The organism is Arenimonas sp. (assembly GCF_044353605.1).
Classification (GTDB): Bacteria; Pseudomonadota; Gammaproteobacteria; order Xanthomonadales; family Xanthomonadaceae; genus Arenimonas.
This window is the reverse complement of record NZ_JBILBO010000006.1, coordinates 1-113154: the sequence shown is the minus strand read 5'-3', so window position 1 is coordinate 113154 and position 113154 is coordinate 1. Positions and strand designations below refer to the sequence as shown.

The 113154-nt window shown below is 57.4% G+C and carries 107 protein-coding genes, 6 tRNA genes and 1 riboswitch (1 of these 114 only partly in view); of the genes, 48 read left to right on the top strand and 65 right to left on the bottom strand.

What is annotated here, in order from left to right; genetic code table 11:
* The 7 genes from ACIQ1A_RS05600 to ACIQ1A_RS05570 all read left to right on the top strand — a co-directional run.
* On the top strand, nucleotides 1-722 hold the final stretch of the coding sequence (locus tag ACIQ1A_RS05600) for an aldehyde dehydrogenase (protein ID WP_395770080.1). Its footprint begins 781 nt before the window's first position; only the last 722 of its 1503 coding nucleotides appear in the window; its start codon lies off the left edge, out of view; it ends in the stop codon at nucleotides 720-722.
* Nucleotides 719-1396 (top strand): 4-hydroxy-tetrahydrodipicolinate reductase, encoded by a 678-nt coding sequence (locus tag ACIQ1A_RS05595; protein WP_395770116.1) that lies wholly within the window; start codon nucleotides 719-721, stop codon nucleotides 1394-1396. The genes ACIQ1A_RS05600 and ACIQ1A_RS05595 overlap by 4 nt, the downstream gene beginning before the upstream one ends.
* A gap of 41 nt (nucleotides 1397-1437) precedes the next feature.
* A riboswitch (glycine riboswitch) is annotated at nucleotides 1438-1523 on the top strand.
* Nucleotides 1524-1657: 134 nt separating this feature from the next.
* The gene (gene gcvP, locus ACIQ1A_RS05590) at nucleotides 1658-4522 is read left to right on the top strand and encodes an aminomethyl-transferring glycine dehydrogenase (RefSeq protein WP_395770079.1); all 2865 of its coding nucleotides are present in this window, start codon (nucleotides 1658-1660) and stop codon (nucleotides 4520-4522) included.
* A gap of 245 nt (nucleotides 4523-4767) precedes the next feature.
* Nucleotides 4768-5889, top strand: coding sequence for a glutamine-hydrolyzing carbamoyl-phosphate synthase small subunit (gene carA, locus ACIQ1A_RS05585; RefSeq protein WP_395770078.1), 1122 nt, complete (start codon nucleotides 4768-4770; stop codon nucleotides 5887-5889).
* The gene (gene carB, locus ACIQ1A_RS05580) at nucleotides 5889-9116 is read left to right on the top strand and encodes a carbamoyl-phosphate synthase large subunit (protein ID WP_395770077.1); all 3228 of its coding nucleotides are present in this window, start codon (nucleotides 5889-5891) and stop codon (nucleotides 9114-9116) included. The genes carA and carB overlap by 1 nt, the downstream gene beginning before the upstream one ends.
* The gene (gene greA, locus ACIQ1A_RS05575) at nucleotides 9113-9595 is read left to right on the top strand and encodes a transcription elongation factor GreA (protein ID WP_395770076.1); all 483 of its coding nucleotides are present in this window, start codon (nucleotides 9113-9115) and stop codon (nucleotides 9593-9595) included. The genes carB and greA overlap by 4 nt, the downstream gene beginning before the upstream one ends.
* A gap of 2 nt (nucleotides 9596-9597) precedes the next feature.
* The gene (locus ACIQ1A_RS05570; RefSeq protein WP_395770075.1) at nucleotides 9598-10470 is read left to right on the top strand and encodes a hypothetical protein; all 873 of its coding nucleotides are present in this window, start codon (nucleotides 9598-9600) and stop codon (nucleotides 10468-10470) included.
* Here the strand turns inward: ACIQ1A_RS05570 and ACIQ1A_RS05565 are convergent.
* Nucleotides 10453-11259 (bottom strand): DUF3313 family protein, encoded by an 807-nt coding sequence (locus tag ACIQ1A_RS05565; protein ID WP_395770074.1) that lies wholly within the window; start codon nucleotides 11257-11259, stop codon nucleotides 10453-10455. The two genes, ACIQ1A_RS05570 and ACIQ1A_RS05565, sit on opposite strands and share 18 nt — an antisense overlap.
* 153 nt (nucleotides 11260-11412) lie before the next feature.
* Here ACIQ1A_RS05565 and recJ point away from each other — a divergent pair, with 153 nt between their 5' ends.
* From recJ to lysS, 4 genes are all read left to right on the top strand, one after another.
* Entirely contained in the window at nucleotides 11413-13122 is a 1710-nt protein-coding gene (gene recJ / locus ACIQ1A_RS05560) for a single-stranded-DNA-specific exonuclease RecJ (protein WP_395770073.1), read from the top strand.
* Between the two features lie 184 nt (nucleotides 13123-13306).
* Nucleotides 13307-13819: a DUF3016 domain-containing protein gene (locus ACIQ1A_RS05555; RefSeq protein WP_395770072.1), complete on the top strand. Its 513-nt coding sequence runs from the start codon at nucleotides 13307-13309 to the stop codon at nucleotides 13817-13819.
* A gap of 137 nt (nucleotides 13820-13956) precedes the next feature.
* Nucleotides 13957-15076 (top strand): peptide chain release factor 2 gene (gene prfB / locus ACIQ1A_RS05550; protein WP_395770071.1). Its coding sequence is split into 2 segments (ribosomal slippage): nucleotides 13957-14028 and nucleotides 14030-15076, totalling 1119 coding nucleotides; the frame shifts between segments, so codons are not numbered across the junction.
* A 14-nt stretch (nucleotides 15077-15090) separates the two neighbouring features.
* Complete coding sequence (gene lysS / locus ACIQ1A_RS05545) at nucleotides 15091-16605, top strand: lysine--tRNA ligase (RefSeq protein ID WP_395770070.1); 1515 nt, start codon at nucleotides 15091-15093, stop codon at nucleotides 16603-16605.
* A gap of 28 nt (nucleotides 16606-16633) precedes the next feature.
* Here lysS and ACIQ1A_RS05540 read toward each other — a convergent pair whose 3' ends face one another.
* The 3 genes from ACIQ1A_RS05540 to ACIQ1A_RS05530 form a co-directional block, all read right to left on the bottom strand.
* Nucleotides 16634-18310 carry an AMP-binding protein gene (locus ACIQ1A_RS05540; RefSeq protein WP_395770069.1) on the bottom strand — a complete coding sequence of 559 codons (1677 nt, stop codon included), beginning with the start codon at nucleotides 18308-18310 and terminating at the stop codon, nucleotides 16634-16636.
* A gap of 117 nt (nucleotides 18311-18427) precedes the next feature.
* Complete coding sequence (acnA, locus tag ACIQ1A_RS05535) at nucleotides 18428-21154, bottom strand: aconitate hydratase AcnA (protein ID WP_395770068.1); 2727 nt, start codon at nucleotides 21152-21154, stop codon at nucleotides 18428-18430.
* An 87-nt stretch (nucleotides 21155-21241) separates the two neighbouring features.
* Nucleotides 21242-22021, bottom strand: coding sequence for a ferredoxin--NADP reductase (locus ACIQ1A_RS05530; protein WP_395770067.1), 780 nt, complete (start codon nucleotides 22019-22021; stop codon nucleotides 21242-21244).
* Nucleotides 22022-22330: 309 nt separating this feature from the next.
* Between ACIQ1A_RS05530 and ACIQ1A_RS05525 the strand changes: the two genes are divergently transcribed.
* Nucleotides 22331-22540: a cold-shock protein gene (locus tag ACIQ1A_RS05525; protein WP_297802682.1), complete on the top strand. Its 210-nt coding sequence runs from the start codon at nucleotides 22331-22333 to the stop codon at nucleotides 22538-22540.
* A gap of 76 nt (nucleotides 22541-22616) precedes the next feature.
* Nucleotides 22617-23099 (top strand): peptidylprolyl isomerase, encoded by a 483-nt coding sequence (locus tag ACIQ1A_RS05520; RefSeq protein ID WP_395770066.1) that lies wholly within the window; start codon nucleotides 22617-22619, stop codon nucleotides 23097-23099.
* Between the two features lie 68 nt (nucleotides 23100-23167).
* On the opposite strand, the gene ACIQ1A_RS05515 is transcribed toward ACIQ1A_RS05520, so the two are convergent.
* The 3 genes from ACIQ1A_RS05515 to ACIQ1A_RS05505 are packed head-to-tail and all read right to left on the bottom strand — an operon-like array spanning nucleotide 23168 to nucleotide 27365.
* A complete protein-coding gene (locus ACIQ1A_RS05515) occupies nucleotides 23168-24361 on the bottom strand; it encodes an acetyl-CoA C-acyltransferase (protein ID WP_395770065.1) in 1194 nt (397 codons plus the stop codon).
* Between the two features lie 12 nt (nucleotides 24362-24373).
* Nucleotides 24374-26737: a 3-hydroxyacyl-CoA dehydrogenase/enoyl-CoA hydratase family protein gene (locus tag ACIQ1A_RS05510; protein WP_395770064.1), complete on the bottom strand. Its 2364-nt coding sequence runs from the start codon at nucleotides 26735-26737 to the stop codon at nucleotides 24374-24376.
* A 16-nt stretch (nucleotides 26738-26753) separates the two neighbouring features.
* Nucleotides 26754-27365, bottom strand: a complete 612-nt coding sequence (locus ACIQ1A_RS05505; RefSeq protein ID WP_395770063.1) for a TetR/AcrR family transcriptional regulator — start codon at nucleotides 27363-27365, stop codon at nucleotides 26754-26756.
* Nucleotides 27366-27543: 178 nt separating this feature from the next.
* Between ACIQ1A_RS05505 and ndk the strand changes: the two genes are divergently transcribed.
* The 8 genes from ndk to ACIQ1A_RS05465 all read left to right on the top strand — a co-directional run bounded on the left by ndk (nucleotide 27544) and on the right by ACIQ1A_RS05465 (nucleotide 35111).
* Nucleotides 27544-27969, top strand: coding sequence for a nucleoside-diphosphate kinase (ndk, locus tag ACIQ1A_RS05500; protein WP_395770062.1), 426 nt, complete (start codon nucleotides 27544-27546; stop codon nucleotides 27967-27969).
* 3 nt (nucleotides 27970-27972) lie between these two features.
* Complete coding sequence (gene rlmN / locus ACIQ1A_RS05495) at nucleotides 27973-29118, top strand: 23S rRNA (adenine(2503)-C(2))-methyltransferase RlmN (RefSeq protein ID WP_395770061.1); 1146 nt, start codon at nucleotides 27973-27975, stop codon at nucleotides 29116-29118.
* 4 nt (nucleotides 29119-29122) lie between these two features.
* Entirely contained in the window at nucleotides 29123-29953 is an 831-nt protein-coding gene (locus tag ACIQ1A_RS05490) for a helix-turn-helix domain-containing protein (RefSeq protein ID WP_395770060.1), read from the top strand.
* Between the two features lie 9 nt (nucleotides 29954-29962).
* On the top strand, nucleotides 29963-30619 hold the full coding sequence (locus tag ACIQ1A_RS05485) for a YfgM family protein (RefSeq protein WP_395770059.1): 657 nt from the start codon (nucleotides 29963-29965) through the stop codon (nucleotides 30617-30619).
* Nucleotides 30619-31833, top strand: coding sequence for an outer membrane protein assembly factor BamB (gene bamB, locus ACIQ1A_RS05480; protein WP_395770058.1), 1215 nt, complete (start codon nucleotides 30619-30621; stop codon nucleotides 31831-31833). The genes ACIQ1A_RS05485 and bamB overlap by 1 nt, the downstream gene beginning before the upstream one ends.
* A gap of 2 nt (nucleotides 31834-31835) precedes the next feature.
* Nucleotides 31836-33233, top strand: coding sequence for a ribosome biogenesis GTPase Der (gene der, locus ACIQ1A_RS05475; protein ID WP_395770057.1), 1398 nt, complete (start codon nucleotides 31836-31838; stop codon nucleotides 33231-33233).
* Nucleotides 33234-33237: 4 nt separating this feature from the next.
* Nucleotides 33238-34323, top strand: a complete 1086-nt coding sequence (moeB, locus tag ACIQ1A_RS05470; RefSeq protein ID WP_395770056.1) for a molybdopterin-synthase adenylyltransferase MoeB — start codon at nucleotides 33238-33240, stop codon at nucleotides 34321-34323.
* Between the two features lie 122 nt (nucleotides 34324-34445).
* Nucleotides 34446-35111: an NAD(P)H-binding protein gene (locus ACIQ1A_RS05465; protein ID WP_395770055.1), complete on the top strand. Its 666-nt coding sequence runs from the start codon at nucleotides 34446-34448 to the stop codon at nucleotides 35109-35111.
* Here the strand turns inward: ACIQ1A_RS05465 and ACIQ1A_RS05460 are convergent.
* On the bottom strand, nucleotides 35090-35761 hold the full coding sequence (locus ACIQ1A_RS05460; RefSeq protein WP_395770054.1) for a M15 family metallopeptidase: 672 nt from the start codon (nucleotides 35759-35761) through the stop codon (nucleotides 35090-35092). The two genes, ACIQ1A_RS05465 and ACIQ1A_RS05460, sit on opposite strands and share 22 nt — an antisense overlap.
* Nucleotides 35762-35837: 76 nt before the next feature.
* Between ACIQ1A_RS05460 and ACIQ1A_RS05455 the strand changes: the two genes are divergently transcribed.
* From ACIQ1A_RS05455 to ACIQ1A_RS05435, 5 genes are read left to right on the top strand one after another with little or no spacing between them, the layout of a single operon-like run.
* Nucleotides 35838-36998, top strand: coding sequence for a DUF819 domain-containing protein (locus tag ACIQ1A_RS05455; RefSeq protein ID WP_395770053.1), 1161 nt, complete (start codon nucleotides 35838-35840; stop codon nucleotides 36996-36998).
* The gene (locus ACIQ1A_RS05450) at nucleotides 36998-38395 is read left to right on the top strand and encodes an SH3 domain-containing protein (protein ID WP_395770052.1); all 1398 of its coding nucleotides are present in this window, start codon (nucleotides 36998-37000) and stop codon (nucleotides 38393-38395) included. The genes ACIQ1A_RS05455 and ACIQ1A_RS05450 overlap by 1 nt, the downstream gene beginning before the upstream one ends.
* A gap of 2 nt (nucleotides 38396-38397) precedes the next feature.
* Nucleotides 38398-39495, top strand: coding sequence for a dipeptide epimerase (locus ACIQ1A_RS05445; protein ID WP_395770051.1), 1098 nt, complete (start codon nucleotides 38398-38400; stop codon nucleotides 39493-39495).
* Nucleotides 39495-40253, top strand: coding sequence for a L,D-transpeptidase (locus ACIQ1A_RS05440; protein WP_395770050.1), 759 nt, complete (start codon nucleotides 39495-39497; stop codon nucleotides 40251-40253). Before ACIQ1A_RS05445 ends, ACIQ1A_RS05440 begins: the two co-directional genes overlap by 1 nt.
* Nucleotides 40254-40255: 2 nt before the next feature.
* Nucleotides 40256-41503, top strand: a complete 1248-nt coding sequence (locus tag ACIQ1A_RS05435; protein ID WP_395770049.1) for a dicarboxylate/amino acid:cation symporter — start codon at nucleotides 40256-40258, stop codon at nucleotides 41501-41503.
* On the opposite strand, the gene ACIQ1A_RS05430 is transcribed toward ACIQ1A_RS05435, so the two are convergent.
* The 7 genes from ACIQ1A_RS05430 to ACIQ1A_RS05400 form a co-directional block, all read right to left on the bottom strand.
* On the bottom strand, nucleotides 41473-41709 hold the full coding sequence (locus ACIQ1A_RS05430) for a diguanylate cyclase domain-containing protein (RefSeq protein ID WP_395770115.1): 237 nt from the start codon (nucleotides 41707-41709) through the stop codon (nucleotides 41473-41475). The genes ACIQ1A_RS05435 and ACIQ1A_RS05430 overlap by 31 nt on opposite strands.
* Nucleotides 41706-43007 carry a PAS domain S-box protein gene (locus tag ACIQ1A_RS05425; protein WP_395770048.1) on the bottom strand — a complete coding sequence of 434 codons (1302 nt, stop codon included), beginning with the start codon at nucleotides 43005-43007 and terminating at the stop codon, nucleotides 41706-41708. Before ACIQ1A_RS05425 ends, ACIQ1A_RS05430 begins: the two co-directional genes overlap by 4 nt.
* Nucleotides 43008-43210: 203 nt before the next feature.
* Complete coding sequence (locus ACIQ1A_RS05420) at nucleotides 43211-44185, bottom strand: DUF3298 domain-containing protein (RefSeq protein WP_395770114.1); 975 nt, start codon at nucleotides 44183-44185, stop codon at nucleotides 43211-43213.
* 191 nt (nucleotides 44186-44376) lie between these two features.
* Nucleotides 44377-44452 (bottom strand) — tRNA-Glu (locus tag ACIQ1A_RS05415).
* Between the two features lie 24 nt (nucleotides 44453-44476).
* Nucleotides 44477-44552, bottom strand: a tRNA-Ala gene (locus ACIQ1A_RS05410).
* A gap of 67 nt (nucleotides 44553-44619) precedes the next feature.
* Nucleotides 44620-45048 (bottom strand): DUF1249 domain-containing protein, encoded by a 429-nt coding sequence (locus ACIQ1A_RS05405; protein ID WP_395770047.1) that lies wholly within the window; start codon nucleotides 45046-45048, stop codon nucleotides 44620-44622.
* 56 nt (nucleotides 45049-45104) lie between these two features.
* Nucleotides 45105-45917: a pyruvate, water dikinase regulatory protein gene (locus ACIQ1A_RS05400; RefSeq protein ID WP_395770046.1), complete on the bottom strand. Its 813-nt coding sequence runs from the start codon at nucleotides 45915-45917 to the stop codon at nucleotides 45105-45107.
* 118 nt (nucleotides 45918-46035) lie between these two features.
* Here ACIQ1A_RS05400 and ppsA point away from each other — a divergent pair, with 118 nt between their 5' ends.
* Nucleotides 46036-48411 carry a phosphoenolpyruvate synthase gene (gene ppsA / locus ACIQ1A_RS05395; RefSeq protein ID WP_395770045.1) on the top strand — a complete coding sequence of 792 codons (2376 nt, stop codon included), beginning with the start codon at nucleotides 46036-46038 and terminating at the stop codon, nucleotides 48409-48411.
* Between the two features lie 18 nt (nucleotides 48412-48429).
* Here ppsA and orn read toward each other — a convergent pair whose 3' ends face one another.
* On the bottom strand, nucleotides 48430-49002 hold the full coding sequence (gene orn / locus ACIQ1A_RS05390) for an oligoribonuclease (RefSeq protein WP_395770044.1): 573 nt from the start codon (nucleotides 49000-49002) through the stop codon (nucleotides 48430-48432).
* Between the two features lie 53 nt (nucleotides 49003-49055).
* On the opposite strand from orn, the gene ACIQ1A_RS05385 reads away from it, so the two are divergent.
* Nucleotides 49056-49499 carry a DUF2721 domain-containing protein gene (locus ACIQ1A_RS05385; RefSeq protein ID WP_395770043.1) on the top strand — a complete coding sequence of 148 codons (444 nt, stop codon included), beginning with the start codon at nucleotides 49056-49058 and terminating at the stop codon, nucleotides 49497-49499.
* Here ACIQ1A_RS05385 and tadA read toward each other — a convergent pair.
* Genes tadA through folD form a run of 4 tightly spaced genes read right to left on the bottom strand, consistent with a single transcriptional unit; the run spans nucleotide 49496 to nucleotide 53916 of the window.
* Nucleotides 49496-49969 carry a tRNA adenosine(34) deaminase TadA gene (tadA, locus tag ACIQ1A_RS05380; protein WP_395770042.1) on the bottom strand — a complete coding sequence of 158 codons (474 nt, stop codon included), beginning with the start codon at nucleotides 49967-49969 and terminating at the stop codon, nucleotides 49496-49498. The two genes, ACIQ1A_RS05385 and tadA, sit on opposite strands and share 4 nt — an antisense overlap.
* Nucleotides 49969-51537: a glutamine-hydrolyzing GMP synthase gene (gene guaA / locus ACIQ1A_RS05375; RefSeq protein WP_395770041.1), complete on the bottom strand. Its 1569-nt coding sequence runs from the start codon at nucleotides 51535-51537 to the stop codon at nucleotides 49969-49971. The genes tadA and guaA overlap by 1 nt, the downstream gene beginning before the upstream one ends.
* Nucleotide 51538: 1 nt before the next feature.
* A complete protein-coding gene (gene guaB / locus ACIQ1A_RS05370; protein ID WP_395770040.1) occupies nucleotides 51539-52996 on the bottom strand; it encodes an IMP dehydrogenase in 1458 nt (485 codons plus the stop codon).
* Nucleotides 52997-53055: 59 nt separating this feature from the next.
* Entirely contained in the window at nucleotides 53056-53916 is an 861-nt protein-coding gene (gene folD / locus ACIQ1A_RS05365) for a bifunctional methylenetetrahydrofolate dehydrogenase/methenyltetrahydrofolate cyclohydrolase FolD (RefSeq protein WP_395770039.1), read from the bottom strand.
* A gap of 62 nt (nucleotides 53917-53978) precedes the next feature.
* Between folD and ACIQ1A_RS05360 the strand changes: the two genes are divergently transcribed.
* From ACIQ1A_RS05360 to ACIQ1A_RS05350, 3 genes are all read left to right on the top strand, one after another.
* Complete coding sequence (locus ACIQ1A_RS05360; protein ID WP_395770038.1) at nucleotides 53979-54284, top strand: DUF1244 domain-containing protein; 306 nt, start codon at nucleotides 53979-53981, stop codon at nucleotides 54282-54284.
* 9 nt (nucleotides 54285-54293) lie between these two features.
* Nucleotides 54294-55148 carry a hypothetical protein gene (locus ACIQ1A_RS05355; RefSeq protein ID WP_395770037.1) on the top strand — a complete coding sequence of 285 codons (855 nt, stop codon included), beginning with the start codon at nucleotides 54294-54296 and terminating at the stop codon, nucleotides 55146-55148.
* An 84-nt stretch (nucleotides 55149-55232) separates the two neighbouring features.
* On the top strand, nucleotides 55233-56306 hold the full coding sequence (locus tag ACIQ1A_RS05350; protein WP_395770036.1) for an SEL1-like repeat protein: 1074 nt from the start codon (nucleotides 55233-55235) through the stop codon (nucleotides 56304-56306).
* A gap of 29 nt (nucleotides 56307-56335) precedes the next feature.
* Here the strand turns inward: ACIQ1A_RS05350 and ACIQ1A_RS05345 are convergent.
* The 3 genes from ACIQ1A_RS05345 to ACIQ1A_RS05335 form a co-directional block, all read right to left on the bottom strand.
* Nucleotides 56336-56410, bottom strand: a tRNA-Val gene (locus ACIQ1A_RS05345).
* Nucleotides 56411-56454: 44 nt separating this feature from the next.
* A complete protein-coding gene (locus ACIQ1A_RS05340) occupies nucleotides 56455-58089 on the bottom strand; it encodes an FMN-binding glutamate synthase family protein (protein WP_395770035.1) in 1635 nt (544 codons plus the stop codon).
* A gap of 50 nt (nucleotides 58090-58139) precedes the next feature.
* A complete protein-coding gene (locus ACIQ1A_RS05335; RefSeq protein WP_395770034.1) occupies nucleotides 58140-59414 on the bottom strand; it encodes an NAD(P)/FAD-dependent oxidoreductase in 1275 nt (424 codons plus the stop codon).
* 132 nt (nucleotides 59415-59546) lie between these two features.
* Between ACIQ1A_RS05335 and ACIQ1A_RS05330 the strand changes: the two genes are divergently transcribed.
* Nucleotides 59547-60806: a M48 family metalloprotease gene (locus tag ACIQ1A_RS05330; protein WP_395770033.1), complete on the top strand. Its 1260-nt coding sequence runs from the start codon at nucleotides 59547-59549 to the stop codon at nucleotides 60804-60806.
* 2 nt (nucleotides 60807-60808) lie between these two features.
* Here ACIQ1A_RS05330 and ACIQ1A_RS05325 read toward each other — a convergent pair whose 3' ends face one another.
* Nucleotides 60809-61687 (bottom strand): MBL fold metallo-hydrolase, encoded by an 879-nt coding sequence (locus tag ACIQ1A_RS05325; RefSeq protein ID WP_395770032.1) that lies wholly within the window; start codon nucleotides 61685-61687, stop codon nucleotides 60809-60811.
* 118 nt (nucleotides 61688-61805) lie between these two features.
* On the opposite strand from ACIQ1A_RS05325, the gene ACIQ1A_RS05320 reads away from it, so the two are divergent.
* Nucleotides 61806-63419, top strand: a complete 1614-nt coding sequence (locus tag ACIQ1A_RS05320; RefSeq protein WP_395770031.1) for a hypothetical protein — start codon at nucleotides 61806-61808, stop codon at nucleotides 63417-63419.
* Nucleotides 63420-63450: 31 nt separating this feature from the next.
* Here ACIQ1A_RS05320 and ACIQ1A_RS05315 read toward each other — a convergent pair.
* From ACIQ1A_RS05315 to ACIQ1A_RS05220, 20 genes are all read right to left on the bottom strand, one after another.
* Nucleotides 63451-63537 (bottom strand) — tRNA-Leu (locus ACIQ1A_RS05315).
* 17 nt (nucleotides 63538-63554) lie between these two features.
* Nucleotides 63555-63628: transfer RNA gene (locus ACIQ1A_RS05310), tRNA-Cys, on the bottom strand.
* 87 nt (nucleotides 63629-63715) lie between these two features.
* Nucleotides 63716-63791: transfer RNA gene (locus ACIQ1A_RS05305), tRNA-Gly, on the bottom strand.
* Between the two features lie 56 nt (nucleotides 63792-63847).
* Nucleotides 63848-64402, bottom strand: a complete 555-nt coding sequence (pgsA, locus tag ACIQ1A_RS05300; RefSeq protein ID WP_395770030.1) for a CDP-diacylglycerol--glycerol-3-phosphate 3-phosphatidyltransferase — start codon at nucleotides 64400-64402, stop codon at nucleotides 63848-63850.
* Nucleotides 64402-66234, bottom strand: a complete 1833-nt coding sequence (uvrC, locus tag ACIQ1A_RS05295) for an excinuclease ABC subunit UvrC (protein WP_395770029.1) — start codon at nucleotides 66232-66234, stop codon at nucleotides 64402-64404. Before uvrC ends, pgsA begins: the two co-directional genes overlap by 1 nt.
* A 5-nt stretch (nucleotides 66235-66239) precedes the next feature.
* The gene (locus ACIQ1A_RS05290) at nucleotides 66240-67664 is read right to left on the bottom strand and encodes a hypothetical protein (protein ID WP_395770028.1); all 1425 of its coding nucleotides are present in this window, start codon (nucleotides 67662-67664) and stop codon (nucleotides 66240-66242) included.
* A gap of 19 nt (nucleotides 67665-67683) precedes the next feature.
* Nucleotides 67684-68439, bottom strand: coding sequence for a 3-deoxy-manno-octulosonate cytidylyltransferase (gene kdsB / locus ACIQ1A_RS05285; protein ID WP_395770027.1), 756 nt, complete (start codon nucleotides 68437-68439; stop codon nucleotides 67684-67686).
* Nucleotides 68432-69394 (bottom strand): tetraacyldisaccharide 4'-kinase, encoded by a 963-nt coding sequence (gene lpxK, locus ACIQ1A_RS05280; protein ID WP_395770026.1) that lies wholly within the window; start codon nucleotides 69392-69394, stop codon nucleotides 68432-68434. The genes kdsB and lpxK overlap by 8 nt, the downstream gene beginning before the upstream one ends.
* The gene (gene msbA / locus ACIQ1A_RS05275; RefSeq protein ID WP_395770025.1) at nucleotides 69394-71151 is read right to left on the bottom strand and encodes a lipid A export permease/ATP-binding protein MsbA; all 1758 of its coding nucleotides are present in this window, start codon (nucleotides 71149-71151) and stop codon (nucleotides 69394-69396) included. The genes lpxK and msbA overlap by 1 nt, the downstream gene beginning before the upstream one ends.
* Complete coding sequence (locus ACIQ1A_RS05270; RefSeq protein WP_395770024.1) at nucleotides 71141-71569, bottom strand: ExbD/TolR family protein; 429 nt, start codon at nucleotides 71567-71569, stop codon at nucleotides 71141-71143. The genes msbA and ACIQ1A_RS05270 overlap by 11 nt, the downstream gene beginning before the upstream one ends.
* Nucleotides 71570-71574: 5 nt before the next feature.
* On the bottom strand, nucleotides 71575-72186 hold the full coding sequence (locus ACIQ1A_RS05265; protein ID WP_395770023.1) for a MotA/TolQ/ExbB proton channel family protein: 612 nt from the start codon (nucleotides 72184-72186) through the stop codon (nucleotides 71575-71577).
* 71 nt (nucleotides 72187-72257) lie between these two features.
* Nucleotides 72258-74459: a DNA internalization-related competence protein ComEC/Rec2 gene (locus ACIQ1A_RS05260; RefSeq protein WP_395770113.1), complete on the bottom strand. Its 2202-nt coding sequence runs from the start codon at nucleotides 74457-74459 to the stop codon at nucleotides 72258-72260.
* Between the two features lie 113 nt (nucleotides 74460-74572).
* The gene (lolD, locus tag ACIQ1A_RS05255) at nucleotides 74573-75259 is read right to left on the bottom strand and encodes a lipoprotein-releasing ABC transporter ATP-binding protein LolD (RefSeq protein WP_395770022.1); all 687 of its coding nucleotides are present in this window, start codon (nucleotides 75257-75259) and stop codon (nucleotides 74573-74575) included.
* Nucleotides 75252-76499 (bottom strand): lipoprotein-releasing ABC transporter permease subunit, encoded by a 1248-nt coding sequence (locus tag ACIQ1A_RS05250; RefSeq protein ID WP_395770021.1) that lies wholly within the window; start codon nucleotides 76497-76499, stop codon nucleotides 75252-75254. The genes lolD and ACIQ1A_RS05250 overlap by 8 nt, the downstream gene beginning before the upstream one ends.
* 431 nt (nucleotides 76500-76930) lie before the next feature.
* A complete protein-coding gene (locus ACIQ1A_RS05245) occupies nucleotides 76931-77188 on the bottom strand; it encodes a succinate dehydrogenase assembly factor 2 (protein ID WP_395770020.1) in 258 nt (85 codons plus the stop codon).
* Nucleotides 77189-77248: 60 nt separating this feature from the next.
* Entirely contained in the window at nucleotides 77249-78037 is a 789-nt protein-coding gene (locus ACIQ1A_RS05240; protein WP_297799769.1) for a succinate dehydrogenase iron-sulfur subunit, read from the bottom strand.
* 14 nt (nucleotides 78038-78051) lie between these two features.
* A complete protein-coding gene (gene sdhA / locus ACIQ1A_RS05235; RefSeq protein ID WP_395770019.1) occupies nucleotides 78052-79845 on the bottom strand; it encodes a succinate dehydrogenase flavoprotein subunit in 1794 nt (597 codons plus the stop codon).
* 7 nt (nucleotides 79846-79852) lie between these two features.
* Nucleotides 79853-80233 carry a succinate dehydrogenase, hydrophobic membrane anchor protein gene (gene sdhD / locus ACIQ1A_RS05230; protein WP_395770018.1) on the bottom strand — a complete coding sequence of 127 codons (381 nt, stop codon included), beginning with the start codon at nucleotides 80231-80233 and terminating at the stop codon, nucleotides 79853-79855.
* A complete protein-coding gene (gene sdhC / locus ACIQ1A_RS05225) occupies nucleotides 80230-80622 on the bottom strand; it encodes a succinate dehydrogenase, cytochrome b556 subunit (protein ID WP_395770017.1) in 393 nt (130 codons plus the stop codon). The genes sdhD and sdhC overlap by 4 nt, the downstream gene beginning before the upstream one ends.
* Nucleotides 80623-80640: 18 nt before the next feature.
* On the bottom strand, nucleotides 80641-80811 hold the full coding sequence (locus ACIQ1A_RS05220; RefSeq protein WP_395770016.1) for a DUF1674 domain-containing protein: 171 nt from the start codon (nucleotides 80809-80811) through the stop codon (nucleotides 80641-80643).
* Between ACIQ1A_RS05220 and ACIQ1A_RS05215 the strand changes: the two genes are divergently transcribed.
* Nucleotides 80794-81672: a YgfZ/GcvT domain-containing protein gene (locus ACIQ1A_RS05215; RefSeq protein ID WP_395770015.1), complete on the top strand. Its 879-nt coding sequence runs from the start codon at nucleotides 80794-80796 to the stop codon at nucleotides 81670-81672. The two genes, ACIQ1A_RS05220 and ACIQ1A_RS05215, sit on opposite strands and share 18 nt — an antisense overlap.
* Before the next feature lie 13 nt (nucleotides 81673-81685).
* Here the strand turns inward: ACIQ1A_RS05215 and ACIQ1A_RS05210 are convergent, their stop codons facing one another.
* Nucleotides 81686-82201, bottom strand: a complete 516-nt coding sequence (locus ACIQ1A_RS05210; RefSeq protein WP_395770014.1) for a GAF domain-containing protein — start codon at nucleotides 82199-82201, stop codon at nucleotides 81686-81688.
* A 181-nt stretch (nucleotides 82202-82382) separates the two neighbouring features.
* Between ACIQ1A_RS05210 and ACIQ1A_RS05205 the strand changes: the two genes are divergently transcribed.
* Entirely contained in the window at nucleotides 82383-83240 is an 858-nt protein-coding gene (locus ACIQ1A_RS05205; RefSeq protein ID WP_395770013.1) for a phosphate/phosphite/phosphonate ABC transporter substrate-binding protein, read from the top strand.
* Nucleotide 83241: 1 nt separating this feature from the next.
* Here ACIQ1A_RS05205 and ACIQ1A_RS05200 read toward each other — a convergent pair whose 3' ends face one another.
* Together ACIQ1A_RS05200 and ACIQ1A_RS05195 are read right to left on the bottom strand one after the other, a co-directional pair.
* The gene (locus tag ACIQ1A_RS05200; protein ID WP_395770012.1) at nucleotides 83242-85503 is read right to left on the bottom strand and encodes a thiamine pyrophosphate-dependent enzyme; all 2262 of its coding nucleotides are present in this window, start codon (nucleotides 85501-85503) and stop codon (nucleotides 83242-83244) included.
* A 25-nt stretch (nucleotides 85504-85528) separates the two neighbouring features.
* Nucleotides 85529-86692: an acyl-CoA dehydrogenase family protein gene (locus tag ACIQ1A_RS05195; RefSeq protein WP_395770011.1), complete on the bottom strand. Its 1164-nt coding sequence runs from the start codon at nucleotides 86690-86692 to the stop codon at nucleotides 85529-85531.
* A 100-nt stretch (nucleotides 86693-86792) separates the two neighbouring features.
* Here ACIQ1A_RS05195 and ACIQ1A_RS05190 point away from each other — a divergent pair, with 100 nt between their 5' ends.
* Nucleotides 86793-86999: a DUF6116 family protein gene (locus tag ACIQ1A_RS05190; protein WP_395770010.1), complete on the top strand. Its 207-nt coding sequence runs from the start codon at nucleotides 86793-86795 to the stop codon at nucleotides 86997-86999.
* A complete protein-coding gene (locus ACIQ1A_RS05185) occupies nucleotides 86996-87763 on the top strand; it encodes a TatD family hydrolase (RefSeq protein WP_395770009.1) in 768 nt (255 codons plus the stop codon). The genes ACIQ1A_RS05190 and ACIQ1A_RS05185 overlap by 4 nt, the downstream gene beginning before the upstream one ends.
* Here ACIQ1A_RS05185 and ACIQ1A_RS05180 read toward each other — a convergent pair.
* Nucleotides 87743-88534 (bottom strand): ThiF family adenylyltransferase, encoded by a 792-nt coding sequence (locus tag ACIQ1A_RS05180; RefSeq protein ID WP_395770008.1) that lies wholly within the window; start codon nucleotides 88532-88534, stop codon nucleotides 87743-87745. The genes ACIQ1A_RS05185 and ACIQ1A_RS05180 overlap by 21 nt on opposite strands.
* Before the next feature lie 65 nt (nucleotides 88535-88599).
* On the opposite strand from ACIQ1A_RS05180, the gene ACIQ1A_RS05175 reads away from it, so the two are divergent.
* Both ACIQ1A_RS05175 and ACIQ1A_RS05170 read left to right on the top strand, forming a co-directional pair.
* Nucleotides 88600-89010 carry a hypothetical protein gene (locus tag ACIQ1A_RS05175; protein ID WP_395770007.1) on the top strand — a complete coding sequence of 137 codons (411 nt, stop codon included), beginning with the start codon at nucleotides 88600-88602 and terminating at the stop codon, nucleotides 89008-89010.
* Complete coding sequence (locus tag ACIQ1A_RS05170; RefSeq protein ID WP_395770006.1) at nucleotides 89010-89504, top strand: DUF456 domain-containing protein; 495 nt, start codon at nucleotides 89010-89012, stop codon at nucleotides 89502-89504. Before ACIQ1A_RS05175 ends, ACIQ1A_RS05170 begins: the two co-directional genes overlap by 1 nt.
* A 1-nt stretch (nucleotide 89505) precedes the next feature.
* On the opposite strand, the gene ACIQ1A_RS05165 is transcribed toward ACIQ1A_RS05170, so the two are convergent.
* From ACIQ1A_RS05165 to ACIQ1A_RS05155, 3 genes are read right to left on the bottom strand one after another with little or no spacing between them, the layout of a single operon-like run.
* Nucleotides 89506-89988, bottom strand: a complete 483-nt coding sequence (locus tag ACIQ1A_RS05165) for a hypothetical protein (protein WP_395770005.1) — start codon at nucleotides 89986-89988, stop codon at nucleotides 89506-89508.
* Nucleotides 89979-90611, bottom strand: a complete 633-nt coding sequence (locus ACIQ1A_RS05160; RefSeq protein ID WP_395770004.1) for a glutathione S-transferase family protein — start codon at nucleotides 90609-90611, stop codon at nucleotides 89979-89981. Before ACIQ1A_RS05160 ends, ACIQ1A_RS05165 begins: the two co-directional genes overlap by 10 nt.
* A gap of 13 nt (nucleotides 90612-90624) precedes the next feature.
* Nucleotides 90625-91851, bottom strand: coding sequence for a pyridoxal phosphate-dependent aminotransferase (locus ACIQ1A_RS05155; RefSeq protein ID WP_395770003.1), 1227 nt, complete (start codon nucleotides 91849-91851; stop codon nucleotides 90625-90627).
* 98 nt (nucleotides 91852-91949) lie between these two features.
* On the opposite strand from ACIQ1A_RS05155, the gene ACIQ1A_RS05150 reads away from it, so the two are divergent.
* Nucleotides 91950-92558: an SOUL family heme-binding protein gene (locus tag ACIQ1A_RS05150; protein ID WP_395770002.1), complete on the top strand. Its 609-nt coding sequence runs from the start codon at nucleotides 91950-91952 to the stop codon at nucleotides 92556-92558.
* Here ACIQ1A_RS05150 and ACIQ1A_RS05145 read toward each other — a convergent pair whose 3' ends face one another.
* From ACIQ1A_RS05145 to ACIQ1A_RS05090, 12 genes are all read right to left on the bottom strand, one after another.
* Nucleotides 92559-94073, bottom strand: a complete 1515-nt coding sequence (locus ACIQ1A_RS05145; protein WP_395770001.1) for a fumarate hydratase — start codon at nucleotides 94071-94073, stop codon at nucleotides 92559-92561.
* A 54-nt stretch (nucleotides 94074-94127) separates the two neighbouring features.
* Nucleotides 94128-95009: a UTP--glucose-1-phosphate uridylyltransferase GalU gene (galU, locus tag ACIQ1A_RS05140; RefSeq protein WP_395770000.1), complete on the bottom strand. Its 882-nt coding sequence runs from the start codon at nucleotides 95007-95009 to the stop codon at nucleotides 94128-94130.
* A gap of 13 nt (nucleotides 95010-95022) precedes the next feature.
* Nucleotides 95023-96201 carry a lipopolysaccharide assembly protein LapB gene (gene lapB, locus ACIQ1A_RS05135; protein ID WP_395770112.1) on the bottom strand — a complete coding sequence of 393 codons (1179 nt, stop codon included), beginning with the start codon at nucleotides 96199-96201 and terminating at the stop codon, nucleotides 95023-95025.
* Entirely contained in the window at nucleotides 96192-96446 is a 255-nt protein-coding gene (locus ACIQ1A_RS05130) for a lipopolysaccharide assembly protein LapA domain-containing protein (protein ID WP_395769999.1), read from the bottom strand. Before ACIQ1A_RS05130 ends, lapB begins: the two co-directional genes overlap by 10 nt.
* 49 nt (nucleotides 96447-96495) lie before the next feature.
* A complete protein-coding gene (locus ACIQ1A_RS05125) occupies nucleotides 96496-96798 on the bottom strand; it encodes an integration host factor subunit beta (protein WP_395769998.1) in 303 nt (100 codons plus the stop codon).
* A 56-nt stretch (nucleotides 96799-96854) separates the two neighbouring features.
* Entirely contained in the window at nucleotides 96855-98534 is a 1680-nt protein-coding gene (gene rpsA, locus ACIQ1A_RS05120) for a 30S ribosomal protein S1 (protein WP_395769997.1), read from the bottom strand.
* Nucleotides 98535-98659: 125 nt separating this feature from the next.
* The gene (gene cmk / locus ACIQ1A_RS05115; RefSeq protein WP_395769996.1) at nucleotides 98660-99346 is read right to left on the bottom strand and encodes a (d)CMP kinase; all 687 of its coding nucleotides are present in this window, start codon (nucleotides 99344-99346) and stop codon (nucleotides 98660-98662) included.
* Between the two features lie 30 nt (nucleotides 99347-99376).
* A complete protein-coding gene (gene aroA / locus ACIQ1A_RS05110) occupies nucleotides 99377-100675 on the bottom strand; it encodes a 3-phosphoshikimate 1-carboxyvinyltransferase (protein ID WP_395769995.1) in 1299 nt (432 codons plus the stop codon).
* Nucleotides 100672-101799 carry a histidinol-phosphate transaminase gene (hisC, locus tag ACIQ1A_RS05105; protein WP_395769994.1) on the bottom strand — a complete coding sequence of 376 codons (1128 nt, stop codon included), beginning with the start codon at nucleotides 101797-101799 and terminating at the stop codon, nucleotides 100672-100674. The genes aroA and hisC overlap by 4 nt, the downstream gene beginning before the upstream one ends.
* Nucleotides 101800-101801: 2 nt before the next feature.
* A complete protein-coding gene (gene pheA, locus ACIQ1A_RS05100; protein ID WP_395769993.1) occupies nucleotides 101802-102965 on the bottom strand; it encodes a prephenate dehydratase in 1164 nt (387 codons plus the stop codon).
* The gene (gene serC, locus ACIQ1A_RS05095) at nucleotides 102958-104043 is read right to left on the bottom strand and encodes a 3-phosphoserine/phosphohydroxythreonine transaminase (RefSeq protein ID WP_395769992.1); all 1086 of its coding nucleotides are present in this window, start codon (nucleotides 104041-104043) and stop codon (nucleotides 102958-102960) included. Before serC ends, pheA begins: the two co-directional genes overlap by 8 nt.
* Nucleotides 104044-104122: 79 nt before the next feature.
* Nucleotides 104123-104926, bottom strand: coding sequence for an FHA domain-containing protein (locus ACIQ1A_RS05090; RefSeq protein ID WP_395769991.1), 804 nt, complete (start codon nucleotides 104924-104926; stop codon nucleotides 104123-104125).
* A 92-nt stretch (nucleotides 104927-105018) separates the two neighbouring features.
* On the opposite strand from ACIQ1A_RS05090, the gene ACIQ1A_RS05085 reads away from it, so the two are divergent.
* Nucleotides 105019-105294: a polyhydroxyalkanoic acid system family protein gene (locus ACIQ1A_RS05085; protein WP_395769990.1), complete on the top strand. Its 276-nt coding sequence runs from the start codon at nucleotides 105019-105021 to the stop codon at nucleotides 105292-105294.
* Here the strand turns inward: ACIQ1A_RS05085 and ACIQ1A_RS05080 are convergent.
* On the bottom strand, nucleotides 105287-106009 hold the full coding sequence (locus ACIQ1A_RS05080; protein WP_395769989.1) for an FFLEELY motif protein: 723 nt from the start codon (nucleotides 106007-106009) through the stop codon (nucleotides 105287-105289). The genes ACIQ1A_RS05085 and ACIQ1A_RS05080 overlap by 8 nt on opposite strands.
* Nucleotides 106010-106086: 77 nt before the next feature.
* On the opposite strand from ACIQ1A_RS05080, the gene ACIQ1A_RS05075 reads away from it, so the two are divergent.
* Both ACIQ1A_RS05075 and ACIQ1A_RS05070 read left to right on the top strand, forming a co-directional pair.
* Nucleotides 106087-107316: a patatin-like phospholipase family protein gene (locus ACIQ1A_RS05075; protein ID WP_395769988.1), complete on the top strand. Its 1230-nt coding sequence runs from the start codon at nucleotides 106087-106089 to the stop codon at nucleotides 107314-107316.
* A 117-nt stretch (nucleotides 107317-107433) separates the two neighbouring features.
* Nucleotides 107434-108003, top strand: coding sequence for a phasin family protein (locus ACIQ1A_RS05070; protein ID WP_395769987.1), 570 nt, complete (start codon nucleotides 107434-107436; stop codon nucleotides 108001-108003).
* 119 nt (nucleotides 108004-108122) lie between these two features.
* On the opposite strand, the gene ACIQ1A_RS05065 is transcribed toward ACIQ1A_RS05070, so the two are convergent.
* On the bottom strand, nucleotides 108123-110111 hold the full coding sequence (locus ACIQ1A_RS05065; RefSeq protein WP_395769986.1) for an SDR family oxidoreductase: 1989 nt from the start codon (nucleotides 110109-110111) through the stop codon (nucleotides 108123-108125).
* Nucleotides 110112-110224: 113 nt separating this feature from the next.
* Between ACIQ1A_RS05065 and ACIQ1A_RS05060 the strand changes: the two genes are divergently transcribed.
* From ACIQ1A_RS05060 to ACIQ1A_RS05040, 5 genes are all read left to right on the top strand, one after another.
* Complete coding sequence (locus ACIQ1A_RS05060) at nucleotides 110225-110482, top strand: acyl-CoA-binding protein (RefSeq protein WP_395769985.1); 258 nt, start codon at nucleotides 110225-110227, stop codon at nucleotides 110480-110482.
* 1 nt (nucleotide 110483) lies between these two features.
* Nucleotides 110484-111110, top strand: coding sequence for a TetR/AcrR family transcriptional regulator (locus ACIQ1A_RS05055; RefSeq protein WP_395769984.1), 627 nt, complete (start codon nucleotides 110484-110486; stop codon nucleotides 111108-111110).
* A gap of 84 nt (nucleotides 111111-111194) precedes the next feature.
* On the top strand, nucleotides 111195-111320 hold the full coding sequence (ykgO, locus tag ACIQ1A_RS05050) for a type B 50S ribosomal protein L36 (protein WP_091238229.1): 126 nt from the start codon (nucleotides 111195-111197) through the stop codon (nucleotides 111318-111320).
* Between the two features lie 81 nt (nucleotides 111321-111401).
* Nucleotides 111402-112433 carry an agmatine/peptidylarginine deiminase gene (locus ACIQ1A_RS05045; RefSeq protein WP_395769983.1) on the top strand — a complete coding sequence of 344 codons (1032 nt, stop codon included), beginning with the start codon at nucleotides 111402-111404 and terminating at the stop codon, nucleotides 112431-112433.
* On the top strand, nucleotides 112430-113154 hold a 725-nt coding region (locus ACIQ1A_RS05040), incomplete at its 3' end, for a nitrilase-related carbon-nitrogen hydrolase (RefSeq protein WP_395769982.1). The genes ACIQ1A_RS05045 and ACIQ1A_RS05040, both read left to right, overlap by 4 nt.

The following is a 113154-nucleotide window of genomic DNA, read 5'->3' as shown; positions in this document are numbered from 1 at the left end:
ACATGAAGCGTGCCTACATGGAATGCGGCGGCAAGAGCCCGAACGTGGTGTTTGCCGACGCTCCGGATCTGCAGGCGGCTGCAGAAGCCGCCGCCATCGGTATTTTCTTCAATCAGGGCGAAGTCTGCACGGCGGCATCGCGCTTGTTGGTCGAGCGCTCCATCAAGGACGATTTCGTCAAGATGGTGGTCGAAGCCGGCAAGCAGCTTTATCCGAAACATCCGTTCGAACCCGGCGCGCCGATGGGTGCCATCGTCGATGAAGGCCAGATGCAGCGTGTGTTGTCCTACATTGAAAAAGGCAAGGCCGAGGGCGCCCGTCTGGCCTTGGGCGGCGAACGCGTCATGACAGAAAGCGGCGGTTATTATGTCGCGCCGACGGTATTCGACGATGTCGCGCATGAGATGACGATTTCCAAGGAGGAAATTTTCGGCCCGGTACTGTCGGTCATCGCCTTCGATGATGAACAAGAGGCCATCCGCATCGCCAACGACACCGATTTCGGCCTGGCTGCGGGCGTCTGGACCTCCAATCTCAGTCGTGGCCATCGTGTGGCCAAGAAACTGCGTGCTGGTAGCGTCTGGGTCAATTACTGGGATGGCGGCGACATGACCGCTCCCTTCGGCGGCTTCAAACAATCCGGTAATGGCCGTGATAAATCCCTGCATGCCTTCGAGAAATACACCGAACTCAAGGCCACCTGGATCAATCTGAAATCCTGATGGGCGCGCCAGTGAAATTGCTGATTCACGGGGCCTCCGGCCGCATGGGGCAGGCCTTGATCCGTCTGGCGCAGGCCAATCCTTTGCTGAAAGTGGTGGCCATGACCGGGCGAAGTAGTTTTCCAGCTCTGGCCGAGCTGCCAGAATTCGATGTCGCCATCGATTTCAGTTCACCGGAGGGTTTCGATGCCGTGCTGGCGCTTTGTCTGCAACGCAAGAAGCCTTTGGTGAGCGGTACCACCGGCCTGAGTGCGACCCAATTCCAATCCCTGAAACAGGCGGGGGAGCAGATTCCGGCGCTCTGGGCCTCGAACTATTCGCTGGGCGTCGCGGTACTGAACCGTCTTGTCGCCCAGGCCGGACAATGGCTCAAGCATTGGCAGCTCGATATCCTTGAAAGCCATCACATCCACAAAAAAGACGCCCCTTCCGGAACGGCTTTGAGTCTGGGTGAAACGGCACGCGCCGCCACCGGCACCGAACCGGTTTATCACTCGATGCGCTGCGGCGATGTCGTTGGTGAGCATACCGTGCAGTTCACCGGGCAGGGTGAACGCATCGAGTTGGTGCATCGTGCCACCAACCGGGATATCTTCGCCCAAGGGGCGCTGTTTGCCGCCGAAAAAATCCATGGCAAGCTGAACGGGCATTATCAGTTCGTCGATCTGCTTTGAGCGAAAAAAGCCCTTGGTTGGGCGTGTAAGTTGGTATAATTGCTTGCCGTGCGGGAGAGATTGGATTCCCAGCGCCGAAGGAGCAACCGCCCCGGAAACTCTCAGGCAAAAGAACCGCCGGTGTAGACACTCTGAAAAACGGCGCGGCCGATGCCGGCGCCTGCCGACGGGATAACACTCTCAGGCAAACAGACAGAGGGGGCGCCGATACCGGACAGGCTGATGTCCGGTTTCCGATGCGCGCCCACTCAGAGACCTGTCATGACCGAACCTAACGCTTTGCCGCTTCCGCACGTTGCCCGCGATTTCGCTGCCCGTCACATCGGCCCATCCCCGCAGGAAGTCCAGCAGATGCTGGAGGCCGTCGGTGTCGACAGCATGGAAACCCTGATTGCGGAAACCCTGCCGGAGTCCATTCGGATTCTCAAGCCGCTGAGCAGCATGGGGCGTGCACTTTCCGAAGTCGAAGCTCTGGCCCGCCTTCGCGAGCTGGCTTCGAAAAATACCGTATTCACCTCACTGATCGGGCAGGGCTACTCCGGCACGCTGACGCCGTTGGTGATTCTGCGCAACATTCTCGAAAACCCGGCCTGGTATACGGCCTACACACCCTATCAGCCGGAGATTTCACAGGGCCGGCTTGAAGCGTTGCTGAACTTCCAGACTATGGTCTGCGAACTGACCGGTCTGGATGTGGCCAACGCCTCGCTGTTGGATGAGGGCACCGCAGCGGCCGAAGCCATGGCGGTTGCCGAGCGCGTTTCCAAATCGAAAACCCGTAAATTCTTTGTTGATGAGAACTGCCACCCGCAGACCATTGCGGTGTTGCGCACGCGCGCCGAGCCACTGGGCTGGACGCTGGTCATCGGCAACCCCGAAACTGATTTGGATGCCGCCGATGTGTTCGGCGCCATTTTCCAGTATCCGGGAAGCGACGGTGAGATCCGTGACTTCCGCCCGGCCATTGCCCGGTTGAAAGCTGCCGGAGCGCTCAGCATCATGGCCGCCGATCCGCTGGCGCTGGCTGTGCTCACCTCCCCAGGCGAACTCGGCGCCGACATGGCCATCGGATCGACCCAACGCTTTGGCGTTCCAATGGGCTACGGCGGTCCGCATGCCGCCTATATGGCCGTCCGCGATGCCTATAAACGTTCCATTCCGGGTCGTCTGATCGGTGTTTCCATCGATTCACGCGGTCAACCGGCCTATCGCCTGACTCTGCAAACCCGTGAGCAGCACATCCGCCGCGAGAAAGCGACCTCGAACATCTGCACGGCGCAGGTGCTTCTGGCGGTCATCGCTTCGATGTACGCGGTCTATCACGGTCCGGAAGGGCTTACCGCCATCGCCGGCGATGTCCACGCCCGCACCAAGGTACTGGCCGCCGGTCTTGCCAAGCTCGGTTTCAAAATCCGCAACACCCATTATTTCGACGCCATTACGGTGGATGTGGGATCCCAACGGGACGACATTGTGGCCCGCGCAGCGCTTGAGAAAATCAACTTCCGCATTCTGGACGCCAACACTTTGGGCATCGCCCTGGATGAAGCCACTACGTTGGAAACCGTGGAAGCGGTCTGGCGCTCTTTTGGCGGCAGCTTCCGCTATGCCGACGTGGCCACACAGGGCGCTGCCGTTCCGGCTGGCCTGACCCGTACCGAAGCCTGCCTCAAGCATCCCATCTTCAGCCGTTACCGTTCCGAAACCGAGTTACTGCGCTATCTGCGAAAGCTGTCCGACCGCGATCTGGCGCTGGACCGCGCCATGATTCCGCTCGGTTCCTGCACCATGAAGCTCAATGCCACCGCCGAAATGATTCCGGTCACCTGGCCGGAATTCGGGGCTTTGCACCCGTTCGCGCCGGTTGAGCAGGCCTTGGGGTATTACGAACTGTTCGATGATCTGAAAAAATGGCTGATCGAGATTACCGGCTACGATGCGGTATCGCTGCAACCCAACTCGGGCGCCCAGGGCGAGTACGCCGGTCTACTTGCCATCCGCGGCTACCACCATGCCCGTGGCGATCTCAACCGCACCGTCTGCCTGATTCCGTCTTCGGCACACGGGACCAACCCGGCCTCGGCCCAGATGGTCGGGATGGACGTGGTCGTGGTCAACTGCGATGCCGACGGCAATGTCGATGTCGTCGATCTGCGTGCCAAAGCGGAAAAAAACAGCGCCAATTTGGCGGCATTGATGGTGACCTATCCGTCCACGCACGGTGTATTCGAGGAGCGTATCCGTGAAATCTGCGACATCGTGCACCAGCACGGCGGCCAGGTTTACATGGACGGTGCCAACATGAATGCCCAAGTCGGCCTGTCGCGTCCGGGCGATTTCGGTGCTGACGTTTCACACCTCAATCTGCACAAAACCTTCTGCATTCCGCACGGCGGCGGCGGCCCGGGCATGGGCCCGATCGGCGTCAAAGCGCATCTCGCCCCGTATCTGCCAGGCCATCCGGTGCTGGACGGCGGCACTGCGCCGGTCGGCCCGGTTTCGGCGGCACCGTTCGGTTCCTCATCGATTCTGCCGATCAGCTACGCCTACATCCTGATGATGGGCGGCGAGGGCCTGAAGCTGGCGACCGAAGTGGCGATCCTCAGCGCGAACTACATGGCGGCCCGCCTGCATCCGCATTTTCCGGTACTGTTCCGCAACCACAACGGCCGCGTTGCGCATGAGTGCATCATCGATCCGCGTCCACTGAAAGATGCCTGTGGCGTGAGCGTGGATGACATCGCCAAACGATTGATTGATTTCGGCTTCCACGCCCCGACCATGAGCTTCCCGGTGCCGGGCACTTTGATGATCGAACCGACTGAGTCGGAGGCGAAAGTGGAACTGGACCGTTTCTGCGATGCCATGATCGCCATCCGCAACGAGATTGCCGAGGTCCAGAACGGGCGGTTTGCCATTGAACACAGTCCGCTGCGCCATGCGCCGCATACCGTGTTCGATCTGGCCGAGGCCGAATGGAATCGCCCGTACTCACGCGAGGAGGGGGTGTTCCCGGTCGGCAGCGCGCGTCAGGACAAGTACTGGAGTCCGGTCGGCCGCGTTGATAACGTCTATGGTGACCGCAATCTGATCTGCATCTGCCCGACGCCGGACGATTACCGCTGAACAGGCTGTTCATGAGAGTGACCCGAAACGGAGAGGATTATCCTCTCCGTTTTGCTTTCGTGGGCGGCCGTCGGCGTGTTCATGACAAGCTGGAGTTCGGATACTGACGTATTTCCGGCATTGCTGGACAATAGCGGTTGATTCCGCTAAAATTCTCACTCGCCTAAACCGCCTTTTTACGGCCTTTGCTCAATGCAAAGTCTTGCCGTGGGAAGAACCTTAACTTTTTTGAAAAGGCGAGCTTTGTGACCCAATCAGCCATTCTCGCTCTCGAAGACGGTACCGTATTCGAGGGTCTTTCCGTAGGCGCAACCGGAATTTCGGTGGGCGAGGTGGTATTCAACACCGCCATGACCGGTTACCAGGAAATCCTGACCGACCCTTCCTACAGCCGGCAACTGGTCACCTTGACCTATCCGCACATCGGCAATACCGGGATTACCGTTCAGGATAACGAATCCAATCAGGTCTATGCCGCTGGGTTGATCGTGCGCGATGTGCCGCGCCGGGCCAGCAGTTGGCGCAACCAGATCGACTTGCCGGAATGGCTGAAACAGAACGGCATCGTCGCCATTTCCGATATCGACACCCGCAAGCTGACCCGTATTCTGCGCAACAGCGGTGCCCAAAGCGGCACGCTGATGGCCGGTGTGATCGACATCGACCACGCCATTGAGGCCGCACGCAAATTCGCCGGCTTGAAAGGCATGGATCTGGCCAAGGTGGTGTCCTGCACCGCCCAATACGCATGGACCGACGGCCAGCTTGACCTCAACAGCCAGGCATTTATTCAGGCGCCGGAACGCTTCCATGTGGTCGCCTACGATTTCGGGGTCAAGCACAACATTCTGCGCATGCTGGCCGAACGCGGTTGTCGCATTACGGTAGTGCCGGCCCAGACTCCCGCCGAGCAGGCTCTGGCATTGAATCCGGACGGCATTTTCCTGTCCAACGGTCCGGGTGATCCGGCACCCTGTGATTATGCGATTGCCGCCATCAAGACCTTCATCGCCCGCAAAGTTCCGACCTTCGGCATCTGCCTCGGCCACCAGCTGCTGGGTTTGGCCAGCGGCGCGGCGACCCTGAAAATGAAATTCGGCCATCACGGCGCCAACCATCCGGTCCAGGATCTCGATTCAATGCGGGTGATGATCACTTCGCAGAACCACGGATTCGCCATCGATGAAGGCAGTCTGCCGGCCAATGTCCGGGTCACCCACCGTTCGCTGTTCGATCAATCCAACCAGGGTATTGCCCTGACCGATGCGCCGGCTTTCAGCTTCCAAGGGCACCCGGAAGCCAGCCCCGGCCCGCACGATGTGGCCTACCTGTTCGATAAGTTCATTACGCTCATGGAGAAACGCTGATGCCCAAGCGTACTGACATCAAAACCATCCTGATTATCGGTGCCGGTCCCATCGTCATCGGTCAGGCCTGCGAATTCGACTATTCCGGCGCACAGGCCTGCAAGGCCCTGCGCGAGGAAGGCTACCGCGTGGTACTGGTCAATTCCAATCCGGCCACCATCATGACCGACCCGGACATGGCCGATGCCGTGTACATCGAACCGATTAATCCGGCCACGGTCGAACGCATCATTGCCAAGGAAAAACCGGATGCCTTGTTGCCGACCATGGGTGGTCAGACCGCGCTGAACTGTGCTCTGGCCATGGCAGATGAGGGCACTCTCGCAAAGTATGGCGTGCAGCTGATTGGCGCATCACCCGAAGCCATCCGCATGGCCGAAGACCGTGAGCTGTTCCGTGTCGCCATGGCCGAAATCGGCCTGGATTGCCCGAAAGCGGAAATCGCCCGCAGCCTCGAGCAGGCGCTGGATATCCAGACCCGCGTTGGATACCCCACCATCATCCGCCCAAGCTTCACGTTGGGCGGCAGCGGCGGCGGCATCGCCTACAACCGCGAAGAGTTCGTGGAAATCACCAAACGCGGCCTTGACCTGTCGCCGACCACCGAAGTGCTGATTGAAGAATCGGTGCTGGGCTGGAAGGAATACGAAATGGAAGTGGTGCGCGACACCGCCGACAACTGCATCATCGTCTGTTCGATCGAAAATCTCGACCCGATGGGCGTGCATACCGGCGACTCGATCACCGTGGCGCCAGCGCAGACCCTGACCGACAAGGAATACCAGCGTCTGCGGGATGCCTCGATTGCCGTGCTGCGCAAAATCGGCGTCGATACCGGCGGATCAAACGTCCAATTCGGCATCAATGCCGAAAACGGCCGGGTGGTGGTCATTGAAATGAATCCACGCGTGTCGCGTTCGTCGGCGCTGGCCTCGAAGGCCACCGGCTTCCCGATTGCCAAGATCGCGGCCAAGCTGGCGGTCGGTTACACCCTCGATGAACTCCGCAACGAAATCACCGGCGGCGCAACACCGGCCTCGTTCGAACCGACCATCGACTACATCGTCACCAAAATTCCGCGCTTCGCCTTCGAGAAATTTCCGGCTGCCGATGCCCGACTGACCACCCAGATGAAATCGGTCGGTGAAGTCATGGCCATGGGTCGGACGTTTCAGGAGTCCGTGCAGAAAGCATTGCGCGGCCTGGAAATCGGCAAGGTCGGTTTTGACCCGACCGGTGCCGCCGCCCAGGGTGAAGAAGGCCTGCTGCGCATCAAGCGCGAATTGAAAGAGCCGGGACCGGAACGTCTGTTCCAGGTGGCCGAGGCATTCCGCGCCGGCCTAAGCGTCGATGAAGTGTTTGGACTGAGCTTCATCGATCCGTGGTTCCTTGACCAGATCGAGGAACTGGTCGCTATTGAGACGGAAATCGCCACAGGCGGCCTGCCGGCATTGGATGCCGTCCGTATGCGGCATCTCAAGCGCAAGGGTTTTTCCGATGCCCGTATCGCCCAGTTGGTGAATACCGACGAAGCTGCCGTGCGTGCGCTACGCCATGCCCTGAAGGTGCGACCGACCTACAAGCGCGTGGATTCCTGTGCTGCGGAATTCGCTACCGACACTGCCTACCTGTATTCCACCTACGAGGATGAATGCGAAGCGGCCCCGACCGACCGCAAGAAAATCATCGTGCTGGGCGGCGGCCCGAACCGGATCGGGCAGGGCATCGAATTCGATTACTGCTGCGTACATGCATCCTTGGCATTGCGTGAGGATGGTTTCGAAACCATCATGATCAACTGCAATCCGGAAACGGTTTCCACCGACTTCGATACTTCCGATCGCCTCTATTTCGAACCATTGACCTTCGAAGACGTGATGGAAATCGTCGAATTGGAAAAACCGGTCGGCGTCATCGTGCAGTACGGCGGCCAGACCCCGCTGAAGCTGGCGCGTGCACTCGAAGCCGCCGGTGCGCCGATTATCGGCACCTCGCCGGATTCCATCGATTGGGCGGAAGACCGTGAACGCTTCCAGAGCCTGGTCGAGGAACTCGGCCTGCTGCAGCCGCCGAACCGCACGGCACGCAATGCCGAACAGGCCATCGCGATGGCCAATGAAATCGGCTATCCGCTGGTGGTGCGCCCGAGCTATGTGCTTGGCGGACGTGCCATGGAAGTGGTGTATTCCGATGAAGACCTCTCCCGTTATATCCGCGAAGCGGTCCAGGTTTCCAATGATTCGCCGGTGCTGCTTGATCGATTCCTCGATCATGCCGTTGAAGTGGATGTCGATATCATCGCCGACATGGAAGGCAATGTCCTGATTGGCGGCATCATGGAGCATATCGAGGAAGCCGGCGTGCATTCCGGGGATTCGTCCTGCTCGTTGCCACCATACACCCTCAGTGCCGAGATACAGGACCGTTTGCGTGAGCAGGTCAGCCGAATGGCGAAAGCCCTGAAGGTCGTCGGTCTGATGAATACCCAGTTCGCCATCCAGGGCGATACCATCTTCGTGCTGGAAGTCAATCCACGTGCATCGCGTACGGTGCCTTTCGTTTCGAAAGCCATCGGCGTGCCGCTGGCCAAGATCGCCGCGCGCTGCATGGCCGGACGCAGTCTGGCATCCCAGAATGCCGTGCGTGAAGTCATTCCACCTTACTACTCGATCAAGGAAGCGATTTTCCCATTCGCCAAGTTCCAGAACGTCGATCCCATCCTCGGGCCGGAAATGCGCTCAACTGGTGAAGTCATGGGCGTCGGCCGGACCTTCAGCGAGGCTTTCGGGAGGGCTGAAGAGGCCGCCGGAATCCGGGTTCCGCAGGTCGGCAAGGCCTTTGTCTCGGTACGCGAAGTCGACAAACCACGGTTGGTTGAAATTGCACAATCCCTTCTGAAGAAGGGATTCAGCCTGGTTGCCACCCACGGTACCGCCGGCTATCTGCGCGGACAGGGGTTGCCCTGTGATGCCATCAACAAAGTGGCTGAAGGTCGCCCGCATATCGTCGATCTGATCAAGAATGGCGAAATCAACTACATCGTCAATACCACTGAAGGCAAGCAGGCCATCGCGGATTCGTTCTCGATCCGGCGCGAAGCCCTGCAGCACCGCTTGGTCTATTCAACCACCATCCCCGGCGCCAAGGCCCTGATCCAGTCGATGGATACCCGGGACAACCCGCGGGTCTGGTCTTTGCAGGAGCTGCACGGAGAGCTGGGCGGATGAGCACCATCGTTCCGTTGACCCATGCCGGCGCCATCCGTCTTCGTGCCGAACTGGACAACCTCAAATCGGTGAAACGGCCGCAGGTGATTGAAGCCATTGCCGAGGCACGGGCACACGGAGATTTGAAAGAAAATGCCGAATACCATGCGGCACGTGATCAGCAGAGTTTCATCGAAGGACGCATCCAGGAGTTGGAGTACACGCTGTCACACTGCCAGATCATCGAGGTCGGTAAACTGAAAGCCGGTTCGAAAGTGGTGTTCGGAGCCACAGTTGAACTGGTCGATGTCGAAACCGATGCCGCAGTGATCTATATGATTGTCGGTGATCTTGAAGCGGACCTCAAAGAACAACGCATCTCGATTTCCTCGCCGATTGCACGTGCCCTGATCGGCAAGCATGAAGGCGATGCCATTACCATCTTTGCTCCCGGCGGTAACCGCGAATACGAAATCACTGCAGTCCGTTACATCGATTGACCATGACCGGAACCGGCAAACGTGTTCTTCTTTTGCCGGAAAAGCGTCGCTTTGCGGGGCAGCAGCCTTCAACTGCGTTCAGCAGGCTCGGGCGTCGTTTTAAAACGGAAGCTCTCGAGCCCGGTGAAACCCACCAGCTTCAACGCTATTTCCACCCCAGGGATGCCGGCTGGCCTTTGGCCGCTTTGTGCAGGCAACGCGAATCGGGCGACGCCGGATCGGAGTATTGGTTACGCGCCGACCCGGTCTTTCTGCAGGTGGAGATGCGCGGGGCCCGTGTCATGGCCTGGGATGGCTTCAATCTGACCGAATCCGAAATGCACGCAATGACTGCAGCGTTGCAGGCATGCTTCGCTGATCATGGCATCGACCTTCTCACCGGCAGTCAGGAAACTTTTTATCTGCGCATCCGGGACGGCATTCCACTTCCTTCAGCGGTGCCGGTAACGGATATGCTCGGATGCGATATCACAGGCCACTTGCCGTCGGATCGCCGCTGGATGGCTTTATTCAATGAATCCCAGATTGTTTTACACAACCATCCACTGAATGTCATCCGTCAACAAAACGGCCAACTGCCGGTCAATGGCCTCTGGTTCTGGGGTGGCGGCATCATGCCGTCATCGGTCGAACATGGCTTTGAAGCGGTGATTTCCGATGATGTCATGGTTCGTGCCCTGTCCCATCAGATGAGTCCGGGGCAGGGCAGTGACGCGTTATGCGATATGAGGCATTTGCGGTCCTGGCCGGAGATCGAGGTCGGTTTCGACCCGGCCATCAAAACACTGTTTGATTTTGCCGATGGCACCCGATGGCATTGGCAGCCGGAATGGCAATGGCATTTCTGGAAACGGAAATCAATTCCCGTCTTCTGAAGCCTTGGTCGTTTCCGGTTTTCCCTTGTCGATGAATTCAGGGGATAGCGGAATCAGGAACGACGCACCTTTTCCGACGGGGTCGACTTTGCCAAAACGAGTTTCACACAGGGTTTCATTGGATTGGATTTGCTGATCCGGAAGCTTCGCCCGTTTCTCTTCGCCGCCTGCAGCTTGCAGAAGAAGCTGGCCAAATTCGCGAGTAAATGTCTCAATCAATGCGTAGGCGTCCCCGATCGAAGATACCTTCGCACTGTTGAACACGGGGTTTGCGCCTTTGGCCCAACGCATGAACGCCAGCGTTCCTTCGTCATTGCTGGCGCGCGCGTCGAGGGCGATGGCTCCCATGCCAACCGGGATTCGGAAGGGGCCGGGAACAAAGGTATCCACAGCTGCGGAAAGCCCGGCAATGGATTTGGATGTCGGGGTGATACCGGTCAGGGAGACTTCCACGCGCATCGCGTTACCGGAGGCATCCGTATCTGCCGTCAGATATTGACCTAGCCGTGTGCATATCGAGCGGTTCAAGGCGTTGCTGATGAGCGCGAGCTGTTCCTTGCTGATATCGGGATTCTCGACAGGCAGGGTAAGCTTAATCTCCGGCAGGACATAGCTTTTGATTGAAGACAGGCGTGCTGCATCCACATAACGGGATACGTTACGCCCCTGTTCATCGGTGACGGTTTCGAGTGGCTTGTCGGATACGAGCTGCACCCCGCTGGTCTGCGGTACGCTGGCGCAGGCATTTAAACAGAGAAGTGCTACCAAGACGCCGAAATTACGCATCATGTCTGAATCTCTTGGGAATGAGGTAGCACAAGATTACACGGAAGTCCTGAATTTCATGTCAAGACTGCTCACAATCCACATTCCTACCTTTATTGGAATTTTATCCTCGTCCGCGCCATTGTTCGACGGATCATGCCGGCTTATGATGGACCAATGATGCCCAGCCGATCCATCCGACAACGCGCTTTCAATCCTGAAATCGCCCATTTGCATGATTCGGCGTTGCTGGGCAGGATTTACGCAGCGCGAGGCATTTCTGATCCCATACAGGCAGACCTCAGTCTTCAGCATCTTATTCCGCCGGATTCGATGCTCCATCTGGAGAGCGCAGTTGCCCTGTTATCGGATGCCATTGCAAGACAGTTGCGAATCGTTGTCGTCGGTGATTTCGACTGTGATGGCGCTACAGGAACTGCAGTTGCTGTGCGTGGTCTGCAAATGCTGGGGGCAAAGCATGTTTATTTCAAAGTTCCCCACCGTGTCCGTCACGGCTACGGCCTGACCCCGGGCCTTGTTGAAGACCTTGCTGAATTAAAACCGGATCTTATCATCACCGTAGACAGCGGCATCGCTTGCAATGCCGGGGTAGCGGCAGCCAAAGCCCGCGGATATCGTGTGCTGGTCACAGACCACCATCTTCCCGGTGATGAACTGCCTGAAGCAGATGCCATCGTGAATCCGAACCAACCGGGCTGCAGCTTTGCAAGCAAGTCTCTGGCCGGAGTCGGTGTTGTTTTTTATCTGCTTCTGGCGGTACGCAGCCGGATGCGCGAGCAGTCAGGCGGTCAGGCGGATTTATCCAGTCTGCTGGATTTGGTGGCCATCGGCACCATCGCAGACATGGTTAAACTTGATGCGAACAACCGGCGACTGGTTCGTGCTGGGCTTTCGCGCATCAATGCCGGGCGCTGCCAGGCCGGAGTCGCCGCTTTGCTTGCGATTGGCGGGCTGGAGAGAGGGAAAATTGACGCTTTGGATATCGGATTCCGGATTGGTCCGAAAATCAATGCCGCAGGCCGGCTTGAAGACATGGCGCTTGGCATCGAATGCCTTTTGGCTGACGAACCCACTCAGGCCATGGATATGGCGCAAAGCCTGCATGCCATCAATCTTGAAAGGCAGCATCTGCAACAGGACATGTTGGATGATGCCGAGACGATGCTTGCCTCCATTGATCTGGACGCATTCCCGGATCAGAAATGCCTGATTCTGCATCAACCGGATTGGCACCCTGGCATCATAGGTCTGGTTGCTTCGCGCATGAAAGATCGCAGCCACCGTCCCGTTTTGGTATTTGCTCCCAGCGAGCCGGGCAGTACGGAATTACGCGGCTCCTGCCGCTCGATACCGGGGTTTCATATCCGGGATGCATTGGCTCTGGCCGATGCCAGACATCCAGGGCTGATTACGCGCTTCGGCGGGCATGCCATGGCGGCCGGACTGACGCTGGACCGCGATATGTTTCCTGTGTTCCACCGCGCGTTCATGAGCATTGTCTTGGAAACACTCGATCCGGATCTGCTGCACGAAGTCATCCTGACCGACGGGCCGCTGACCGAAAAGGAGCTGTGCCGGGATACCGCGGTGATGTTGGCCGAATCCGCCCCCTGGGGGCAGGGCTTTCCGGTGCCGGTATTCGACAATGCGTTCGAGGTCATCGGCTGGCAGGTGCTGAAGGACAAACATCTCAAACTGCAGCTCAAGCCGGTGGATGGTAAGGCAAGCATTCAGGCCATCCACTTCAACGGATACTCCGGAAAGCCGCCACCGTCGCGTGTCCGCGTGGTTTATGAATTGCAAACCAATGATTTCAGGGAAAAGCGTGAAGTCCAGTGCCTGATCCGCCACATGGAGCCCTTATAGATTCCATTGGCCTTGAATCCTGTTCTAAACAGTAATTCATTAGATGTTACGGGCGGCTTTCGATGCAAAACGGTATGGGTTAAAATCCGCCTTAGAGGCCCATATGTCCATTGCTGGCCCTGTGTACCCATCACTGGTCTGATACAACCCGCAATAATCAATCCATGACAAAAGGATATTCATCATGAAAATCACCCACATTGCCGGTAAATTCGCAGCAGCTTCTCTGCTTCTTCTTTCGTCTCAGGCCTCAGCAGGGGAGGTGTCGGTGACCTGGTCCGACCCTGCGAAATTCACCGATATCGTCGCAAGCAACAGTACCGACAAGGCCTACCGTAGGAGCATTGAGAAAGCCCTGAGTGCGGAGTTCAAAGCGCAGGCTGCCAAACTCCCCGAAGGGCAGAAAATGACCGTGAATATCACCGACATTGATTTGGCCGGAGAGGTCGATCCGGTCCCGACCCGGGACGGTTATCGTGTCCGCATTTTGAAGGATGTTTACTACCCCCAGCTGCGGTTTGACTACAAAATTACCAATCAAACGGGTGCCATCGTGAAAGAGCAAGCCGGTGTTACGCTCAAGGATGCGGGATTTCTGTCCGGCTCCGGGAATGCAGCTTCTCGTCAGGATTTCTACTACGAACGCCAGATGATCAAGGCCTGGTTCGGGAAGGACATTCTGGCCAAGCCCCAGTAAATTCGAAGCCTTAGCTCTTGAATAGCCCCCGACATCATGTTTCGGGGGCTATTTTGTTTGATGTCAGGCAATGTCACTGTATTCGACAGGGCAGCTCTGATACAATAGAAGACTGATTATCTTGAAGTTTTCACTGCATGGAACTGAATCCAATCCGCAACCGCATCGCCGAGTTGCAAGAGCGTGTTACCTCGCTCAGGGGGTATCTTTGACTTCGACAACAAAGTCGAGCGCCTGGAAGAAGTAAACCGCGAGCTGGAAAGCCCGCAGATTTGGAACGAGCCGGATAAGGCTCTGGCTCTCGGCAAAGAGCGTGCAAGTCTGGACAAGACCGTTTCTGAGATTCGGGGCACCCTGGAAGGCTTATCTGAAGCACTCGAGTATCTCGAACTGGCTGAAATGGAAAACGATGAAGGCATCGTCGATTCGGTGACCATGGATGTCGGCCGCATTGCCGAGCGCGTCGAGAAGCTTGAATTCCGCCGGATGTTCTCCGGCGAGCAGGACCATACCAATTGCTTCGTCGACATCCAATCCGGCGCCGGTGGTACCGAAGCCCAGGATTGGGCTGAAATCGTGCTGCGCATGTACCTGCGCTTCTGCGAAGCCCGCGGCTGGAAAACCGAACTGATGGAGGCCTCTGACGGCGATGTGGCCGGCATCAAAAGCGCAACATTCCGGGTCGAGGGTGAATATGCCTATGGATGGCTGAAAACCGAAATCGGAGTACACCGCTTGGTGCGCAAGTCGCCTTTCGATTCCGACAATCGACGTCACACGTCCTTCTGTTCGGTATTCGTCAGTCCGGAAGTCGACGATAATATCGAAATCGAAATCAATCCAGCGGATCTGCGGACCGACGTCTACCGCTCATCCGGTGCCGGTGGCCAGCATGTCAACAAGACCGAGTCGGCAGTACGGATTACGCATATTCCGACCAATACCGTGGTCGCCTGCCAGATCGAACGTTCGCAGCATGGCAACCGCGACCGCGCCATGAAGATGCTGAAGGCCAAGCTCTATGAGCTTGAATTGATGAAGCGCAACACCGAGAAAGACGCGCTGGAAGCCACCAAGTCCGATATCGGTTGGGGTAGCCAGATTCGCAGCTATGTGCTGGACCAAAGCCGAATAAAGGATTTGCGTACCGGTATTGAACGCACTGACACCCAGAAGGTCCTCGACGGCGACCTCGATGAATTCGTCGAGGCCAGCCTGAAAGCCGGCCTTACCGCCGGCGCCGGCCGCAATAATTAAGCTGAAGAGAAGCCATGAACGAAAACGCCCCCGAACAGCCACAGGACGAAAACCAGCTCATTGCCGAACGCCGAGCGAAACTCCGCGCGCTGCGCGAGCAGGGTATCGCCTATCCAAATGACTTCGTGCGCGCTGATTATGCCGCCGACCTGCAGGCGGAATACGCCGACAAGGACCGCTGGACCACCGAAGCGCTTCAAGAGATTGACCGTAGCGTACAGATCGCTGGCCGGCTGATGGCCAAACGCGTCATGGGCAAGGCCAGTTTCGCGCAGCTGCAGGACATGTCCGGCCGCATCCAGCTTTATCTTTCGGGTGCCGATCTGGACGATGTTTATGAATCCTTCAAGCACTGGGATGTCGGCGATATCATCGGCGTTGCTGGCGTTCTCACCCGCACCAAAACCGGTGAACTGTCCGTCAAAGGCAAAAGCCTGCGGCTGCTGACCAAATCATTGCGTCCGCTTCCGGACAAATGGCACGGTCTGTCCGATGTCGAGCAGCGCTACCGCCAGCGTTACGTCGATTTGATCGTGACCCCGGAAGCACGTGATGTTTTCATCAAGCGTTCGCAGGTGATCTCGGCCCTTCGTAACTGGCTGGATGCGCAACGCTTCCTGGAGGTGGAAACACCGATGATGCACTACATTCCCGGTGGCGCTACTGCCAAGCCGTTCATGACCCATCACAACGCGCTTGGGCTTGATCTCTATCTGCGCGTTGCGCCGGAACTGTATCTGAAGCGTCTGACCGTGGGTGGCCTTGAACGCATCTATGAAATCAACCGCAACTTCCGGAACGAGGGTGTGTCCACCCGCCACAACCCGGAATTCACCATGCTCGAACTGTACGAGGCCTACGCCACCTACAATGAGATCATGGACCTGACCGAAGGCATGATCCGCGCCGCCGCCGAAAAAGTGCTTCCGTCCATGCAGACGCATTGGGACGGTGCCGATATCGATTTATCGAAGCCATTCAAGCGATGGACGATGACCGACGCCGTGCTTGAACACAACCCGCAAATATCGGCTGCCGATATCCGGGATGTGGCCGCCATGCGCCGTCATTGCGAGGCGCTCGGCGTCCGTTACAAGCCATCCTACGGGTGGGGCAAGTTGCTGCTGGAGGTGTTCGAGAAGACCGTCGAGCACACGCTGGTCCAGCCGACCTTCATCACCCAGCACCCGACCGAGGTCAGTCCGCTGGCTCGCGCCAACGACAACGATGCCGGTTTGACCGATCGCTTCGAGCTGTTCATCGGTGGCAAGGAAATCGCCAACGGCTTTTCCGAGCTCAATGATTCCGAAGACCAGGCCGCGCGCTTCGCCGAGCAGGTCAACCAGAAGGAGGGCGGGGATGACGAAGCCATGCACTTCGATGCCGATTACATCCGCGCGTTGGAAGTCGGCCTGCCTCCGACCGGCGGCCTCGGTGTCGGTATCGACCGACTGGTGATGATGCTGACCGGATCCGCGTCCATCCGCGATGTTCTGCTGTTTCCGTACATGCGACCGGTCAACGACTGAAAAAAAGGGGCGCCGAAGCGCCCTTTTTTCATGCTTCTTTCGGACTATCCCGCAACTCACGCCGCAGAATCTTGCCGACGTTGGTTTTCGGAAGCTCGGTCCGGAACTCGATGACTTTCGGCTGTTTGTAGCCGGTCAGATATTCACGGCAATAGTGCTTGATGTCGTCAGCGGTAATCGACTGGTCCTTGCGGACCACGACAATCTTGACGGCTTCCCCGGACTTCTCATCAGGCACACCGACCGCAGCCACTTCCAGAATGCCCGGCATGGCGGCGATGACATCCTCGATTTCATTGGGATAGACATTGAATCCGGAAACCAGAATCATGTCTTTTTTACGGTCGACGATGTAGAAGAAGCCCTTGTCGTCCATCTTGGCGATATCGCCGGTATGCAACCAGCCCTCGGCATCGATGACCTTGGAGGTCTCATCCGGACGCTGCCAGTAGCCCTGCATCACCTGCGGGCCTTTCACACAGAGCTCGCCGATTTCACCCTGGGGCAGGATGTTGCCGTCGTCGTCCTTGATGCAGCAGTGCGTGCTTGAAATAGGCAGACCGATGGCGCCGTTGAATTCCTTGAGATCAAGCGGATTCATGCAGCAGGCCGGCGAGGTTTCGGTCAGGCCGTAGGCCTCAATCAAGGTCACGCCGGTGACGTTTTTCCACTTTTCGGCAACCGCTTTCTGCACGGCCATGCCGCCACCCAGGGCGAGATGCATGCGGCTGAAATCGAGTTTGTCGAATCCGGGCGTATTGAGCAGACCATTGAACAGAGTATTTACCCCCGTTATGGCGGTGAAATTACTTCGCTTGAGTTCCTTGACGAAGCCCGGCATGTCGCGCGGGTTGGTAATCAGGTAGTTCAAACCGCCGAATTTCATGAACACCAAGCAATTCGCAGTCAGAGCGAAGATATGGTATAGCGGCAGCGCAGTGATGATGATTTCACTGCCTTCCTTGGCATTTTTCCCGATCCAGGAAGAGGACTGCTGCATATTGGCCACCAGATTGCTGTGGCTCAACATGGCCCCCTTGGATACGCCGGTGGTACCACCGGTGTATTGAAGGAAGGCGATTTCGGAAGGTTGGATGCTGACATGAGGAAGTTTGTGCTTGGCGCCTTTGGCAAGCGCCTTCCGGAACCGGATGGCTTCGGGGAGATCGTAATCGGGCACAGCCTGCTTGACATGCTTGAGTACGAAATCGACCAGCAGACCTTTCGGGCCCAACATTTCGCCGACACTGGTCGTGATGACCTGCCGCACTTTCGTTTCATGCAGGACTTCTTCTGCGGTGCAGGCGAAATTGTCCAGAACCAGCAAAGCGGCGGCTCCGGAATCATTGAGTTGGTGTCTCAATTCGCGTGCGGTGTACATAGGATTGGTGTTGACGACAGTCAGACCGGCACGCAGAACGCCAAAAATGGCAATGGGATATTGCAGTACATTCGGCAGCATGATGGCGACACGTTCGCCCTTTTTCAGCTTCAGCTCGTGTATGAGGTAGCTTGCGAAGTTGGCACTGAGTTCATCGACTTCACGATAGGTGATGGTCTTGCCGAAGTTGCTGAAGGCCGGTCGATCGGCGAATTTGGTTATCGCCTTTTCGAGTACGGAAACAATCGAAGGAAATTCACTGATGTCGATGTCATGCGGGACATCGGGGGCATAGCTGTCAAGCCAGGGACGATTCATGCTCATGGTTTTTAAGGGCTGCGTAGGGATAGCCCCATTTGAGCATAAGCTCTAAATGCTGGCAAGCCCGTACGCATGAAAAAAGCGGCCGGAGCCGCTTTTTTCATCATGCTTTCAGACGGCTCAGGGGGCCTTGCGTGAAGCCAGTTGACGCAGCACATAGTGCAGGATGCCGCCATGTCGGAAATACTCGACCTCTTTCGGGGTCAACAGCAGTACTTTGGCCTGGAAGCGTTTGACGGTACCGTCGACACCCGTGGCGACGACATCGGCAATCTTGCCGGCACCGTCCTTCAGGCCGGTGATGTCGAAGCTCTCATCACCCTTCAATCCGTGGCTGGCCGCGCTTTCACCGTCGAGGAATTGCAAGGGCAGCACGCCCATGCCGACAAGGTTCGATCGGTGGATGCGTTCGAAGCTTTCGGCGATGACCGCCTTGACGCCGAGCAGAGTGGTGCCTTTGGCCGCCCAGTCACGTGAGGATCCGGTGCCGTATTCCTTGCCGGCGATGACCACCAGCGGGACGCCCTCGGCCTTGTAGCGCATGGCGGCGTCGTAGATGGCGAGCTTGTCGTTGGACGGGTAGTGGATGGTGTTGCCACCTTCCTCGCCTCCCAGCATCAGGTTCTTTATGCGGATGTTGGCGAAGGTGCCGCGCACCATGACGTCGTCATTGCCCCGGCGCGAGCCGTAGGAGTTGAAGTCGACCGGCTTGACGCCGCGGCTCTGCAGGAACTGGCCTGCCGGCGAACTGGCCTTGATGTTGCCGGCCGGAGAGATATGGTCGGTGGTGATGGAATCGCCGAACAGTCCCAGCAGGCGTGCACCGTGGATGTCGTCAATGCTGCCGATGGCCATGCTCATGCCGTCGAAATAGGGCGGGTTCTTGATGTAGGTCGAATCACTGCTCCAAGCGAAAATCTCGCCTTCGGGCGATGCGATCTGGTTCCAGCGGGAATCACCCTTGAAAACATCGGCATAGTTCTTCTTGAACATTTCAGGACCGATTGAAGCGGCGATGGCATCGCTGATTTCCTGATTGCTCGGCCAGATGTCCTTGAGGAAAACGTCATTGCCGGCGCTGTCCTTGCCGAGCGGCTCACGGCTCAGGTCGATGTTGACGGTGCCGGCAAGGGCATAGGCGACTACCAGCGGCGGCGATGCCAGGTAGTTCATTTTGACTTCGGCATGCACGCGACCTTCGAAGTTGCGGTTACCGGAAAGTACAGAGGCAACGGTCAGGTCGCCTGCGGCGATGGCGGCGCTGACTTCCGGCGGCAGCGGGCCGGAGTTGCCGATGCAGGTGGTGCAGCCGTAGCCGACCACGAAGAAACCCATGGCTTCGAGATCTTTCAGAACATCGGCTTTCTTCAGGTAATCGGTGACCACCAAGGAGCCCGGACCGAGCGAGGTTTTCACCCAGGGTGCCGGTTTCAGGCCACGGGCAGCGGCTTTGCGGGCAAGTAAGCCGGCACCCAGCATCACTGCCGGATTCGAGGTGTTGGTGCATGAGGTGATGGCGGCAATAACCACGGCACCATCTTTCATTTCAACACACTGGCCGTTTATCGTGGTCTGGACCGTTCCCAATGGGGCTGTGACATCGCCACCCTCGTTTTCGAACTTCGCGACATCCCCGTTTTTCGGTTTACGGTTGGCGGTCAGGGCCACCAGATTGTCGGTGTAATTCTGTTTCATGTCGGTCAGTAGCACACGGTCCTGCGGACGTTTCGGGCCGGCCAGAGACGGCTTGACTTCGCCCATATCGAGATGCAGAACGGCGCTGTAGTCGGCTTCGGCATCGGTGCGCCACAGTCCCTGGGCCTTGGCATAGGCTTCGACCAGATTGATCAAGGTTTCTTCACGGCCGGATAAGCGCAGGTAATTCAGGGCTTCAGCATCAATCGGGAAGATGCCGCAAGTTGCGCCGTATTCCGGGGCCATATTGGCGATGGTGGCACGGTCAGCCAAGGGCAGATGGTTCAGACCGTCGCCGAAGAACTCGACGAATTTGCCGACCACACCGTGCTTGCGCAGCATCTGGGTGACCGTCAGCACCAGATCGGTGGCGGTCGCGCCTTCCGGCAGCTTGCCGGTCAGCTTGAAGCCGACCACCTGAGGAATCAGCATCGAGCTCGGCTGGCCGAGCATCGCGGCTTCGGCTTCGATGCCTCCGACACCCCAGCCCAGAACGCCGATGCCGTTGATCATGGTGGTGTGCGAATCGGTACCGAATACGCTATCCGGGAATGCGTACAGTGTGCCGTCGATTTCACGTTCCATGACCACGCGTGCGAGGTTCTCAAGGTTGACCTGATGCACGATGCCGGTGTTCGGCGGTACGACTTTGAAATTATTGAAGGCTTTCTGGCCCCAGCGCAAAAAGCTGTAGCGTTCGCCGTTGCGGGCGAATTCGATCTGACCGTTTTCATCCAGCGAACTGGCTTTGCCGAAAGAATCGACCTGCACCGAGTGGTCAATCACCAGTTCGGAGGGGATTAACGGATTAATGTTGGACGCTGAACCGCCGAGCTTGACCACGGCATCGCGCATGGCGGCCAGATCGACCACGCAGGGCACGCCAGTGAAGTCCTGCAAGACGACCCGTGCCGGCATGAAGGCGATTTCGGTATCCGGTTCCTGTTTGGCATCCCATTGGGCAACGGCTTCGATGGAAGCTTTGGTCACCGAAACGCCGTCTTCACAACGCAGCAGGTTCTCGAGAAGGATCTTCATCGAGTAGGGCAGTTTGCTGATGTCGTAGCGCTGGCCGAGCTTTTCCAGGCTGAAAATGGTGTAGGTCTGACCGTTGACGGTCAGGTGATCGCGCGTGGCGAAGGAGTCGGACATGGGAGGCTCCTGAATAAGGGGGAAAGGCAGACGGAATGGGGCTTCGTCAGCCCAATATTATGCCCGATTCCGTCCTGTTTTTGGTGCTTATTTCTCGACGAACGCGCGTTCGAACACGTAATGGCCGGCCTGTCCAATCTTGCTGGAAGCGACGAATCCACGTGAGTTCAGAATTCGTCTGAAATCGGCCAGCATGCCTGGGCTACCGCAAATCATCGCTCGATCGGTTTCCGGATTGAGCTCGGGGAATCCAAGGAAGCGGGGGATTTCGCCATTTTCGAGCAAGGTGGTGGCGCGGCCGTGCAAGGCAAAGGGCTCACGCGAGACCACCGGGACGTAATGAAGCTGACGGCTGATTTGCTCGCCGAGGTATTCGTGGCGAGGCAGCTCGTTCTTGAAATAGTCGGCATAGGCCAAGTCTTTGGCATAACGCACGCCATGCACGACGACCACATGTTCAAATCGTTCGTAGGTTTCAGGGTCTTTCACGATGGCAAGAAAAGGCGCAAGACCGGTGCCGGTGGAAAGCAGATAAAGCACCTTGCCGGGATGCACATCGCTGATCAAAAGGGTCCCGGTCGGCTTACGGCTGATCAGCAGGCAATCGCCGGGCTGAATATGTTGCAGACGTGAGGTCAGCGGGCCGTTAGGCACCTTGATACTGAAGAATTCAAGATGCTCTTCCCAGTTGGCGCTGGCAATGGAGTAGGCCCGGACCAGAGGCTTGCCGTCAACTTCCAGCCCAATCATCACGAATTGCCCGTTGTCGAAACGGAACCCGTCATCACGCGCAACCGTGAAGCTGAAGTACTGGTCGGTCCAGTGGCGGACGTCCAGCACGGCTTCCTTGATGTAGGGTGATGTCATTAAAGTCTTTCCAATCAAGGGGATGGCGGGATTACGACGCGTACAGGCGAGTAAAAGTCCCTTTGTATGATACGACGATTGCTGAACGGAGGGGCTTGATTCGGATCAAGTTCAAAGAAAATCAGATATTTATTGGTATTTGCTTACGTCTTGCTGTATAGTGCGCTTACTGATTTTGCTTAGGGCCAACATGGCTTGTGGCCCGGTGCGGTAGATTTTGTGGTCCGCTTCATCGTTACATCGCGGTATTCCTAGCAAAACAGTCCTACTTTCGGGTGGGTTTTTCTCGTTTTATCTAGGAGTAATACTATGTCAGATCGTCAAATCGGTACCGTCAAGTGGTTCAACGACGCCAAGGGCTTCGGCTTCATCACCCCGGAAAGCGGCGAAGATGTGTTCGTGCATTTCCGCTCCATCCAGGGCAATGGCTTCAAATCGCTGAAAGAAGGCCAAAAAGTGAGCTTCAAGCTCGTGAAAGGCCAGAAAGGCATGCAAGCCGACGAAGTCAATCCTGAGTAATAAAAGACGTTCGCGTCTTACTGAAAACCCCGACGCGTCGGGGTTTTTTTTCAATCATTTCGAGGAACCCAGAGTTATGCAAATCAGCGAAAACAGCGTGGTCAGCTTCCATTACACCCTCACCGATAAAGACGGCCAGGTCATTGACAGCTCGGCCGGCCATGCGCCGCTGACCTATCTGCATGGCGTTGGCCAAATCGTGCCGGGCTTGGAAAATGCCTTGGTCGGCAAACTGGCCGGCGATAAACTCGATGTCGAAGTGGCCGCTGCCGAAGGCTATGGCGAACATCATGATTTCATGGTGCAGCAGGTTCCGCGTGAAGCCTTCCAAGGTGTCGATGACATTGAACCCGGTATGCAGTTCCAGGCCCAGACACCGCAGGGCGGCATGACCGTCACCGTCACCGCCGTCGATGAAACCACCGTTACCGTGGATGGCAACCATCCGCTGGCCGGCAAGAGCCTTTTCTTCGCCGTCGAAATCGTTACCGTCCGCGACGCAACCGATGAAGAAAAAGAGCATGGTCACGTTCATGGCGAAGGCGGCCATCATCATTGATGGATCTTCGACGTTGATCCGTAAAAAAACACCGCCGAGGCGGTGTTTTTTTCGACTGGAAAATGTGATTAAAGCGATTCGAAGATGCCGGCAGCACCCATGCCGGTGCCGATGCACATGGTGACCATACCGTATTTGGCCTGAGTGCGCTTCATGCCGTGCACGATGGTCGCGGTGCGGATGGCGCCGGTTGCCCCAAGCGGATGGCCGAGCGCGATGGCACCGCCGCAGGGATTGACCTTGGATGCATCCAGTTTACAATCGCGGATGACAGCTAGTGCCTGTGCGGCAAACGCTTCGTTCAATTCAATCCAATCCAACTGGTCCTGATTCAGTCCGGCTTGTTTCAAGGCTTTGGGAATGGCGGCAATCGGGCCGATACCCATGATTTCGGGCGGCACACCGGCGACAGAGAAACTTACGAAGCGGGCAATCGGCGTCAATCCGTAATCCTTGACGGCCTGCGCCGATGCCAAGAGTACGGCGCCGGCGCCATCCGACATCTGCGAGCTGTTGCCTGCCGTGACCGAGCCGCGTGCCTTGAAAACCGGCTTGAGTTTGGCGAGCCCTTCAAGGCTGGTGTCGGCACGCGGGCCTTCATCATTACTCACCATCTTGTTGCGTGTGATGATGCGGGATCCGGCGAGATCGGCAGACTTTCCGGTGACTTCATAAGGCGAGATTTCAGCGCTGAAATGCCCGGCTTGGATGGCTGCAAGGGCTTTCTGATGAGAGGCGTAGGCGAAGGCATCCTGATCTTCGCGCGAGACGTTCCATTGGGCAGCCACGTTTTCGGCGGTAATGCCCATGCCATAGGCGATGGCGATATGGTCATTCTCAAATACAGAGGGTGCCATGGCAATCTTGTTACCCATCATCGGTACCATGCTCATGGATTCGGTGCCTGCAGCGATCATCAGATCGGCCTCGCCGAGACGAATGCGGTCAGCTGCCAGTGCGACGGCTTGCAGACCGGAGGAACAGAATCGGTTGATGGTCTGCGCAGATACCGATTGCGGCAAGCCGGCCAGCAAGGCACCGATGCGTGCCACATTCATGCCTTGTTCGCCTTCGGGCATGGCGCAACCGACGATGATGTCATCGATGCGCTCGGGGTCGATGCCCGGGGCCTGCGCGACGACCTGTCGGAGGCAGTGTGCCAGCATGTCGGCGGGATGAACGTTCTTGAAAGCGCCGCGCGGGGCTTTGGCCACCGGGGTACGGGTGGCGGCAACGATATAAGCTTCTTGAATGGTTTTCATGGCGAGTCCTGATTAATTGCGCAGCGGTTTGCCGTTTTTCAGCATGTAGGCGATCCGTTCCTGGGTTTTCGGCATCATCGCCAGCGCCACGAAGTGTTCGCGCTCCAGATCCAGCAGCCATTGTTCGTCGACTAACGTGCCGCGGTCGACATCGCCACCGCAGAGTACCGTGGCGATGCGGGTCGATACTTCCAGGTCGTGATCGGAGATGAAGCCGCCGGCATGCATATTGGTCAGCATCATCTTGAACGTTGCAATGCCGATGGATCCGGTAACAGGAATGGCTTTCGGGGCCACCGGCGGGCGATAGGCGGACTCGGCCATGGCGCGGGCCTGGGCCTTGGCGACATGCAAGAGTTCGTAAGCATTGAATACAACGACATCACCTTCGCGTGCCAATTTCAATTCCTTGGCTTCAAGTGCGGAACCGGAAACCTTGCCCATGGCGACTGCTTCGAAGTAGGGCTTCAGGCCGGCATGCACATCGCCGTTCGGCGGATTCAAACCGACGCGGACCGCGATTTCCTTGAGGCCACCGCCGGCTGGCAGCAGGCCGACTCCGGCTTCAACCAATCCGATGTAGCTTTCCAGCGCGAACACCGTGCGTGCGGCATGCATCTGGAATTCGCAGCCGCCACCGAGCGCCATGCCGCGTACCGCAGCCACCACCGGAATCTGCGCATATTTGATGCGCATGCTGGTGGCTTGGAATTGACCAATCATGGTCCGGAAGTCCTCAATGCGGCCTTCCTGAAGTGATGCCAGCACGCCGGACAGATCGGCGCCGGCGGAGAAGGGCTCCTTGGTCTGCCAGACCACCAGTCCCTGGAACTGCTGTTCGGCGATATCGATGGCTTTCTGGACACCGGCCAGCACGCCGTCGCCGACCGTATTCATCTTGGATTTGAAGCTGAGCACGCCGATGCCGTCGCCATCATGCCAGAGGCGAACGGAATCGTCTTCGTAAGCGGTTTCGCCGGGCACGAAACGTTCGCCCAGTAGCGGATCCGGGAAGCGCTGGCGGGCATATACCGGATTTGGCGAGCGCGGCAGCACATATGATTGCGATGCGCTGTAACTGCCATCCGCGCCATGAACGCCATCGATGGCGGCGACCCAGGCGGGCAGCGGAGCCTGACTCATGCTCTTGCCGGCGGCAATATCTTCGTTAATCCAGATTGCGACTTGTTTCCAGTCAGCAGCCTGCCAAAGTTCAAGCGGCCCCAGATTCCAGCCGTAGCCCCAGCGGATGGCGAAGTCCAGTTCCCGGGCGGTGGCGGCGATGTCGGCCAAATGATAGGCGCAGTAGTGGAACAGATCGCGGAAACAGGACCACAGGAATTGTGCCTGCGGATGAGTAGAGGCGCGAAGTGCTTTGAATTTGGTTTTCGGGTTGAGATCTTTAAGGATGGTGAGAACTTCCGGATCGACTTGTCCTGCACTCGGGCGGTAATCCTTGGCAGCCAGATCCAGTACATGGATTTCCTTGCCGACTTTCTTGAAAATGCCGGCACCGGTTTTCTGGCCCAGTGCTTTGGCATCGATCAACGCCTGCAAAAATGCCGGGACCTGGAAGTGGGGATGCCATGGATCCGCAGGTAGGGTATCGGCCATGGTTTTGATGGTCAGCCCCATGGTGTCTAGCCCGACAACGTCACAAGTCCGGTACGTTGCTGATTTGGGGCGGCCGATCAAGGGGCCGGTCAGAGCATCGACCTCATCAAAGCCCATGTTGAATTGGGTGGTGTGATGCAGGGTCGAGAGAATCGAAAACACGCCGATGCGGTTTGCAATGAAATTCGGTGTGTCCTTGGCGGTGACGACGCCTTTGCCCAGCGTGCTGACCAGAAAGGCTTCCAGCGCGGTCAGTACCGCAGAATCTGTATTGGCACACGGAATGAGTTCCACCAGATGCATGTAACGTGGCGGATTGAAGAAGTGCACGCCACAGAAACGGTGATGCAGCGATTCGTCCAGAACTTCGGAAAGCGCGTTGATGGACAGCCCGGAAGTATTGGAGGCCAGAATGGCCTGCGGACCGACAAAAGGAAGAATTTTTGCGTACAACGACTTTTTCCAGTCGATACGCTCGGCAATGGCTTCGATAATCAAATCGCAGGCCGCCAGTTTATCCAGATGTTCGTCATAGTTGGCGGGCTCGATGTTTTGAACAACGGACTTGGTGGCCAGAGGAGCGGGGGATAGCTTGCCCAGATTGGCTAGCGCTTTGCCGACCACGGCATTCTTGTCTGCGCCATCGGCCGGCAGGTCAAACAGGATGACCGGTACGCCAGCGTTGGCCAGATGGGCGGCAATCTGTGCCCCCATGACACCGGCGCCAAGGACGGCGACTTTCTTGAAACGGTAATCAGACATCGGAATACTCCAGTTTTCAGGCCTTGAGGCCGGCTTGTGCAAAGGCAATAAGATGTTGTGCGGCTTTCTCGCAGTGGGCTTTTTCGGTTACGCCGGGTTGTCGCCGGATCAGGCCGAAGTCGGCCATCGCGTAGGTCAGGGCGCCTGCGGTGAAATCCATGCGCCAGTAAAGCTCTTCCTTGCTCAGCTGCGGCAGGCAGATGGCTATGGCCTTGGCGAACTCCCGCAGAACCTGTCCGTAGTTCTCGGAAAGGAAGTTCCTCAGCCCGTCGTTTTTCTCGGCATAAGCCCTGGCGAGAACACGTACGAATGAAGCGCCATGCCGATCCAAGGTCAATGCCAAGGCCGGCTGGATGAATGCCAGAAGGATGCCGTGCAAGTCTGTGGGGTCTTTGGCTACCGTTTCGGAAAGGGCGCTCAGCCGTTTTTCGCTCATCTCATCCATGCGGTGCTTGAAGACTTCGTGTACCAGGTTTTCCTTGGAACCGAAGTGGTAATTGACCGCGGCAATGTTGACATCCGCCCTCGATGTCACCTGTCGCAACGAGGTTCCGGCAAACCCGTGCTGCGCGAAAAGGTCCTCAGCGGCATGCAAGATGCGTTCTTTCGTATTGAAATGGTTGGTCATGTCTTCCCCGAAATCGAATTAAACGATTGTTTCAATCGTATGCTTGTACGAGTCGTGGGTCAAGTCTATGTGGTAGATGCTTGAATTTCCATTGAAAGCTGGCTGGAAACAGCGGCGCGCAAGGCCAAGAAATGCTAAAATAGCTGTTTAACCAACCCCCTATAACCGGAGTAGCCACATGGCCATCGAACGTACCATTTCCATCATCAAGCCCGACGCTGTTGCCAAGAACGTCATCGGCCAGATTTACAGCCGTTTTGAGGGCAGTGGCCTGAAAGTGGTCGCCGCCAAGATGAAGCACCTGTCGCGCCGTGAAGCCGAGGGTTTCTACGCCGTGCACCGTGAGCGCGCGTTCTTCAACGCATTGGTTGAATTCATGATTTCGGGCCCGGTCATGATTCAAGTGCTGGAAGGTGACAACGCCGTTCTGAAGAATCGCGAATTGATGGGTGCCACCAACCCGAAAGACGCCGCTCCGGGCACCATCCGTGCCGATTTCGCCGAGTCGATCGACGCCAATGCCGTACACGGTTCGGACAGCCTTGAAAACGCTGCAATCGAAATCGCCTATTTCTTCGCCGCTACGGAAGTCAGTGCACGCTAAACCATGAATGACGTGGCCAAAGTAAATCTGCTCGACCTTGACCGTGACGGTCTGGAGCGCTTTTTCGCCGATGATCTCGGCGAGAAACGCTTCCGCGCACATCAGGTGATGAAGTGGATTTACCACCGTCATGTCTGCGATTTCGCCGAGATGAGCGATCTCGGCAAGGACTTGCGGGCCAAACTGGAAGCGCGGGCGGTGGTGATGCCTCCGCCGGTGATTCTGGACAAACCATCCGCCGACGGCACCCATAAGTGGCTGCTCGGCATGGATCAGGCCAACGCCATCGAAGCGGTATTCATCCCAGACAAGGGCAGGGGCACGCTGTGCGTGTCCAGCCAGGTGGGTTGCGGCCTCAACTGCCAGTTCTGTTCGACCGCCACCCAGGGATTCAACCGTAACCTCAGCACGGCCGAAATCATCGGCCAGGTTTGGGTCGCTGCCAAGCATCTGGGCAACGTGCCGCACAGACAGCGCAAACTCACCAATGTGGTGATGATGGGTATGGGCGAACCCTTGCTCAACTTCGACAATGTGGTCAGGGCGATGAGCATCATGCGCGACGACTACGGTTTCGGTCTGGCCAACAAGCGGGTGACCCTTTCGACCGCCGGCCTGGTGCCGATGATCGACCGATTATCCGAAGTCAGCGATGTCTCGCTGGCTGTTTCCCTGCATGCGCCCACGGATGACTTGCGCACAGAGCTGGTACCGCTGAACAAGAAATATCCGATTGATGAGCTCCTCGATGCCTGTGTCCGTTACGCCATGCGCAAGCCCAAAACCTCGATTACTTTCGAGTACACCATGATGCAGGGCGTCAATGACCTCCCTGAACACGCACGCGCATTGGCAAAGCTGATGCGGGGCATCGATGCCAAGGTCCAGCGCGCCAATACGGCCAAGGTCAACCTCATCCCGTTCAATCCCTTTGCGGGAACCCGGTTCGAAAGGTCCGAAGAAACCCGCATCCGGGACTTTCAGAAACTTTTGCTCGATGCCGGTGTCCTAACCATGGTGAGAAGAACCCGTGGAGACGATATCGACGCCGCCTGTGGCCAGCTAAAGGGGCAAGTGATGGACAAAACCCGCCGGCAGGCCGAGTTCAAACGCAAATCGCACATCGACAGCATCACTCGGATAAACTGAGCCCATGGATCCCATTCAAAACCCCCTGTTCCGAGAGCCAATCGGCATGACCTTCCGGGCCAAGCGCGAGCTCATGGACTTGACCGTCGAGGATGCCGCGAAAGCCCTCAAATTCGGCACCCATCTGATCGATGCCATCGAGCACGAAGAGTGGCACAAGCTTGGTGCTCCGATTTTCGCAAAGAGTTACATCAACAGCTACATCAAACTTCTGGGATTGAGCGAGGACATCCGCAATGAAATCCCGGGAATGAACAGCACGCCTCCTCTCAAAGCGATTACGTCGGCAAAAATTGAGCCGGCACGGCGTTCATCGAAATGGTTGTTGGCTGTTGTCAGCGTAATTGCTGTCGGCGGACTGATGGCCTATCTGAACCTGCGCCAATCGCCGTCAGAAGCACTCTCCCTGGATGCTCTGGTCGATAACGCCGTCACTCCCGACAATCAGGCGATTCAAGCTGCCGTTACGATTGACGGACAGAGCGCCGGCCAAGTAGTTGCCGCGAATGCCGAACCAGTCCCGGCAGCGGCCCCAGCGAAAATCGCCGAGCTTCTGATACGCAGCAAGCAGGAAAGTTGGGTTGAAGTGCGCGGCAAAGACGGGTCCGTTCTTTTCAGTGGAACGCTCGGTGGAACCACCGAATTCCGCCAAGACCCGGCCAAAGTCGGTAAAATCACCTTAGGCAATGCCAGCAGCGCCGAAATCAGCCTTGATGGCGCCAAACTTGACATTTCGCCCTTGATTCGCGACGAAGTGGCTCGTTTCACTCTCTCCGATGACGGAAAACCGGCTGCCGCCGATTCCGTCCCGACCTCAACCATCCCGAACGAATAATCAATCCCTATGTCCGACCAATACGACGAACACGAACAGAGCGAACGCGTCAAACAATGGCTGCTGAAGAACGGCTCTAATCTGCTGACCGGCATCCTGCTCATCATCGCCGCCATCAGCGGTTGGCACTGGTGGCAAGGCCGTCAGGCCCAGCAATCCCAGGAAGCCGGAAGTCAGTACCATACATTCGTTCAGGCCGTCAACAAGCCCGATAATGCCAAAGCCTTGGTGTTGGGCGAAGCCATCATCGCCAATTATGCCGATTCGGATTTCGCTTTTCTGGCTGCATTGCGTCTTTCAAGAATTCAAGCCGAACTCGGCAAATACGATTTGGCCGCCGGGGCATTGGACAAAGCCGCAGCCGTGGCTCTAAACGATCAAAACCGTGAATTGGTCAAAATCCGTAAAGCCCAACTGCTATTCTCGCAGGGTAAAACAGTCGAGGCCGCTAAAGCCGCCGATGCCATCACGGCTGTCGCTTATCCGGCATCATTGGCGGAACTGAAGGGCGATCTGGCCATGTCTTCCGGGAAGTCCGAAGCCGCTGCTGAGTTCTACCGGGATGCATTGCAGCAACTGAGCGCCGATTCCGGATCGCGCGGACTGATTGATCTTAAACTCACCGATGCCGGCGGAAGTGCTGACAAACCCAAGGAGATTCGCTGATGGTTCGCAAACTGATCGTACTCTGCGCTGCACTGACGATGCTGCAGGCCTGTTCGACCGTCACCGGAATTTTCAAATCAGACAAGGAAAAAGCGACCGCGCCGGCCGAGCTGACCGATATCGCCAGCCCGATCGCTATCCGAAAGCTCTGGTCCGTTTCCGTGGGGCAGGGCGAGGCTGAACTGGCTATCCGTCAGAAGCCGGTGGTTGACGGCGATACGGTCTATGCTGCCGATGCTGCCAATCAGTTGGTCGCCATCAATAAGACGACGGGTAAAATCAAATGGAAGGCGACTCCGAACAAGGAAGCTGAATCCGGAGGCTGGAAATTCTGGCAGAAGCCGACACAGCCGTTTGCTCTCACTGGCGGACCTTCGGTTTACTCCGGTCTGGTCGCACTTGGCGGGCGTAACGGTGAAGTATTCGCCTTCAATGCAGCGGATGGCTCCGTGCTCTGGAAGACCATGGTCAGCTCTTCGGTAATCACCGCCCCGCTGATTACCTTCGACACCGTGATTGTGCGTGCCAACGATGGCAAAGTCTTTGGCCTCGATTTGTCCACCGGGGAGAAGCGCTGGCAATTCGATCGCGGTCTGCCTTCGCTTAGCGTGCGCGGAAACAGCGCGCCGGTTCTTGGCCCCGGTCTTATTTTCGTGGGTTATGAGGACGGCACCCTGATTGCCCTGCGCCAGCAGGATGGTCAGCGTGTTTGGGAGCAATTAATCGCCAAGCCAGACGGACGTACCGAACTCGATCGCATGTCGGATATCGACGGTGAAATCCAGGTCGGCGACCGTGAAGTCTTTGCCAGTTCATACCACAACTCCACCATGGCCATTGCCATGAATAACGGTCAGCCCATCTGGGTCCGTGAAATCGGTGGATACGCCGGTGTTGCGATGCTTTCCGATCGCATCATCGTCGGTGATCGTGACAGCAATCTGTGGGCCCTCGACCGTAATGGCGGTTCCGACCTATGGAAGCAGTCCGCATTCCTGCGTCGTGGCATCACCACGCCCGTAGTCCAGGGCGCATACATCGTCGTTGCCGATACCGAAGGTTATGTGCATTGGCTTGATTCCGCGAGCGGAGATATCAAAGGTCGGGCTAAGGTCGGCGGTGCCGTGCGCGGCAGTCCAGTGGTCTCCGATGACGGAATCCTGTTCGTTCAAAACGTCGACGGTCAATTGTCCGCGTTCAGTCTGGCGCAATAAGCATGCTGGATATGGTGGCATTGGTCGGACGCCCCAATGTAGGCAAGTCCACCCTGTTCAACGGCCTGACGCGCACCCGTGATGCGTTGGTGCATGATGAGCCGGGCGTCACCCGTGACCGTCATTACGGCATTTGCCGCCTTAATCCGGAACACCCGTTCATTGTCTGCGACACCGGCGGTTTGTCAGGTGATGATGAGGGCTTGGCCGGCGCCACAGCAAAACAAAGCTGGATGGCCGCTGCCGAAGCGGCGGTCATCGTATTCGTGGTGGACGCCAAATCCGGTCCGGAAGTGCTCGATTTCGACATCCTTTCAGGTCTACGCAAGCTTGGCAAGCCGATGGTATTGGCCATCAACAAAACCGATGGTAAAAATACCGAAGACGCAATCCATGATTTCGCCAAATTTGGATTCGCCCATGTGCTCCCGATGTCTGCAGCCCACCAAAGAGGCGTGCCGGAGCTGTTGGAGCTTCTTGCCAAGCTTCTGCCCGAACTTCAGCCTCAGACGCCCATAGAAGACGACGGCGCCTTGCGTCTGGCTTTCATCGGCCGCCCCAATGTCGGAAAATCCACCCTCGTCAATCGCCTTCTGGGTGAAGAGCGAGTCATTGCTTCCGATGTGCCGGGTACGACCAGGGACTCCATTTCGGTTGATCTGGAGCGTGATGGCCGCGATTACCGGCTCATCGATACCGCCGGTCTGCGCCGTCGCGGCAAAATCGAAGAGGCCGTCGAGAAGTTTTCCGTATTCAAGACGCTACAGTCCATCCAGGACTGCCAGGTTGCCGTCGTCATGCTTGATGCCGGCGAAGGTGTGACCGAACAGGATGCGACGGTACTCGGTCATGTGCTCGAAGCGGGCAGGGCGCTAGTCATCGCCGTTAATAAATGGGACAACCAGAGTAACTACCAGCGTGAGCAGACGAAATCACTGCTCGAGCGGAAACTTTCGTTCTGCACCTGGGCTCCGATCGTGACCATATCCGCCAAACATGGCACCGGCATGGCTGAGCTTTTCAAAGTGATCCACAAGGCCTATGACAGCGCGACCCGCCAGTTCAGTACGGCTGAAGTCACCAAAGCCATTGAAATTGCCTACGCCGCGTTCCCGCCACCGGTTGTCCGCGGCCATATCGCAAAAATGAAATACGGCCATCCGGGCGACACCAACCCGCCAACCTTCATCGTTCATGGCAATCGCCTGAAGACGCTGCCGGACAGTTACCGCCGTTATCTGGAGAACTTCTTCCGCAAGCGCTTCAAGTTGGTCGGCACCCCCATCCGGTTTGTTTTCAAGGACAGCGACAATCCCTATGAAGGCAAGAAAAACGTGCTGACCGACCGTCAGCTGGAAAAACGTAAGCGCCTGATCCGGCATCACAAACGGAACAAATAAAGCCATGTCGGTTACGGTCATTTCACCGGCGCAGGCCTACGAAATGCAAGGTAGTGGAAAGCTGCTCATTGATGTGCGCGAGCCCAATGAATGGGTCTCAGGAATCGCAAAGGGGGCAAAGCCGGTGCAGTTGGCTGAGCTTCAGGCCCAGGCTTGCCGGCATCTGGCGTCTTTCAATCACCCTGTCATCCTGATCTGTGCTGGGGGAAAACGCTCGGATTCCTGTGCGGCTGAACTCAGCCGGCAAGGCTATACCAATCTTTTCTCGGTATCGGGCGGCACCCAGGCATGGATTGCAGCCGGATTGCCTGTTGCTCACTATCAAACTTCTGATTTCGAGCTGCGTTACGCCCGACAGATGATTCTTCCCGATGTCGGCCGAGTGGGGCAGCAAAAACTGAGTAATGCCCGTGTTTTGTTGGTTGGGGCAGGCGGTCTGGGTTCGCCTTGTGCGTTCTATCTCGCGGCAGCCGGCGTTGGACATCTGGTCATTGTGGACGACGACAAAGTGGATTTAAGCAATCTACAGCGTCAAATTGTGCATAAAAACGACAAAGTTGGCGAACTGAAGGTAATTTCAGCCAAATCCACGTTAAATGATCTAAACCCTACGATTAACGTTGAAATACATGCTGATCGTATTGCCGATCACAATATTACTAAATACATTAATAATGTTGATTTAGTTATTGATGGAACAGATAATTTCAAATCAAGATATGCTATATCCGATGCCTGCGCCCAACACGGCATTCCTTGGATTTATGGCGCCGTCCATCGCTTTGAAGGGCAGGTCAGCCTGTTCAAGGCCTCCGTTCCGGAGGGTCGCGGCCTGTGCTATCGCTGCCTGTTTCCGCAACCGCAACAAGCTGTTGATGCACCAAACTGTACCGAGGCGGGTGTTTTGGGTGTCGCGCCTGGTGTCATCGGTCTACTACAGGCCACCGAGGCGCTCAAATACCTTTTGGACATCGGCGATTCGCTGTCTGGGCGTTTATTGCATTTGGATTTGCTCTCGATGACGACTCATGAAACCCGAATGCATGCAGATCCACTGTGTATCATATGCGGGCATTCCGGTAGGGAGTAGAGCCCATAAAGCACTGATTTATCATAATTAGCTACCTTGTGGTCATTACAAACTTCGCATAATGTATATTATGTAAATAAAGATATAACACTGACCTGGCTCAGTTGGACTAACATCAAACCATGATGACTTCCCCCGCCTTACGCTTACTGATTCTCGGACCGACCGGCCTGGTCGGCAGCCAGGCCCTGCAGATGGCCTTGGATGAGCCAAAGTTTACTCAGGTGATCGCCCCGTCGCGGCGGCCATTACCGGCGCACACGAAATTACTGAATCCGATCACTGACTTTGCAGCACTGTCTGATGCCGACTGGTGGGCCGTTGATGTGGCCATCTGTACATTGGGGACGACGCTGAAGCAAGCCGGGAGCAAAACGGCCTTCAGTCAGGTGGATTTCGACTATGTCGTGGCCAGCGCCGGCTATCTGAAGGAAGCCGGTTGCCGCCATTTCATCGTGGTTTCATCTTTAGGTGCCGATCCGGAATCAGGCAGCTTTTACCTCAAAGTCAAAGGTGAAACCGAACAGGCGCTGCGCGCCCTGGGTTTTGACGCCTTGACGGTGCTCAGACCATCACTGCTGGACGGTGGTCCACGGCCCGACAAGCGGCCTGCTGAGGCTATCGGTTTATGGTTTGCTTCGCATTTGGGCGGTTTGATACCCAAGTCCTACCGCCCGGTTGCTGTCCGTGATGTTGCCCGCATTATGGTAAATTCAGCCCTTTCCGAGGCCCGTGGCGAACGGATTATTGAATCGGCGGCGATGCATCACTCCACCGGGAAATCATAAGCCACATCGGGCAATGGGCCGGCTTTCCAGGTGAAATGCCACCATTCCAGCGGGTAATTCGCGAACCCGTGTGAAGCCATGACATCAAGCAACTGTTGACGTGCCTGTTTTTGATCCGGGCTGACGCCCGCCCATTCGGTATTGGCCTGTATACCGAAAAAATCGAAAGGTGTGCCCATGTCTACTGGATTGCAATGCGTTTCGGGGCAATCCAGCAACCCGAGATCCACGGTAGCGCCCTTGCTGTGGCCCGACTTTTCGGCAATGTAATCCGGAACCAGCGTTGATTTAGCAAGGTCTGGATAATATCTTGCCTTGATCTGTGGATCATCGGGGGCCTTGGCCCAAGCCATGAATTCGGTAACGGCACGCTGCGGCCGATAACAATCGTAAATAATTAATCCGAAGCCCCTGCCCCGCAGCTCGGCCTCTGCTGCAGCCAATGCCTGTGCGGCAGGCTCATGTAAAAGACATTTTTCAGCCTGATATCCGGCGACCCGCTTTCCGGTAAAGTTGTTTTCCGTGGCGTATCGGATATCCAGTGTGATGGACGGCGCGTGATTCCGGACATCCACCAAGGGGCGGCTGGCTCCGTCTGCATTGGTCAAGACCAGTAAGTACAGCAAGAAAATGACAAGTGCGGTTTTCATCGGCGAGGCCTTGGGTGGATGGCTTTCTGATTATACTGTCAGCTGTGCACCATAAAACCGCTCACGAGGCGACCCGATGATCCAAAATGCCTGGGCCTATGTCGGTCTGCTTCTGATATGCGCCGGCCTGTTTCCATTTCTGGAAAAACGCATGGCATGGCGGATTTTCAGTGTCCTGCCGCCGATTGTTCTGACCTATCTGGCGGTTACCGCGCTGTCTGCAAGCGGTTTCTGGCAGGCCGGCCCCGAAATGACGGCAGCACGCAAACAGATTCTTGAATGGCTGCTGCCGGCATTGATGTTCCTGCTTCTGGTCAACTGCGACCTGAAAGCCATTCTTGCCCTCGGACCGCGTATCTTGCTGGGTTTCTTGTGTGCCACGCTCTCCATTCTCTTGGCTTTTCTCACGGTATACGCCCTGCTCCGGGCCTGGTTGCCGATGGACTCTTGGCAGGTACTGTCCTCCGTTTCCGGCGGATGGATCGGCGGTACCGCCAACATGGTGGCGGTATCCCAGGCTGTCGGCATCCGCCCGGAGTCCATGGCCAATGCTTTGATTACCGATGCGATCTGTTATGCCGTCTGGGTATTGATCCTTTTTGCCAGCGTGCCCTTGCAATCCCGTTTCAACCAATGGAACCGTTCAGTGGTCATGGCCGATCGCCTTGATGCACACCATCCAGGGCAAGTTGCGGGTTCTGAGCCGCTGGATAGCGGCCTTATCCTGCTGTGGCTCGGTCTTGGACTTGTAGTGGGCAACCTTGCCAAGAGCTTGGCTGCCCTAGTCCCGGCCTCTGAAGTGCTCAGTACCAGCTCTTGGACCATGTTGTTGGCCACGGCTTTGGGGTTGGCTGCTTCGTTCACCCCTTTGCGACGACTGGCAGGATCCATGGCGGTTTCCAACGCGTTGCTTGCCGTAGTCGTGGCCGCTTTGGCTTCCGGTGCCGATTTTTCCGGCATGAGCCAAGCACCCTTTTACCTCTTCTGCGGGTTCCTGGTTTTGGCGATTCACGCCCTTATGATGCTCGCGGCGGCCCGACTGTTTAAATTCGATCTGGCCCTGTGCGGTATCGCCTCCCTGGCCAATATCGGTGGCGTGGCTTCAGCACCATTGCTTGCAGCAACCTATGCGCCCGTTTTGGCGCCGGTCGGCGTACTGCTGGCCATGCTCGGTTATTTTCTTGGAACCGGTGGCGGCCTGCTATTGGCCCGGATTTTTCAAATGATGGGGGCCTGATGATGCTTATGCTGCGATCCATCCTTGCCGCCAGCCTGATGGTCATCACGCCATTAGCGCCGGGATACGAGCCGCCGGAGCCGGATTGGAATTCGGGTGGTATAAGCGCCGAAAAACAATCAAGTGCTTATTGGCTGCAGCGCATCCCGGATCCCGATACAGTGCTGTTGCAGAACGCAGCAATCGAAGAGAGCAATCGCCACCTGCTGGCCTCCGAGTCCGGCATGGCCGATTGGCAGGTTTGGCCGAAACAGGTGTCGCGCGATGTCATACGCCAAAAGATTGAGGCCTTGTCCAAACGACCGCAGGCGCCTCTGTTCAAAAATGCCAACCTGACCGTCTCTGCTGAAGAAATTGACGCCTGGATGGCCAATCTGGATCTCGACAACATCATGGATGCCGATGATCGGTTGTTTGGCATGGCGGTCAAACGCAGTCCACTGCGTCGATTCCCGAGCGAACAACGCGCCTTTGACCGCAAGGGTGGTATCGATATCGACCGTCTGCAGGAATCTGCCATTTTTCCCGGAACACCGGTCGCCGTGTTGCATGAATCTAAGGACCGACAATGGCTTTTCGTGCAATCGGAAAACTATGCCGCATGGGTGAAAGCAGATACCGTTGGCCTTGCGTCACGGCAATTCGTGGTGGCGCATGCCGCCAGACAGCCACGCCGATGGGTGACAGGAAGCCAAATCCGAACCGTATTCCATCCTTATGCCAAAGAGGTTTCCGAGCAGGTTCTGGATATGGGCAGCAGCCTTCCTGTTCGCACCGATTGGCCGCTGTCAAAACCCGTGAATGGCCAGGGAAGTCTGGGAGCGTGGATCGTGGATTATCCTTTGCGGCTCGACAATGGACGGTTGCATATCAAACCCGTATTGATTCCACGCAGCGCAGATACTTCCGACGCCCCGTTGCCGGCAACCCGAGGCAATCTGATCCGTCAAAGCTTTAAATTCATCGGCGAACGCTACGGATGGGGTCATGATTACAACGGCCGTGATTGCAGCGGTTTCGTATCCGAAGTGTACCGATCGCTTGGTATCCTGCTTCCGCGCAATACCGGAGAACAGCAGCGGACGACGAACTTCCATCGAATCGCATTCACTCCTCAGATGAGTCAAACGCAGCGCCTTGCCCAGCTCCGGCAGCTGCGCATCGGCGATCTGGTTTACATCCCCGGGCATGTGATGATGGTGATCGGCCAAGACAGCCAAGGCCCATGGGTCATTCATGACTCTCAGAATAGCGGCATTGTTCTGGCCAGCGGTTTCCATGCGCTGCCGACCAATGGCGTTGCGGTCACGCCCTTGCTGGCCATGGCTTTTGGACCCGGAAAGCCATATCTCGATGCCATCAGCGCCGTCCAGCGGATTTTCCCGGAAAGCCGCTGATTATGCGCATCCGCGGATTCAGAACCGGCATCCTCCGCATTCCCTTGCGGACGCCGTTCAAGACGGCGCTGCGCACTGTCGAGACCATAGAAGACGCAGTCATCTGCTTTGAAACCGATTGCGGTCATCTGGGCTACGGGGAAGCGCCGCCGACGGTAGCCATTACCGGCGACAGTCTGGAGGGAATTCTGGAGGCCTTGCAAACCATCCTCGGCCCGGCCTTGGTCGGGCGTGAAGTGGAGGATGTCTCCGGCAATTGCGGAATCGTCCAAAACGCCCTGCCAAAGAACACGAGCGCCAAGGCGGCGGCGGAGATTGCATTGTATGATCTCTATGCACAATCTCGCGCCCTTCCGCTCTATATGGCGCTTGGCGGCGGCACGCCGAGACTGTTGACCGATCTGACCATCAGTGTCAACGACATCCCGACGATGATTGCCGATTGCGAGAGCGCCATTGAACGCGGGTTCACCGCACTGAAAATAAAAGTCGGCAAGAGCCCAGAAACAGATGTTCCCCGTTTGCAAGCCATTCACAAGGCCGTGGCGGGCCGTGCCTTGCTTCGCATCGATGCCAATCAGGGCTGGACCGCCGATCAGACCATAGACACGCTCCGCATCCTGGATGCCGCCGGCTTGGATTTTGATCTCATCGAACAACCGGTTCCGGCAAGTGATTTAATCGGCATGCAGGCCATCAAAGCGGCGCGCTCGAGAATGCCGCTGATGGCGGATGAAAGCGCATTCAATCTGGATCAGGTCAAGGCGCTGCATGCGGCCTCTGCAGCCGACATCATCAATATCAAGCTGATGAAATCCGGCGGTCTGTCCAATGCAACAGCCATCGCCGATTACTGTGCCGGGCTGCACATGCCCTGCATGATGGGATGCATGCTCGAGGGGGCGATAAGCGCCTCGGCTGCAGCCCATCTTGCCGTTGCCAGGGGCGGCATCATCACCCGTGTCGATCTTGACGGCCCTCTGCTCGCCACGCTCGATCCGATTGACGGCAACGTGCGTTTCGATGATGCTGTCATTACGATTTCCGACCACCCCGGTCTGGGCATTCATTCGCCCGCCAACATCACCTGGTTCGATTGATGCGTAAAATCCTGCTGCCATGCCTTCTGATGCTCTGTTCGCCCGTCTCGGGTTCGGAATCCCTGCCACTGCAATGGGCGTCCGAAGGCACCCAGATGGTTATTGTCACCACATCGGATTGGCAGGCCCCTTCTGGCCGGCTGCAGACTTTCGAACGTCAGGACGGGCAATGGCGTTCCACTGGACAGGATTTTCCAGTAACCATCGGCAAGAACGGCACGGGATGGGGACTCGGCTTGCACGAACCGCAAGATGGCGGTCCAGTCAAAGTCGAAGGCGATGGCAAGGCCCCGGCAGGCATTTTTCGGATTGGCCTGGCTTTCGGTCAACCGGCATCTGTTGCAACCTCACTCACATACCAGGCGATGACCGCCGATGACTGGTGCATTGATGTGAATGATTCGCCGCTTTATAACCGTATCGTCTCTACCCGGGACATCGGCACGCAGGCCATTAAGGGCTCCACGGAACCGATGCGGCGTGACATTCACAACGGCGACCACGTCTATAAAAAAGGGTTTGTCATCGCGCATAATCCGGAAAACCGGCCGATGGGCGGCAGCTGTATATTCGCCCATCTCTGGCGCAGCACCGGTGCCGCAACCGCCGGCTGTACCGCAATGACCGAACCCGATATGGATCGGCTTCTGCTTTGGCTGAACCATAACAGAAATCCCGTATTCGTCCTGTTGCCTGAGAGCGAATACGTCCGCCTCAGAACGCAATGGCAACTTCCCGAACTGACCTCGAAGAATTGATCATGACCGCATCGACACGCGTTTTCCTCGGCCTGATTCTGGGCGTCATCACCGGCATTTTACTGAGCCGATTCGCACCCGATGCGGTGGCGCCGGCAACGGCGCTGGCGCAACCGGTTGGCAAGCTCTGGCTGAATGCGCTGCAGATGAGCATCGTGCCGCTCGTGGTTTCCCTCTTGGTGGTCGGCATCAACCAGGCCAATGACATCGCCACCTCCGGACGAATCGCACGCAAGGCACTGATCTGGATCGTCAGTCTGCTGTTCCTGGCTGGCTTGGCCACCGCAATCGCGGCGCCTTTCCTGCTCGGCTTCATGGCCCATAACCCCGAGCTGATGGACGCACTCAAATCAGCAGCCAGCCCTGCCCTGCCGCCACCGACCGGTGACTGGACCACCACCATCATTCCGACCAATGTTTTGGCGGCAGCCGTGGCGGGAGCCATCGTGCCCTTGGTGGCATTTACGTTGCTGTTTGCCTTTGCGCTTACCCGAATACAAGCGGAACGCCATGCCGCCATCGTCGGTTTCTTCCAGGGCATTGCCGATACCGTCATCCAGATGGTGCATTGGATTCTGTGGGTTGGCCCAGTCGGGGTGTTCGCTTTGATTCTGCCCATCAGTGCCCAGGCCGGCGGAAGCGTCATACAGGCGCTTGGCATCTACATCGGTATGCTCTGCGTCCTGTATCTGGGCATTACTGCCATCCTGTATGGCATTGCAGGCATCGGCAATGGTGAACCCTTGCAACGCTATGCCAGAGCGATTCTGCCGGCCCAAGTGGTGGCGATGAGCACACAATCCTCCGTGGCAACACTGCCTGCCATGGTTGAAAGTGCCGGAAAACTCGGGTATCCCGGCCAGGTCACCGGCTTGGTTCTGCCCTTGGCCGTATCCCTGTTCCGCATTACCAGTCCAATTCAGTATCTCGGCGTGGTCTCGTTCATCGCCTGGGCCTATGGCATTGAGCTGCCCTTGCTGACCGTGGCAATCTGCGTTGCCCTGTCGGTGGTGATTTCCATCGGATCGGTCGGACTGCCCGGGCAGGCCATTTTCATCGGCACCAATCTTCCAGTGGTTCAGGCAGCCGGTTTGCCGGTCGAGCCACTGGGCTTATTGGTTGCGGTCGATATGATTCCCGATATATTCGCCACACTGGGCAATGTCACTGCGGACCTGACCGTAAGCAGCAAGGTTGCGCGTTCAGAAAACGACAGTCTTCAGGCAGCGCGGCCCATCACCGGATCATAGATGCAATAACGGCCGCCGCCCGCGTTTTTTGCCTGATACATCGCGAAATCAGATTGGTTGAGTAACGCATCGGAACCGCTTGCATGATTCGGGAAAATAGCGACACCGATACTGGCGCTCATCGGAATCGGTTCAAAGCCATCCAGGATGAGTGGCTGACGCAAAGCCTCCTGTATCCGCTGGATGCTCGCATGGCAATCCGTCATATCCTGCAGATTGCTGAGCAGGAAAACAAACTCATCACCACCGAGCCGGGCCACCGATAGGGACGGACATTAGCCAGCATGCGCTGTGCAGCCGCCTTAAGCAGTATATCGCCAGCGTGATGGCCATGGCGGTCGTTGGTCGGTTTCAGGCCATCCAGGTCCACGCTGCAAACGGCCACGAGACTACCGGTACGGATACCGTAGGAAAGAGCCTGATCCAAGCGGTCTTCCAACAGACGCCTGTTGGGAAGACCGGTCAGCGCATCGTGATTGGCGATATTTTGTGCAGCCTGCAATTTGGCCTTGCTGTCCGTAACGTCCAGAAACATCCAGAACGAAACATCATCTTCATTCGGCAGCATCGCGCCGTTGACGCTGACCCAGATATCCTTGCCGCTCTCTAGATGCCTTACCTTGAGTTCATCACGGTAGACCCCCCTCGATTTGATCACCGGATAGGTCTCTTCACCCAGTTTGCGGTAAGTATCCTCATCGCTGAACAGCGCCTGCGTACTCTGGCCGGCGTAGTCCGCATCGGGCAATCCGAGTATGCGGATGAGTTCTTTGTTATGCCAAATGATTTTCCGCTTGTAGACTTTAACCATGCCGACCAGATTGTTATCAAGCATGATGTTTTGCAGCGCGATAGTATTCGAAAGCTCGCGTTCCGACTGTCTGAGCGCAGTGATGTCATGCCCGACATACTGTATTTCTTCCAAGTTGCTGTCGGCATCGAAGTGTGCGCGCACGAGAAATTCCGCCCAGCGCGGACTTCCCTCGGACGTCAGAATGCGGTCTTCTATCCTGACCGTCGGGTTCTGCGGAGAAAGCGTATCGAGCTTGTGGCGCACCTCAAGGAGACGGCTCTGCCACATGCCCGGAAACCAGATGCTGCCAATCAGTTCGGATGCGGTTTTATTGAAGTAGGTGCAGAACACCTCATTGACGTATATCAAGCGGCCATTGGGCGTGCAACGGCACACGAACTCGGTCTGATCCATGATCAGACGCAGATAGGCCTGCCGGTCGCGCTTTTCGCTGCGTCTGACAAGAATGTGAATCGACACCAGTAAAGCCGCCAGCAGCAGAAAAACGGTCACTCTCGGCATTGCCACGGACTTGTAGACGAATTCACCGTAAGGTGCACTCAGCCCCACATACCCAGCAGCCGTGACAAACAACACCATGAACAGCGTTGGATACAGCCCGGTCAGATACAGGCTGATGGCAACCGCCGGCAATGCATAAAGAAACGGAGCTTTTCCGTCGGGGCCACCGAATGCATAGGAAGCCGCCAATGCTGCAAGCCCAAGGATCGCCGCAGCGAGGTAACGCTGCGGGGGAGATTTGATTATTTTTTTCTTTTGGTGCGATGTGGGCATGCGCAAATAATAACAACACGGAAACGTGGAATATATAGTTAAAATTCCTGCCGGCCCTGAATAATGTGAATCGGCGCACAATGTACGAAGAATTCACAGTCAGGTCACACTTTTACGACTTACTTACTGGAAACGTCATTCCTGACCTGGGCGGTCAACCAGGGCATCAGCGTTGACCACGGCAGGCTCACGCTTGGCGCGCCGGCGGAATAAGGCGCGACCTCGTAGGGATTGAACGACAAAGTCAGTTTCTTGCTGTCGAATTGCCAATGCGCCGTATCAATGACCAGCTTCCTGAGGTCTTGGCGTTGTTCGATGTAATAGGAATCGGTAAGCTCTTTCTTCAGCTCCTTTTCAACGAGTGCCGTCAGGCCGTCCTGCCACTGGTTGCCCTGGAAGATATCGGCGGCAAGCATCGGTCGTGCTTTCGGAAGGTAGAAATGCTGCGTGCTATAGCTGCTGACGGGGTGCGCGGCGCCATGACCGTAGAAGTAGGAGGAAGTTCCGGTACTGAGCAGCATCGACAGGCTGCCGATGAACCGCCGACCGGTTTCGGAGTCTGAAGCGGCATCGACGGCCTTGCCGGAAGAAGCAATGTCCTTGCGCAGCCAGCGATCAATCAGCACTGCAAGATTTTTCTTTTCATGGGCAGCCTGCCCAAGATCGACTGCCGGGAAATAGGTGACGTTCTGGGCGTATTTGATCCATTCCACTTCGGCATCGGATTGACGGATGCCATACATACTGACCGGATACAGGACAATGTCTCCGGTAACGGAATCGGGGCCCTCGAACAGGGCGATCCGATCCTTGTAGCGGGCCGCTGCGCAGTTCTGTGCATCCTTGCTTTTCGGGTTCAGGGGCTCACCCTCTTCACGGCAGGAATTGGGCCAGAACACCAACCACTCCCTTTGGCTTCGGCGCACATCATTCTGTGCTTCGGGCGACAGGCGCTGCAACAGCGCCTTGTAGGATGTGGCCATGGATGAATCGAGGCGGCTCACTTCAGGACTGGCGCAGATGAGCTTTTCCTGCGGTCTGGTGGCCTTGACACAATCGAAACTTGCTGCCGGGACCGGGTCTGCGGCAAACATCAGAAGCAGAATCATGGCCTGAATTGCGAATAACCTGCCCATACCGTTTCCCCGCTTGATAGGAATGCAATGATACGATGCCAGCACGAATCCGTTCCGAATCCAAGGACAATTTCACAGAGAATTTACAGTTTTCGAACTCGGAATGCCGGGCAATAAAAAACCCGCCTTGCGGCGGGCTTTCTATTTTGTGGCGTCCCCACGGGGATTCGAACCCCGGTCGCTACCGTGAAAGGGTAATGTCCTAGGCCTCTAGACGATGGGGACAGCAGCCTATAAAAACGGTCACATTGGTGGAGCTAATCGGGATCGAACCGATGACCTCTTGCATGCCATGCAAGCGCTCTCCCAGCTGAGCTATAGCCCCACGTGCTGTGAGAAGTGAAATTATAGGGAGGTTTTCAGGGAGCGTCAAGCCTGTCGCGGAAAAAACATTAATTTCCGGTGAACGCCGCAGGTATCGGCTCCGCCTGCCAGCTGGAGCGACCATGCTTCTGCTGCTTGAGGTAAAGCAGCCATTTGTTGAGAAACCCGTTCATGCGCAGTCGGTGGGAAACCATCTGGGCCGGGGTCGGATGGATGCCCAGCACGTCCTGCCAGCGCCGGCCGATGTAGCAATGGCTGACCTCGGCCTGGGCGGAATCGAGGTAAATCCGGATCATCGCGGAAGGGTCAAGCGCGCCGGTCCGGTCATCGCGCAGGGTGTAGCTGAGCTTGAGTTCAAGGGTGTAGTTGTGACGCGCCAACACTTCCAGCCGTAGCAACAGTCCGTCCTGCCCTTCCGAATAGAAGACCCCGGGAGATAGGGCATCAAAATCCGTCAAATCCTGCAGGCGCCGGAAATTATCGGCATACAAATCCATCAACCAGGTGAATCGGTTGAGTCTGTCGAAAAGCCCGGGGACCCCAGGTGCCTGCATCAGTACAACTGGTTCTGAATGCCCAATTGCGCGAGGATTTTGCTGGAAATTTCCTCAATCGACATATTGGTTGTGGACAAATGCGGCAATCGAATGCTCCGGAACAGGGTTTCGGCCCGTTTGACCTCTTGCTGACATTGGACCAGGGTGGCGTATTTCGATCCCGGCTTGCGCTCTTGGCGGATCTGCTGGAGGCGGTCCGGATCGATGGTCAGACCGAATAGTTTCTGGCGGAAAGGCTGCAATCGCTTTGGCAAGCCTTCGCCCTCGAGATCTTCCTCGGTCAGCGGGTAGTTGGCGGCTTTTACGCCGTAATGCAGTGCCATGTAAAGGCATGTCGGTGTTTTACCCGATCGCGAGACACCCACCAGAATCAGATCGGCATTGGCATAGTTATAACTGATACCGTCATCGTGGGTGAGTGCGAAGTTTGTGGCATTGATGCGTTCCTCATAGGCCTTGTAATCCACCAAGGCATGCGCGCCACCGACCCGCGGTGTGCGCCCCACTCCAAGCTCGCGCTCGAGTGGATGCACGAACGGTCCGATGACATCCATCATCAACGCACCGGTGTCGGCGATGACCGCCCCTGCGGCGGGATCGACCAGGCTGGTGAACACCAGCGCACGGTGACCGCTCCGTTCCTGCTCGGCCTCAATGACCGCGGCGGCATGCATGGCCTTGTCCATGCTGTCAACAAAGGGAATGCGCTTTGCGCTGTACTGCACGCCCTGGAACTGCGCCAGCACACTGTGACCAATGGTCTCTGTGGTAATGCCGGTACCGTCCGACACGTAGAAAACGGGGCGCATGACTTATCCTCGCGGTTGCATGCCCTATTGTGCCCCATTTGCGGCTGCCGGAAAATGCGCGATGTGCGTCGGGCAATCGGCTATAATATGCGCAGTGATTTCGCCCAGGAGATGCGCTTTGACCCCCCCGGTACTTTGGCTCGACCACCTCCGTCTTTCCGACCTGGCGCAAGTCGGCGGCAAAAACTCCTCCCTCGGCGAGATGATCGGCCACCTCGGCCAGCTCGGCGTCTCGGTTCCCGGCGGCTTCGCCACTAGCGCCGACGCCTTTGAAGAATTCATCCGCTTCAATACCCTCACCCAACGCATCTATGACCGGCTGGACAGGCTGGATATCGATGATGTCGGCACCCTGATGGATGTCGGTCGTGAAATCCGCCAATGGGTCATGGATGCCCCGCTGCAGCCGACACTCGATGCCGCTATCCGTGAAGCCTATGCCGAACTGTGCAAGCGCGCCGGCGCCGACGAAGTCTCGGTCGCCGTCCGCTCATCCGCCACGGCCGAAGACCTGCCGGATGCCAGCTTTGCCGGTCAGCAGGAAACCTATCTGAATGTCACCGGCGTGGAAGATGTGGTTGCCAAAGTCAAAGAGGTGTTTGCCTCGCTCTACAACGACCGCGCCATTGCTTACCGCGTGCATCATGGCTTCAAGCATGAGGATGTCTTCCTCTCGGCCGGCGTGCAATTGATGGTACGTTCCGATATCGGATCCTCCGGCGTGCTGTTCACCCTCGACACCGAGTCAGGCTTCCGCGATGCTGTATTCATCACCGCCAGTTACGGTCTTGGCGAAAACGTCGTGCAGGGCGCGGTCAATCCTGACGAATTTTACGTCTACAAGCCGACGCTGCGCCAAGGCAAGCATGCCATCCTGCGCCGTACGCTCGGCAGCAAGCAGATCCGCATGGTCTATTCGGATGTTGCCGGTGAGCGGGTCCGTAATGAGCCGACCCCGGAGGAGCTTCGCAGCCGTTTCTGCATCACTGACGCCGATATCGAGGAACTGGCGCGCCAGGCGCTGGTGATCGAGGAGCACTACCAACGCCCGATGGACATCGAATGGGCCAAAGACGGCGTGACCGGAAAGCTTTACATCGTCCAGGCCCGCCCGGAAACCGTGAAATCGCGCGGCAAACATGCTCAGATCGAACGCTTCCATCTCAGTGGCAAAAGCGAGGTGCTGGTCGAGGGCCGGTCCATCGGCCATAAGATCGGTGCCGGCGCCGCCCGCGTCATCCGCAGTATTGCCGAGATGGATAAACTGCAACCCGGCGATGTACTGGTCGCCGACATGACCGACCCGGACTGGGAACCGATCATGAAACGGGCTTCCGCGATCGTCACCAACCGTGGCGGCCGAACCTGCCATGCCGCCATCATCGCCCGTGAACTCGGTGTTCCGGCCGTGGTTGGCTGCGGCGATGCCATGGACCGTATCCCCGACGGTGCCGCGGTCACCGTCAGCTGCGCCGAAGGCGATACCGGTTTCATCTATGACGGCATCCTGCCGTTTGAGCGTATTGTCACCGATCTCGACAACATGCCGCCCGCGCCATTGAAGATCATGATGAACGTCGGTAATCCGGAGCGGGCCTTCGATTTCGCCCAGCTGCCGAACCAGGGTATTGGTCTGGCCCGGTTGGAATTCATCATCGCCCGCCAGATCGGCGTGCATCCGAAAGCCCTGTTGGATTTTAATAACCAACCGGAATCGGTCAAAGCCCAGATCCGTCCGCTGATGGCCGGCTATGCCGATCCGGTGTCGTTCTATGTCGAGCGCCTGGCCGAAGGCATTGCCACGCTCTCGGCCGCCTTCGCACCGGAAACGGTGATTGTGCGCCTGTCCGATTTCAAATCGAATGAGTACGCCAATCTCATCGGTGGCGAACAGTACGAGCCGCACGAAGAAAATCCGATGATCGGCTTCCGCGGCGCCTCGCGTTATATCGACCCGAGCTTCAGCGACTGTTTCGCTCTGGAATGCCGCGCAGTCAAGAAAGTCCGTGAAGAGATGGGGCTGACCAACTGCTGGATCATGATTCCGTTCGTTCGCACCCTTGAGGAGGGTCGAAAGGTCATCGAAATCCTCGAGGCCAATGGGCTGAAGCGCGGCGTAAATGGCTTGAAAGTCATCATGATGTGCGAGGTGCCGTCCAATGCCCTGCTGGCCGACGAATTCCTCGATATTTTCGACGGCTTCTCGATCGGATCCAATGACCTGACCCAGTTGACCCTGGGCCTGGACCGCGACTCCGGCATCGTGGCGCACCTGTTCGACGAGCGCAATCCGGCGGTCAAGAAGCTGTTGTCCCTTGCCATCGAAGCGGCGCGGCGCAAGGGCAAGTACATCGGCATCTGCGGCCAAGGCCCCTCGGATCACCCGGATCTGGCCGATTGGCTGCTGCAACAGGGTATCGAGTCGGTCTCGCTGAATCCGGATACCGTCATCGACACCTGGCTGCGTCTGGCAAAACTGAAAGCCGGCGGCTAAGCGGCCGGCAAGCCGAGATCAGGGCGTCGTGCTTCCCGCGCCGCCCAATTGCCCCATAAACTGGCGGTAATATTTCAACTCCGCCACCGACTCTTCGATATCGGCCAGTGCGGTATGTGCGCCGCTTTTGGTGAAGCCCTCCAACAAGGGGGCATTCCAGCGCCGGCACAGTTCTTTGACCGTCGAAACATCAATGTTCCGGTAGTGGAAATAGGCCTCCAGACGCGGCATCAGCCGAGCCAGAAAACGGCGGTCCTGACAGATGGTATTGCCACACATCGGCGAGGTTTTGGCGTCCACCCAATCGGCGAGGTAGGCCAGCATGTGGGCTTCAGCCTGAGCGGTATCGTACGGGCTCTCAAGTACGCGTTGCCATAGGCCCGACTTGCCATGGGTGTTACGGTTCCAGTCGTCCATGGCCTCCAGCGTTGCCAGCGGGTGACGGATGGCGAACTCCGGACTGCGAGCCAGAATATTCAGCTCGGCATCGGTGATGACCACTGCGATTTCCAGAAGCGCATGTTGCTCAGGAACAAGCCCGGTCATTTCACAATCGATCCAGATCAGGCGGAGTTTGCGGTCGTCAGTCATCAGTGTTTCCTTGGGTATGTTTATACTGTAACAAATCCTGATGGACGCCAACCATGACCCCCGATATCGGCAGTCACTATTCCATTCTCACCGCCATGCTGGCGCCGGCTTTGTTGATGGCGGCCACCGGTTCCCTGCTGCTCTCGGCCAATAACCGCCTGGCCCGGGTGGTCGACCGTCTGCGCATTCTGCTCAGGAAATGGAATGAGAATGCGCGCAACCAGCCCTCGCTGGAAAGCCAGATTCTGCGACACCGCAAACGCAGCAACTTCCTGCTGCGCGCCTGTCTGTTTCTGTACTGCGCGCTCGGATGCTTCATCGTGACCAGTCTGGCGCTTGCCGTGGATGCCTTCAGCGGAAACCGTCTCTCATTGTTGCCCACGGGATTCGGGCTGGCCGGCATGCTGTTCCTGTTCGGTGCGGCCTTCTATCTGGGGCGCGAAGTATGGGCTTCGGTGAAGAGCTTCGAGGCCGAAATCGAAGAAGAAATGCGCTAGGCCGGACGGCGTTTGGCCTTGAAGTAAGCGCTCAGGCGGCTACCGGCCTCCTCGGACAGTAAACCACCCTGTACCTCGATGCGGTGGTTATGACGCGGGTCGGCGATCAGGTCGAACACCGAGCCGCAGGCCCCGGTTTTCGGGTCGGCTGCGGCATAGACCACGCGCTTCACCCGGGCATGCACCAGCGCCATAGCGCACATGGCGCAGGGCTCGAGGGTGACGTATAAAGTGCTACCCAGAAGCCGGTAATTGCCCAAGGCCTTACCTGCGGCACGCAGCGCCTCGATTTCGGCGTGGGCACAGGGGTCGGAATTGGAAATCGTCCGGTTATGACCGACCGCCAGCAGATCGCCTGCCTCGCTGACCAGAACAGCGCCCACCGGAACCTCATCAAGCGCCTCGGCAGACTCGGCCTGCGTCAGGGCGTGCCTCATCCATGCCACATCATCGGCGCTGAATTCGGTCATTATTCCCACTCAATGGTCGCCGGCGGCTTGCCGGAAATATCATAAACTACGCGAGATACGTCTTTTAACTCATTGATAATACGGTTAGAAACCGTACCCAAGAGCTCGTATGGCAAATGCGCCCAATGCGCGGTCATGAAGTCCACGGTTTCCACCGCGCGAAGCGCAATCACCCACTCGTAGGCACGGGCATCGCCCACGACCCCCACCGATTTGACCGGCAGGAACACGGCAAAGGCCTGCGAGGTCTTGTCGTACCAGCCGGATTTGCGCAGCTCGTCGATAAAGATGGCGTCGGCCTTGGCGAGTAATTCGGCGAATTCGGGCCTGACCTCGCCAAGGATACGCACACCCAGACCCGGGCCTGGGAATGGATGGCGATAGACCATGTGTGGTGGCAGGCCGAGTTCGACGCCGATACGGCGCACTTCGTCCTTGAACAGTTCGCGCAGCGGCTCGACCAGACCGAGCTTCATGTGCTCAGGCAAACCGCCGACGTTGTGGTGCGACTTGATGACATGCGCCTTGCCGGTTTTGCTGCCAGCCGACTCGATGACGTCAGGATAGATGGTGCCCTGGGCCAACCACTTCACATTGGACAGCTTGGCTGACTCCTCCTCGAAGATGTCGACGAACAGGCGACCGATGATCTTGCGCTTGGCCTCGGGCTCGTCGACGCCTTTGAGGGCTGAGAAATAGCGCTCTGCGGCGTTCACCCGGATGACTTTGACACCCATATGTTCGGCGAACATGGCCATGACCTGATCGCCCTCCTGCCAGCGCAGCAGGCCGGTGTCCACGAATACGCAGGTGAGCTTGTCACCGATGGCTTTGTGCAATAAGGCCGCGACCACCGAGGAATCAACACCTCCGGACAGACCGAGCAGCACTTCATCCGTACCGACCTGGGTGCAGACACGGGCAATCTGGTCATCGATGATGTTGGCAGCGGTCCACAGCGCACGGCAGCCGCAGACGTCCTTCACAAAGCGGGCCAGCAGAGCCTCGCCGGATTGGGTATGGGTGACTTCCGGATGAAACTGCACGCCGTAGTAGCGCCGAGATTCATCGGCCATGGCCACAATCGGCACGGTATCGGTGGAGGCGGTCACGGTGAAACCTTCCGGGATCCGGGTCACGCGGTCGCCATGACTCATCCACACGTTCAGGCGCGGGGGCTGGCCGGTGGCGTCATTCAGACCTTCCAACAGGGCGCAGGCGCGATCGATATTGACCACGGCGGCCCCGAATTCGCGGTGATGGCCGGATTCAACCAGACCGCCGAACTGCATCGCCATGGTCTGCATGCCATAACAGATGCCGAGAACCGGCACCTTGCAATCGAAAACTTCCTGAGGGGCACGCGGAGAATCGATTTCGGTGGTGGATTCCGGGCCTCCGGACAGGATGATGCCTTTGGGATTGTAGGCCGCAATATCTTCCGGATTGTGGTCCCAGGCCCAGATTTCGCAATAGACTCCGGCTTCGCGGATACGGCGGGCAATCAGCTGCGTGTACTGCGCGCCGAAATCGAGGATGAGAATCTTGTCACTGTGGATATCAGTCATTTCAGCCTGCGCGGTAATTCGGCGGTTCTTTGGTGATTTGCACATCATGCACGTGGGCTTCGCGGGTACCGGCGTTGGTCACGCGCACGAATTTGGGCTTGGTGCGCATCTCTTCGATGGTGGCGCAGCCGACATAGCCCATGGAGGCGCGGATGCCGCCGGCCAGTTGATGCACGATTGAACCAAGATGACCACGGTACGGAACACGGCCTTCGATGCCTTCCGGCACCAGTTTGTCGGCATCGGATGCGTCCTGGAAATAACGGTCCTTGCTGCCCTGCTCCATCGCGCCGAGCGAGCCCATGCCGCGGTAGCTTTTGTAGCTGCGGCCTTGGAACAACTCGACTTCGCCGGGCGCTTCTTCGGTACCGGCGAACAGGCCACCGATCATGATGCTGGAGGCGCCGGCGGCCAGCGCCTTGGCGATATCGCCGGAATAACGGATGCCGCCATCGGCAATCAGCGGAATGCGACCTTTGAGAACTTCAGCCACCATCGACACTGCGGTGATCTGCGGCACGCCGACACCGGCCACGATGCGTGTGGTGCAGATGGAACCCGGGCCGACGCCGACTTTCACGGCATCAGCGCCGTGATTCATCAGAGCCAGAGCCGCATCGGCAGTGACGATATTGCCGCCGATGACATCGACGTTCGGGAAATTTTTCTTGACCCAGGCCACGCGTTCAAGCACGCCCTGAGAATGGCCGTGCGCGGTATCAACCACAATCACATCGACGCCTGCATGCACCAGTGCTTCGATACGGGCTTCGGTATCGCCACCGACACCGACCGCGGCGCCAACCAGCAGCTGCTCACTGGCATCCTTGGCGGCGTTGGGATTATCGCGCGCCTTCTGGATATCTTTCACGGTGATCAATCCGCGCAGCTGAAAGCCGTCGTTGACCACCAGTACTTTTTCGATGCGGTGTTTATGCATCAGGGCAAGCACTTCGTCATCGCTGGCGCCTTCCGATACGGTAACCAGACGCTCTTTCTTGGTCATGATGTTGCGGACCGGATCGTCGAGTTTCTTCTCGAAGCGCATATCGCGGCTGGTGACGATGCCGACCAATTGGCCGCCGTCGACCACCGGCACGCCGGATATGTTGCGTGCACGGGTCAACTTCAGGACTTCACCGATGGTGGTGTCCGGACCGACGGTAAATGGTTCGCGGATGACACCGGCCTCGAAATTTTTGACCATCGCCACATGTGCGGCTTGCTCGATGGCACTCATGTTCTTATGCAGGATGCCGATGCCGCCCAGCTGCGCCATGGCGATGGCCAGGCGGGCTTCGGTCACGGTATCCATCGCTGCGGAGACAATCGGCAGGTTGATGCGGATATTTCGGGTCAGTTGTGTGGCCAGACGGACGTCTTTCGGCAGTACCGAAGAGTGTGCGGGCACCAGGGATACGTCATCGAACGTAAGGGCTTCAGCGAGAATGCGCAGCATGGACAGCTCCGAGCTTGTGAAGCAATCCATTATACCCTAATGCAGCGGGTGCCGTCAGCTTATACGTCGATGGATTCGCAGGCTTCGAGCGTATTCTGCATCAGAGTCGCGACCGTCATCGGGCCGACACCGCCAGGGACCGGCGTAATCCAACTGGCGCGTTCGGCAGCAGCGGCATACTCGACATCGCCGCAAAGGCGCCCGTCATCCAGACGGTTGATGCCGACATCGATGACCACGGCACCGGACTTGACCCACTCGCCGGGAATCATCGCCGGCTTGCCAACCGCAACCACCAGAATGTCGGCCTGCCGGACATGCGCTTCCATGACCTCTTTCGGCGTGAATTTGTGGCAGGACGTGACCGTGCAGCCGGCGATCAACAGTTCCAGACCCATCGGTCGGCCGACATGATTGCTGACACCGACGATAACGGCATTACGGCCACGCACCGGTTGGTCGGTATAAGCCAGCAAGGTGGTAATTCCCCGTGGCGTGCAGGGTCGCAGGCCGAACTGGCGCAGGGCCAAGCGACCGACATTCATCGGGTGAAAGCCGTCCACATCCTTGTTCGGATCGATCCGGTCGATGAGCCAGGTACCGTCCCGGCCGTTGGGCAGCGGCAGCTGCACCAAAATGCCGTGGATTTTGGGGTCAGCGTTCAGGCGATCGATCAAGGCGATCAATTCGGCATCCGTGGTTTCCGCCGGCAGATCGTAGTCGTAGGCGTGGATGCCGACGCGCTCGCAGGCGCGGCGCTTGTTGCGGACATAGACACTGGAGGCCGGATCGCTCCCAACCAAGACCACCGCCAGCCCCGGTCGCGACTGGCCGGCACCGACCCGGACGCGAACCCGCTCTGCCAGATCATCCAGCAGGGTGTCGGCAATACGTTTTCCGTCCAATACTTTGGCGGTCATGGTCTATCCGGATCCAATTCTGGTGTTAGGCTATTATCTCGCATCCTGAGCGGAAAAAACCAATGGACCCCCAACGATTGAATACTGAATTGGAAGCTGCGGCATTCCGACGATTGGTCAGGCATCTCATGGAAGACCGCCCCGATGTTCAGAATATTGATTTGATGGTACTGGCCGGATTTTGTCGGAATTGCCTGTCCCAGTGGTATCAGGATGCTGCCGCTGACCATGGCCTGGCGATGGACAAGGAACAGGCCCGTGCCATCGTATACGGCATGCCCTTTTCAGAATGGAAGACAAAGTATCAACTTGATGCCAGCCCTGAACAATTGGCGGCTTTTGCCGCGGCCCAGAAAAAACACGCCTAGGAGCACCTGATGGCTACAAAAAAATCGACATGGGCCGCATTTCCCAGCCCGAACAAAGCCTTTTTCTATGATGGGCCGGCCCTGGCCAAAGCCTGGAAATCCCTGCACACCGGCGATGGCGAGCCCTATCCGGATGACAAACGTGCGGCACAGTTGATCAAGACCGCAGGAAAATCCGCTCCGAAGGGGGTTTCTGCAGACGATCTTGCCGAACAACTGCAGAGTGCTTGGCGGGCGTTTCATGCGGGTGAATTCGAACAGGCATATCAGCAAGGGATTGCGCTTGGTCCGGTCGGCGCAAGCGTAGCGGCTAAAGCCATGGGTATTCATGCCACCTATCTGGTCAAAAAAGACGATGACAAGCTGGTCCGCTTCCAGGAAGTCGCTGACATCGGGGAACAAGCGGTTGCGGCCTTGCCCAAAGAAGCCAACAGTCATTACCGTCTGGCCTTCGGCTACGGGCGTTATGGGCAAGGCCTATCCATTGCCAAAGCGCTGAAAATGGGTCTGGCCGGAAAAGTAAAAGCTGCTTTGGATACCTGCCTGAAGCTGGACCCCAAACACGCCGAGGCGCATTTGGCCAGCGCCCTGTGGCATGCCGAGATTGTCAACAAAGTCGGCAGTACCCTCGCCGGGCTGACCTACGGCGCAAAACGCAAAGCCGCCGAAGACCACATGAAGACCGCGCTCAAGCTGGCACCGAGCATGCCGATTGTGCATGCCGAACATGCACAGATGATTCTGCTGCTGGATGCGGATGACGAACAAGCTGCTGCCGATGCCTTCGAGCGTGCGACACGCGTGAAAGCACTGGATGCCATGGACTTTCTGGATGCCCGCTTTGCTGCCGATCAAATCAGCTGAGCCGCAAATGAACATGGAGCCGGTTTTCCGGCTCCGGAACACAATCTTTACAATTGCATTCAGTCGCTTGCGTAAAATATACGCATGAATGTAAAACCGACCGGGGCAATCACTGCCCTTTTTTTTGCCCTCGCCCTGAGCCTTCCGGGTAGTGTCATCGCCGATGCCGCCTCGGACAGTTTCGATGCAGCGCTGATGGCCTACGCCGAACGGAATTACAGCCAAAGCGTCAAACTCCTGACCCCTCTGGCCAAGAAAAACTATGCTCCGGCACAGGCACAACTGGCCTATATGTACGAATACGGCATTGGCGTGCGCAAGGATGCAGGCGAAGCGGCGAAGCTCTACAAAAAGCTCATGAGCTCTTATACCGCCATAGCCACTGCTGGCGATGCCGAAGCGCAATATCAGGCGGGTCAACTGCACTATGGTGGCAAGGGCGTGCCAGAGAACGTTCCGGAAGCCATGGTGTGGTACCAGAAAGCGGCCGAACAGGGGCATCTCATCTCACAGTACAAATTGGCCTTGCTGTTTGATACTGGGGAGATGGCACCACGCGATCCAAAGGCAGCCATTGATTGGTATACACGCGCCGCCGAGCAGGGACATACCAATTCGCAGATGTTTCTTGCCATCAAATATTACCGAGGTCGCGATACCGCCCAGGATTACGGGCTGGCCGCGAAGTGGTTCCAGAAAGCTGCGGAAAATGGAAACGCCTATTCACAAAGCACACTGGGCTTCATGTATGCCTCCGGTCAGGGCGTGAAGGAAAGCAAGCAGGACGCATTGCGCTGGTACCGGATGGGCGCCGAACAGGGCGACAAGGACAGCCAGTACGATCTGGGCATGAAACTGAAAAAAGGCGATGGCGTGCCGCGCAGCCTGTCCGAATCGGCGCAGTGGTTCGCCAAGTCGGCCCAACAAGGCCAAATGGCGGCGCAGTTCGAACTGGCCCAGATGTACGCCAAAGGCGAAGGCCTCAAGCGTGATGTGGTGCTGGCCTACGCCTGGTACAACGTGGCCATCATGAACGGGCACTACCCCGCCAGCAAACCGCGCGATGTTCTGGCCAAGACCATGAACGCCGATGAAATCGCCGAAGCCGAGCAGCTCAGCTCAATGTGGAAATTCGGATTGCCGATCGAGCGGCAATAAAAAGCCCCGCATCTGCGGGGCTTTTTTCTTGGTGGGCGATGCAGGGTTCGAACCTGCGACCCTTGCCGTGTGAAGGCAATGCTCTACCACTGAGCTAATCGCCCAAGAACGGCTATTTTACGGGAAAGCCCCTGAGCAGGCAAGCCGATTACAGCAGCTTGCTCCGGCGTGCGTTCAGCAGGCCCGCTGGTGGGGCGAAGGAATCCGAGCGTGCGCCCTGCCAGTACTCGCGCAGACTCGGATGCTCCGGGGCACCGGTCAGCAGCTCTCCGGGCCGGACCTGGGGATAGACCTTCGATAGCGGCAGCACGGTACTGGCATCAATGCGTCGGATGATATGTTCCGGACCAAGTTCTTCGGGGTGGCTCAGCCCAGCGGCTGACAGGATTTCCGCCAATGCTTTCACTGTGTTCTTCTGGAAATGATAAACCCGCTCGGATTTATCCATCGGATCGAGCCCTTTCTGGCGACTGGCATCCTGGGTGGCGACCCCGGACGGACAGCGTCCGGTATGGCAGGACTGCGATTGAATGCAGCCAACCGCGAACATGAAGCCCCGTGCGGCATTGACCCAGTCGGCGCCGATGGCCAGCGTTCGGGCAAGATCGAAACCGGTAATGATCTTGCCGGCCGCGCCGATTTTAATGTCGCTGCGCAGATTCAAACCGACCAAGGTCTGATGCACGATCATCAAGGCTTCGCGCAATGGCATGCCGACGTGGTCGGTGAACTCGAGCGGTGCGGCGCCAGTTCCGCCCTCGCCGCCGTCGACCACAATGAAATCGGGCAAAATGCCACTCTCGTGCATGGCTTTTGCGATGGCAAACCATTCCCAAACATGGCCAATGGCCAACTTGAAGCCGACCGGCTTGCCCCCGGAAAGTTCGCGCAGTTCCTGCACGAAGTACAGCAATCCCATGGGCGAATCGAATGCCGAATGGCTGGCCGGTGATAGACAATCGACGCCGACCGGTACACCGCGGGCTTCGGCGATTTCCGCGGTCACCTTCGGGCCCGGCAGAATGCCGCCCTGCCCCGGCTTGGCGCCCTGCGACAGCTTGATTTCAATCATCCGGACGCTCTCAAGCGCCGCATTGTTGCGGAAACGCTCGGCATTGAATGTGCCGTCATCGTTACGGCAACCAAAATAACCGGAACCGATTTCCCAGACCAGATCGCCGCCGTGTTCCAGGTGGTAGCGTGAAATCGAGCCCTCGCCGGTGTCGTGGTAGAAGCCGCCTTTTTTCGCGCCCAGATTCAAGGCACGGATGGCATTGGCCGAAAGCGCGCCGAAACTCATGGCTGAAATATTGAATACCGCTGCATCATAGGGTTGTGTGCAGCGACTGCCGCCGATTCGGATTCGGTACGGAAGATTTGCCGGTGGCGTAGGCTGCAGCGAATGGTTGATCCATTCGTAATGGTCGGCATAGACATTGCCCTGGGTACCGAACGGTCGCTTGTCGAGTTCTTCCTTGGCACGCTGGTAGACAATGGAACGCTGCTGGCGCGAGAACGGTGTTTCTTCGGTATCGGACTCGAAAAGGTATTGCCGCAGCTCGACACGCATCGATTCAATCATGAAGCGACCATGCGCCAGAATCGGATAATTGCGACGAAGCGCTGAATGCCGCTGAATCAGATCGGCGATGCCGACGCCGACGAGTGCCGCACATCCGAGCATCGGCCAAAGCGCCCAGGCGTGACCGCCGAAGTAACGCAGACCGAAGCCTACCGAACCGGCAATGGCGAGCAGGAAAAGCCAGTAACGTGACAGCGGCATGGGGTGCATCCGAGAGCGTATCTCGGCTGATTATAACGGGGTTTGCCGAATCAGACGCCGAGGCGATCGCGCATGTCGTACCAGAGCGCGCCAAGTGCCGTGAACGGAACGCGGAACAGTCTGCCACCCGGGAACGGATAATGCGGCAGCTTGGCGAACACGTCGAAGCGGCTGAACTGGCCATGGATGGCTTCAGACAGAACGCGCCCAATCATGTGGGTGTACGTCACGCCATGGCCGGAACAGCCCTGCGCATAATAGATATTGCTATCCAATCGGCCGACCTGCGGCAAACGCGAGAGGGTCAACAGAAAATTACCGGTCCAGGCGTAATCAATCCGGACGCCTTTGAGTTGCGGAAAGGTACGTTCTAGATTGGGACGGATATGTGATTCGATATCGTCAGGATCCTTGGCGCCATAGACCACGCCTCCACCGAAAATCAGACGCTTGTCGGCTGATAGGCGGTAGTAGTCCAGCAGGTAGTTGGTATCTTCGAGGCAATGATCCTGAGGCAGCACATCCTGCCAATTGTCCAAAGGCGCGGTGGCGATGACCTGGGTTCCGCAGGGCATGGCTTTCGCACTCAATTTTGGCTCCAGTGTGCCGATGTAGGCATTGCAGGCCACGATGACGAATTTGGCATGCACTTCGCCCTGCCCGGTCTTGACTACGGCATTATTGCCGCGTTGGATGGCGGTGACTGGCGATTGTTCAAAAATGCGGCCGCCCAGCGATTCAAATGCCGTAGCCTCACCCAAAGCGAGATTGAGCGGATGGATATGGCCGCCGGTCGGGTCAATCAGAATCGCTTCGTACTCGTCCGTACGCACGTACTTCTGGATATCGGCACCCTCCACGAACTCCATCTTGAGGCTGTCGTATTTCTCCCATAGTGTCTTATGCTCGTGCAGACCCTCGACCTTTTTACGGGTTTTCGCGGCATAGATACCGCCATCTTTCAGATCGCATTGAATACCATAGGTCGCGACCCGTTCACGAATAACCCGTGCGCCCTCGAAAGCCATGCTGCCCATGGCATCGGCTACCGCCTTGCCGTGGTTTTTTTCAATGACATCAATATCGCGGGAGTAGCTGTGCACGATCTGACCGCCGTTCCGGCCCGAAGCCCCCCAGCCAACCTTAGCCGCTTCGACCACCACGACCTTGTATCCGGCCTCAGCCAAGTGCAGGGCCGAGGACAGACCGGTATAGCCGGCGCCGACGATACAGACATCGGCATGAACTGCACCCTGCAAGGGCGGCCGTTCCGGTTGCGGATGGGCACTGTCTGCGTAATAGGAAGGGGCATGCTGACTGGTCATGGGGAGTCAAATATATTTTAATAGTGTTGAAAATATTACATCATTCGCCCATTTCTGCCTAGAACCTAGGCCATTGATGCGGGCTTCAGATTGTTCACGGTATGATTTTAGGTATCTTTGGAGAGTCTGATTATGCGCCACTATCCTTCCGCAGTCCTTTCAGCCGGTCTTTTCACCGCAGCGATGCTGTTTTCGGTTGCTGCAACCGCGGCTGACAAACCAGTTACGCGTGAAGAAATCGCGCTCGGGCAAAAACAATACGGGCCAAATCAGCAGCAACAGGGCGGCCAATATAACCTCGACCCCGCCCTCACTGCCTATGTCCAACGCGTCGGCATGAAACTGGCAAAAACCAGTGATGCCCCCGATCTGCCCTATGAATTCGTCATTATCAACAGCAGCGATCTCAATGCCTGGGCCCTGCCCGGCGGAAAAATCGCCATCAACCGCGGCCTGCTCGCAGCATTGGACAGTGAAGCGCAATTGGCTGCCGTATTGGCTCACGAAATCGCCCATGTGACCAAACGTCACAGTGCCCGTATGCAGAAAAAAGCCGAAAGCGCGAGCATGCTTGGAGCGTTGATTGGACTTGGCATCGGCATGAAAGCGCCGGAATACCGCGATCTGGCCATGCAGGGAGCCAGCACTCTGGCATACGGAGCCCAGGCCAACTACAGCCGTGATCATGAACTCCAGGCCGATAAAGCCGGAATGAAGACCATGAGCCGTGCCGGTTATGACCCGCAGGCAGCCGTCGCCTTGCAGGAAATCTTCCTGCGCGAATCCCAGGGTCGCAAGAGCGATGTCATCAGCGGCTTTTTCGCCTCGCACCCGCCTTCTCAGGAACGCATTACCGAAAACAAGACGACCGCCAAATCCCTGCCAGCCGGTGGCGCTCTGAATGATGCCGAATACCGCAAAGCCATCGCTCAACTCAACAAAGACAAGCCGGCCTACCAATATCTGAAAGAAGCCAGCACGGCCTATACCGGAAAGAATTACGCGCAAGCCATAGCGCTGAGCGACAAAGCAATCGCCTTACAACCGAAACAGGGATTGTTTTGGGAAATGAAAGGACAGTCTCTGGCCAAGCAGAACCGCGGCAAGGAGGCTGTCGCCGCATTTGACCGTGCGGCCGCGGCTGCTCCCGGGTTTTTCCGGCCACTGTTGTTGCGGGGTATGACCCAGAACACACTCGGCCAATACGGGCCCGCAGAAAGCAGTATCCTGGCCGCACAAAAGTTGCTACCGACCCAGATCGGAACCTACACGCTCGGCGAGCTCAGTGAACGTCGCGGTGACCGAAATGCAGCGGCAGGATACTACCAGCAAGCCGCCAAAGGCGGCGGTGAAATTGGCAAGGCAGCGCAGGAACGGCTGCGATCGCTTTAGGATTAAAGAGCGTTCAACGGAAGCTTGAGATAACTGACGCCATTGTTTTCAGGCTCCGGGAAATGTCCGGCCCGCATATTGATCTGCACCGAAGGCAGAATCAATGCAGGCATTGCGAGCGTGGCATCCCGGGCTTTGCGCATCGGGACGAAATCCTCCCGCGAAACGCCATCGTGAACATGAATATTGTCCTTGCGCTGTTCGGCCACGCTGACGTGATAGCGGGCTTCACGTGTTTTCGGGGGATAATCGTGACACATATACAGCAGCGTTTCCGGCGGCAAGATCAGTAGCGACTGGATGGAGTCGAACAATTGACCGGCGTCACCGCCGGGAAAATCGCAGCGTGCGGTCCCGAAATCGGGCATGAACAGGGTATCGCCGACAAAGACATGGCTTTGCGCATCGTCATCGATGCGGTAGCTCAGACAGGCCGGCGTATGGCCGGGCGTGGGCATGACGGTGATGCTGAAACGCCCCAGCGTAAGGACATCGCCGGGTTCCAGAAGACGGTCGAACTGACTGCCGTCACGTGCGAAATCAGGGCCGGCGTTGAAGATCCTGCCGAATACTTCCTGGACCGCACGCACCTTGGCTCCGATTGCAATCGTGCCGCCGAGGTGTTGTTTTAGATAAATCGCACCGGACAGGTGGTCGGCATGAACATGCGTTTCCAGATGCCAACGGACGCTGACGGCCAGCGCATCGACACGGGCGCGGATGGCATCGGCCGAAACCGTGGAGGTCCGTCCTGACTTGGCATCAAAATCCAGGACGCTGTCGATGACTGCCGCTTCACGGCTATTCGGATCCAACACGAGATAGCTGTACGTGAAGGTTGCCGAATCGTAAAACGCTTCGATTTGCAGGGGGCCGTGCATCATATTCTCCTTAATCCGTATAACCCTATTGTATCGTGTGCCACCGACGTTGTTTTTCACTGGCACTTGTCCGATACTGAAGGCCGTATCGCCTTATTACCCGCCGCCCGGATTGCCCGTGAACTTCGCCATTTACCGCATTTTGGGCAATTCCCTGCCGCCGCGCCATGACGCTGAATCCACATTGCGTAATCTCAGCTATATTCTGGAACATGAGGAGCCATTACCGGATTGTACGAAACACTGGATTCTGAATGGCCTTATCGATACCGCACTGGACGCCGCCTGCAGGCGAGTGATTGAGGCTGCCGGGCAGGAATGCCATTACCTGCCATTCGATAATGACGGGTACCGCTTGCAATTTCTGGATGCCAGCGGCATGCCCGAGGATTTGCAAGGAAATTATCCGCCAAACTTCGACCCGACACTGATACGCAATCGCCTCGCCATCGAGTGGATATACCGCCATAAATCAATCGCCGCCATCAACATCAACCGCGCCCGGAATCTTGCCATTGCACTGGGTCGCCAGCATGCACGATGGACGATACCACTGGATGGCGGTTGCTATTTCAACATCAAGGATTGGCTGGAATTAACCCGCTCACTGCATGCCGATTCCTCGTCCCTGTATGCATTGATTCCCATGCTCCGTCTGGAATCGAATACCGGGTTCATCGAGGTTCCGGGAAGCTATCCGATTGAACCCCAGATCGCCTTCCGTGACGATGCGCCCGACCGTTTCGACGAGCGCCTGCGTTATGGCAACCGCAATAAAGCAGAGTTTCTCGTCCGTATTGCCGTGCCGGGGCCCTGGCATACCTGGAATGCCGCCGATTGGGACAGCTTCGTACCGGTCGCGCCCGAAGCTCCCGGGCGATTCATCCAAGCAGGCCGCGCCTATCGGCTTGAAACCGGAGCATCGCCGAAGGTCGAGTCACATGAGCGGCAACGGCATGCCGCACGTTTCGAAGGCGTGGTGGGCATAACCCAGACCCTCGACCGGCAGGCATTGCAGAATCGTTTCGCTTCGGTTTCCGGCACCATGCCTCCGTCTCTGCAGATCCAAGCTGAACTTCTGATCCGGTGCGACCAGATACTGGACCACTGGCAACGGACCGTGTCGGATCAGGGATGGCAGGCACTGCAGACGCTCTGGGTGCTGCCGCTTCTTACGGATGGTGGTGAAACCCGGAAACGGCGTCTTGGCCAGGCCGAAGCACTACTTCGCTTTATGGAATCCAGCAAAGACGGCATGGCTGCCAGTCTGGCCATGGATGCCAACGGCATCTGGATGCACCTGTTGAAACTCGCTCTCGCCCTGTATACCGAACAATGGGCCTTGGCCTCGCGGCTGCTCAATTATGCACCCGTGCGTTTCATTGCAAACCAGACCCGCAATGCTTCTGGCATGCCGTTAAACTTCGCGGATAGCATCAACCAAGCCAACGCCTGGGTGATTCTGGCCCGCCTCAGCGCCTTTGCCGGCCATGATCTGGCGCGCTATCAAGGTGTCCAGGGCGAATCCATCGCCGCCCTGTTGGCGCAAATCGGACAAACCGGTCCTGAAAGTCCGGAATGGCGGGCACGTCCAGAACACTATGCACTCTGGCACTCCCGGCTTAATGCGCTGCTGATGGGCGAGACTCAGCCGTACAGCCCGATTGATTCTGCGGATTTAATGCCGGTAGCCTGGCAATTACTGGCAGAGCCTGTTCAGTCGGACCCGTAGAACGACAAAACCGCCCGAAGGCGGTTTTTTCTGGTGCCCCGGGCCGGACTCGAACCGGCACAACCTTGCGGTCGGGGGATTTTAAGTCCCATGCGTCTACCAATTTCGCCACCGGGGCGGTGACTGGGCTGTCGATGGAGGCCTGGGTCGGAATCGAACCGGCGTACACGGCTTTGCAGGCCGCTGCATGACCACTCTGCCACCAGGCCGGTGGGCTTTGAATTCTAGCGAAAAACCCCGAAAAGTTCTAGGCCGGAAAATGAAAAACCCCGGGCGGACCGAGGTTTTTCAAAAACTGGAGCGGGAAACGAGACTCGAACTCGCGACCCCGACCTTGGCAAGGTCGTGCTCTACCAACTGAGCTATTCCCGCGTGGAAGACTATTATCGGTTTTCCCAGATTTTCTGTCAACCCTCAATATGAACAATTCACTTCAACATGCTTGGCCATGCGGCCCGCAGGTAATCCACGCCCGACCACAGGGTCAAGGCCGCAGCAATCGTGAGTAGGCTCTGGCCGATCAGGAAGATCGGCAGTCCGAACAGGTCTTCCTGGAACAACAGGCATCCCAGTGCCACCATCTGGAATATGGTCTTGATCTTGCCCAAAGCCGCGACTTTCACCAGACCGTGGGCACCGGTCTGCGCCATCCATTCGCGAAGTGCCGAAATGGTGATTTCCCGACCGACGATGACGGCCGCCAACAATGCCATATAGACCGTATGGTGGCGCTGCACGATGATGAAAAGAGTGATCGCGACAGCCAGCTTGTCGGCAACCGGATCCAGAAAGGCACCGAAAGCCGAACCCATATTGAAACGGCGGGCAATCCAGCCATCCAGCCAGTCGGTCAGGGCGCCCAGGACGAATACGGCCGTGGTGATGATGTGCCCTTGCGGGTGCGGCCAATAAAATGCGACAACCATCACCGGGATGGTGATGATCCGGAACAGGGTCAGCCAGGTCGGAATGGTGATCGCCATCAGGGGACCAAATCGATTCCGTGCAGCTGCGCATAGATACGCTCGGCCAACGCCTGATTGATCCCTTCGACACGCGCGATTTCTTCCACTCCCGCCCCTTTCAATCCCGGCAAGCCACCAAAATGCTTCAGCAAACTGGCCCGGCGCTTGGCACCGATGCCTTCAATACGTTCTAGTGTACTCGTATCACGTGTTTTCTGCCTCCGACCGCGATGCCCAGTGATGGCGAAACGGTGTGCTTCATCGCGCACCTGCTGTATCAACTGTAAAGCCGGCGATTCGGCACCGGGCTTGAATTCACGTCCGTCCGGCAGGATGAGTGTCTCGTCACCGGCTTTCCGGGCCACGCCTTTGGCAACGCCGACCAACACCACGGAATCGATGCCGAGCTCGGACAAAACCGTCCGAGCCCTCGCCAACTGCCCTTGCCCGCCATCGATCAGAAGCACATCCGGCATGACGCCCTGTTCCAACGCGCGCTTGAATCGCCTTTGCAGCGCCTGCTGCATCGCCGCGTAATCGTCACCGGGAGTGATGTCATTGATGTTAAACCGCCGATATTGGCTTGGAACCGCACCTTCGGCATTGAACACTACATTGGATGCGACCGTGGCTTCACCCTGGGTATGCGAAATATCGAAACACTCGATGCGCTGAGGCGGTTCGAGCATACCCAGCATCTCTTGCAATGCATGCAGGCGGTTACGTTGCGCCAGCTTGCCATGGCGTTCAGTAGCAAGCGCCAATTGGGCGTTCTGCATGGCCATGGCCAAATAGCGGGCACGCTCGCCGCGCACGGAATCCTTTATTTCCACACGTCTACGGCCGAGCTCTGTGAGTACCGTCTCCAAGAGTTCCTGGTCCTCAATGGCATGACTGAGAATCAATTCGCGCGGCGGTGAACGTTCGAGATAATACTGGGCGACAAAGGCCGATAGCACCTCTTCCGGACGCTCCGCCCCGTTGCATTTGGGGAAATAAGCGCGTGTACCGAAACTCATGCCGTTGCGGAAACTCAGGCTCATGACGCACGCGGTTCCGTCCTCGATGACAGCCGCCAACACATCCATATCGACCTGATCACCTTCGACATACTGCTTGGCTTGCACGGTACGGATGCCACCGATGGTATCGCGCAGGGATGCTGCGGTTTCAAATTCGAGCCGCAGGCTGGCTTCATCCATGGCACGGGTCAGATCATCGACCAGATCTTTACTGCGGCCATTCAGAAACATACCTGCACGTTTGATGCTGGCGTCGTACTCACGGGCGCCGATGAGTCCGACGCAGGGGGCGCTGCAACGGCCGATCTGGTGCTGCAGGCAGGGTCGTGAACGGTTCCGGAATACTGCATTTTCGCAGGTCCTGAGCCGGAAAATCTTCTGCATGAGATCGAGTGTCGTGCGGACGGCAGTGACGCTCGGATAAGGCCCGAAGTAGCTTCCGGAAAGGGTCCGCGAACCGCGATGAAAGGCAATCCGCGGCCAGGTTTCTTCGGTAATGACGATATACGGATAGCTTTTGTCATCGCGCAGAAGGATGTTGTAACGCGGTTTCAGCGATTTAATCAGCTGATTCTCGAGGATCAGCGCCTCGGCCTCGGTCCGGGTAACCGTGACCTCCATCCGCGAAATCTGCCTGACCATGTGTGCAATGCGCCGGGATGGCAGGTCGTCACGGAAATAACTTGCCACACGCTTTTTGAGATTGGCGGCCTTGCCTATGTAAAGCACGCCGCCATCTTCGGCGTACATGCGGTAAACGCCGGGAGCGGTGGACAGGTCCTGCGCGAACAAGCGGCCATCGAATGCGCTGTTGACGGCATCACTCATCGGACTCAGGCCGCGTGGATGTTGATGCGCGAAAGATACTCGGATTCAAAGAAATACCGGTACACATGGTTGCCAGCACTGTCGGCGATCCAGAGCGACTCCGCATCCAGGGCCAAGGCCGTCGGGCGCAGCAGCGTCTGCATCAGGTTGACCGTGGACAACTGGTTGTTTTTCAGATGGTAACTGCGCACTTTACGATTGTATGCGTCAGCGATCCAGGCCATACCACGCGATTCATCGACAACGACCCCTGTAGGATGCTGCATGGCACCAATCTGACGGGTGCCATCGGCATTACCGAACTGATACAGACCATGTCCGATCAGGGTATTCACGCGCCCCTCGGGAACGGCAACCGTACGTAGCGTCGAGGCGGTACCTTCAACCATGTACAGGAAGTTCTGAGTACCTGACAAACCAAGCGGATGAGCCAATTTGGCACGGTCACCGACGCCGTCGAGCAATCCAAAGGCCCCGCCACCCACCAGATTGATGAACTGCCTGCTGCTCAAATTCAGAATTCCGAGCCGATTGTTGCCGCTGTCGGCGACAATCAAACTGTCCTGATGGATGCACAGACCGCAGGGATTGTTCAGTCTTACGGCGGCGACTTCGTGACCGCTGTCTATCCTATAGAAGCCGGGGCGTCCATCGCCGAGCATGGTATCCACGTTGCCATGCAGAAGACTGAGGCGACGTATGGCATGATTGCCGGTATCGGCGACATAGACATGGTCCCTGAAAACGGTAAGTGCGGTCGGCCGGTTGAAACTAGAGTCTGCTGCCGATCCATCGAGAAACAATGGCACACCATTTCCGAACTCCCGGATGATGCGGCCATCGAGGCCACATTCCAGAATACGGTGATGGCCGGCGTCCGCGATATAAAGCAGGCCGTTGGCAACGGCCAGTCCGGAAGGTGCATAGAGTGTGCTGAATACCTTGGATCGTGCCTTGGCTTTCAAAGAACCCGGCTTGGGTCCCGATGGGGCATATGACTCGAGCATTTCTGAAATTCGGCTGTCTATAGCGCTTGATTGGTCATCGCCGACGAAATCGGCGACATGCCGGCCTTTGCCGTCTATCAAAACCATGCTCGGCCAGGAATGTGCGGCATAGTGCTGCCAAGTGATCCACTCGCGGTCGTTGGCAACCGGAAACCCGATATCAAGGCGCATTACCGCCTCGCTGAGCAGCTTCGCATCCTGTTCGGCATTGAACTTCGGAAGATGGATGGCGATTACGGAAACGGCGTCCGGCCACTTGCGTTGAATTTCAGCAAGATCATGCAGGATGTTGTGGCAATAAACAGAGGATGCACTCCAGAACAGGAGGATGACGATTCTGCCGCGGTGCTCGGCAATGCGCTGGGGCTCGGCATTCAGCCAATCCAGCTTGGGGCTCAACTCGTATGCCGGTGTTGGACTCATGGCCTGCTCCTGACCCGGTTCATGTCACTGCTCCCGATCCGGCCCAGAAAAGGTTGGCGCGATCGAGATCCTCTTGAGTATCCACGCCCGGCGGGAATTCGGCAAGCGCGGCGGCAGCGGCGATTCCGAATCCGTTTTCGAGGGCGCGCAACTGTTCCAGGGACTCGCAACATTCCAAAGGGCTGGGCGGCAGCGCGCTGAGCTGCTTGAGAAACCCGGCGCGGTAGGCATAAATGCCGATATGCCGCCAGGCTGGTGTAGGCAAAGATCCCGGAGTATCGCGCGGGAATGGCACCGGCGCACGACTAAAAAAGAGCGCCCTTCCCCGCATATCAAGAAGGACCTTGACCGCATTGGGATTGTTGAACTCGGCCAGATCCCGGATTTCGGTGACCAAAGTTGCCATCGGCTCGCCGCTGTCGGCAAGCAATTCCGCCAACTGCAGAATACTCCGCGCTGGAGCAAAGGGTTCATCGCCCTGTAGGTTGACGATGATGCGATCATCGGGCCAAGATAATTGATCGGCACACTCCGCTAGACGGTCGGTTCCCGAGCGGTGTTCCGGTGATGTCATGCATACCGTGACCGACTCCATCTGCAAGGCTTCGACGATACGAAGGTCATCGGTAGCGACGACGACATCACGGGCACCGGCCGCAAGCGCCCGTTCGGCGACATGCCGGATCATCGGCTTACCACCGATGTTCAGCAAGGGCTTGCCCGGCAAACGGGTTGACGCGAAGCGGGCCGGTATTGCGACGGTGAAATCAAGCATGGTGGTCTCCATCCGCTACCAGCAGGCGGCTGAACTGCAGATAAAAAGCAGGACTAAGAACGGCATCCACGGCAACCGCCCATAAGTCGCGCCGTCCGGCCGGTTCGATTTTGACGGCATCCTTTTCGGTCATGAGCACCGGCCCTTCCGGCAGGTCGGACGGCATGAACCGATGGTGATCGGGAAATGCGTGGTCCTCGACGTGCAGTCCGGATTGCCGAAGCATCCCGAAAAACCGTTCTGGATTGCCGATTCCTGCAACTGCATGCACCTTGACTCCGCCAAAATCCGATAAAGTTTTGATCTCATCCGTTTCCAGATTACGGCAATGGCCGGGCACGAGCTGCATGCCGTATGCACTGGAACCATCCGAAATCTGACCATTGCAGATGCGCAGGTCGACTTTGCGGGGCTTTTCACGAAGCGGGCCGGCTGGTAACAACAAGCCGTTGCCATAGGCGCGTGAGGCATCCATGATTTCGATTTCCAAGCTGCGCGGCAGGTCACGATGCTGCAGTCCGTCATCGGAGACGATGATGGTACATCCCGATGCGGCAAGAAAATCAGCGGCACGGCGCCGACGCGAATCCACGCGGACCGGCACATCGCAGCGACGGGAAATCAACAGCGGCTCATCACCTGACTGTGAGGCCAACCCCTGCTTTTCAACCGTGACCGGGTCGGATCCGGTCCGGCCATAGCCCCGACTGACTACGCCCGGGGCATGGCCCGCGGTCTTTAAATACTCGACCAAGGCGATAATGACCGGAGTTTTACCGGTCCCGCCCGCGGTGAAATTACCCACGACCACCACCGGCACAGACAACGGCGCTGGATTGGCCGGCCTGCGACACGAAAGGACCAACTCGTAAACACGGGCCAAAGCGCGCAGCACCCATGGCACCTCCGCTCCTTGATACCAGATAGCGTTGAGCCTGGATTCAAGACTGCGCATCAGCTGCTATCCGAATCCCTGAACTGCATCTGGTGCAGGTGACTGTAGAGCCCTCCACGCTGCAGCAGTTCGGCATGTGTTCCAATCTCGGCAAGGCGGCCCTCGTCGAGCACCAGAACCTGGTCGGCATGCTCGACCGTGGATAGACGGTGCGCGATGATCAGCGTGGTCCGATCCGGGATAAGGTGCGCCAGCGCATCCTGCACCAGACGCTCGGACTCGTTATCGAGCGCTGCAGTTGCTTCATCAAGAATGAGAATCGGGGCATCTTTCAGTATTGCGCGTGCGATGGCAAGACGCTGTTTCTGGCCGCCGCTGAGTCGGCCACCACGTTCTCCGATGGCCGTATGCACGCCCTCGGGGAGCTTGAGTACGAATTCTTCAGCATTCGCCGCGCGCAGAGCCTGCCATACTTCCGCATCACTGGCATCGGCCTTGCCATAGCGCACGTTGGCCATGACCGAGTCATCAAACAGCATGACCTGCTGACTGACCAGTGCAATCTGCCGGCGCAGATCGGCGAGCTTGAGCTCACGGATATCTAGATCATCAAGCCTTATGTGTCCTGAGCTCGGTTCGTAAAAACGCGGAAGGAGCCGGATCAGGCTGGTTTTTCCACTTCCTGAACGGCCGACAATGGCTGTCACCGTACCCGGCTTTGCCGTAAAACTGACTTCCGACAAAGCCGCCCTTCCCTTCTCCGAATAACGGACACTGACGGCTTCGAATCGGATTTCACCGAGTGCGCGTCCAAGTTCGCGCTTTCCGTTATCCGGCTCATCCGGTTGATCGAGAATGCCGAACAGGCGATCACTGGCTGCAACGCCCCGCTGGATGATGCTTTGCACATTGGTGATGCGCTTCAATGACGGAAGCAGAACCATCATCGAGGTCATCAGGGTCACGAAAGCGCCGGCGGTCATACGTCCCTGCATGGCTTCCTGACCTGCAACCAGCAGAATCACCGCAAGCGCTGCGGCGGCTAGAATCTGCACAGTGGCAGAGGCCGTGGCCTTGGTTGCTTCAACCTTCAAATGCATACCGAGATTGCTGCGGGCGAGTCCGGCATAGCGCTTATGCTCGGCGTCCTGCATACCGTAAATCTTCACTTCATGTTGCGCGGAAAGCGCCTCTTCCGCGGCCTGTGCCATCATGCCCACACCATCCTGAATTCCGCGGTTGATGCGCCGATAACGCTTGCCGACCTTCGAAGAAATGAAGCCGATGATCGGAGCAATGACCAAAACGGCGAGAGTGACCTTTACGCTTTGCATGAGCATGACGCCGATCATGACCAAAATGGTCAAGGTATCGGTAACGGATATTTTGATAGCTTCGCTGGTGGCCTGTGACACCTGGTCGGTGTCGTAATTCAATCGGCTGACCAGCGCCGGAATGGGTTCCTGATCGAAACGGGAGCTCGGCATGCGCAGGAATTTATCGAGAATCTGCTGACGCAAATCGAGAACGACGCTGCGGCCGGTCCGTGCCATGCCGTAATCGGTGATGAAAGTAGCGATGCCGCGCACCACGAATAGTCCGAGAATGGACAGCGGAAGCACCCAACGCACCTCCGGATTCTTGGCAACGAAGGTCTGATCGACCATGGGCTTCATCAGCGCCGTGAACGCGCCTGCCGCCAAAGCCTCAATAATCATGCCGAGAAAGGCGAGTATCAGGAACTGACGGTATTTGCCGGTATAGCCGAGCAATCTTCGATAAACAGCCCAGACGCCCGGGGCGGCTTCAGGGCTCACCTTGTGTCTCCGGTGCTGTGGCAATCGATAGTTTGCTGAAACCAAGCTGGCCAATGGCATCCATGGCCGTGATTACGGACTGGTGTGAGGTCTTGGCATCGGCCTGGATCACGATGGTGCGATCGGTATCATTCCCGGCTTGTTGCCGGATGGCATCTTTCAGACTGACCAAGTCGCTGCGGGCCAAAGCAATATCGCCGACGTAATAATTGCCGGTCTTGTCAATGAGTACCACCAGGGGCTGGCGTTGCGCTTCGACCTGACTTGCGGCACTGCTGGGCAATGTGATTTTCAAGGCCGATCGGTTGTTGAAGCTGGTCGTCACCACGAAAAAGATAATGAGCGTGAAAACGACATCAATCAACGCTGTCAGGTTGATTTCGACATCATCATCGCCGGTAGCGGTATCCAGACGCATCGGTCTCAGTCCGTCTGCCGGACTTCAAGCACATCCAGCAGATTCATCGCCACTTTTTCCATTTCGATGACGTAGCCGGTAACGCGGCCGCGGAAATAACGGTGCAGCAACAGGGCCGGAATGGCCAGGCACAGGCCGGCCGCCGTCGAAATCAGGGCCTGGCCGATGCCGCCGGCGAGCTGGTTGGCATCGCCAACGCCGGTGCTGAGTATGGTCAGAAACATCTGGATCATGCCAATGACCGTACCCAACAAACCCAGCAGGGGCGCCACCGAAGCAATAGTGCCCAAGGTCGGCAGAAAACGGTTCAAATCATGAGTGATATGCCGGCCGACATCCTCGATGCGCTCCTTGATGACATCCCGCGGTTTGTGTCGCACCAGTAGCGCTGCGGCCAACAGTTCACCCATGGGCGAGTCCTGACGTAACCGTTGGATTTCTGCGATTTCAAGAGTTTTCCCGCGCGACCAATGCTCGATTTCAAGACCGATTCCGTGGGGTATGACTTCCGACCGTCGTAAGGTCCAGAAGCGCTCCAAAGCAATGGCGGTCGCCACTACGGTCAGAATCAATAGCGGCAGCATCACCCAACCGCCCGACATCAGTAGTTCAAGCATAATTCTTCAACCTGCATATGCACTCGGTAATAGCATACCCGAGATGGCGGGATTAGCGAGAAATTGCCGGTTTAATAACCATTTACAGATGGTTCCTGGGCAGTACGGAGCCAGTAATGGCGGTCATCAAGGCGGGCCCGTCGTGACCATATCCAGCCTTCGGGCGTGCCGGCCAGCTCCGCCCATCCGGTATCCACCGTATTGACGGTCTGCACACCGGCATTCCGGTAACGCTCCAGAACATCGGATCTTGGATGGCGGAATCGGTTCTGGAATCCGCTCGAGATCAAGGCGATGCGCGGTTTGAGTGTAGTGATGAACGCCTGCGATGAAGATCCGGCGCTGCCATGATGCGGAACCAGCAACACCTCCGCGCGAATCCAATCCCCATAATGCGCCAGCATCTGCGCCTCGGCCGCAGCGCTGATGTCGCCGGTCAACAGCAGGCTGCGGCCAGCGCCGCGAACCAGAAGCACGCAGGATCGGTCATTATCATTCTCGCCGCTGTGCGAAATCGGCCACAAGTATAGGAATTGGACGCCATCCCACTGCCAGTGCTGTCCGGCCATACATTTGTGGTGCGGCATGCTCGCCGGAAGCGCGCGCCAGGAGGCCTCGATATGGTCGATGCCGACGCCATCGCGAACGGCCGCGAGCCCGCCGGCATGATCGTTATCACCATGACTGACCACGACTTTGTCGAGATTCCGGATATTCAGTGCGCGTAAAGCCGGCAATACCGTGGTCTGTCCCCTGCTGAACCCACCCGGCACTCCTGCTCCGGTGTCATACAGAAGCGTGTGACGCGCTGTCTGCACCAGCACCGCCGTGCCCTGGCCGACATCCATCATGGCCACCCGGAGTTGGCCATCCGGAATGGGTTCTATTTTCGGAAACAACATGGGTAGCAGCAGCAAAGCACCCAGTCTGGAACCGGGAATCTGCCGTGGCATCAGCAACAGGCATACACCGACCAGCCCGATTACAACGGCGGCCAAACCGGATTCCGGAATCACGCGACTGGACCAAGACAGGCCCTGCAACCACTGCAATAACAGCCAAAGAATCTGCATCAGCGCGGCGGACGCATACCAGAATGCACCGGCAATGACGGGGACTCCGGAGAAAAGGCATCCCAATAATGCCAAAGGAACCACAACAAGGCTGATCCACGGAATCGCCAGCAGGTTCACCAGAGGGCCAATCACCGTGGTTTGATCGAAAAACCCGACCGTCAGCGGCAGCAAGCCAAGGGATGCCACCCATTGTGCCCGGATGAATGGGCGGAAAATCCCCGTCCTGCCTTCGCTTGGCATGAATGCGATCAGTAACAGCACGCCGCCGAAACTCAGCCAGAACCCCGGTGTGAGAATACTAATTGGATCCCACAACAGCATGACCGCCATGCTTAGCGCCACCGCATGGGTCACCGTGCAATGCCGCCCGAGCAACCGGCATGCCATTAAAACGGCAATCATCAATGCGGTACGTACCGTAGGTAAAGCGAATCCGGCAAATGCGGCATACATCACGGCAGCCAGCATGGCGGCCCATGCCGTTGCCAGCGGCCGGGACAATCGCAGCGCAAGACCCGGCCAAAGCCGGTAAAGGCCCAGCACGAGCCATGCCGCGGCCATGGCCACCATACCGACATGGAATCCGGAGATGGCAATGAGATGGGTGATTCCCGCAAGCCGCAGCACCTCCCAATCGGCATCTTGCAATAGACGGGTGTCGCCAAGTGCCAGAGCCGTGACGAATCGAGCCTGTACATCCCCGAGTTGCCGTCGGATCTGAGCTGAAATGGCGTCGCGGAATCGGTCAATCGTAGATCGTTGTCCAACGTGGCCGACTTCCATTCGTACATACCCCTGGGCCGACCAGCGTTTCTGCAGCGCACGCTTTTCGGCATCGAAACCACCGGGGTTGTAAACCCCATTGGGTGCGCGCAAGGTGACTTCCAGGTACCTGACATCGCCGGGCTTGAGACGGGTTTCAGTTCGGTACCATGCCAGTTTGATACGGCTCCCAACGAGAGACGGAAAGTCCCCGCTGTGACGGATCTTTGCCTCGAACTGCCACTGGTCTCCATCGCGTTGAGGTAAATCCGTTATTTCAGCTAGGATCTGACCGCGGCCTCCGGATTCCGCCAATGGTAGCCGTTGGGAAAGCACTGTGCCGGCTGTCCATGCGGCAAATGCAATACCGAACATAAATGCTGAAGCTGCTCCCGTGCCACGGAAACGCAGGAAAAGCGAACCCGTCAGGAGCATCAGAAAAAGACTGAATCGGGTATCGGGCAACGCAGGTGAACACTGTAGGACAGCGATGCCGAGGGCGAAGGCAAACAGATTGACGGGGCGCAGATAAGGCTGCGCCCGTTGCGTCACCTTGGACGGTCCCGGAGTTGACCGAGGACAAGCTCAAGCGAGCGCCCGCATTTATCGGCAAGGCGATGATCATGAGTGACAATGACCAAGGCGGTCTGATGATGCTGCTTTAAATCCAACAACAGATTGAATACGGCATCGGCGGTCTTTTCATCCAGATTGCCGGTCGGTTCGTCGGCAAGGATGCAGGCAGGGCGATTGACCAATGCACGCGCCACTGCAACACGCTGTCGTTCGCCGCCGGACAGCTCGCCGGGTTTATGCGTCAGACGATGCGAGAGGCCGACCTGCTCAAGCAACTCCTGCGCCGGCAAGACGGCCTCGGACGGTGATGTGCCGTTGATCAGCAACGGCATCATCACGTTTTCAAGCGCGGTGAATTCCGGCAGAAGATGATGGAACTGATAGATGAAACCGAGATGCCGATTGCGAAGACGCCCTTTTTCCGCTTCGGTATGCCGATAAAGATCAGCGCCCATCAAGCGAACTTCACCTTCAGTCGGACGGTCGAGACCGGCCAGCAGATGCAATAAGGTGCTTTTACCCGAACCCGAAGCACCGACAATCGCTACCGACTCACCGGCGTGAACCTGGACGTCTATTCCTGAAAAAACCGGAGTGACCAGATCACCTTCGCGATAGGTTTTTCCAAGATTCGAACCCTCCAGGATGACATCACTCATAGCGCAGAGCCTCGACCGGATTGGTGCGCGCCGCGCGCCAGGCCGGATAGATGGTGGCCAGCAGGCACATCATGATTGCAACAATAACGATGATGAAAACATCAGTCGGATTGACCACGGAGGGGACACCGCCACTGATGTAGTAAACATCGGCAGGAAGCAGCTCATTGCCGGTCAGTGATTCAATGAAACGTACAAGCACAGCGAGATTATTCGATAGCAGGATGCCGCCTATGGTGCCGAGCGCCACGCCAACCAGACCGATAACCAGCCCCTGCACCGTGAACACCTGCATGATCTGTGCCGGCGACATGCCAAGCGTACGCAGGATGGCGATGTCGGCCTGTTTATCCTGCACCAACATGACCTGCGACGACACAAGATTGAAGGCGGCGATGGCGATAACCAGGGATAGCAGGATGAACATCACCGTTTTTTCCATTTTTAACGCCCGGAAGAAGTTGGCATGATCGCGCGTCCAATCGCGCACCTGATAGATTCCTTCCATACGGTTGGCCAGATCACGGGCGACCGACCAGGCCTGCCAAATGTCGTCAAGCTTCAACCGGACGCCGGTGGCATCTTCGCCCATGCGCAAAAGAGCCTGTGCGTCCTGAATATGGACGAGTGCGAGACCGTAATCATATTCCTGGGCGCCGACCGAAAAGATGCCGCTGACAGTGAAACGTTTCGCACGCGGCATCGACCCGAACGGAGTGGCCACCGATTCACTGACGAAGGCGTTGACCGAATCACCGACCCGTACATTGAGTGCCGCGGCCAATTCCGAACCGAGCACGATGTTGAATGCCCCCGGCGTGAGGCTGTCCAGACGGCCCTGAACCATCTTATTCGGCAACTCGGACACTCGCCCTTCCAGTTCCGGCTGAACACCACGCAACAGTGCACCCTGTTTACTCTGCGCCTGCAGCAGGGTTTCAGTCTGTACATACGGCGCGGCACCGAGAACACGTTCATCCTTTTCAGCAACTGCCACCGCCCGTTTCCAATCCGGCAATGAACCGTTGACGCCTTCGATGGTAGCGTGGGCCACGGTTCCAAGAATACGGTTACGCAACTCTTCCTGGAAGCCGTTCATGACTGAAATGGTGGTGATGAGCGCCACCACACCGATAAAGATGCCGAGCACGGATGCCAGCGATATAAAGGAAATGAAACCATTACGGCGCTTGGCGCGCAGGTAGCGGAGTCCGATGGCGGCGGTTAAAGGTTGAAACATCGCTCTATAATACTGGGTTTACGAGAATACTTGGCAGTTCGTTTGCCTCCGCTGTTGCCGGTACGTTCATCCACAGTCGCAGTTGTCTGCGTTGCGGTTCCGGCATCGACATCAGCCACCACACAGCACTCCGGGCGCGACCCTTCCGGCGGTAATGCAAGACGGCGAGACACCCGAAATCCCGCCAACGCACGCCCGATATCGGCATCGGACCCCTGCCCTCATTCAAGCGGAAACGCCCCTTGTCATCGCGGTCGATGGCAAATCGACGGAAATTGCGGATTCGATGAAACGCATGGAGGAACTCCAAAATCACCGCCCCCAATAGGACATTCCGCCACAACGGGGGGAGATCGGATATCAGGAGGCAGCCGATGGCGATTGCGGTCACGACATACAGCACAGGCAGCGCCAGCAAAGGCGTGCGGCATTCAGGCAGGCAAATCGGCGATGAGGGTGACGAAGCCATCGAGATCGGCATTCTCCGGGCGCTCAAGCCCCATGAACCATCGCCACAGCTTATCGTCTTCGGAGTCCAGGACCTGTAGGAAAAGCGCTCTTTCGGCGTCGTCCGCAGTGGGCCAACGCTGATCCAGATAGCGCAGCATCAGCTGGTCAAGCTCGCGCATTCCACGCCGGCAGCGCCAGCGCAGGCGTTTGATTTCAGGGTTTTCTTCGCTGGAGGGCATCAGCCCGGCCAGTTCCAGACCAGCAGACTCCAGATTGACCAGAACAGCGGCATACCCATCTCAGGCTCCGTGACGCTGCAGGATCAGTTTCTTGATTTCGCCGATGGCTTTGGCCGGGTTGAGACCCTTCGGACAGGTCCGCGCGCAGTTCATGATGGTGTGGCAGCGGTAAAGCTTGAACGGATCCTCCAGTTCATCCAGCCGGGCACCGGTATCTTCATCACGTGAATCGATGATCCAGCGGTAGGCCTGCAGCAGAATGGCCGGACCCAGGTAGCGGTCGCCGTTCCACCAGTAACTCGGACAGCTGGTGCTGCAGCAGGCGCATAGGATGCATTCGTACAGACCGTCGAGCTTGGCGCGGTCTTCCTTGGACTGAAGCCGCTCACCGGAGGCCGGCGTGGCCGACTGGGTGCGGATCCAGGGCTTGATCGAGGCGTACTGCGCATAGAAATGCGACAAGTCGGGCACAAGATCTTTGATGACCGGCATATGCGGCAGCGGGTAGATCGGCACTTCCTTTTTGCCGCATTCATCAATGGCCTTGGTGCAGGCCAATGTGTTGCTGCCGTCGATGTTCATGGCGCAGGAACCGCAGATGCCTTCGCGGCAGGAACGGCGGAAGGTCAGGGTCGGGTCGATTTCGTTCTTGATCTTGATCAGCGCATCCAGCACCATCGGGCCACACTGATCAAGGTCGATTTCGTAGGTGTCGACGCGCGGATTGGCGGCATCATCTGGATTCCAGCGGTAAATCTTGAAGCTACGCAGGTTCTTTCCGCCGGATTTGGCCGGGAAATGCGTGCCCTTGGTGATTTTCGAGTTTGCCGGCAGGGTAAATTCAGCCATGATTGCGTCTCACCTCAATATTTGCGTTCTTTCGGCGGAATGTAAGCCACATCCGAGCTGAGTGTATTCAGATGCACCGGGCGATAATCGATGACGGTATCGCCCTTGTCATCGATCCAGGTCAGGGTGTGCTTCATCCAGTTCTCGTCATCGCGCGTCTTGAAATCCTCACGGGCATGCGCGCCACGGGATTCCTTGCGGTTTTCCGCCGAAACCATGGTGACCACGGCCTGGCCGAGCAGATTCTGCAGTTCCAACGTTTCGATAAGGTCCGAGTTCCAGACCAGCGAGCGGTCGGAAACCTTGACATCCTCGAAGCTACGGAATGCCTCACGGATCTTGACCACGCCCTGCTGCAGGGTTTCACCGGTGCGGAACACGGCGGCATCGTTCTGCATGATGTGCTGCATATTGTCGCGGATTTCCGCGGTCGGCGTCGAGCCGTTGGCGAAGCGCAATTTGTCCAAATTGGCCAAGGACTTGTCCAGGGCTGAAGCCGGCAACGATTTATGCGGCATGTTCGGCTTGATGGTTTCGGCGCAGCGGTTGGCGACGGCACGGCCGAACACCACCAGATCGAGCAGCGAGTTCGAGCCAAGACGGTTGGCGCCGTGCACTGAAACACAAGCCGCCTCGCCGATGGAATACAGGCCGGGCACCACGCTGTTGGGATCGCCGTTCTTGAGGGTGACCACTTCACCGTGATAGTTGGTCTGCAGACCACCCATGTTGTAGTGCACGGTCGGCAGCACCGGAATCGGCTGCTTGGTGACATCGACTCCGGCGAAGATCTTCGCGGTTTCGGAGATGCCCGGCAGTTTTTCGTGGATGACCGCCGGATCAAGGTGGGTCAGATCCAAGTGGATGTGATCTTTCTTCGGACCGACACCACGACCTTCGCGGATTTCGATGGTCATTGAGCGACTGACCATGTCGCGCGGCGCCAAATCCTTGACGCTGGGCGCATAGCGCTCCATGAAACGTTCGCCGGAATCGTTGCGCAGGATGCCGCCTTCGCCGCGTACGCCTTCGGTGATCAGACAGCCGGCGCCGTAAATCCCGGTTGGGTGGAATTGCACGAATTCCATGTCCTGAAGCGGCAGGCCGGCACGCAGTGCCATGCCGCCACCGTCACCGGTGCAGGTGTGTGCCGAAGTCGCCGAGAAGTAAGCGCGGCCATAGCCTCCAGTGGCGAGCACCACACCATGGGCACGGAAAACGTGGATGGTGCCTTCGGACATGTCCAATGCGATGACACCGCGACAGACGCCCTCCTCGTCCATGATTAGGTCAAGGGCGAAGTATTCAATGAAGAACTTTGCGTCGTGTTTGAGCGACTGCTGATACAGGGTATGCAAAATGGCATGGCCGGTGCGGTCTGCTGCGGCGCAGGTACGCTGGGCCGGCGGACCTTCACCGTAACGGGTGGTCATACCGCCGAACGGACGCTGGTAGATTTTGCCTTCTTCGGTGCGCGAGAACGGTACCCCGTAATGCTCGAGTTCGATGATGGCGGGAATCGCTTCACGGCACATGTACTCGATGGCGTCCTGATCACCCAACCAGTCGGAGCCTTTGACGGTATCGAAGAAGTGATAACGCCAATCGTCTTCGCCCATGTTGCCCAGCGCAGCGGAAATGCCGCCTTGGGCGGCCACGGTATGCGAGCGGGTTGGAAACACCTTGCTGATGCTGGCGGTTTTCAGGCCTTTGGCCGCCAGACCGAAGGTGGCACGTAGACCGGCACCGCCGGCGCCGACTACGATCATGTCGTACTGGTGCTCAGTGATTTTGTAGGCTTGACTCATAAAATTCTCAGGAACCCGAAGCAAGGCGGACGATGGCGATCACGGCAGCCACGGCGGCGAAGGAAAACACGATTTTGACCAGCACCTGCAGAATGATCTCGAATGCGCCGTGATGGACGTAATCTTCGACCACGACCTGCAGGCCGAGACGGGCATGCCAGAACAGCGCCAGCACGTAAAGAATGCAGGCTGCGGAAAACAGCGGATTGGCGAACTGGGTTTTCAGCGCGGCATAATCGGCGATGCCGTAACGGGCCAGGCAGTAAACGACGAACGGCGTCAGCAAGGCCAGCACCACGGCGCTGACGCGCTGCGCCCACCAGTGACCGAAACCGGTTTTGGCCGAACCCAGGCCCCGGGCGGTGGCCAGAGGATCACGCAGGCTCATGCCGCACCTCCCTGCAAGGCCAGCCACCAGATGCCGAGGGTCGACACCGCGGACAGGACGATTACGGCGTACCCCGAACGGTACACATCCTGGATTGCAAAGCCTTTACCGGCATCCCAGAACAGATGGCGGATGCCGTTGAAAAAGTGATACATCAGGCAGGCACTGTAGGCAAACAGCACAAAACGCCCCAGACCGGAGGACAGACAGGCCTGCGTCGCGCTGAAAGCAGCATCGCCGAGCGACAGGGCCACCAAGACCCAGAGCAATCCAAGGCTGCCGATGGCGAGAACGACGCCGGTGATCCGGTGCAGAATGGACATGACAGAGGTGATCTGCTTGCTGTATATCTGCAGATGCGGTGATAGGGGGCGTTTGTGCGCGGACATAGGGGCTACCGGTCAGGGTTAGAAGTCGATGCAACGGCCGTTCTTTTCCCAATCCCCGTAACGGGTAGGATCCGGGCCGCCAAGGCCGCCGATTTCGGGAACCGGCTCGGGCTGCAGGCTGTTTTCTGGCAGAACCTCGGCGGCTGACGCCGGCTCAAGATTCTCGCTAGAATGGGGCGTTTTATTCATCCTCCTATGGTAAATCCCCGCGCCATGCCATTCAAGTTAAATTTCAGTCCCGCCAAGGGGTTTCGCCTGCCTGGACACGCCGTTATCCACGCCACCGGTCCGGACTCGCAGGCATTCTTGCAGGCGCAGTGCATGAATGACGTGAATGCACTCAAAGACGGGGAATGGCAGTACAACGGCTGGCTGAGCCCTCAGGGCCGGGTATTTGCGCTGTTTTATGTCATTCGGATTGAGGATGGCCATTTCCTGCTCATTCTGCCTGCGCTGCCGCCACAGCTACTGATTGACGGCCTCAGACGCTTCGTGTTCCGCTCGAAAGTCAGGTTTGAAATCGAGATGTCCCGCCACCTGTCGGGCAGCATCGGTATGCCGATAACACCGGAGGAACTTATCGGCGGCGGTCTGGATGATGGTTTTCTGCTTCAGATCGGTCAGGGGGAAACATCGCGGCAACTCCATCTGGGCAGCAAGGCCGGCATTTCCGATTTCGACGCGGCGCAACGATGGCATGAAATCGACATGGCCGCAGGTTGGGTCTGGATTGATGAAAGTCTGCAGGACATCTGGACACCCCATATGCTGAGCCTTCAGCAGCTCAAGGCGTTCAGCCTGAGCAAAGGCTGCTATCCGGGACAGGAAATCGTTGCACGCACGCATTATCTCGGAAAAAGCAAACGGGGGCTGTTTATCGTTACCGGTAAAAATCTGCAGCCTGGCGCACCGCTTTTCCAGGAAAACCGAGAGGTCGGACGGGTTGCCAATAGCAGCTACGACGGTTCGATGGGCGTTGCGGTGCTGAATGCCGGAATACCTCCGGAATCGACTCTTGACGGTTCTGTGATGGTCGGCGAAGCCGTATGAGCCGCTTAAGCCCTTATTCTTTGAACAAGCCGAATTTGGCAAGCCCTGCCGTTACCTCATCGGCCAGACTTTCGAATAATCGTACCTCGTAATCGTCGAACCCCCCGGGCGTGCTGGCATAAACCAATAAAACGCAGGTGACATTTTTTCCATAGTGGACGGGTATGGATACAATAGAGCGGATACCGTACTTCTTGGCTCTGTCTCGCCAACGAAGGAAGTTTTTATCGGCCAGGGTATCCCTGAGCACCGTGGTTTCACCCGATCGAACCGACTGTCCGGCAGGCCCCTGTCCGTCCTCACGTTCTGAATCCCAACTGAGCGTGATTTCTTTTGCATAATCTCTGGCGATAACGCTACCTGACACACCAAGAATCTTGATTGTCTTTTCTGGATCATTTAGAACCAATCCCATCCAGGCAATCAGGTAAGGATGCCTGTCAGTTATCGACTGACATACTTGCTTGATCAACGCCTGCGGCGTTTTAGAACGAATCAAAGCCCGTGAGGCGGAAGAATAGGCTTCCAAAGCCCACAGCTGCCTTTCCTCAATGGCATCTCAATGGCATCGTCGGCGGCAGGGGCCGCCTCGTTATGCGGGTCAGTTTCCATACCACGGACATTACCATAAACGAGACGATGCCGCCTTCCAGACCCCCGGAAATATGCTAGGATTTCAGCGGAATTAGATTATTTTCAGGGGATTGATTATGCTGCGCCGCTCGCTGTTCGCCATTGCCTTGTCCATTCCGGCCTCTGCCGTATCTGCCGCCAATTACAGCGTCACGGTTGATCCGAGCTATCCGGCCGCCCAGGTGCAGGATATTTACAAGCCACTGATGGCTTATCTGAGCCGCAGCACCGGACACACCTTCATCCTGAAAACCAGCAACAACTACCATGCCTACTGGCGCGATATCCTGGCCAATGCACCGGTTGATTTTTCGTTCGAAGAAGCGCCCTTCGCCGATTTCCGGGTCAAGCGTTACGGCTTCGCTCCTCTGGTGCGCGTCGCCGAGCCGACCCAGTTCTCGCTGCTGGTCAGCCCGGAAGATACCGCCGGTGGTCCCCAAGGTCTGATGTCAGGAACCATCGTCAGCATGCCCTCGCCCAGCTTGGGCTACCTGTTTCTCGGCGAGCTGTTTCCCAATCCGATTGCCCAGCCGGAAATCGCTTCGACGGCACAGACTTGGAAGGATGGCGTGGACTCCGTCTTTGCTCAGGAGGCCAAAGGCGCCATGGTGCCGGTCTACATCGCGCAGCAGTATCCGAATCTTGAATCCGTGCATCTTTCGCGCAGTCTGCCAGGGCGCAGCCTGAATGCCGCCCGCAAAGTTCCGGCCGATGTCCGCACAGCGGTAACAAATGCCATGCTGAAGCTGCATGAAAATCCGGCGCTGATCGATGTGCTGACCGAATTGGGCACGACCCAGTTCGTCAAAACCAATGCGGCGGAGATCGCCGGCAACGAGCGCATGCTGCGACGGGTGTTCGGCTATCCGAAGCCTGCACCGGCACCGGCAGCCAAGCCGGCAACCCCGGCACCGGCAGCGCCGGCCAAGAAATAACTCAGACCAGATCGATGGCGGCGTTGACGATGTCAGCGTCGGCCGGAATCACCGCAAAGGCAGCGCCTGCCAGAGGCGTATAAGTATCGGCCCCGACTACACGGCGCAGGGGTTTCGCGCCATGGCCGGCCTCGACGATAGCGGTAATGATGCCCTCGCCCAGCCCGGCACTGCGGCGGCCTTCATCGACCACCAGAATGCGCTTGCATTCGCCGGCATGACGGGCGATGGCTGCTTCGTTCAAGGGCTGCAACCAACGCAGATCGACCACGCGGACTTTCCATTGAAGGGTATCTTCGATCTGACGGGCGGCACGCAGGCTCATTGGTACGCCGTTGCCGAAGGTGAATACCACCAGATCGTTGTTTTCCGGAAAATAAGTGCGTTCGCTGCCGATTTCCATGGCCTCGGATGGCGCCGGATAACGGGTTTGCCAGAGACCGTCACCGGTTTCGTACAGGTCCTTGGTCATGTAAAGCGCAATCGGTTCCAGATAGGCGCAGACCCGACCGTCGACTTTGGCCAAAGCCGTCATGGCGCGCAGCATGGTCACGGCATCATCGCCACGGGACGGGCAGCCGACAACTAAAGACGGTATGTCACGCAGGGCGGTAATCGAATTGTCGTTGTGGAAATGGCCGCCGAATCCGCGTTGATAGCCGAGGGAGGCCACCCGCATGACCATTGGATTCCGGTATTGGCCATTGCTGAAGAATTGCAATGAGCAGGCTTCGCCGCGGATCTGATCGCAGGCATTATGGAAATAAGCCAAATACTGGATTTCGGGCAGCGGCAGCATGCCCAGATTGGCGAAACCCTGAGCCAGACCGAGAATCATGGTTTCATCGAGCAAGGTGTTGAATACACGGGCACCCTTGAAGTTTTTCTGTAGCCCTTTGGTAACGGTATAGACACCGCCCTTCTGGGCCACGTCCTCGCCGAACAGCAGGGTTTCCGGATACTTGCAGAACAGGTCATGCAAGGCGCTGTTGATCTGCAGGGCAAGGTGCCGCGATGGCAGTTTTTCCGGCAGCTTGTCTTCGGAACCGAACACCGCGAGCCGCTTTTCGGCGTAATCGGCACGCGTCGCCTCGGCCATGACCGCCTCCGGGTGAAATGGCGCCAGCGGCGCAATCACTTCTTCGAGGGTTTCCAGCTTGGGGCGCTTGTCCGCTTCTTCGGCCGCGGCGAAACATTGGCGTCGGGTCGCTTCGTAGAGCTCGAGCACTTCGGACTTCGACATCAACCCCGATTGCAGGGCGATCTCGGCCGAACGCAGCAGCGGATCAGTGGCTTCAACCGCCATCAGCTCTTCGAATGATCGCCATTCGATTTCGAAATCGGTACCGGCATGGCCCATAATCCGTGTCGTTCGCAGATGCAGAAAGGTCGGGCGTCGGGTCTGACGGCAATGGGTGATGGCACGCTGGATTTGGCCATAACCTTCGGCGATATCCAGACCATCGGCATAGAAATAATCCAATCCGTCCCGGTGACGGAACGCATTGTTGATCCAACCTGTCGGTGTTTTCACCGAAATGCCGATGCCGTTGTCTTCGCAGACGTACAGCACAGGGGCCGGCAGCTTCTGGTAGGCCGTCCATTGCGCGGTGTTGAAGGCCGTCTGTGCCGTGGCGTGATTGCTGGAGGCATCACCGAAGGAACAGATCACGATGGAATCATCCGGAATCGGCGATTCATGGCCGATGCGTTTGGCCTGCTCCACCGCGATAGCAGTACCAAGCGCTTTCGGTAGATGCGAAGCGATGGTGGATGTCTGCGGAAGCACCCATAACGGCTTGCTGCCCCAGACTTTGTGGCGTCCGCCGGAAATCGGGTCGTCCTTGCTGGCCGCAAAGCTCAAGGCCGAATCCATGATCGGATCCATCTCCGGCAGTTTACGGAAACGTTCGGCCATGAAGCCGCCACTGCGGTAATGCAGGAAGGCAGGATCTGTATGCCGCGTGAGGCGCGCGACCATGGCATTGCCCTCATGGCCGCTGGAACCGATGGTGTAGAAGACTTTTTGCTGCACACGCAACACGCGGGCCATCAGATCGAGATGACGCGAAATCAACTGGGAACGGAACAGCTCGTCGAAGTCGCGGGCGCTGCAGGCGCTGCCATCGAGAATCGGCTCCTCCGGCGACGGCTTGGGCAACTCCTCACCCTGCCAGTTCTGCACAAAATCAATGAAGTTGTCATCACAGACCTTGGCGCGATTGACGTCTTTCTGACGAGCGGGAATCAGGGCGGCACTCATGCAAAATCCTTCTTGCTATCGCGATTTAGAACGCGTTGATACCGGTCAGTTCGCGGCCGATGACCAACTGGTGCACCGTCTCGGTACCTTCGTAAGTAATGACGGACTCCAGATTCAAAGCATGGCGGATTGGGCAGTATTCGGTGGTAATACCGGCGCCACCAAGGATGTCACGGGCTTCGCGGGCGATGTCGAGCGCCATCCGGCAGTTGTTCCACTTGGCCAGAGAGACCTGGGAGGGCTGCATGTTGCCGGCATCCTTCAGTCTGCCGAGCTGCAGGCTGAGCAACTGCGCCATGGTGATGCGGCGCGCCATCTCGGCCAGTTTGATCTGGATGGCCTGATTGGCGGCCAGCGGGCGATTGAACAGAATGCGGGTTTTGGTGTATTCGACCACTTCGGTCAAACAGGCCTGCGCGGCACCGATCGGGCCCCATGTGATGCCGTAACGGGCCTGGGTCAGGCAGCCGAGCGGTCCTTTCAGGCCTTTCACGTTCGGCAGGCGCTGGCTGTCGGGGATGCGGACGTTGTCAAAGAACAGACCTGAGGTGACCGAAGCGCGCAGGCTCATCTTGTGTTTGATTTCCTGGGCCACGAAGCCCGGCGTCCCTTTTTCCACGATGAAGCCCTGAATGCCTTCGTCGGTCATGGCCCAGACGATGGCGATGTCGGCCAGATTGCCGTTGGTGATCCACATCTTGGCACCATTGATGACCCAATCACCGCCATCTTTCTTGGCATGGGTTTTCATGTTGGCCGGATCCGAGCCACCGTGCGGTTCAGTCAGACCGAAGCAGCCGATGATTTCACCGCGGGCCATGCCCGGCAGATATTTGCGGCGCTGATCTTCCGAGCCGTAGGCGAAAATGGGGTACATACAGAGCGAACTCTGCACGGAAACGAAACTGCGGATACCGGAATCCCCACGCTCCAGTTCTTGGCAGATCAGCCCGTAGCTGACGCCATTCAGGCCCGCACAACCGTATTCTTCGGGCAGTGAGGACCCAAGCAGGCCCATGGCGGCGATTTCAGGAACGAGCTCTTTTGGGAAACGACCCTGATCAAAGGCATCACCGATGATCGGAATGACTTTTTCGTCGGTGAAACGCGCCACGGCATCCTGGATCATGCATTCTTCTTCGGTGAGCATGGAACGGATGTCGAACAGGTCGGTCGGGGTCAGGGCCATGGGAGTTTCCTCGTCAAAATCAGACCGCTATTTTACCCCATATTCCCACCCTAAATTGTGCCAAAATGGGGCCATTCACTGCGTTTTCACGGAGCCCTGCATGCTGAAGTCCCTGATTGCCCCGATTGTTGCGTATTTCGCCAAGTTGCGCTTTCCCGTGTTGTTCGGCATAACCGCCACGCTGTTCGTGTTCGACTTACTTACTCCCGACTTCATTCCGTTCGCGGATGAATTGATTCTCGGTTTGACCGCCGCCCTGCTCGCCCGCTGGAAAAAGCGCAAAGACCCGGATCCGCCGACAACATGAATCTGATTGACAGCCACTGCCATTTGGACGTGACTGATTTCGCCGATGATCTGCCTGAGGTAATTGCCCGCGCCGTCCAGAGCGGTGTATCCGGCTTCATTGTTCCGGCGATTTCAGCGTCGGGGTGGCCGCATCTTGCCCATCTGGCAACCCTCCATGCCGGATTGCATCCGGCTTACGGATTGCATCCGATGTTTCTGACCGATCATACCGATGCCGACCTGGACGCACTGCCCCAATGGGTATCACGCTCCGAGTGCGTGGCTGTGGGTGAATGCGGTCTGGATTTTTTCGTTTCCGATCTTAATCCGATTCGCCAGGAAACCATTTTCAACGCGCACATTCGATTGGCTTCGGAAACCGGCAAGCCGCTCATCATCCACGCCCGCCGAGCCACGGAACGTGTTATTCAGTTGTTACGTCGCCATGGTCCGACGCATGGCGTGATTCACAGTTACTCCGGAAGCCTGGAACAGGCGCGATTACTGATCGACATGGGTTTCATGCTCGGCATTGGCGGGCCCATCACCTACCCGCGCAGTCGCCGTATCCGTGAAATCGTGAAGGAATGTCCGTTGTCGCATTTTCTTCTGGAAACCGACGCCCCCGACCAGCCCATGTCGGGCGAACAAGGTCGCCGTAATGAACCGGCGAAACTGGTGCGGGTGGCTGAAGCCATGGCCGAAATCCGCGGCATGCCGATGGCCGATGTCGCGGCACAGACCCGATACAACGCCGAACGCTTATTTGGACTTGCGGCCTAACAGCAATTCGATGGCTTTGGCGGCAGCAATAAATGCAAAAGTCCCTGTCACATGCGTGGCGGCACCCAGACCATCGCCGCAATCAAGCTTGAAACCACCCTCGGGATCGGTGGCCGGACGAATACCACAGACCGAGCCGTCGGCCTGCGGGTATTGAACGTTCTCAAGTGAATACACCGCCGGAATGCTGAAATAGCGGTCTTTATTCTTCGGGAAATTGAATTCCGTCCGTAATTTGCGACGGATCAAGGCCAGCAGGGCATCCTGCTCGGTCCTTGCAAGGTCGCGGACGCGGATCTGTGTGGGATCGGTACGGCCGCCTGCGGCACCGACCACAATCAGTTTCTGTTTGCGCCGACGACACCAAGCAATCAGCTCGACCTTGACCCGGAAGGCATCACAGGCATCAATGACCAGATCGAAAGGCCCCGCCAGCAATTCGGCCATATTGGCCGGCGTCACGAATGTGGCAGCCGCGGCGATATGAAGCTCAGGATTGATGGCCAGACAGCGTTCGCGCATCACATCGACCTTGTTGCGGCCGAAGTTGCCGTCCAACGCATGCATTTGCCGGTTGCTGTTGGACACGCAGATATCATCGGCATCAAACAGAGTCATTCGGCCGATGCCGGAACGGGCCAGTGCCTCGACCAACCAGGAGCCGACACCGCCGATGCCGATGACCGCGACATGAGCCGCGCCAAGACGCTGCAGCGCGCCCTTTCCATACAGCCGTTCCACCCCGGCGAAGCGTTCATATTGGGTACTCATGGCACTATTGTAATGCCTTCGCGCTATCCTTTAGTATGACGAAATGATTTCTCGGAGAATCCGCCATGAACAAACCCCTGCAATTCCTGATCGTCCTGCTGATCGGCCTGATCATGGGCGCGGTCTGTACCAGCATCGCCATCGAAGCACTGCGCAAGGGCACTGAATTCTCCCGCGGCGTCATGGCCATCCAGGCCGCGCACGCGATGGCCCTCAACAAGCTGGCCAAAGACAACCGCTGCAGCGCCCCGGATATCCAGAAAGAGCTGCTGCCGATGCGGATCATCGCCGCAGATATCGAACCTGCCTTCAAATCCCTGGCCGAACAAGACCAGCAATTCGTCCGCTATGCCGCCGATTTGCGTCGGGTACTGGACCTGCAGCTGGCCAAGGGCATCGACAACTGTGCCGACCTCGCGACCAGCATCAGCTCAATCAAACAAAGCTGCGATAATTGCCACCGGGATTACAAGTGATGACGGCAGAGCTCCAGCAGATCCTCTACATCGTTTCAGCAGCACTGATCATCATTGGCCTGCTTGGGGTTTTCCTGCCGGTTCTTCCTGGCATCCCGTTGGCATATGCCGGCATGGTAGTGGCTGCATGGGCCGGCGGGTTCAAGGAAATATCGATACTCGTGCTGATTCTGCTGGGACTATTGACCTTGGCTTCGGTCGCCATCGATTTTCTGGCGAGCGCGCTCGGCGCGAAGCGTGCCGGAGCCAGCAAGGTGGCCGTACTTGGTGCCGCACTTGGCAGTCTTTTCGGTATGATTTTTTTCAGCCTGCCCGGACTCATTCTCGGCCCGTTCGTGGGCGTCATGGCGGTTGAAACCGCCCAAGGCAAAAGCATGCGTGAAGCCGGAAAAATCGGCTTTGCGACTTGGATCGGCATGGCTGTCGGTGTGGCATTGAAAGTCGGCTTGGCTTTCGCGATGACGGGTATCTTTCTGTTCGCGTTGTGGTACTGAATCAGTGACTTCGCAGGTTAGTGGAGAAGGACTTTGCCGCAATTAGCCCGATGATCACACCGGAAAGCAAATGTATGGGCACCAGCATCATCATCAATGGAAATCCGACGAGGAAAAAGATGATGTACACCAAAGGAACAGCAACGATGGCCGCAGTAATGGTGGAAATCAGAAGATTTCGCCAATAATAGCCAAGCGCGAATACGGGGATGTCGAAGCGTCCGAATTCTTGAGACAGCGCAAGACACCGACGCAAAAAACGCCATTGCCAGGGAAACGAAAGCAATGTACTCAATAATGCGCCGCACACATAAAGCATGAACACGGTTTCGCGCGATACACTGGCAAATGAAACCGGCTTCCCGGGCGGCAGATAGGCCATCAATGCCGCCGCCACAACGATTAAAGGCAGATTGACCAACAGGTAAAGCGGCGCGAAATCGCGCCAGGCTTGCCAGCGGGCCGGTTCCGTATTCAGGCCCATTCAGTCAGTCCTTCGGACTCATACAGCGCCTTCCAGCTCGGGCGGGCTTTCATCAGGGCCGCCAAGTTGGCAAGTGCCGGATAGTCCAAAGCCGTTTTCGGCATGTTGCGTGACCAGCGCATCAGCATCACCAGCATGAAATCAGCCACGGACGCGCTTTCACCCAACAGATATGGCCCGTTCTCGGCCAGATGCGCATCGAGATTGGAGAAAACCGCATGGATACGCGCCTCAGCCGTAGCCTTCCCGGCCTCGGCATGGTCTTCACCGGCAGCTTCGCTCGGATACCACCAGAGCCGGAACGGTGGCTGAAGGGTGTTGGCCAGATGGAACATCCATTGCAGGAGTTCGCCGCGCTTGGCGCTTCCCGGAGGCGGAATCAGGCCTGATTCCGGCTTTGCCTCGGCCAGAAGCACGGCCATGGCGGCAGCCTCGCACATCGGTTTACCGTCAATCAGCAAAGTCGGCACCACGCCACTCGGATTGAGCGCGAGATACGCCGGAGTCTTGTGTTCGCGCGCGGCGATGTCGAGCTTGACCAGCTGATGCGGCAGATCAAGATCAATCAGCAGCCAATGAACCACAAGGCTGGCGGCGCCGGGTGCGTAATACAGTGTGTGCATGGCAGTCTCCTGGTCAAGTGCCGTGACGGGCACGGTAATCGGCAAGGAAGCGTTCAATTCGGTCGAGCGCCTCGGTCATTTCATCGGTATTGGGCAGGAACACGACGCGCACATGATCGTGATGAGGCCAGTTGAAGCCGGTGCCCTGCACCAGCAGTACTTTTTCCTGCTCCAGCAGTTCGGTGATGAACTTCTGGTCGTCGGCGATGGGATACACCACCGGATCGAATTTAGGAAACAGATAAAGGGCGCCTTTGGGTTTGACGCAGCTCACCCCGGGGATGGCTGTCAAGCGCTGCCAGGCCAGATCGCGCTGCCGGGTCAGACGGCCATCGGCCGCAACCAGCTGTTCAATGCTTTGGGTGCCGCCGAGTGCAGTCTGGATGGCGTACTGCGCCGGTACGTTGGCACACAGCCGCATCGAGGTGACGATATTGAGGCCGTCAATGTAGTCCTTGGCATGATCGCGTGCACCGCTGAGAATCATCCAGCCGGCGCGGTAACCGCAGGCCCGGTAATTTTTGGAAAGCCCGCCGAAACTGATGCAGAACACGTCTTCAGCCAAGGAAGCCAATGCGATATGGGTTTCACCGTCGTACAGGGTCTTGTCGTAGATTTCATCGGCAAACACCAGCAGTTGGTGTTCACGGGCAATCTGCAGCAGCGCCTCCAGCATCGGTTTCGGATATACGGCGCCGGTGGGATTATTGGGGTTGATGACCACCAGCGCTTTGGTGTTCGGCGTAATGCGCGCTCGCAGGTCGGCAATATCCGGTTGCCAGTCGGCGGCTTCATCGCACAGATAATGCACCGGCTTTCCACCGGACAGGGAAACCGCCGCCGTCCACAGCGGATAGTCCGGCGCCGGCACCAGCACCTCATCGCCATCATCGAGCAAGGCGTTCATGGCCAGCAGAATCAGTTCGGAAACGCCGTTGCCGATGTAAATGTCCTCCAGGCCGACACCCCGGATGCCGCAGTCCTGGGCATAGTTCATCACCGCCTTGCGCGCGGAATAAATACCCTTGGAATCACTGTAGCCGCCGGCGCGGTTCAGATTGCCGATGACATCGCGGACGATGTCGTCCGGAGGATTGAAGCCGAACACGGCCAGATTGCCGATGTTGAGCTTGATGATGCTGTGGCCCTGATCTTCAAGCTCTTTTGCGCGCTCCAGAGCCGGACCGCGGATTTCGTAGCAGACCTCGTCGAGCTTGCGGGACTTCTTCAGGTTTTTCATGGTGAACTCGGCATAAATACCCCGTAATGATACCGCAAGCCACACACCACCATCACGGCTCTGGCACTAGAGTGATATACGGAAAAAAGGAGTCATTCATGTCGAAATTCCCACTTCTGGGCCTTCTCTTATGGAGCAGCAGCCTGATGGCCATCGAACAGCCCCGCTATACCGTTCTGCAGGACTTCGGCAGCGGCATTGAGATCCGTCAGTACGATGCGTGCATCATCGCCGAAACCGAAATCAAGGCAACCGATGCCGATCAGGCAGGCAATCTGGCCTTCAAGCGGCTCGGTGGCTATATCTTCGGCGCTAACCGCACGAAACAGTCCATCGCCATGACCGCCCCCGTGAGCCAGGCCAAAAGCGAGAAGATCGAAATGACCGCGCCGGTGAGCCAGACCCTCAAAACCGAGGGTGTCTGGCTGGTGTCATTCGTGATGCCCAAGAGCTACACTCTGGCCACGTTGCCGGTTCCGAACGATCCTGCGGTTTACTTCAAGACCGTTCCAGCCCGCAAAGTTCTTGCCATCCGCTTCTCAGGGCGATGGACCGAACAGAGCTTCTCACAACATCAGGCGGAACTGCTGGCTGCCGTCAAGAAAAATGCCTTGAAAACCACCGGCAGTACGTGGACGGCACGTTACGATCCGCCGTTCATGCCCGGATTCATGCGCCGCAATGAAGTGATGATCGAATTGCGTTGATTATTCCAGTACCACCGGAATCTTGCCGATACGGGCCTGCCACAGTTTCGGACCGGTGTTATGGACGGACTCGCCGGTACTGTCCACGGCAACGGTGACCGGCATGTCCTTCACCGTGAATTCGTAAATCGCTTCCATGCCCAGATCCTCGAAGCCCACTACTTTTGCGGCCTTAATGGCTTTCGACACCAGGTAGGCGGCGCCGCCGACCGCCATCAGATACACCGATTTGTGCTTCTTGATGGCTTCTATCGCGGTTGGACCGCGTTCGGATTTGCCGATCATGCCGATCATGCCGGTCTGTGCGAGCACCTGTTCGGTGAATTTATCCATACGAGTGGCGGTAGTCGGGCCGGCCGGACCGACCACTTCATCGCGTACCGGATCGACCGGACCGACGTAATAGATCATCTTGCCGGTGAAATCGACTGGCAATTTTTCGCCCCGGTTGAGCATCTCGACCATGCGTTTGTGCGCGGCATCGCGACCGGTATACATTTTTCCGGAAAGCAGCAGGGTTTCACCGGGCTTCCAGGTCGCAGTTTCGGCCGGAGTCAAGGTATCGAGATTGACCGGGCGCGACTGTTTGAAATCCAAGGCCAGCTTCGGCCAATCAGCCAAAGACGGCGGATCCAGACTGACCGGGCCACTGCCATCAAGAGTGAAGTGCGCGTGGCGGGTTGCGGCGCAATTCGGTATCAAGGCTACTGGAAGATTGGCGGCATGCGTCGGGAAATCCTTGACTTTGACATCCAGCACGGTAGTCAGGCCGCCAAGCCCCTGGGCACCGATGCCGAGCGCATTCACTTTTTCGAACAGTTCCAGGCGCAGCTCTTCGGCCCGGTTGGCCGGCCCACGTGCTTTCAGGTCATTGATGTCGATCGGCTCCATCAGGGCCTCTTTGGCTAACAGCATGGCTTTCTCTGCCGTTCCGCCGATGCCGATGCCGAGCATGCCCGGCGGACACCAGCCGGCTCCCATGGTCGGGACCGTTTTGATAACCCAATCCACAATGGAGTCGGACGGATTGAGCATGGCGAATTTCGATTTGGCTTCCGAACCGCCGCCCTTGGCCGCAACGATGACATCGACCGTGTCACCGGCAACCACCCTCATGTTGACCACGGCCGGCGTGTTGTCTTTGGTGTTGATGCGCTTGCCGGCCGGATCGGCCAGCACCGAGGCGCGCAGCTTGTTGTCCGGGTGGTTGTAGGCGCGGCGTACGCCTTCATTGACCATATCCTCGACTGACATCGTTGCATCCCAGCGCACATTCATGCCGATGTACAGGAACACGGTAACGATACCCGTGTCCTGACACAGCGGGCGGTGACCCTCGGCACTCATGCGGGAGTTGATCAGAATCTGCGCCATTGCATCTTTAGCCGCCGGTGATTCTTCACGGTCATATGCTGCAGCCAGATTGGTGATGTAATCGACCGGATGGTAGTAGGAAATGTACTGCAGGGCATCGGCGATGCTTTCGATGAAATCGGATTGCTTGATGACGGCCATTACGGTTCTCCTCATGCCCATATTATTAACCGCTGTGGCATGCGCGATGCCGGATTATTTCGCCGCAAGCGCTGCCTGCATATAGGCTCTGGCATCGTCGGCGAGATCATCATGATCGAGTGCATATTGGATGGTGGCTTCGATCAGACCGATGCGTGTGCCGCAGTCGAAGCGGCGCCCTTCGAATTGGTAGGCCAATACCTTGTCCTGCTTGATAAGCTCGGCAATCGCGTCGGTCAGCTGGATTTCGCCGCCTGTACCGGAACGGGTCTTCTCCAAAATAGGGAAGATGGCCCCACTGAGCACATAGCGCCCGACAACGGCCAGATTGCTGGGGGCATTTTCCGGCTTGGGCTTTTCGACAATCTGCTCGATAGCGCCGAAACGTCCGGTAAAATGCGGTGCCGAAACAATGCCGTAACTTGAAGTTTGTTCTTGCGGTACCTGCTGCACGGCAATAACGCTGGCACTTTCCTTGCCGGCCAGATCGACCATCTGGCCGAGCGCTCCCCTGCCCTTGCTCCAGATCAGATCGTCGGGAAGGATGACGGCAAAGGGCTCAGTGCCAATGACCGGCTTGGCACAAAGCACGGCATGACCCAGTCCAAGCGCTTCGGCCTGGGTGACGAAGACACATCGGACATGTTTGGGCAGGACATCCCTTATCATCGCCAGCAACTCGGACTTTCCGGCCTTCTCGAGCTTCTGCTCAAGCTCATAGGCTTTGTCGAAATAATCGGCAACGGCATGCTTGTAGCGGTTGGTGACGAACACCAGCGTGTCGATACCGGCCTCAATGGCTTCATCAACCGCATACTGGATCAATGGCTTGTCGACCACGGGCAGCATTTCCTTGGGCACCGTCTTGGTAGCGGGCAGGAAGCGGGTGCCAAGACCAGCTACGGGAAACACCGCTTTTTTAATTTGGAATGCCATCAATCGTCCTTGTTCATGATCCCAGCAGGTTGAGCAGCGGTTTCACGCTACCCCAATGCTTGCAGCTCGGGCACTGCCAATGATGCGCCCGCGCCCCGAAACCGCAATTCACGCAGCGGTAGTTTGCGGACCGTACCAATAGCTGATCGGTAATCAGCTTGAGTGTCTTCAGGGTTTCGACCGGCTCATCGCCCGGATTGGCAACGGCTTTCTCAAGCAAAACCGCCTCACCACGAACGGATGGCCGCTGCAGAAGCTGCTTGGCCAGGAATTCCTGTGCCGCCATGGCGCCTTCATCACGCTCGATGAGATCGGTCAAGGCCAGCAGGGGTGTAACGCCTGAGTATTGCTCGATGACTTCCTGCAGGAAGCCGCGCGCCCGCATCAGCTCATTGCGGCGCTCGTAACATTCCATCAACTGTGGCAATACTTCGGGGAGATAGTCGACATCATGACGTGCCACCCGCTCGAAAGCACGAATGGCACCCGCATCATTGTTTTCCAGGAGATCCAGACGGCCCTCGATCATGCCGGCACGTACACATTGGGAATCCGACGAATAGGCAGCGGCGATTCGGTCACGCGCGGCGGTAAGATTTCCCTCATGCACATGTTTTTCGGCCAACTCGCAATAATAATGGGCGATGCTCCCGCCCATGGCCTCACCTGTAATCTGCTCGTATTTCAAAGCATAGGTAATCGCCTGCTTCCAATCACGTTCGGATTGATAGATTGAAATCAGTTGCTGCAGGGCTTTCGGCGCATGCACACCCATCTGTACCAGATCGTTGAACAGGGTTTCAGCACGATCCAGCAGGCCAGCGCGCATGTAGTCCTCGCCTAACTCCAAAACGGCACGGGTTTTCTGTTCCTCACTCAACCCGGTGCGAGCCACCAGATTCTGGTGCAGGCGGATGGCGCGGTCGACCTCGCCGCGACGCCGGAAAAGATGCCCGAGCGCAAACTGGGTCTCCACGGTTTCCTTGTCGACTTCGGCGATTTGCAGAAAGATTTCGAGAGCCTTGTCCTGCTGTTCGTTGAGCAGATAATTGAGGCCACGGAAATAGGTGTTGGATAGACGTGAAATCTTGGCCCCGCCTTTGATTTCACCGCCACGCCGGCCCAGCAGCCAGCCGATGGCAATGGCTGCCGGAATCAGTAACAGCCAGGCGACATTAGTCATCATGCGGATTTACCGCTCTCGATAATTGGCTTCGAAGGCTTCATCGCCTTAGTTTTGTCCGTCAACAGGCTGATGCTTGTCAGTGCGCCGCCGATGACCGTGCCGGCAAGCACGCAGAGAAGAAGTGCCAGACCGAGATGCGCCTGATAACGCACGAAGAAGAGATCGATGGATATGGTCTGCTGGTTGAGTGCGCCGAGCGCGATGCCCGCCAGCACGAATAACAGGGCAATGATGGCTTTGAGCGCGCGCATTTCCGTCTCCGTTCCGATTCCTACAGCTTAACCGAAAAGACCGGCGGAATTAAGTATGCGGCTGGATTTCAGTCACGTTGTTGACGCGGTCGCGAAGCTCTTTGCCGGGCTTGAAATGCGGAACGTGTTTGCCACTGAGTTCGACCGCTTCACCGGTCTTCGGGTTTCGGCCGGTACGGGCCGGACGGTAGTGCAGCGAGAAACTGCCAAAACCGCGAATTTCGATGCGTTTACCCTCGGACAGCGAGGAACTCATCATTTCCAGAATGGTCTTGACCGCAAGGTCGACATCGTCCGCTTTAAGATGCGGTTGTTGCTTGGACAGGAATTCAATGAGTTCGGACTTGGTCATATTGGGATACCCGGTAAATTCCGGTCCGGCGATATGCCGGACCGGATGTTGCTTGATTACTCGCCTTTACCCATCTGTTCACGCAGCAGCGCGCCCAGCTTGGTGGTGCCGCTGGAGGCATCGGCCTTGTTCACTTCGGCCATGCTTTCCTGCAGTTCGGCTTCATCTTTGGCGCGGATCGACAGCTGCATGACGCGGCCTTTGCGGTCGTTACCGATGTACTTGGCTTCGATCGCATCGCCCACCTTGAGATGCTGGCTGGCGTCTTCGATACGCTCTTTGGCGATGTCATTGGCTTTCACGTAACCTTCGAGACCGCCTTCGAGATCGATAACGGCACCCTTGGCATCAACTTCCCGCACAGTACCCTTGACGATGGCACCTTTCTGGGTGTTAGCGGTGAACTGGCCCATAGGGTCCTGCTCAAGCTGCTTGACGCCCAGCGAAATGCGCTCACGTTCCGGATCGACAGCCAATACGACGGCTTCCAGGTTGTCGCCTTTCTTGAGTTCGCGTACGGCTTCTTCGCCGGTCGAGCTCCAGGAAATGTCGGACAGATGGATCAGGCCGTCGATGCCGCCGTCCAGGCCGATGAACACACCGAAATCGGTAATCGACTTGATCTGGCCGGAAACCTTGTCGCCTTTCTTGAAGATGGCGGCAAAAGCTTCCCACGGATTCGAAACGCACTGCTTGATACCGAGCGAAATGCGGCGGCGTTCGGCATCGACATCGAGCACCATGACTTCGACATCATCGCCCAGCTGGACGACTTTGCTCGGATTAACGTTCTTGTTGGTCCAATCCATTTCGGAAACGTGCACCAGTCCTTCGACGCCCGGTTCGATTTCCACGAATGCACCGTAATCGGTGACATTGGAGACTTTGCCGAAAGCGCGGGTGTTGGCCGGGTAGCGGCGCGCGATGTTTTCCCACGGATCTTCGCCCAGCTGCTTGAGGCCCAGCGAAACGCGGTTGCGTTCGCGGTCGTACTTGAGAACGCGGACCTGGAGTTCGTCGCCGACGTTGACCACTTCGGACGGATGACGGACGCGTTTCCAGGCCATGTCGGTGATGTGCAGCAGACCGTCGACGCCGCCGAGATCGACGAATGCGCCGTAATCGGTGAGGTTCTTGACCACGCCGGTAACGATGGTGCCTTCGGTCAGGCGCTCCAGCATCTGCTCGCGTTCGGCGCTGTTTTCGGTTTCAACCACGGCACGGCGCGAAACAACGACGTTGTTGCGTTTGCGATCGAGCTTGATGATTTTGAATTCCAGTTCCTTGCCTTCCAGGTAGCCTGGGTCGCGCACGGGACGCACATCCACCAGGGAGCCGGGCAGGAAGGCGCGCACTTCGCGGATATCGACCGTGAAGCCGCCTTTGACTTTGCCGCTGATACGACCGGTGACGATTTCGCCGGCGTCCATAACGGTTTCCAATTCGTCCCAGACCAGCGCTTTTTTCGCCTTGTCACGGGAAAGGATGGTTTCGCCAAAACCGTTCTCGACGGCTTCCAGCGCGACCTTGACGATGTCGCCCACGGCAACTTCGATTTCGCCCTGTTCGTTGCGGAACTGATTGATGTCGATGACACCTTCCGACTTCAGGCCAACGTTGACGACGACGACGTCGGCACGGATTTCTTCCACGGTGCCGGTAACAATGGCGCCGGATTTCAGGTTGTTAAGGGATGTTTGGCTTTGCTCAAACAGTTCTGCAAATGATTCGGTCATGATTAACTCTCGAGTTGATGAACAGGCTGCCGGAAAAAGCAGCCCACCTGTTGTGTGCGGATGCACGTTGAAAAATCCCTGCCGGAGCAGAGGCCTGGGTCCATTGCAGAACTCGGAAAACCCGCTCAGGAGCGGTAATGTGACGGCAGAACGGAAAGAATCTGATCGATGACCGCAGCGATGGGCAGGGATGTCGAGTCGATGATGATGGCATCATCGGCCGGCTTCAACGGCGCCACCGCACGGTTCGCATCACGTTCATCACGGGCCACGATTTCGTGCAATAGGTCGTCAAGTTTAACAGAAACTCCTTTTTCCATCAACTGCTTATACCGTCTCTGGGCACGTTCGAGCGGGCTGGCGGTTAAAAAGAACTTGTAGGGGGCATCGGGGAAGATGACTGTCCCCATATCGCGGCCATCAGCGACCAGACCCGGGGCCGTCCGAAAGCTACGCTGAAGCAGGACCAAAGCCGCACGGACGTCCGGTTGGGCAGCCAATGCCGAAGCCATGGATCCGGCCAATTCCGAACGAATATCGTCGGTGGCCTCTTTTCCATTAACTATAATTTTAGGTTCTTCAGTATCTTGCGTAATAAACTTAATGTCTGTTCGAGATGCGGATGCAGCCAGTTGCGCCGGTTCATCCAAACCGATACCTTCCCAGGCGGCAGCGATGCCGACCGCCCGATACAGGGCGCCGGAGTCCAAATAGGCCCACCCGAGGGCCTGTGCAACCAAGCGGCTGACCGTACCCTTGCCGGCACCGGCAGGGCCGTCAATAGTGACTACAGGGATTGAATTCAGCTGCATGGACTCTCCGGAAGCTGGGCGATTTAGCCGTCATTCAAGAATCATACCCGCGGATTGCGCCAAATCGACGAATCCCGGGAACGAAGTGGCGACGTTGTCGCAGTCATGGAGCAGGGTTTCGCCGCTAGCGCACTGCGCGGCAACGGCAAAACTCATGGCTATCCGGTGGTCGTGGTGGCTCTGAATCACGGCGCCATGGAGATGCCCGCCAGTAATGGTCACACTATCCGGTGTTTCTTCGACCAAAGCCCCCATGGCACGCAGACCGGTCACCATGCTGGCGATCCGATCGGACTCCTTGACCCGCAGCTCGGCCAGACCGGAGGCGTCGGTCGTACCTTCGGCCAAGGCGGCGGCCACAAAGAATATCGGGCACTCGTCGATCATGTCCGGGACCAGGCTTTCAGGCAATTCGATCGCCTTCAGTGCCGAGTGCCGAATCTTAAGGTCCGCTACCGGCTCACCGCCCTGCTCGCGCTCATTGAACACCTCGATCTGCCCGCCCATCAGGCGCAAAGCCTGCAAAATGCCGGTCCGTCGCGGATTGACACCGATGTTTTCAAGGGTGATGTCCGAGCCTGGAATCAGAAGTGCCGCCGTAATCAGGAATGCCGCGGAGGAAATATCGCCCGGTATACCGATGTCGCCGCCCTGCAGACGTCCGCCGCCACGGATCCGGATGCGACCCGGACTGTAGCTGATCGGCCAGCCCATCGACTTCATCATCGCTTCGGTGTAATCACGGGTCGGACGTGGTTCGGTAATGACCGACTCCCCCTCGGCATACATGGCGGCAAGCAGGAGCGCGGATTTGACCTGCGCACTGGCGACTCCGGTATCGATTTCAACCGGCCGCAAATACTGGCCGCCATGGACATGCAAGGGCGCGAAATTTCCCTCACGTGCGGAAATTCGACCGCCCATGGCTTCAAGTTTGTTGATGACACGCGCCATCGGGCGCTGTGAAAGCGAAGCATCGCCGATTAGCACACTGTCGAATGCCTGCGCACAAAGCAAGCCCGTCAAAAGGCGCATGCCGGTGCCGGCGTTACCGCAATCCAAGGGGGCGGCACTGGCTTGCAGACCGTGCAAACCGACCCCGTGGATGATTCGGGATTGGGCATCCGGGGTTTCGATGCGAACGCCCAACTGGCTGAATATCCTTTCTGTGGCACGGGTATCCTCGCCCTCCAGAAAACCACTAACGTGCGTCCGACCTTCGGCCAAGGCCCCGAAAATGATGGCGCGGTGCGAGATGGACTTGTCTCCCGGCACACGCAACAGGCCGTGCAGGCCGGATGAACGCGCCGCTGTCCAGGTCAAGCTCATGACAGAACGGCCTTCAGGTTGGCGAGCAGGCGTTGGTTTTCGGGATGCGTTGCAACCGTTATCCGCAGGTAGTCTGCCAGACCATAACCGACCATTGGCCGTACGATGACACCACGTTCAAACAAGGCCTGTTCGATGGCGGACGTCTTCGCCCCGAAATGCACTAACAGAAAGTTGGTCTGAGACGGCAACACCTGCAATCCCATGGACCGAAGCGCCCCAGCCAGCGATTCGCGTTCCGCGGCGTTCTGGACCACGACGCTTCGCAGGTGCGCATCATCGGCGAGGGCCGCTTGGGCAGCCGTCAGGGCCAGAGCATTCACATTGAATGATTCCCGAACGGGCTCCAACAGCGCCAATAAGGCCGGCTCAGCGATAATGTACCCGACACGTAGTCCGGCCAAGCCATACGCTTTGGAAAAGGTCCGCGCCACAATCAGGTTCGGAAAGCGTGTACGCAGTTCCACGGCGCTGCGCAGCGCCGGATCGGAAACATACTCGATATAAGCTTCATCGACCAGCACCAGAACATGCGACGGCACCCTCGCGAGGAATGCTGAAAGTTGCGAACTGTCACACCAGGTACCCGTTGGATTGTTCGGATTGGCAAGGCAGATCAATTTGGTTCGCGGCGTAATCGCAGCGGCCATGGCTTCGAGATCGTGGCCAAGCGGCATGGCATGATCAGCCGGAAACGCATCGACGAATACCAACTTCGCACCGGCGGCTTTGGCGGCAATGGGATACACCGCAAAACAATAACGGCTGAGCAGCACCTCGTCGTCCGGGCCGACGAATACCTGTCCCAACTGCATCAGCAATTCGTGGGAGCCGTTGCCAAGGGCGATTTGCGCCATGGCAGTGCCATGCGCCTGTGCAATGGCCTGTTTCAGTGCCTTTCCGGACGGATCCGGATAACGGTGCAGCCTATCCAATTCGGCATTTATTGCCGTCAATACCGAGGGCGACGGACCAAATGGGTTTTCATTGGAGCCGAGTTCGAGCAAGCCGCCGGCATCGGCAAAGCGGCGCCGCAATGATGGGATATCGTGGCCGGGGTCATAGGCGGCAAGTGTCCGTATCGCCGGATTGGCCAATGCCTTGAAATCGGGAACGGCGGACATATTTACAGCAACGCGACCGGATAGGACCCCAGCACCACCACGTCGGAGGCGTACTCACCGAGCTCGGACATGGCCATGGCGACTTTGTCATCTTCGACATGACCGCTGACATCGATGAAAAAGACATATTGCCAACGACCGCTATGCGCAGGTCGCGATTCAATCCGGTTCATGCTGACCCCATGTTTGGCGAACGGACTAAGAACACTATAAAGCGCGCCGGGCTGGTCACGGACAAACACCAACAGCGATGAACGGTCATGGCCGGAGGGTGAAAAGAATTCACGGCCGATGACCAGAAAGCGAGTGGTGTTGTCCTGACGGTCTTCGATGGGCCCGGCCAGCACCTTCAGTCCATAGACATGGCCTGCGGTTTCGCCGGCGATCGCGGCCGCGTCATCGGCGATGCGGGCACGACGTGCAGCTTCAGCATTGCTGGATACCGCGATTTTTTCAGCGTGGGGTAGATTGGCACGCAACCAGGCCTTGCATTGCGCCAGCGATTGCGGATGCGAATACACGCGCTCGATATCCTCGAGCCTCCCTGTCCGTGACAGCAAATGCTGATGCACGCGCAGTTCGACTTCGCCGCAAATCTTGAGTTTGGATGTGAGGAACATGTCGAGCGTGGACTGGATGGTACCCTGCCCCGAATTCTCGACCGGCACCACACCGAAATCGGCATTCCCGCTTTCGATTTCCTGAAAGACTTCCTCGATACTGGCCAATGGCAAGGACCGCGCGGAATGACCGAAATGTTTGTGCAAGGCCTGCTGCGAAAACGTACCTTCCGGACCGAGAAAACCGACCTTCAGCGGCTCCTGCTGGGCCAGACAGGCCGACATGATTTCACGGAACAGTCGCAGCAACACTTCGTTGCTGAGCGGACCCTGATTGCGGTCAAGCACGCGCCGGAGGATCTGCGATTCGCGTTCGGGCCGATAATATTCCACAGCGGCTTTCATCTCGCCTTTAGCTGCGCGAACCTTCGACGCCCAGGTCGCTCGCTGGGTAATCAACTCCTGAATCTGGCGGTCGATGCCATCGATCTGTGCACGGACTTCCTGCAGTTTCTGGGGGTTGGCAGCGGGCGCTTTGACCGGTTTCGCGGCAGGCTTTGCCGCCGTCTTTTTCTTCGCCGGCGGCTTTCCGGTGGGTTTAGCCATGGCGCACCGCAAAGTCACCCATGAAATCGGTCAATGCCTGAACCCCTGACAAAGGCATGGCATTGTAGATGGAGGCACGCATGCCGCCGAGTGCACGGTGACCCTTCAGACCCATCAGGCCGGCTGCTTCCGATTCCGCAAGGAAAGCCTTGTCGAGGGCTTCGTCCTTGAGCATGAAAGGCACATTCATGGTCGAACGCGCGGCGACGGCGACTTCATTGCGGTAGAAGCCGCCGGATCCGTCGATGGTGCGGTACAGCAATGCGGCTTTGTCGGCATTACGGCGGGCGAAGGCCTCGGTACCGCCTTCGGCAATCATCCATTTGAGCACCAAACCGACCACATACCAGGGGAATGTCGGCGGCGTATTGAACATGGAATCATTCTTGACTTGGTTCTGCCATTCGAAGATCGGCGGAAGATTGCGCCCATGACGGCCGAGCAAATCTTTCCGGATGACGGCGATGGTGATGCCGGCCGGGCCGATATTCTTTTGGGCACCGGCATAAATCATGCCGAAACGATTGACATCGACCGAGCGTGCCAGAAAGTTAGAGGAAAAATCCGCGACCAGCGGCACATCGCCGGCATCCGGGATATCCGCGAATTCCACGCCATGGATGGTCTCGTTCGAGGTGTAATGGAAATACGCGGCATTGCCGGCACGCTGCCAGGAAGCAACTTCAGGGATGTTGCGGTAGGCATTGGCTTTGTCGCTGGCAACAACATGCGTATTCAAAGATGCCTTGGCGTTTTCGAGTGCTTTCTCACCCCAGTGACCGGTCAGCAGATATTCACCGGCCTGGTCGGCACGCGCCAGATTCATCGGAAGAAGCGCTGAAACCGTGGTTGCGCCACCCTGCAGGAACAAAACAGCATAATCGTCGCTGACACCGAGCAGATGGCGCAGATCGGCCTCGGCTTGGGCGGCGCAATCAATGAAGGCCTTGCCGCGATGACTCACTTCCATCACCGAGGCGCGCTCCCCCTGCCATTCCATGAGTTCCTCCTGGACCTGGACGAGAACGGATTCGGGCAAAGCAGCCGGACCGGCACTGAAATTGAACGCGCGCGACATAAAAACTCCTTGGAATATGCCTTCTAGCCTAGCATGCAGGGCTTAATCAGCGAAACCCGGTGTGATTATTTTCGCGTGATTACGGCGAAAAACTAAGCAGAATGATGAAAAAACCCGAGATGGCGATGGCCACGGCCAAAAGAATCCATTGCGCCGGGCTGAATATGCGTCTTGCCGGATCGGCTGGCGGTAAGGCACTCATGTTGACGGGTTGCATGGGCACTGCCATTTCCGGATCCGTCAGCGAGGAAGACTCACCGCAAGGCGCCTCGAACCGGAAACGGTGCTGCTCGATGCTGATATGCGACCCAGGCTGCAGAACCGCCTCCTCGCAAATCCATCCATCAACACGCATCTCCAACACCGGGCTGAGGTTTTTGACCAAAATGTCATTTCCCTGTCGTTGCAACAGGATTTGGCGTTCGGCGAGCGCCGTATCGTCAATACGGACTTCGGACAGATCCGAACGCCCGATGCACAGACTGTTGACCAGAACATGGGCACGCCCGGTTTCGGCACCGCTCAGCGCCCGCAGGAGTACCCGACCGGAAAAATTGGTCGGCTGGGCTGCGGGCCGCTTGGCAGAATCCGGTTTGATAGCAGAGCTGAGCCGCAATGCGCAGCTTCCCAAATGCAGCTCGTCACCCGGAGCCAACATGGCGCCACGGACGATGCGACGACCGTTGACATGAACATCTGCGGCCTCATCGGCGGCGGGTTCGATCCACAACAGGCCGGCGGCATCGGGAATGAGTCGTGCATGCAGGTGGGCCACGCCAGGATGAGCCACGTAGATCTCCGAACCCGGGTCGGATCCGATACGGAGCGGCGACTCACCTACTGCCGCGGCGGGTTGTCCGAGAATATGAAGTAGCCAGTGCATAGAAACGCCTTTTTTGAAAATTTACCATATCCGGCCTGACAAACCGAGCATTTCATTGTATTTTCTAGGCTTCGCCAGTTAACGGATGCGCCATGGCCGCCATCGACATCAAACGTACACACAGCCTTGAAATCGCAAAGGCCAAGAAAAAGGTCCAGAAAGTCGCCGATCACATCGTTGAAAAATTCGATGTCGAATGCGAGTGGGATGGCAACATGCTCAATTTCAGCCGATCAGGCGTTGACGGCCATATCAAAGTGAACCCGAAATCCATCCACGTCTTTGCCGACCTCGGCTTCTTCCTGTCGGCGCTCAAAGGCCCCATCGAAAGCGAAATCGAACGCTATCTGGACGAAGAATTCAGCTGAATGGCGGCGTGAACGGGTCGGCATTGCCGGCTGCAAGACGATCCGCGATGCAGGTTTCCTGGCGATGGATTTCATCCAGGAACTCATCGGCCCCGCCGAGATGGTTGAATGCGTCAAAACCCCGTTCGAGGAAACTCTGCAGATGCTGCAGACCAAGCATACGCGCAGGCAATCGCGAAGCCGATAACAATTTGGCAATGCCATGCTTCTGAACAACCGCATCCAGGCGTGAACCGACATCCATGACCAGATCGATCTGACGACGGCGCAAGCGGCGCAGGCCGACGCTCCGGTAGGCTTTCTGGTAGAGTGCGGCATCCAGCGAGGCCGGCTTCCTCCCCGATTTGTGCAATTCTCTGGCCATACGCATGTCAATGGCATGACTGAGTACGGACAATTCGATGGCATCGACAGCAGCCGTCAGCAGGTTATCGGGGAGCAATCGTGACATTTTCGGGAGAATTTTTGCCGCCTCCTCGTCACGCTTCATGAAATCGGCATCACCGTAAAGATCGGACAGGAAGAAGGTGGCCGCCGGCTGTTTGCGCGCATCATCCATGAAGTGGGCAAAGCTTGCCGCCAGTCGCTCTGCCTGCCAAGTACGCAGCGCCGGCAACCACTTTGCGAGCACAACATCCTGTTTTTCCGACACATGCGCCTGTTTCTGCCATCGCAGGCGTCGGGCTAGACGGCTTTGCAAATCATTGACCGCCATAGTGGAACACACCCGGTGATTGGACTCAGGCTATTTTAGCCTTACAATGAAATCCACCGTCAAATCACGGCCATTTCATGCTCGTATTGCAAGCCGCCAGCCAGACCGCAAAACACCAAGGCAAAATCGGCCTCGCCATTGCCGGCGGCGGACCCATCGGCGGAATGTACGAACTTGGCGCCCTCCGCGCCCTGGAAGTCGCCATTGATGGGCTGGATCTCAACCGTCTCGATGTGTACGTCGGCGTCAGCTCCGGCGCATTTCTCGCGGCCGGCCTGGTCAATCGCCTCAGTACAGCGGAAATCTGCCAGATCTTCATCACCAACAATCACCCTGAAATCCATTTTTCTCCGCGCATGTTCCTGAAGCCGGCCTTCATGGAATTCGGAAAACGCGTATCCTCACTGCCCGGCCTGGCTTTCGACTGGTGGAAGAGCCTGATTACCGATCCGAGCGGAGCCCAGCTGAGTGAGCTGACCTCCCGCTTCACCGGTGCGGTACCGACCGGCTTATTCGATAATGCCCCGATTGAAAAATTCCTGAAAAGCATCTTTAACGGCCCTGGTCGCAGCAACGATTTCCGGAAACTGGAACGGCCGCTGTATGTGGTTGCGGTCGACCTCGACCAAGGCAAGGCCGTTCGTTTCGGCAGCAAGGACTGGGATTCCGTGCCGATTTCGCAGGCCGTTCAGGCCAGCGCCGCCCTGCCCGGCTTGTACCCGCCGGTGGACATCAACGGGCATCATTTTGTTGACGGTGCACTTCGACGCACCATGCATGCATCGGTCGTGCTCGATCACGGTATCGATCTGATGATCGGCATCAACCCCTTTGTGCCCTTCAATGCCAAGAACCGACACAAGGGAACCGAACCCACGGTCAAGCTCGCCGATGGCGGCCTGCCGATGGTGCTTTCACAGACGTTCCGTACCTTATTGCAATCCCGCATGCAGGTCGGTCTCGAGAAATACGCCCGTCAGTATCCGGAAACCGACCAACTGGTCCTGGAACCGAATGAAGACGATGCCGAGATGTTCTTCACCAATGTGTTCAGTTATTCTTCGCGCCATCGCGTGTGCGAGCATGCATTCCAAAGCACCCTGCGCGATCTGAAATCGCGTGCCGCGCAGCTTGCACCGCTTTTGGCCAAACATGGCCTGACCCTGAATATGTCCGTTCTGGATAACCCTGACATCACCTTGCTCGATGGCATCGCCCCGGTCTACCGCCGTACGGCAGCGACCGCGCAGCTGTGGCACAACCTCGACGATATCGAATATGGCCTGCGTCAGCGCAAAACCCGCTGAACGCGTAGCCGGAAGCCCTTGATTTTTGGTGTGTTTGCTCTAGACAAGTGCCCCACAATGGGCACCGAGTCGGAACAGCGGCTTGTCACCCCCATTCCCATATATTGAGGTTACCCCATGGCCAAGCTCAAAAAAGCCGCCCGTACCAAAACCGCAAGTCGCAAACCGGCCGCCAAAAGCGCCGTAGCCGCTTCGCACAACCTGATTGGCACCGCACAGCAGATCTGGGCCGCCGGCATCGGCGCTCTGGCCCGCGCCCAAGGTGAAGGTACCGACATGTTCGATGCGCTGGTCAAGAAAGGCATGAGCCTGGAAGCCCAGACCCGTAAGCTTGCCAACGGCAAGGTTGATGTCGTGCGTGCCAGCGTTGAAGACCGCGTCGAAAACGTCCGCGAAAAAGCCACCGACACCTGGGACCGCATGGAAAAAGTCTTCGAAGACCGCGTCCAACGTGCCCTGACCCGTCTTGGCGTCCCGACCCGCGAAGATCTGGCAGGTCTGATCAAGCGCGTTGAAGCCCTGACCGCTGAACTGCGCAAGCAGAACGGCAAAGCACCGGTTGCCAAAAAAGCCGCCGCTCCTGTCAAGAAAGCCGCCAAGAAGCCGGTGAAGAAAGCCGCAGCCGCCAAGAAAGTCGGTAAATCCGTGCTGCCGAAAGCTCCGACGCCGCGCGCTCCGAAAGCTTAAGTTTCAGATTCCGGCAGACCGGTCTGCTGCTCACCCTCCCGGCGCAGACCCGAGCAGGTACGAAACCGAAAAAAGCACCGCATTGCGGTGCTTTTTTCGTATCCGCGCAACGCTGACGATTACCAGTGCACGCCACGCATCAGCGACGCAAACGCAATCTGCTCGTTGGTCGGGTTAGCGGCATCGCCACGACCGGCCATGCCTTTGGCGGCTGCCGAGTCCGGGAACAGCTCGAAAGCAGTGCTCATCACCACCTCGTAGGCTTTCGGGAATACCGCATGCACCACGCCGGCGAATACACCAAGCCGCGTAGCGACGCGGCTTGGCTTGTCGATGATGGCCTTCACGATGAGATCGGCGGCCTCCTCGGGACTGAGGGTGGGAACCGAATCATACATCTTGGTCGGTGCAATCATCGGCGTTTTCACCAGCGGCATATTGATTGTGGTGAAGCTGATGCCCTTTCCGGACAGCTCACCCTGCGCGCAGTGACTGAATGCATCCAGTGCGGCTTTGGAAGCCACATAGGCTGAGAACCTCGGCGAACTGGCCAGGACACCGATGGATGAGATGTTGATGATGTGGCCCCGGCGTTTGGCGATCATGCCCGGCAACGACTGCATGATCAGACGCAGCGAACCGAAATAATTCAACTGCATGGTGCGCTCAAAATCGTGGAAGCGGTCGAAACTGAGCTCGATCGAGCGGCGGATGGACCTGCCGGCGTTGTTGATCAGGATATCGACGCCGCCGTGCTGTTTGGAAACCTGTTCGATCAGGCTGTCGCAGGAATCCAGGTCGGCGAGATCGGCTTTGAAGGCATAACACAGATGTCCGGCATCGCAGATTTCCTTGCGTGTCGCTTCAAGCTCTTCCTCACCACGGGCGGCAATGACGACCTTGGCACCGGCTTCGGCGATCTTAAGGGCGGCAGCCTTGCCGATACCGGACGATCCGCCGGTAATCAGCACCACTTTGCCCTCGACCTTGCCGCGCAGCGAACGGTCGATGAACAGATCGGGATCGAGATTGCGTTCCCAGTAATCCCAGAGGCGCCAGGCGTAGCTGTCGAGCGGCGGCACGCTGATTTTCGAGCCTTTCAGGGCACGCTCGGCTTCACGTGTGTCGAAACGGGTCGGATAGGTGATGAATTCCAGCGTGGATTTCGGAATCTTCAGATCACGCAGAATCATATTGGTCAGACGCTTCACCGGCGGCAGATTGGTGACAGCCATCCGCATCGGAGCCGGTATGAAAGCGAACATGCGGGCATCCAGCCGCATGGTCATTTCCGGCGCATGCGCGGCACGCGCAAAGGTATTCATCAGCTCGCCGAAGCGCATCGGCTCCGGATCGACCAGATGGAAACAGTGGCCGTCCAGCCCTTTTTTGTGGGCGATATGATCCATGGCGTCTGCCACGAAATCGACCGGAACGACATTGATGCGGCCGCCTTCGATACCCAGTGTCGGCATCCACTGCGGCAGGGTCTGCCGGATTTTCTTGATCAGAGTGAACAAATAATAGGGGCCGTCGATCTTATCGATTTCACCCGTTTTGGAATGGCCGACCACCATTGATGGCCGGTAAATCCGGTAAGGTACGGCGCTTTGTTTGCGCACCAGACCTTCCGACTCGTGCTTGGTCTTCAGGTAAGGGTCCTTCAGACCTTCAGCCTCTTCAAACATGTCTTCGCGGAATACACCGGGGTACAAGCCGGCAGCGGCGATGGAGCTGGTGTGATGGAAACACCCGGCCTTGATGACGGCAGCCAGTTCGAGGGCGTTTTTGGTACCGCCGATATTGGCCAGTTTTTGGCTGTCGGCATTCGCTGTCAGGTCGTAGATTGCGGCCAGATGGAAGAAATGTTGGACCTTGCCTTTAAGCGCGGTGATTTGGGCGGCGCTTAAGCCCAGCTTGGGTTTGGAAAGATCGCCGGTGACCGGAACGATGCGTTTCATGTCCCATCCCATCGCCTCGCCGATCTGGCCGAGTTTCTTGGCTGAGCCCTTACGCACCAGCACGTGCACCTGTCCTTTGCGTTTAAGCAGGTTGCTGACCAAAAAACGGCCGATGAAGCCGGTGGCGCCGGTGACGAAATAAGCCATAGAAATACCCGATCCCTTTCCCGTTGAATGTTGAATAGGTGCTTGATTTTTTACCGCAAATCGCAGTTTAATGCATAATACTGGAATCCGACTTCAGGTCAAAGGACTTCTTCATGGCGACACTGCAGGAACAATTTGAACTGGCTGCCCTCGAGGCCAAAAATCTCAAAAAGCGGCCGGACAACGATACCTTGTTGCGGATGTACGGTCTTTACAAGCAGGGATCTGAAGGCGATGTCAACGGGCCTTCCCCGGGGATGTTCGATTTCGTCGCATCGGCGAAATATCAGGCCTGGCAGAAGCTTGAGGGTACGAGCCGGGAATCTGCCATGAAGAAATATGTCGACCTTGTCGCATCCCTGAAGGACTGACGTGTCCGGTAAAACCCGAAACCGCATACTTGATGTTGCCCTGCGCCTTTTCAACGAACAGGGCGAAACCAACATCTCCACCAATCACATCGCCGACGAGCTCGAAATCAGCCCCGGCAACCTTTACTACCACTACCGGAACAAGGACGACATCATCGAGCAGCTGTTCCAGCGCTTCGAAGATCGCATGGATCAGGCCTTGGTCGCACCGGAAGGCCGAGAAGTCACCCTCGAGGATGTCTGGCTACAACTCCACCTGGTCTTCGAATGCATCTGGAATTACCGCTTCATCTACCGAGATATCATTAATATTCTTAGTAGAAACAGAAGCTTACGTCTTAGGTTCGCGCGAATTCTCAAACGCGGCTCGTCCAATGCCCAGGGCATCATGCGCGGCCTAAACGAAACCGGGGCCATGCGGGCCAGCGCCGCCGAAATCGAGGGCCTCGCCACCAATATCCTGGTTTTGGCCACTTTCTGGCTGAATTACGCCAATGTACGGGGCGAAAAAGACGAGCAGCGTGCCATCCAGCAGGGGATTGTGCAGGTCATGATGCTGGTTTCGCCCTTCCTGCGCGATACCGAGCGCCTGCACCTGCACACCCTGTCCAAAGCCTACGAAGATTAAGGTTTTATTTAACAAGTTATTGCTTTCACAGGATTTTGGCGGTATAATTCCCGCTTCCCGTTTTCGTTGTTTAGGAATATAGCCATGAAAGTCCTTAATTCGCTTAAGTCGGCCAAGACCCGCCATCGTGACTGCAAGGTCGTCCGTCGTCGCGGCAAGGTCTTTGTGATTTGCAAATCGAATCCCCGTTTCAAAGCCCGTCAGCGTTAATCGCTTTCCAGGCGTTGTACCGATCAAGCCGGCTGACGCCGGCTTTTTCATGCTCATAATCCTTTGCTTTCGAGGTTTCGGATGAATGATACCCCCCGCTTCCCGGCCGAATGGGAGCCGCAATCCGCCGTGCTGATGGCGTGGCCCCACAGCGGCACCGATTGGGCCGCCCGTCTGCATACGACACGCGCCTGCTTCGCCGGTATCGCAGCCGCCATCAGTGAGCGCCAGACCCTCCTTTTACTGGCTCCGGATCCGGCCATCGAAGCCGATGCCCGGAGCGATTTGGCTCAGGCCGGCGCCGATCTGACCCGTGTTCGCTTCATCACCCTGCCCTATAACGATACCTGGCTGCGCGACAGTGGTCCGATTACTCTTCGTAAGACTGATGGCTTTGCGCTTCTGGATTTCCACTTCACCGCCTGGGGTGGAAAATTCGAAGCCGGGCTGGACGACCGCATCGTTGCGGAAATGGCCGCACAAGGCCTGTTCAGAAATGCCGAACACCGCCGGGTCAACTTTGCACTGGAAGGTGGCGGCATCGAAACCGACGGCGCCGGAACTCTGCTGTCGACCTGGCATTGCCTAAATGAGCGGCATCCGGACAAATCCCGAACCGAGATCGAACACGTTCTGAAAGCGCAACTCCGGCAGAATCGGCTTCTTTGGCTGGAGCATGGCTATCTCGAAGGCGATGATACCGATGCCCACATTGATACCCTGGCCCGTTTCGCTTCGGAAGACGCCATTGTGTATCAGGCTTGCGAAGATCCTGAAGACAGCCATTACGACGAGCTGCAAGCGATGGCGAATGAACTTCGGCAATTACGCACCGTGTCCGGCCACCCCTATGCACTGCATGCATTACCCTGGCCGAAACCGATTCTGGATGAAGGCCGGCGTTTGGCCGCATCCTATGCCAATTTTCTGATCATCAACGGTGCCGTATTGATGCCGCTGTACGATGATGCGGCCGACGCCAAAGCCCTTGCCGTCATGCAGAAGGCCTTTCCCGCGCACGACATCATCGGCATCCCCTGCCGTGATTTAATCTGGCAAAATGGCAGTCTGCACTGCTGCACCATGCAACTACCTGAAGGGTTACTGAAATGAGCCGCTCAACGCTGAAAGCCGCACTGATCCAGGACATCAACCATGGCGATGCCACAGACAACCTGGCTGTCATCGAGCAGCGCGTGGCTGAAGCGGCAGCGGCCGGCGCTGAATTGGTACTGCTGCAGGAATTGCACAACGGCGCTTATTTCTGTCAACACGAATCGGCTGCAGAGTTCGATCGGGCCGAGGCCATCCCCGGACCGAGCAGCGAGCGTCTTTCAGCATTGGCCGCCAAGCACCGGGTGGTGTTGGTGGCCTCGCTGTTCGAACGCCGTGCCGCCGGCTTGTATCACAATACCGCCATCGTGTTCGAAAAAGACGGCACACTGCTGGGCAAGTATCGGAAGATGCACATCCCGGATGATCCGGGATTCTACGAAAAATTCTATTTCACCCCGGGCGATCTCGGCTTCCATCCGATTGACACCAGCCTGGGTAAAATCGGCGTGCTGGTGTGCTGGGACCAGTGGTACCCGGAAGCGGCACGCCTGATGGCACTGGCCGGCGCCGAATTGCTGGTCTATCCGACCGCCATCGGATGGGATCCGGACGATTCCGCAGAGGAAAAAGACCGACAACGCCAAGCCTGGATACTGAGTCACCGCGGTCATGCGGTCGCCAATGGCATTCCGGTTTTGAGTTGCAATCGCACCGGCTTTGAACCATCACCCCTTGGCGCCAGCGGCATCCGATTCTGGGGCAGTTCGCATGTTCTCGG

What these genes read in the sequence shown, in the direction of transcription:
- gcvP (WP_395770079.1), top strand. Translation starts at nt 1,658, where the DNA reads ATGACCGAACCTAACGCTTTGCCGCTTCCGCACGTTGCCCGCGATTTC.
- carB (WP_395770077.1), top strand. Translation starts at nt 5,889, where the DNA reads ATGCCCAAGCGTACTGACATCAAAACCATCCTGATTATCGGTGCCGGT.
- greA (WP_395770076.1), top strand. Translation starts at nt 9,113, where the DNA reads ATGAGCACCATCGTTCCGTTGACCCATGCCGGCGCCATCCGTCTTCGT.
- ACIQ1A_RS05570 (WP_395770075.1), top strand. Translation starts at nt 9,598, where the DNA reads ATGACCGGAACCGGCAAACGTGTTCTTCTTTTGCCGGAAAAGCGTCGC.
- ACIQ1A_RS05565 (WP_395770074.1), bottom strand. Translation starts at nt 11,259, where the DNA reads ATGATGCGTAATTTCGGCGTCTTGGTAGCACTTCTCTGTTTAAATGCC.
- recJ (WP_395770073.1), top strand. Translation starts at nt 11,413, where the DNA reads ATGATGCCCAGCCGATCCATCCGACAACGCGCTTTCAATCCTGAAATC.
- ACIQ1A_RS05555 (WP_395770072.1), top strand. Translation starts at nt 13,307, where the DNA reads ATGAAAATCACCCACATTGCCGGTAAATTCGCAGCAGCTTCTCTGCTT.
- lysS (WP_395770070.1), top strand. Translation starts at nt 15,091, where the DNA reads ATGAACGAAAACGCCCCCGAACAGCCACAGGACGAAAACCAGCTCATT.
- ACIQ1A_RS05540 (WP_395770069.1), bottom strand. Translation starts at nt 18,310, where the DNA reads ATGAGCATGAATCGTCCCTGGCTTGACAGCTATGCCCCCGATGTCCCG.
- acnA (WP_395770068.1), bottom strand. Translation starts at nt 21,154, where the DNA reads ATGTCCGACTCCTTCGCCACGCGCGATCACCTGACCGTCAACGGTCAG.
- ACIQ1A_RS05530 (WP_395770067.1), bottom strand. Translation starts at nt 22,021, where the DNA reads ATGACATCACCCTACATCAAGGAAGCCGTGCTGGACGTCCGCCACTGG.
- ACIQ1A_RS05525 (WP_297802682.1), top strand. Translation starts at nt 22,331, where the DNA reads ATGTCAGATCGTCAAATCGGTACCGTCAAGTGGTTCAACGACGCCAAG.
- ACIQ1A_RS05520 (WP_395770066.1), top strand. Translation starts at nt 22,617, where the DNA reads ATGCAAATCAGCGAAAACAGCGTGGTCAGCTTCCATTACACCCTCACC.
- ACIQ1A_RS05515 (WP_395770065.1), bottom strand. Translation starts at nt 24,361, where the DNA reads ATGAAAACCATTCAAGAAGCTTATATCGTTGCCGCCACCCGTACCCCG.
- ACIQ1A_RS05510 (WP_395770064.1), bottom strand. Translation starts at nt 26,737, where the DNA reads ATGTCTGATTACCGTTTCAAGAAAGTCGCCGTCCTTGGCGCCGGTGTC.
- ACIQ1A_RS05505 (WP_395770063.1), bottom strand. Translation starts at nt 27,365, where the DNA reads ATGACCAACCATTTCAATACGAAAGAACGCATCTTGCATGCCGCTGAG.
- ndk (WP_395770062.1), top strand. Translation starts at nt 27,544, where the DNA reads ATGGCCATCGAACGTACCATTTCCATCATCAAGCCCGACGCTGTTGCC.
- rlmN (WP_395770061.1), top strand. Translation starts at nt 27,973, where the DNA reads ATGAATGACGTGGCCAAAGTAAATCTGCTCGACCTTGACCGTGACGGT.
- ACIQ1A_RS05490 (WP_395770060.1), top strand. Translation starts at nt 29,123, where the DNA reads ATGGATCCCATTCAAAACCCCCTGTTCCGAGAGCCAATCGGCATGACC.
- ACIQ1A_RS05485 (WP_395770059.1), top strand. Translation starts at nt 29,963, where the DNA reads ATGTCCGACCAATACGACGAACACGAACAGAGCGAACGCGTCAAACAA.
- bamB (WP_395770058.1), top strand. Translation starts at nt 30,619, where the DNA reads ATGGTTCGCAAACTGATCGTACTCTGCGCTGCACTGACGATGCTGCAG.
- der (WP_395770057.1), top strand. Translation starts at nt 31,836, where the DNA reads ATGCTGGATATGGTGGCATTGGTCGGACGCCCCAATGTAGGCAAGTCC.
- moeB (WP_395770056.1), top strand. Translation starts at nt 33,238, where the DNA reads ATGTCGGTTACGGTCATTTCACCGGCGCAGGCCTACGAAATGCAAGGT.
- ACIQ1A_RS05465 (WP_395770055.1), top strand. Translation starts at nt 34,446, where the DNA reads ATGATGACTTCCCCCGCCTTACGCTTACTGATTCTCGGACCGACCGGC.
- ACIQ1A_RS05460 (WP_395770054.1), bottom strand. Translation starts at nt 35,761, where the DNA reads ATGAAAACCGCACTTGTCATTTTCTTGCTGTACTTACTGGTCTTGACC.
- ACIQ1A_RS05455 (WP_395770053.1), top strand. Translation starts at nt 35,838, where the DNA reads ATGATCCAAAATGCCTGGGCCTATGTCGGTCTGCTTCTGATATGCGCC.
- ACIQ1A_RS05450 (WP_395770052.1), top strand. Translation starts at nt 36,998, where the DNA reads ATGATGCTTATGCTGCGATCCATCCTTGCCGCCAGCCTGATGGTCATC.
- ACIQ1A_RS05445 (WP_395770051.1), top strand. Translation starts at nt 38,398, where the DNA reads ATGCGCATCCGCGGATTCAGAACCGGCATCCTCCGCATTCCCTTGCGG.
- ACIQ1A_RS05440 (WP_395770050.1), top strand. Translation starts at nt 39,495, where the DNA reads ATGCGTAAAATCCTGCTGCCATGCCTTCTGATGCTCTGTTCGCCCGTC.
- ACIQ1A_RS05435 (WP_395770049.1), top strand. Translation starts at nt 40,256, where the DNA reads ATGACCGCATCGACACGCGTTTTCCTCGGCCTGATTCTGGGCGTCATC.
- ACIQ1A_RS05430 (WP_395770115.1), bottom strand. Translation starts at nt 41,709, where the DNA reads ATGACGGATTGCCATGCGAGCATCCAGCGGATACAGGAGGCTTTGCGT.
- ACIQ1A_RS05420 (WP_395770114.1), bottom strand. Translation starts at nt 44,185, where the DNA reads ATGTTTGCCGCAGACCCGGTCCCGGCAGCAAGTTTCGATTGTGTCAAG.
- ACIQ1A_RS05405 (WP_395770047.1), bottom strand. Translation starts at nt 45,048, where the DNA reads ATGGATTTGTATGCCGATAATTTCCGGCGCCTGCAGGATTTGACGGAT.
- ACIQ1A_RS05400 (WP_395770046.1), bottom strand. Translation starts at nt 45,917, where the DNA reads ATGCGCCCCGTTTTCTACGTGTCGGACGGTACCGGCATTACCACAGAG.
- orn (WP_395770044.1), bottom strand. Translation starts at nt 49,002, where the DNA reads ATGACTGACGACCGCAAACTCCGCCTGATCTGGATCGATTGTGAAATG.
- ACIQ1A_RS05385 (WP_395770043.1), top strand. Translation starts at nt 49,056, where the DNA reads ATGACCCCCGATATCGGCAGTCACTATTCCATTCTCACCGCCATGCTG.
- tadA (WP_395770042.1), bottom strand. Translation starts at nt 49,969, where the DNA reads ATGACCGAATTCAGCGCCGATGATGTGGCATGGATGAGGCACGCCCTG.
- guaA (WP_395770041.1), bottom strand. Translation starts at nt 51,537, where the DNA reads ATGACTGATATCCACAGTGACAAGATTCTCATCCTCGATTTCGGCGCG.
- guaB (WP_395770040.1), bottom strand. Translation starts at nt 52,996, where the DNA reads ATGCTGCGCATTCTCGCTGAAGCCCTTACGTTCGATGACGTATCCCTG.
- folD (WP_395770039.1), bottom strand. Translation starts at nt 53,916, where the DNA reads ATGACCGCCAAAGTATTGGACGGAAAACGTATTGCCGACACCCTGCTG.
- ACIQ1A_RS05360 (WP_395770038.1), top strand. Translation starts at nt 53,979, where the DNA reads ATGGACCCCCAACGATTGAATACTGAATTGGAAGCTGCGGCATTCCGA.
- ACIQ1A_RS05355 (WP_395770037.1), top strand. Translation starts at nt 54,294, where the DNA reads ATGGCTACAAAAAAATCGACATGGGCCGCATTTCCCAGCCCGAACAAA.
- ACIQ1A_RS05350 (WP_395770036.1), top strand. Translation starts at nt 55,233, where the DNA reads ATGAATGTAAAACCGACCGGGGCAATCACTGCCCTTTTTTTTGCCCTC.
- ACIQ1A_RS05340 (WP_395770035.1), bottom strand. Translation starts at nt 58,089, where the DNA reads ATGCCGCTGTCACGTTACTGGCTTTTCCTGCTCGCCATTGCCGGTTCG.
- ACIQ1A_RS05335 (WP_395770034.1), bottom strand. Translation starts at nt 59,414, where the DNA reads ATGACCAGTCAGCATGCCCCTTCCTATTACGCAGACAGTGCCCATCCG.
- ACIQ1A_RS05330 (WP_395770033.1), top strand. Translation starts at nt 59,547, where the DNA reads ATGCGCCACTATCCTTCCGCAGTCCTTTCAGCCGGTCTTTTCACCGCA.
- ACIQ1A_RS05325 (WP_395770032.1), bottom strand. Translation starts at nt 61,687, where the DNA reads ATGCACGGCCCCCTGCAAATCGAAGCGTTTTACGATTCGGCAACCTTC.
- pgsA (WP_395770030.1), bottom strand. Translation starts at nt 64,402, where the DNA reads ATGGCGATCACCATTCCGACCTGGCTGACCCTGTTCCGGATCATCACC.
- uvrC (WP_395770029.1), bottom strand. Translation starts at nt 66,234, where the DNA reads ATGAGTGATGCCGTCAACAGCGCATTCGATGGCCGCTTGTTCGCGCAG.
- ACIQ1A_RS05290 (WP_395770028.1), bottom strand. Translation starts at nt 67,664, where the DNA reads ATGAGTCCAACACCGGCATACGAGTTGAGCCCCAAGCTGGATTGGCTG.
- kdsB (WP_395770027.1), bottom strand. Translation starts at nt 68,439, where the DNA reads ATGCTTGATTTCACCGTCGCAATACCGGCCCGCTTCGCGTCAACCCGT.
- lpxK (WP_395770026.1), bottom strand. Translation starts at nt 69,394, where the DNA reads ATGCGCAGTCTTGAATCCAGGCTCAACGCTATCTGGTATCAAGGAGCG.
- ACIQ1A_RS05270 (WP_395770024.1), bottom strand. Translation starts at nt 71,569, where the DNA reads ATGCGTCTGGATACCGCTACCGGCGATGATGATGTCGAAATCAACCTG.
- ACIQ1A_RS05265 (WP_395770023.1), bottom strand. Translation starts at nt 72,186, where the DNA reads ATGCTTGAACTACTGATGTCGGGCGGTTGGGTGATGCTGCCGCTATTG.
- ACIQ1A_RS05260 (WP_395770113.1), bottom strand. Translation starts at nt 74,459, where the DNA reads ATGCTCCTGACGGGTTCGCTTTTCCTGCGTTTCCGTGGCACGGGAGCA.
- lolD (WP_395770022.1), bottom strand. Translation starts at nt 75,259, where the DNA reads ATGAGTGATGTCATCCTGGAGGGTTCGAATCTTGGAAAAACCTATCGC.
- ACIQ1A_RS05250 (WP_395770021.1), bottom strand. Translation starts at nt 76,499, where the DNA reads ATGTTTCAACCTTTAACCGCCGCCATCGGACTCCGCTACCTGCGCGCC.
- ACIQ1A_RS05245 (WP_395770020.1), bottom strand. Translation starts at nt 77,188, where the DNA reads ATGCCCTCCAGCGAAGAAAACCCTGAAATCAAACGCCTGCGCTGGCGC.
- ACIQ1A_RS05240 (WP_297799769.1), bottom strand. Translation starts at nt 78,037, where the DNA reads ATGGCTGAATTTACCCTGCCGGCAAACTCGAAAATCACCAAGGGCACG.
- sdhA (WP_395770019.1), bottom strand. Translation starts at nt 79,845, where the DNA reads ATGAGTCAAGCCTACAAAATCACTGAGCACCAGTACGACATGATCGTA.
- sdhD (WP_395770018.1), bottom strand. Translation starts at nt 80,233, where the DNA reads ATGAGCCTGCGTGATCCTCTGGCCACCGCCCGGGGCCTGGGTTCGGCC.
- sdhC (WP_395770017.1), bottom strand. Translation starts at nt 80,622, where the DNA reads ATGTCCGCGCACAAACGCCCCCTATCACCGCATCTGCAGATATACAGC.
- ACIQ1A_RS05215 (WP_395770015.1), top strand. Translation starts at nt 80,794, where the DNA reads ATGGGGCGTTTTATTCATCCTCCTATGGTAAATCCCCGCGCCATGCCA.
- ACIQ1A_RS05220 (WP_395770016.1), bottom strand. Translation starts at nt 80,811, where the DNA reads ATGAATAAAACGCCCCATTCTAGCGAGAATCTTGAGCCGGCGTCAGCC.
- ACIQ1A_RS05205 (WP_395770013.1), top strand. Translation starts at nt 82,383, where the DNA reads ATGCTGCGCCGCTCGCTGTTCGCCATTGCCTTGTCCATTCCGGCCTCT.
- ACIQ1A_RS05200 (WP_395770012.1), bottom strand. Translation starts at nt 85,503, where the DNA reads ATGAGTGCCGCCCTGATTCCCGCTCGTCAGAAAGACGTCAATCGCGCC.
- ACIQ1A_RS05195 (WP_395770011.1), bottom strand. Translation starts at nt 86,692, where the DNA reads ATGGCCCTGACCCCGACCGACCTGTTCGACATCCGTTCCATGCTCACC.
- ACIQ1A_RS05190 (WP_395770010.1), top strand. Translation starts at nt 86,793, where the DNA reads ATGCTGAAGTCCCTGATTGCCCCGATTGTTGCGTATTTCGCCAAGTTG.
- ACIQ1A_RS05185 (WP_395770009.1), top strand. Translation starts at nt 86,996, where the DNA reads ATGAATCTGATTGACAGCCACTGCCATTTGGACGTGACTGATTTCGCC.
- ACIQ1A_RS05180 (WP_395770008.1), bottom strand. Translation starts at nt 88,534, where the DNA reads ATGAGTACCCAATATGAACGCTTCGCCGGGGTGGAACGGCTGTATGGA.
- ACIQ1A_RS05175 (WP_395770007.1), top strand. Translation starts at nt 88,600, where the DNA reads ATGAACAAACCCCTGCAATTCCTGATCGTCCTGCTGATCGGCCTGATC.
- ACIQ1A_RS05170 (WP_395770006.1), top strand. Translation starts at nt 89,010, where the DNA reads ATGACGGCAGAGCTCCAGCAGATCCTCTACATCGTTTCAGCAGCACTG.
- ACIQ1A_RS05165 (WP_395770005.1), bottom strand. Translation starts at nt 89,988, where the DNA reads ATGGGCCTGAATACGGAACCGGCCCGCTGGCAAGCCTGGCGCGATTTC.
- ACIQ1A_RS05160 (WP_395770004.1), bottom strand. Translation starts at nt 90,611, where the DNA reads ATGCACACACTGTATTACGCACCCGGCGCCGCCAGCCTTGTGGTTCAT.
- ACIQ1A_RS05155 (WP_395770003.1), bottom strand. Translation starts at nt 91,851, where the DNA reads ATGAAAAACCTGAAGAAGTCCCGCAAGCTCGACGAGGTCTGCTACGAA.
- ACIQ1A_RS05150 (WP_395770002.1), top strand. Translation starts at nt 91,950, where the DNA reads ATGTCGAAATTCCCACTTCTGGGCCTTCTCTTATGGAGCAGCAGCCTG.
- ACIQ1A_RS05145 (WP_395770001.1), bottom strand. Translation starts at nt 94,073, where the DNA reads ATGGCCGTCATCAAGCAATCCGATTTCATCGAAAGCATCGCCGATGCC.
- galU (WP_395770000.1), bottom strand. Translation starts at nt 95,009, where the DNA reads ATGGCATTCCAAATTAAAAAAGCGGTGTTTCCCGTAGCTGGTCTTGGC.
- ACIQ1A_RS05130 (WP_395769999.1), bottom strand. Translation starts at nt 96,446, where the DNA reads ATGCGCGCGCTCAAAGCCATCATTGCCCTGTTATTCGTGCTGGCGGGC.
- ACIQ1A_RS05125 (WP_395769998.1), bottom strand. Translation starts at nt 96,798, where the DNA reads ATGACCAAGTCCGAACTCATTGAATTCCTGTCCAAGCAACAACCGCAT.
- rpsA (WP_395769997.1), bottom strand. Translation starts at nt 98,534, where the DNA reads ATGACCGAATCATTTGCAGAACTGTTTGAGCAAAGCCAAACATCCCTT.
- cmk (WP_395769996.1), bottom strand. Translation starts at nt 99,346, where the DNA reads ATGCAGCTGAATTCAATCCCTGTAGTCACTATTGACGGCCCTGCCGGT.
- aroA (WP_395769995.1), bottom strand. Translation starts at nt 100,675, where the DNA reads ATGAGCTTGACCTGGACAGCGGCGCGTTCATCCGGCCTGCACGGCCTG.
- hisC (WP_395769994.1), bottom strand. Translation starts at nt 101,799, where the DNA reads ATGTCCGCCGTTCCCGATTTCAAGGCATTGGCCAATCCGGCGATACGG.
- pheA (WP_395769993.1), bottom strand. Translation starts at nt 102,965, where the DNA reads ATGGCTAAACCCACCGGAAAGCCGCCGGCGAAGAAAAAGACGGCGGCA.
- serC (WP_395769992.1), bottom strand. Translation starts at nt 104,043, where the DNA reads ATGTCGCGCGCGTTCAATTTCAGTGCCGGTCCGGCTGCTTTGCCCGAA.
- ACIQ1A_RS05090 (WP_395769991.1), bottom strand. Translation starts at nt 104,926, where the DNA reads ATGCACTGGCTACTTCATATTCTCGGACAACCCGCCGCGGCAGTAGGT.
- ACIQ1A_RS05085 (WP_395769990.1), top strand. Translation starts at nt 105,019, where the DNA reads ATGGCCGCCATCGACATCAAACGTACACACAGCCTTGAAATCGCAAAG.
- ACIQ1A_RS05080 (WP_395769989.1), bottom strand. Translation starts at nt 106,009, where the DNA reads ATGGCGGTCAATGATTTGCAAAGCCGTCTAGCCCGACGCCTGCGATGG.
- ACIQ1A_RS05075 (WP_395769988.1), top strand. Translation starts at nt 106,087, where the DNA reads ATGCTCGTATTGCAAGCCGCCAGCCAGACCGCAAAACACCAAGGCAAA.
- ACIQ1A_RS05070 (WP_395769987.1), top strand. Translation starts at nt 107,434, where the DNA reads ATGGCCAAGCTCAAAAAAGCCGCCCGTACCAAAACCGCAAGTCGCAAA.
- ACIQ1A_RS05065 (WP_395769986.1), bottom strand. Translation starts at nt 110,111, where the DNA reads ATGGCTTATTTCGTCACCGGCGCCACCGGCTTCATCGGCCGTTTTTTG.
- ACIQ1A_RS05060 (WP_395769985.1), top strand. Translation starts at nt 110,225, where the DNA reads ATGGCGACACTGCAGGAACAATTTGAACTGGCTGCCCTCGAGGCCAAA.
- ykgO (WP_091238229.1), top strand. Translation starts at nt 111,195, where the DNA reads ATGAAAGTCCTTAATTCGCTTAAGTCGGCCAAGACCCGCCATCGTGAC.
- ACIQ1A_RS05045 (WP_395769983.1), top strand. Translation starts at nt 111,402, where the DNA reads ATGAATGATACCCCCCGCTTCCCGGCCGAATGGGAGCCGCAATCCGCC.